Annotated in this window: 107 protein-coding genes, 1 tRNA gene and 2 pseudogenes (2 of these 110 cut by a window edge); 66 read left to right on the forward strand and 44 right to left on the reverse strand. The window is 63.8% G+C overall.

Going from position 1 to position 110,551, the window contains the following annotated elements; translation table 11 throughout:
- From ACVWZ4_RS15975 to ACVWZ4_RS15990, 4 genes are all read left to right on the forward strand, one after another.
- A protein-coding gene (locus ACVWZ4_RS15975; protein WP_456790267.1) for a sulfatase-like hydrolase/transferase crosses the window boundary here: on the forward strand, window positions 1-1,101 show its 3' portion. Its footprint begins 564 nt before the window's first position; only the last 1,101 of its 1,665 coding nucleotides appear in the window; the start codon falls outside the window, past its left edge; the stop codon is at window positions 1,099-1,101.
- Between the two features lie 122 nt (window positions 1,102-1,223).
- Window positions 1,224-1,622, forward strand: a complete 399-nt coding sequence (locus tag ACVWZ4_RS15980; protein ID WP_456699843.1) for a hypothetical protein — start codon at window positions 1,224-1,226, stop codon at window positions 1,620-1,622.
- Window positions 1,623-1,930: 308 nt separating this feature from the next.
- Window positions 1,931-3,064, forward strand: coding sequence for a Crp/Fnr family transcriptional regulator (locus tag ACVWZ4_RS15985; RefSeq protein WP_456740713.1), 1,134 nt, complete (start codon window positions 1,931-1,933; stop codon window positions 3,062-3,064).
- A 568-nt stretch (window positions 3,065-3,632) separates the two neighbouring features.
- Window positions 3,633-4,133, forward strand: coding sequence for a DUF1269 domain-containing protein (locus ACVWZ4_RS15990; protein ID WP_456699841.1), 501 nt, complete (start codon window positions 3,633-3,635; stop codon window positions 4,131-4,133).
- A gap of 714 nt (window positions 4,134-4,847) precedes the next feature.
- Here ACVWZ4_RS15990 and ACVWZ4_RS15995 read toward each other — a convergent pair.
- From ACVWZ4_RS15995 to ACVWZ4_RS16015, 5 genes are all read right to left on the reverse strand, one after another.
- Window positions 4,848-6,155 (reverse strand): NAD(P)H-dependent oxidoreductase, encoded by a 1,308-nt coding sequence (locus ACVWZ4_RS15995; RefSeq protein ID WP_456737151.1) that lies wholly within the window; start codon window positions 6,153-6,155, stop codon window positions 4,848-4,850.
- A 101-nt stretch (window positions 6,156-6,256) separates the two neighbouring features.
- Window positions 6,257-7,057: a phytanoyl-CoA dioxygenase family protein gene (locus ACVWZ4_RS16000; RefSeq protein WP_456699839.1), complete on the reverse strand. Its 801-nt coding sequence runs from the start codon at window positions 7,055-7,057 to the stop codon at window positions 6,257-6,259.
- Between the two features lie 57 nt (window positions 7,058-7,114).
- A complete protein-coding gene (locus ACVWZ4_RS16005; protein ID WP_456740714.1) occupies window positions 7,115-7,792 on the reverse strand; it encodes a GntR family transcriptional regulator in 678 nt (225 codons plus the stop codon).
- A 163-nt stretch (window positions 7,793-7,955) separates the two neighbouring features.
- A complete protein-coding gene (locus tag ACVWZ4_RS16010; protein WP_456740715.1) occupies window positions 7,956-8,768 on the reverse strand; it encodes an alpha/beta fold hydrolase in 813 nt (270 codons plus the stop codon).
- Between the two features lie 2 nt (window positions 8,769-8,770).
- Window positions 8,771-9,589 carry an alpha/beta fold hydrolase gene (locus ACVWZ4_RS16015; RefSeq protein ID WP_456699836.1) on the reverse strand — a complete coding sequence of 273 codons (819 nt, stop codon included), beginning with the start codon at window positions 9,587-9,589 and terminating at the stop codon, window positions 8,771-8,773.
- A 137-nt stretch (window positions 9,590-9,726) separates the two neighbouring features.
- Here ACVWZ4_RS16015 and ACVWZ4_RS16020 point away from each other — a divergent pair, with 137 nt between their 5' ends.
- Complete coding sequence (locus ACVWZ4_RS16020; RefSeq protein WP_456737153.1) at window positions 9,727-10,269, forward strand: methylated-DNA--[protein]-cysteine S-methyltransferase; 543 nt, start codon at window positions 9,727-9,729, stop codon at window positions 10,267-10,269.
- A 3-nt stretch (window positions 10,270-10,272) separates the two neighbouring features.
- On the opposite strand, the gene ACVWZ4_RS16025 is transcribed toward ACVWZ4_RS16020, so the two are convergent.
- Window positions 10,273-11,817: an acyl-CoA synthetase gene (locus ACVWZ4_RS16025; RefSeq protein WP_456699834.1), complete on the reverse strand. Its 1,545-nt coding sequence runs from the start codon at window positions 11,815-11,817 to the stop codon at window positions 10,273-10,275.
- Between the two features lie 117 nt (window positions 11,818-11,934).
- Window positions 11,935-13,107 carry an acetyl-CoA C-acetyltransferase gene (locus tag ACVWZ4_RS16030; RefSeq protein ID WP_456699833.1) on the reverse strand — a complete coding sequence of 391 codons (1,173 nt, stop codon included), beginning with the start codon at window positions 13,105-13,107 and terminating at the stop codon, window positions 11,935-11,937.
- A gap of 214 nt (window positions 13,108-13,321) precedes the next feature.
- Here ACVWZ4_RS16030 and ACVWZ4_RS16035 point away from each other — a divergent pair, with 214 nt between their 5' ends.
- The 8 genes from ACVWZ4_RS16035 (at window position 13,322) to ACVWZ4_RS16070 (ending at window position 22,060) form a co-directional block, all read left to right on the forward strand.
- A complete protein-coding gene (locus tag ACVWZ4_RS16035; RefSeq protein WP_456705093.1) occupies window positions 13,322-13,924 on the forward strand; it encodes a TetR family transcriptional regulator in 603 nt (200 codons plus the stop codon).
- 55 nt (window positions 13,925-13,979) lie between these two features.
- The gene (locus tag ACVWZ4_RS16040; RefSeq protein ID WP_128954145.1) at window positions 13,980-14,738 is read left to right on the forward strand and encodes an SDR family NAD(P)-dependent oxidoreductase; all 759 of its coding nucleotides are present in this window, start codon (window positions 13,980-13,982) and stop codon (window positions 14,736-14,738) included.
- Window positions 14,739-14,950: 212 nt separating this feature from the next.
- Window positions 14,951-15,757 carry an enoyl-CoA hydratase/isomerase family protein gene (locus ACVWZ4_RS16045; protein WP_456740716.1) on the forward strand — a complete coding sequence of 269 codons (807 nt, stop codon included), beginning with the start codon at window positions 14,951-14,953 and terminating at the stop codon, window positions 15,755-15,757.
- A 43-nt stretch (window positions 15,758-15,800) separates the two neighbouring features.
- The gene (locus tag ACVWZ4_RS16050; RefSeq protein WP_456740717.1) at window positions 15,801-17,672 is read left to right on the forward strand and encodes an AMP-binding protein; all 1,872 of its coding nucleotides are present in this window, start codon (window positions 15,801-15,803) and stop codon (window positions 17,670-17,672) included.
- Window positions 17,673-17,694: 22 nt separating this feature from the next.
- A complete protein-coding gene (locus ACVWZ4_RS16055) occupies window positions 17,695-18,822 on the forward strand; it encodes an acyl-CoA dehydrogenase family protein (RefSeq protein ID WP_456740718.1) in 1,128 nt (375 codons plus the stop codon).
- A 15-nt stretch (window positions 18,823-18,837) separates the two neighbouring features.
- Window positions 18,838-20,082 carry an acyl-CoA dehydrogenase gene (locus ACVWZ4_RS16060; RefSeq protein WP_456740719.1) on the forward strand — a complete coding sequence of 415 codons (1,245 nt, stop codon included), beginning with the start codon at window positions 18,838-18,840 and terminating at the stop codon, window positions 20,080-20,082.
- A gap of 9 nt (window positions 20,083-20,091) precedes the next feature.
- Complete coding sequence (locus ACVWZ4_RS16065; RefSeq protein ID WP_456740720.1) at window positions 20,092-21,336, forward strand: acyl-CoA dehydrogenase; 1,245 nt, start codon at window positions 20,092-20,094, stop codon at window positions 21,334-21,336.
- Between the two features lie 25 nt (window positions 21,337-21,361).
- Window positions 21,362-22,060: a nitroreductase gene (locus tag ACVWZ4_RS16070; protein ID WP_456699827.1), complete on the forward strand. Its 699-nt coding sequence runs from the start codon at window positions 21,362-21,364 to the stop codon at window positions 22,058-22,060.
- An 89-nt stretch (window positions 22,061-22,149) separates the two neighbouring features.
- Here ACVWZ4_RS16070 and ACVWZ4_RS16075 read toward each other — a convergent pair whose 3' ends face one another.
- Window positions 22,150-22,698, reverse strand: coding sequence for a sigma-70 family RNA polymerase sigma factor (locus ACVWZ4_RS16075; protein ID WP_084292346.1), 549 nt, complete (start codon window positions 22,696-22,698; stop codon window positions 22,150-22,152).
- Window positions 22,698-22,931 (reverse strand): NepR family anti-sigma factor, encoded by a 234-nt coding sequence (locus ACVWZ4_RS16080; RefSeq protein WP_456699826.1) that lies wholly within the window; start codon window positions 22,929-22,931, stop codon window positions 22,698-22,700. Before ACVWZ4_RS16080 ends, ACVWZ4_RS16075 begins: the two co-directional genes overlap by 1 nt.
- Window positions 22,932-23,139: 208 nt before the next feature.
- Here ACVWZ4_RS16080 and ACVWZ4_RS16085 point away from each other — a divergent pair, with 208 nt between their 5' ends.
- A complete protein-coding gene (locus ACVWZ4_RS16085; protein ID WP_177243503.1) occupies window positions 23,140-23,946 on the forward strand; it encodes a response regulator in 807 nt (268 codons plus the stop codon).
- Between the two features lie 102 nt (window positions 23,947-24,048).
- On the opposite strand, the gene ACVWZ4_RS16090 is transcribed toward ACVWZ4_RS16085, so the two are convergent.
- Window positions 24,049-24,897 (reverse strand): TonB family protein, encoded by an 849-nt coding sequence (locus tag ACVWZ4_RS16090; RefSeq protein ID WP_456699825.1) that lies wholly within the window; start codon window positions 24,895-24,897, stop codon window positions 24,049-24,051.
- Between the two features lie 189 nt (window positions 24,898-25,086).
- Between ACVWZ4_RS16090 and ACVWZ4_RS16095 the strand changes: the two genes are divergently transcribed.
- The 3 genes from ACVWZ4_RS16095 to htpG all read left to right on the forward strand — a co-directional run bounded on the left by ACVWZ4_RS16095 (window position 25,087) and on the right by htpG (window position 28,367).
- A complete protein-coding gene (locus ACVWZ4_RS16095) occupies window positions 25,087-25,686 on the forward strand; it encodes a nuclear transport factor 2 family protein (RefSeq protein WP_456699824.1) in 600 nt (199 codons plus the stop codon).
- Window positions 25,687-25,956: 270 nt separating this feature from the next.
- On the forward strand, window positions 25,957-26,379 hold the full coding sequence (locus tag ACVWZ4_RS16100) for a hypothetical protein (protein ID WP_456763377.1): 423 nt from the start codon (window positions 25,957-25,959) through the stop codon (window positions 26,377-26,379).
- 113 nt (window positions 26,380-26,492) lie between these two features.
- Window positions 26,493-28,367, forward strand: coding sequence for a molecular chaperone HtpG (gene htpG, locus ACVWZ4_RS16105; RefSeq protein WP_456699822.1), 1,875 nt, complete (start codon window positions 26,493-26,495; stop codon window positions 28,365-28,367).
- Between the two features lie 156 nt (window positions 28,368-28,523).
- Here htpG and ACVWZ4_RS16110 read toward each other — a convergent pair whose 3' ends face one another.
- The gene (locus ACVWZ4_RS16110; RefSeq protein WP_456790268.1) at window positions 28,524-31,658 is read right to left on the reverse strand and encodes an efflux RND transporter permease subunit; all 3,135 of its coding nucleotides are present in this window, start codon (window positions 31,656-31,658) and stop codon (window positions 28,524-28,526) included.
- A 417-nt stretch (window positions 31,659-32,075) separates the two neighbouring features.
- Here ACVWZ4_RS16110 and ACVWZ4_RS16115 point away from each other — a divergent pair, with 417 nt between their 5' ends.
- Window positions 32,076-32,351, forward strand: a complete 276-nt coding sequence (locus ACVWZ4_RS16115; protein WP_456740722.1) for a DUF3551 domain-containing protein — start codon at window positions 32,076-32,078, stop codon at window positions 32,349-32,351.
- A gap of 61 nt (window positions 32,352-32,412) precedes the next feature.
- On the opposite strand, the gene ACVWZ4_RS16120 is transcribed toward ACVWZ4_RS16115, so the two are convergent.
- Window positions 32,413-33,393, reverse strand: a complete 981-nt coding sequence (locus ACVWZ4_RS16120) for a Bug family tripartite tricarboxylate transporter substrate binding protein (RefSeq protein WP_456740723.1) — start codon at window positions 33,391-33,393, stop codon at window positions 32,413-32,415.
- Between the two features lie 222 nt (window positions 33,394-33,615).
- On the opposite strand from ACVWZ4_RS16120, the gene ACVWZ4_RS16125 reads away from it, so the two are divergent.
- The 6 genes from ACVWZ4_RS16125 to ACVWZ4_RS16150 all read left to right on the forward strand — a co-directional run bounded on the left by ACVWZ4_RS16125 (window position 33,616) and on the right by ACVWZ4_RS16150 (window position 39,561).
- Window positions 33,616-35,430 carry a long-chain-acyl-CoA synthetase gene (locus ACVWZ4_RS16125; RefSeq protein WP_456740724.1) on the forward strand — a complete coding sequence of 605 codons (1,815 nt, stop codon included), beginning with the start codon at window positions 33,616-33,618 and terminating at the stop codon, window positions 35,428-35,430.
- Between the two features lie 150 nt (window positions 35,431-35,580).
- Window positions 35,581-35,826, forward strand: a complete 246-nt coding sequence (locus tag ACVWZ4_RS16130; protein WP_456699817.1) for an acyl carrier protein — start codon at window positions 35,581-35,583, stop codon at window positions 35,824-35,826.
- Window positions 35,813-37,195 (forward strand): class I adenylate-forming enzyme family protein, encoded by a 1,383-nt coding sequence (locus ACVWZ4_RS16135; RefSeq protein ID WP_456699816.1) that lies wholly within the window; start codon window positions 35,813-35,815, stop codon window positions 37,193-37,195. Before ACVWZ4_RS16130 ends, ACVWZ4_RS16135 begins: the two co-directional genes overlap by 14 nt.
- Window positions 37,188-37,910 carry an SDR family NAD(P)-dependent oxidoreductase gene (locus ACVWZ4_RS16140; protein ID WP_092235195.1) on the forward strand — a complete coding sequence of 241 codons (723 nt, stop codon included), beginning with the start codon at window positions 37,188-37,190 and terminating at the stop codon, window positions 37,908-37,910. The genes ACVWZ4_RS16135 and ACVWZ4_RS16140 overlap by 8 nt, the downstream gene beginning before the upstream one ends.
- Before the next feature lie 126 nt (window positions 37,911-38,036).
- The gene (locus ACVWZ4_RS16145; RefSeq protein ID WP_456699814.1) at window positions 38,037-38,237 is read left to right on the forward strand and encodes a hypothetical protein; all 201 of its coding nucleotides are present in this window, start codon (window positions 38,037-38,039) and stop codon (window positions 38,235-38,237) included.
- Between the two features lie 172 nt (window positions 38,238-38,409).
- Window positions 38,410-39,561, forward strand: a complete 1,152-nt coding sequence (locus ACVWZ4_RS16150) for a DUF3095 domain-containing protein (RefSeq protein ID WP_456740725.1) — start codon at window positions 38,410-38,412, stop codon at window positions 39,559-39,561.
- On the opposite strand, the gene ACVWZ4_RS16155 is transcribed toward ACVWZ4_RS16150, so the two are convergent.
- Window positions 39,558-39,998: a DUF2147 domain-containing protein gene (locus ACVWZ4_RS16155; RefSeq protein ID WP_456699812.1), complete on the reverse strand. Its 441-nt coding sequence runs from the start codon at window positions 39,996-39,998 to the stop codon at window positions 39,558-39,560. The genes ACVWZ4_RS16150 and ACVWZ4_RS16155 overlap by 4 nt on opposite strands.
- 133 nt (window positions 39,999-40,131) lie before the next feature.
- On the reverse strand, window positions 40,132-40,659 hold the full coding sequence (locus ACVWZ4_RS16160) for a GNAT family N-acetyltransferase (protein ID WP_456699811.1): 528 nt from the start codon (window positions 40,657-40,659) through the stop codon (window positions 40,132-40,134).
- 234 nt (window positions 40,660-40,893) lie between these two features.
- Here ACVWZ4_RS16160 and ACVWZ4_RS16165 point away from each other — a divergent pair, with 234 nt between their 5' ends.
- The 10 genes from ACVWZ4_RS16165 to ACVWZ4_RS16210 all read left to right on the forward strand — a co-directional run bounded on the left by ACVWZ4_RS16165 (window position 40,894) and on the right by ACVWZ4_RS16210 (window position 48,518).
- Window positions 40,894-41,490: a superoxide dismutase gene (locus tag ACVWZ4_RS16165; protein WP_092235208.1), complete on the forward strand. Its 597-nt coding sequence runs from the start codon at window positions 40,894-40,896 to the stop codon at window positions 41,488-41,490.
- A gap of 140 nt (window positions 41,491-41,630) precedes the next feature.
- On the forward strand, window positions 41,631-41,855 hold the full coding sequence (locus tag ACVWZ4_RS16170) for a hypothetical protein (RefSeq protein WP_456699809.1): 225 nt from the start codon (window positions 41,631-41,633) through the stop codon (window positions 41,853-41,855).
- A gap of 2 nt (window positions 41,856-41,857) precedes the next feature.
- Window positions 41,858-42,613, forward strand: a complete 756-nt coding sequence (locus ACVWZ4_RS16175; protein WP_456699808.1) for a metal ABC transporter ATP-binding protein — start codon at window positions 41,858-41,860, stop codon at window positions 42,611-42,613.
- 6 nt (window positions 42,614-42,619) lie between these two features.
- Window positions 42,620-43,489 carry a metal ABC transporter permease gene (locus ACVWZ4_RS16180; RefSeq protein ID WP_456790269.1) on the forward strand — a complete coding sequence of 290 codons (870 nt, stop codon included), beginning with the start codon at window positions 42,620-42,622 and terminating at the stop codon, window positions 43,487-43,489.
- A 2-nt stretch (window positions 43,490-43,491) separates the two neighbouring features.
- Window positions 43,492-44,355, forward strand: coding sequence for a metal ABC transporter substrate-binding protein (locus tag ACVWZ4_RS16185; protein WP_456740727.1), 864 nt, complete (start codon window positions 43,492-43,494; stop codon window positions 44,353-44,355).
- Between the two features lie 56 nt (window positions 44,356-44,411).
- Window positions 44,412-45,458, forward strand: coding sequence for a CobW family GTP-binding protein (locus tag ACVWZ4_RS16190; RefSeq protein WP_456737175.1), 1,047 nt, complete (start codon window positions 44,412-44,414; stop codon window positions 45,456-45,458).
- Window positions 45,458-46,477, forward strand: a complete 1,020-nt coding sequence (locus tag ACVWZ4_RS16195) for a WD40 repeat domain-containing protein (RefSeq protein ID WP_456699804.1) — start codon at window positions 45,458-45,460, stop codon at window positions 46,475-46,477. The genes ACVWZ4_RS16190 and ACVWZ4_RS16195 overlap by 1 nt, the downstream gene beginning before the upstream one ends.
- Window positions 46,478-46,507: 30 nt before the next feature.
- The gene (locus ACVWZ4_RS16200; RefSeq protein ID WP_456699803.1) at window positions 46,508-47,224 is read left to right on the forward strand and encodes an MgtC/SapB family protein; all 717 of its coding nucleotides are present in this window, start codon (window positions 46,508-46,510) and stop codon (window positions 47,222-47,224) included.
- 100 nt (window positions 47,225-47,324) lie between these two features.
- Window positions 47,325-47,663: a hypothetical protein gene (locus ACVWZ4_RS16205; protein WP_456705092.1), complete on the forward strand. Its 339-nt coding sequence runs from the start codon at window positions 47,325-47,327 to the stop codon at window positions 47,661-47,663.
- A 114-nt stretch (window positions 47,664-47,777) separates the two neighbouring features.
- Entirely contained in the window at window positions 47,778-48,518 is a 741-nt protein-coding gene (locus ACVWZ4_RS16210) for an acetoacetate decarboxylase (protein WP_456737176.1), read from the forward strand.
- Window positions 48,519-48,555: 37 nt separating this feature from the next.
- Here the strand turns inward: ACVWZ4_RS16210 and ACVWZ4_RS16215 are convergent, their stop codons facing one another.
- From ACVWZ4_RS16215 to ACVWZ4_RS16235, 5 genes are all read right to left on the reverse strand, one after another.
- Window positions 48,556-50,163, reverse strand: coding sequence for an argininosuccinate lyase (locus tag ACVWZ4_RS16215; protein WP_456740728.1), 1,608 nt, complete (start codon window positions 50,161-50,163; stop codon window positions 48,556-48,558).
- A 101-nt stretch (window positions 50,164-50,264) separates the two neighbouring features.
- Window positions 50,265-51,707 carry a homospermidine synthase gene (locus ACVWZ4_RS16220; RefSeq protein WP_456740729.1) on the reverse strand — a complete coding sequence of 481 codons (1,443 nt, stop codon included), beginning with the start codon at window positions 51,705-51,707 and terminating at the stop codon, window positions 50,265-50,267.
- Between the two features lie 64 nt (window positions 51,708-51,771).
- On the reverse strand, window positions 51,772-52,161 hold the full coding sequence (locus ACVWZ4_RS16225) for a RidA family protein (protein ID WP_456699799.1): 390 nt from the start codon (window positions 52,159-52,161) through the stop codon (window positions 51,772-51,774).
- A 137-nt stretch (window positions 52,162-52,298) separates the two neighbouring features.
- Window positions 52,299-52,886, reverse strand: a complete 588-nt coding sequence (locus tag ACVWZ4_RS16230) for a GNAT family N-acetyltransferase (protein ID WP_456740730.1) — start codon at window positions 52,884-52,886, stop codon at window positions 52,299-52,301.
- Window positions 52,887-53,009: 123 nt separating this feature from the next.
- The gene (locus ACVWZ4_RS16235) at window positions 53,010-54,152 is read right to left on the reverse strand and encodes a type III PLP-dependent enzyme (RefSeq protein WP_456740731.1); all 1,143 of its coding nucleotides are present in this window, start codon (window positions 54,150-54,152) and stop codon (window positions 53,010-53,012) included.
- Here ACVWZ4_RS16235 and ACVWZ4_RS16240 point away from each other — a divergent pair.
- Complete coding sequence (locus tag ACVWZ4_RS16240; protein WP_177243507.1) at window positions 54,151-54,339, forward strand: hypothetical protein; 189 nt, start codon at window positions 54,151-54,153, stop codon at window positions 54,337-54,339. The two genes, ACVWZ4_RS16235 and ACVWZ4_RS16240, sit on opposite strands and share 2 nt — an antisense overlap.
- Window positions 54,340-54,825: 486 nt before the next feature.
- Here the strand turns inward: ACVWZ4_RS16240 and ACVWZ4_RS16245 are convergent, their stop codons facing one another.
- A complete protein-coding gene (locus ACVWZ4_RS16245; RefSeq protein WP_092235256.1) occupies window positions 54,826-55,080 on the reverse strand; it encodes a hypothetical protein in 255 nt (84 codons plus the stop codon).
- Between the two features lie 135 nt (window positions 55,081-55,215).
- Here ACVWZ4_RS16245 and ACVWZ4_RS16250 point away from each other — a divergent pair, with 135 nt between their 5' ends.
- From ACVWZ4_RS16250 to ACVWZ4_RS16260, 3 genes are read left to right on the forward strand one after another with little or no spacing between them, the layout of a single operon-like run.
- Window positions 55,216-57,294 carry a M3 family metallopeptidase gene (locus ACVWZ4_RS16250; RefSeq protein ID WP_456740732.1) on the forward strand — a complete coding sequence of 693 codons (2,079 nt, stop codon included), beginning with the start codon at window positions 55,216-55,218 and terminating at the stop codon, window positions 57,292-57,294.
- Window positions 57,294-57,932, forward strand: a complete 639-nt coding sequence (locus ACVWZ4_RS16255; RefSeq protein WP_456705091.1) for a DUF1007 family protein — start codon at window positions 57,294-57,296, stop codon at window positions 57,930-57,932. Before ACVWZ4_RS16250 ends, ACVWZ4_RS16255 begins: the two co-directional genes overlap by 1 nt.
- Window positions 57,929-59,014: a nickel/cobalt transporter gene (locus ACVWZ4_RS16260; protein WP_456737179.1), complete on the forward strand. Its 1,086-nt coding sequence runs from the start codon at window positions 57,929-57,931 to the stop codon at window positions 59,012-59,014. The genes ACVWZ4_RS16255 and ACVWZ4_RS16260 overlap by 4 nt, the downstream gene beginning before the upstream one ends.
- A gap of 38 nt (window positions 59,015-59,052) precedes the next feature.
- Here ACVWZ4_RS16260 and ACVWZ4_RS16265 read toward each other — a convergent pair whose 3' ends face one another.
- Complete coding sequence (locus ACVWZ4_RS16265) at window positions 59,053-59,451, reverse strand: MAPEG family protein (protein ID WP_456740733.1); 399 nt, start codon at window positions 59,449-59,451, stop codon at window positions 59,053-59,055.
- Between the two features lie 81 nt (window positions 59,452-59,532).
- On the opposite strand from ACVWZ4_RS16265, the gene hemH reads away from it, so the two are divergent.
- The 4 genes from hemH to ACVWZ4_RS16285 all read left to right on the forward strand — a co-directional run bounded on the left by hemH (window position 59,533) and on the right by ACVWZ4_RS16285 (window position 63,277).
- On the forward strand, window positions 59,533-60,573 hold the full coding sequence (gene hemH, locus ACVWZ4_RS16270; protein ID WP_456740734.1) for a ferrochelatase: 1,041 nt from the start codon (window positions 59,533-59,535) through the stop codon (window positions 60,571-60,573).
- A gap of 22 nt (window positions 60,574-60,595) precedes the next feature.
- Window positions 60,596-61,564 (forward strand): ABC transporter substrate-binding protein, encoded by a 969-nt coding sequence (locus ACVWZ4_RS16275; protein WP_456740735.1) that lies wholly within the window; start codon window positions 60,596-60,598, stop codon window positions 61,562-61,564.
- A 209-nt stretch (window positions 61,565-61,773) separates the two neighbouring features.
- Window positions 61,774-62,778, forward strand: a complete 1,005-nt coding sequence (locus ACVWZ4_RS16280) for an SPFH domain-containing protein (protein WP_456699792.1) — start codon at window positions 61,774-61,776, stop codon at window positions 62,776-62,778.
- Window positions 62,779-62,833: 55 nt separating this feature from the next.
- On the forward strand, window positions 62,834-63,277 hold the full coding sequence (locus tag ACVWZ4_RS16285) for an NfeD family protein (RefSeq protein ID WP_456740736.1): 444 nt from the start codon (window positions 62,834-62,836) through the stop codon (window positions 63,275-63,277).
- A gap of 26 nt (window positions 63,278-63,303) precedes the next feature.
- On the opposite strand, the gene ACVWZ4_RS16290 is transcribed toward ACVWZ4_RS16285, so the two are convergent.
- Window positions 63,304-63,624 carry a winged helix-turn-helix transcriptional regulator gene (locus ACVWZ4_RS16290; RefSeq protein ID WP_456699790.1) on the reverse strand — a complete coding sequence of 107 codons (321 nt, stop codon included), beginning with the start codon at window positions 63,622-63,624 and terminating at the stop codon, window positions 63,304-63,306.
- Between the two features lie 71 nt (window positions 63,625-63,695).
- On the opposite strand from ACVWZ4_RS16290, the gene ACVWZ4_RS16295 reads away from it, so the two are divergent.
- Window positions 63,696-64,247, forward strand: coding sequence for a carboxymuconolactone decarboxylase family protein (locus tag ACVWZ4_RS16295; RefSeq protein ID WP_456740737.1), 552 nt, complete (start codon window positions 63,696-63,698; stop codon window positions 64,245-64,247).
- A gap of 89 nt (window positions 64,248-64,336) precedes the next feature.
- Here ACVWZ4_RS16295 and ACVWZ4_RS16300 read toward each other — a convergent pair whose 3' ends face one another.
- A complete protein-coding gene (locus ACVWZ4_RS16300) occupies window positions 64,337-65,344 on the reverse strand; it encodes a KpsF/GutQ family sugar-phosphate isomerase (RefSeq protein WP_456699788.1) in 1,008 nt (335 codons plus the stop codon).
- A gap of 193 nt (window positions 65,345-65,537) precedes the next feature.
- Between ACVWZ4_RS16300 and ACVWZ4_RS16305 the strand changes: the two genes are divergently transcribed.
- The gene (locus ACVWZ4_RS16305; protein ID WP_456763375.1) at window positions 65,538-67,280 is read left to right on the forward strand and encodes an outer membrane beta-barrel protein; all 1,743 of its coding nucleotides are present in this window, start codon (window positions 65,538-65,540) and stop codon (window positions 67,278-67,280) included.
- A gap of 199 nt (window positions 67,281-67,479) precedes the next feature.
- Here ACVWZ4_RS16305 and ACVWZ4_RS16310 read toward each other — a convergent pair whose 3' ends face one another.
- Both ACVWZ4_RS16310 and gltB read right to left on the reverse strand, forming a co-directional pair.
- Complete coding sequence (locus ACVWZ4_RS16310) at window positions 67,480-68,931, reverse strand: glutamate synthase subunit beta (protein ID WP_456699784.1); 1,452 nt, start codon at window positions 68,929-68,931, stop codon at window positions 67,480-67,482.
- Window positions 68,932-69,080: 149 nt separating this feature from the next.
- A complete protein-coding gene (gene gltB, locus ACVWZ4_RS16315; protein ID WP_456740738.1) occupies window positions 69,081-73,814 on the reverse strand; it encodes a glutamate synthase large subunit in 4,734 nt (1,577 codons plus the stop codon).
- A gap of 492 nt (window positions 73,815-74,306) precedes the next feature.
- Here gltB and ACVWZ4_RS16320 point away from each other — a divergent pair.
- Window positions 74,307-75,033: pseudogene (locus ACVWZ4_RS16320) on the forward strand (hypothetical protein).
- A 325-nt stretch (window positions 75,034-75,358) separates the two neighbouring features.
- Here the strand turns inward: ACVWZ4_RS16320 and ACVWZ4_RS16325 are convergent.
- On the reverse strand, window positions 75,359-75,829 hold the full coding sequence (locus tag ACVWZ4_RS16325; RefSeq protein WP_456790270.1) for an Hsp20 family protein: 471 nt from the start codon (window positions 75,827-75,829) through the stop codon (window positions 75,359-75,361).
- A gap of 232 nt (window positions 75,830-76,061) precedes the next feature.
- Here ACVWZ4_RS16325 and ACVWZ4_RS16330 point away from each other — a divergent pair, with 232 nt between their 5' ends.
- Entirely contained in the window at window positions 76,062-77,009 is a 948-nt protein-coding gene (locus ACVWZ4_RS16330; protein WP_456699781.1) for an alpha/beta fold hydrolase, read from the forward strand.
- Between the two features lie 78 nt (window positions 77,010-77,087).
- Here ACVWZ4_RS16330 and ACVWZ4_RS16335 read toward each other — a convergent pair whose 3' ends face one another.
- Together ACVWZ4_RS16335 and ACVWZ4_RS16340 are read right to left on the reverse strand one after the other, a co-directional pair.
- Window positions 77,088-79,892, reverse strand: a complete 2,805-nt coding sequence (locus ACVWZ4_RS16335) for a di-heme-cytochrome C peroxidase (RefSeq protein WP_456790271.1) — start codon at window positions 79,890-79,892, stop codon at window positions 77,088-77,090.
- 174 nt (window positions 79,893-80,066) lie between these two features.
- Window positions 80,067-81,863, reverse strand: coding sequence for an adenylate/guanylate cyclase domain-containing protein (locus ACVWZ4_RS16340; RefSeq protein WP_456737187.1), 1,797 nt, complete (start codon window positions 81,861-81,863; stop codon window positions 80,067-80,069).
- A gap of 218 nt (window positions 81,864-82,081) precedes the next feature.
- Here ACVWZ4_RS16340 and ACVWZ4_RS16345 point away from each other — a divergent pair, with 218 nt between their 5' ends.
- The gene (locus tag ACVWZ4_RS16345) at window positions 82,082-82,714 is read left to right on the forward strand and encodes a LysE family translocator (protein ID WP_456740742.1); all 633 of its coding nucleotides are present in this window, start codon (window positions 82,082-82,084) and stop codon (window positions 82,712-82,714) included.
- Window positions 82,715-82,719: 5 nt separating this feature from the next.
- Here ACVWZ4_RS16345 and ACVWZ4_RS16350 read toward each other — a convergent pair whose 3' ends face one another.
- Window positions 82,720-83,472 carry a sulfite exporter TauE/SafE family protein gene (locus tag ACVWZ4_RS16350; protein WP_456699777.1) on the reverse strand — a complete coding sequence of 251 codons (753 nt, stop codon included), beginning with the start codon at window positions 83,470-83,472 and terminating at the stop codon, window positions 82,720-82,722.
- 89 nt (window positions 83,473-83,561) lie between these two features.
- Between ACVWZ4_RS16350 and ACVWZ4_RS16355 the strand changes: the two genes are divergently transcribed.
- Window positions 83,562-84,452 carry a LysR substrate-binding domain-containing protein gene (locus ACVWZ4_RS16355; protein ID WP_456740743.1) on the forward strand — a complete coding sequence of 297 codons (891 nt, stop codon included), beginning with the start codon at window positions 83,562-83,564 and terminating at the stop codon, window positions 84,450-84,452.
- Between the two features lie 102 nt (window positions 84,453-84,554).
- Here ACVWZ4_RS16355 and hisN read toward each other — a convergent pair whose 3' ends face one another.
- The 3 genes from hisN to ACVWZ4_RS16370 form a co-directional block, all read right to left on the reverse strand.
- The gene (gene hisN / locus ACVWZ4_RS16360; protein WP_456699775.1) at window positions 84,555-85,337 is read right to left on the reverse strand and encodes a histidinol-phosphatase; all 783 of its coding nucleotides are present in this window, start codon (window positions 85,335-85,337) and stop codon (window positions 84,555-84,557) included.
- Between the two features lie 235 nt (window positions 85,338-85,572).
- The gene (locus tag ACVWZ4_RS16365) at window positions 85,573-85,755 is read right to left on the reverse strand and encodes a hypothetical protein (protein WP_456737189.1); all 183 of its coding nucleotides are present in this window, start codon (window positions 85,753-85,755) and stop codon (window positions 85,573-85,575) included.
- Between the two features lie 117 nt (window positions 85,756-85,872).
- Entirely contained in the window at window positions 85,873-86,763 is an 891-nt protein-coding gene (locus tag ACVWZ4_RS16370; RefSeq protein ID WP_456699773.1) for an N-formylglutamate amidohydrolase, read from the reverse strand.
- Between the two features lie 330 nt (window positions 86,764-87,093).
- Here ACVWZ4_RS16370 and cpdR point away from each other — a divergent pair, with 330 nt between their 5' ends.
- From cpdR to ACVWZ4_RS16395, 5 genes are all read left to right on the forward strand, one after another.
- Entirely contained in the window at window positions 87,094-87,453 is a 360-nt protein-coding gene (gene cpdR / locus ACVWZ4_RS16375; RefSeq protein WP_007597092.1) for a cell cycle two-component system response regulator CpdR, read from the forward strand.
- A 76-nt stretch (window positions 87,454-87,529) separates the two neighbouring features.
- A tRNA-Val gene (locus tag ACVWZ4_RS16380) sits at window positions 87,530-87,604 on the forward strand.
- Between the two features lie 144 nt (window positions 87,605-87,748).
- Window positions 87,749-87,964, forward strand: a complete 216-nt coding sequence (locus ACVWZ4_RS16385) for a DUF2945 domain-containing protein (RefSeq protein WP_456699772.1) — start codon at window positions 87,749-87,751, stop codon at window positions 87,962-87,964.
- 16 nt (window positions 87,965-87,980) lie between these two features.
- Window positions 87,981-88,532 carry a DUF488 domain-containing protein gene (locus tag ACVWZ4_RS16390; protein WP_456740744.1) on the forward strand — a complete coding sequence of 184 codons (552 nt, stop codon included), beginning with the start codon at window positions 87,981-87,983 and terminating at the stop codon, window positions 88,530-88,532.
- A 155-nt stretch (window positions 88,533-88,687) separates the two neighbouring features.
- Window positions 88,688-88,933: a hypothetical protein gene (locus ACVWZ4_RS16395; protein ID WP_456740745.1), complete on the forward strand. Its 246-nt coding sequence runs from the start codon at window positions 88,688-88,690 to the stop codon at window positions 88,931-88,933.
- A 179-nt stretch (window positions 88,934-89,112) separates the two neighbouring features.
- On the opposite strand, the gene ACVWZ4_RS16400 is transcribed toward ACVWZ4_RS16395, so the two are convergent.
- The 4 genes from ACVWZ4_RS16400 to ACVWZ4_RS16415 are packed head-to-tail and all read right to left on the reverse strand — an operon-like array spanning window position 89,113 to window position 92,990.
- A complete protein-coding gene (locus tag ACVWZ4_RS16400; protein ID WP_456699769.1) occupies window positions 89,113-89,940 on the reverse strand; it encodes a carbohydrate ABC transporter permease in 828 nt (275 codons plus the stop codon).
- Window positions 89,937-90,839 carry a carbohydrate ABC transporter permease gene (locus ACVWZ4_RS16405; protein ID WP_456699768.1) on the reverse strand — a complete coding sequence of 301 codons (903 nt, stop codon included), beginning with the start codon at window positions 90,837-90,839 and terminating at the stop codon, window positions 89,937-89,939. Before ACVWZ4_RS16405 ends, ACVWZ4_RS16400 begins: the two co-directional genes overlap by 4 nt.
- A 6-nt stretch (window positions 90,840-90,845) precedes the next feature.
- Window positions 90,846-92,198 (reverse strand): ABC transporter substrate-binding protein, encoded by a 1,353-nt coding sequence (locus ACVWZ4_RS16410; protein WP_456740746.1) that lies wholly within the window; start codon window positions 92,196-92,198, stop codon window positions 90,846-90,848.
- Window positions 92,199-92,225: 27 nt separating this feature from the next.
- Complete coding sequence (locus ACVWZ4_RS16415) at window positions 92,226-92,990, reverse strand: FadR/GntR family transcriptional regulator (RefSeq protein ID WP_456699766.1); 765 nt, start codon at window positions 92,988-92,990, stop codon at window positions 92,226-92,228.
- Window positions 92,991-93,160: 170 nt separating this feature from the next.
- On the opposite strand from ACVWZ4_RS16415, the gene ACVWZ4_RS16420 reads away from it, so the two are divergent.
- Window positions 93,161-94,588 (forward strand): sulfatase family protein, encoded by a 1,428-nt coding sequence (locus tag ACVWZ4_RS16420; RefSeq protein WP_456740747.1) that lies wholly within the window; start codon window positions 93,161-93,163, stop codon window positions 94,586-94,588.
- Between the two features lie 10 nt (window positions 94,589-94,598).
- On the opposite strand, the gene ACVWZ4_RS16425 is transcribed toward ACVWZ4_RS16420, so the two are convergent.
- Complete coding sequence (locus tag ACVWZ4_RS16425) at window positions 94,599-95,690, reverse strand: enolase C-terminal domain-like protein (protein ID WP_456699764.1); 1,092 nt, start codon at window positions 95,688-95,690, stop codon at window positions 94,599-94,601.
- Window positions 95,691-95,797: 107 nt separating this feature from the next.
- Here ACVWZ4_RS16425 and ACVWZ4_RS16430 point away from each other — a divergent pair, with 107 nt between their 5' ends.
- Window positions 95,798-95,935, forward strand: a complete 138-nt coding sequence (locus ACVWZ4_RS16430; RefSeq protein ID WP_456740748.1) for a hypothetical protein — start codon at window positions 95,798-95,800, stop codon at window positions 95,933-95,935.
- Between the two features lie 221 nt (window positions 95,936-96,156).
- On the opposite strand, the gene ACVWZ4_RS16435 is transcribed toward ACVWZ4_RS16430, so the two are convergent.
- Both ACVWZ4_RS16435 and ACVWZ4_RS16440 read right to left on the reverse strand, forming a co-directional pair.
- Window positions 96,157-97,392, reverse strand: a complete 1,236-nt coding sequence (locus ACVWZ4_RS16435) for an ABC transporter substrate-binding protein (protein WP_456699762.1) — start codon at window positions 97,390-97,392, stop codon at window positions 96,157-96,159.
- 172 nt (window positions 97,393-97,564) lie between these two features.
- Complete coding sequence (locus ACVWZ4_RS16440; protein WP_456738280.1) at window positions 97,565-98,491, reverse strand: alpha/beta hydrolase; 927 nt, start codon at window positions 98,489-98,491, stop codon at window positions 97,565-97,567.
- Window positions 98,492-98,949: 458 nt separating this feature from the next.
- Between ACVWZ4_RS16440 and ACVWZ4_RS16445 the strand changes: the two genes are divergently transcribed.
- Window positions 98,950-99,090 carry a hypothetical protein gene (locus ACVWZ4_RS16445; protein ID WP_007597071.1) on the forward strand — a complete coding sequence of 47 codons (141 nt, stop codon included), beginning with the start codon at window positions 98,950-98,952 and terminating at the stop codon, window positions 99,088-99,090.
- A gap of 32 nt (window positions 99,091-99,122) precedes the next feature.
- On the opposite strand, the pseudogene ACVWZ4_RS16450 reads toward ACVWZ4_RS16445, so the two are convergent.
- Both ACVWZ4_RS16450 and ACVWZ4_RS16455 read right to left on the reverse strand, forming a co-directional pair.
- Window positions 99,123-99,359, reverse strand: a pseudogene (locus ACVWZ4_RS16450) (histidine kinase dimerization/phospho-acceptor domain-containing protein); the annotation flags it as partial.
- 226 nt (window positions 99,360-99,585) lie between these two features.
- On the reverse strand, window positions 99,586-99,882 hold the full coding sequence (locus tag ACVWZ4_RS16455) for a hypothetical protein (RefSeq protein WP_456740749.1): 297 nt from the start codon (window positions 99,880-99,882) through the stop codon (window positions 99,586-99,588).
- Between the two features lie 52 nt (window positions 99,883-99,934).
- On the opposite strand from ACVWZ4_RS16455, the gene ACVWZ4_RS16460 reads away from it, so the two are divergent.
- Complete coding sequence (locus ACVWZ4_RS16460; RefSeq protein WP_456740750.1) at window positions 99,935-100,171, forward strand: hypothetical protein; 237 nt, start codon at window positions 99,935-99,937, stop codon at window positions 100,169-100,171.
- Window positions 100,172-100,215: 44 nt separating this feature from the next.
- On the opposite strand, the gene hydA is transcribed toward ACVWZ4_RS16460, so the two are convergent.
- Together hydA and ACVWZ4_RS16470 are read right to left on the reverse strand one after the other, a co-directional pair.
- Entirely contained in the window at window positions 100,216-101,670 is a 1,455-nt protein-coding gene (gene hydA, locus ACVWZ4_RS16465) for a dihydropyrimidinase (RefSeq protein ID WP_456740751.1), read from the reverse strand.
- Between the two features lie 112 nt (window positions 101,671-101,782).
- Window positions 101,783-102,391: a TetR/AcrR family transcriptional regulator gene (locus ACVWZ4_RS16470; RefSeq protein ID WP_456699759.1), complete on the reverse strand. Its 609-nt coding sequence runs from the start codon at window positions 102,389-102,391 to the stop codon at window positions 101,783-101,785.
- Between the two features lie 99 nt (window positions 102,392-102,490).
- On the opposite strand from ACVWZ4_RS16470, the gene ACVWZ4_RS16475 reads away from it, so the two are divergent.
- From ACVWZ4_RS16475 to ACVWZ4_RS16515, 9 genes are all read left to right on the forward strand, one after another.
- The gene (locus ACVWZ4_RS16475) at window positions 102,491-103,186 is read left to right on the forward strand and encodes a PspA/IM30 family protein (protein WP_456699758.1); all 696 of its coding nucleotides are present in this window, start codon (window positions 102,491-102,493) and stop codon (window positions 103,184-103,186) included.
- Between the two features lie 40 nt (window positions 103,187-103,226).
- Window positions 103,227-103,502 (forward strand): YiaA/YiaB family inner membrane protein, encoded by a 276-nt coding sequence (locus ACVWZ4_RS16480; protein ID WP_456699757.1) that lies wholly within the window; start codon window positions 103,227-103,229, stop codon window positions 103,500-103,502.
- A 248-nt stretch (window positions 103,503-103,750) separates the two neighbouring features.
- Window positions 103,751-104,884, forward strand: a complete 1,134-nt coding sequence (locus ACVWZ4_RS16485) for a DUF262 domain-containing protein (protein WP_456740752.1) — start codon at window positions 103,751-103,753, stop codon at window positions 104,882-104,884.
- On the forward strand, window positions 104,881-105,999 hold the full coding sequence (locus ACVWZ4_RS16490; protein ID WP_456740753.1) for a DUF3696 domain-containing protein: 1,119 nt from the start codon (window positions 104,881-104,883) through the stop codon (window positions 105,997-105,999). Before ACVWZ4_RS16485 ends, ACVWZ4_RS16490 begins: the two co-directional genes overlap by 4 nt.
- A 14-nt stretch (window positions 106,000-106,013) precedes the next feature.
- Complete coding sequence (locus ACVWZ4_RS16495) at window positions 106,014-106,973, forward strand: hypothetical protein (RefSeq protein WP_456740754.1); 960 nt, start codon at window positions 106,014-106,016, stop codon at window positions 106,971-106,973.
- A gap of 308 nt (window positions 106,974-107,281) precedes the next feature.
- Complete coding sequence (locus ACVWZ4_RS16500; protein WP_456740755.1) at window positions 107,282-108,343, forward strand: amidohydrolase family protein; 1,062 nt, start codon at window positions 107,282-107,284, stop codon at window positions 108,341-108,343.
- A gap of 14 nt (window positions 108,344-108,357) precedes the next feature.
- Window positions 108,358-109,470 carry an amidohydrolase family protein gene (locus ACVWZ4_RS16505; RefSeq protein ID WP_456699754.1) on the forward strand — a complete coding sequence of 371 codons (1,113 nt, stop codon included), beginning with the start codon at window positions 108,358-108,360 and terminating at the stop codon, window positions 109,468-109,470.
- A gap of 5 nt (window positions 109,471-109,475) precedes the next feature.
- Window positions 109,476-109,889: a Rieske (2Fe-2S) protein gene (locus ACVWZ4_RS16510; protein ID WP_456699753.1), complete on the forward strand. Its 414-nt coding sequence runs from the start codon at window positions 109,476-109,478 to the stop codon at window positions 109,887-109,889.
- A gap of 72 nt (window positions 109,890-109,961) precedes the next feature.
- A complete protein-coding gene (locus ACVWZ4_RS16515) occupies window positions 109,962-110,168 on the forward strand; it encodes a hypothetical protein (protein WP_092239813.1) in 207 nt (68 codons plus the stop codon).
- Window positions 110,169-110,178: 10 nt separating this feature from the next.
- On the opposite strand, the gene ACVWZ4_RS16520 is transcribed toward ACVWZ4_RS16515, so the two are convergent.
- On the reverse strand, window positions 110,179-110,551 hold the 3' end of the coding sequence (locus ACVWZ4_RS16520; RefSeq protein WP_456737200.1) for an SDR family NAD(P)-dependent oxidoreductase. The gene runs 473 nt beyond the window's last position; the window shows 373 of its 846 coding nt (coding positions 474-846); the start codon falls outside the window, past its right edge — the gene reads right to left on this strand; the stop codon is at window positions 110,179-110,181.

The raw sequence follows: 110,551 nt of genomic DNA on the forward strand, positions 1-110,551 counted from the left end.
GACGAACCACTGCCCCTGATGGAAGCCACGCCGGCGCGGCTCGCCTGTTCTCCTGACATCATCGTCATCCAGCACGAATCCGTTTTCGATCCCCGTATTTTTGGGTTGCCGGTCGAACCGGTCGTCGCAGCCTTCCTGTCTCCGTCGAATGGCGAACATGGGCGCCTGAACGTCGACATCTTTGGTGGAGGTTCGTGGCAGTCCGAATTCAGCCTCCTCACCGGTCTCTCCAGCGCCAGCTTCGGTTCGAGCGCCTACTACCTCTTCAAGAAGGGCGCCGGCCGTTTCCACAGCAGCCTGCCGTGCTCGTTGGCGTCGCTCGGCTACAAGACGACACTCGTCTCCAGCTGTCGCCGCAGCTTCCTGGGTTACGATAAATTCTACAGTTCGATCGGCGTCGACGAGCGCATCTTCGTCGATGAGCTTCCTCCGCCATTCGATCCCGGCCGTTTCGAGGCGACAAATTCCGACGCGATGTTTCTGCATGCGGTCGTCGATGCGTATGCCAAAAGGGTCGCCCACGATCCGGCACCGAGATTTCTTTATGCACTGACCAACTTCAATCACGGTCCGCATAGCAGGCAATTGGTGCCATCCGGTCAATTCGAGACGGAGCGCGCTTTTGCCAGGGACAGCTGCCCCGATGCCGGTTACGTCGAGTACTACACGCGACTGGCAGAGACCGCGTCGGCCTGGCAAATGCAAAGAGCCAGGCTGGCAAGCAGCTTTCCTGACCGGCCTGTTCTCATCGTGCACTATGGCGACCATCAACCCGTGTTGACGAAGCAGCTCGACCGACAGCTGAAACATCAGCGAGATGGGCGGCATGCGTTTGGTACATTCTATGCGATAGAAGCCCTCAATATCCCCGATTTCAGTCCCGGACAGGCCGCCGACCTCGACATCGCCTTTCTCGGAACTGTCGCCTTGCAGCGGGCGGGCGTTGCGCTTGATCCGATCTTTGCAACGCGCGCGAGCCTGCTTGATGATTGCAGAGAAGCCTACTTCGCGTCGTCCTCCGAACGGAAACGTCGCTTCCATCGCACGCTCGTGGATCTCGGCCTGATCGATCTGATGCCCAACGCCAGGCCAGCGCGCTAGCCGGGCGCGCGCTACGGCGACACCGGGCGATGGCAAGTTTGGCATCGCGCAACGCCGGCGGTGTCCGCATTTCCGCCTCAGTTTAAGGTTGCGGTACCTCCGTTCAAGAGGGAGCGCGAATTATGGATACGAGCCGGTTCGTCACCGTGGGCTTGATCGGAGCCGCTGTCCTTGCATTTTCACAGGCAAAGGCGGCCTCGACAGATTGCTCAATAAGCAAGCTGGAGGGGCGCTATGTGTTCAATGGGCAGGGCACGAACCTCCACTACGGCATCTTCAATTTCGACGGCAGCGGAAAGTTCTCGGGCACACAGACGTCTCTTCGCCAAGCACGCGGCCCGGCGCGCGAAACGCTCGTCGGCACCTATTCCATCAATGCCGACTGTACGGGAACGATGATCATGGACGGTCAGCCAGGCGGCACGGCTCACTGGGACATCTTCGTGACCTCTGACGGGAAGAAGGGGCGCATGATCCGCACAGACGCGGGCGTAAGAGGCATTCGTACGTTTGAACAATGATGATGGGCCGCTTGGCGGCCTTTCTGACTTTCAAGATGTCAATTCTCGCCGAGCAGGCGGAGCAAATGCGACAGCATTGCTCCGCTTGGCCGCCGCAACAATTGACCAGCGTCAGGCGGACAGGAAAGCACGCGATCTGACTTGGGCGCCTGTGAGCTCGTCGACGCCGCCCATGCGTTTAGATGCACCTTTATGTCGGCTTGCCGGGCTTGGCCTCGACGAGGCCAGGTCTTTTCACCGCGAGTGTACACATTGGTACGGACGCCGGAGAGGGTTCGGAGAGAGAATAGCCGCGGCGCGCGTATTGTGTGTTTAGCGCGCTCGGCGGCCCCGGTGTCAGCCTCTCCAGCCCGGCGGCGCTTGGGGCCGTTCGTACCCGGCAGAGCTTAAAACAGCACCTGGAATCTGGATGCTGGCGTCTCCAGCTCAACCTCCCACTCGGAGCGTCGGCTGACGGGCCAATTTTCACGACGCCGAATGAGAACCGCTGCGTCACGCCGTTCAACACGGGCGGCGACCTCTGGTTCGCTCTGAAGGAGAGCCGTCCGTCCAGCTCGACCGAAGGTCTGTCGATGACAGCAATTCCGCGGTTAGCGGAAGTTTCCGGACCGGCCAGAAAAATGGCTGCTGGTAGGAACGTGCCCCCGGAACGCGTGTTTCTTTCTGCGGTCGAAGGAACATCCGCGATGGCGTTCCAGGTTGGCGTCGGGAACAGGCTTTTGGCGGCGTTTGCGCCCAGTGATCTCAATTTGCTTGCTCCCCATATCCAGAAGACGTCATTCGACTTTGATGCTGTGTTGGTGCGAACAGGAGATGAGTTCAAGCAGGTCTATTTTCCCCTTAGCGGGGTGATAGCGTTTCTCGTTGAAATGGCTGACGGACGCATTGTCGCGTCAACTCTCATGGGCTCGGAAGGAGCAGTCGGTGCACTGTCACTTCTAAGTCCCTCCCGATCGCCAGTCACGGCAACTGCCTATGTCCCCGGCGCAGCACTTCAGGTCCCTGTTGCACAGTTGCAGCTTGCGTTTGAGCAGAGCGCCACGGTCAGGCAAGTTCTCCGTCTCCATCTCCGCACACAATTGTTGCAGCTCAACAACGTGGCGGCTTGCAACGCGGTGCATCCGGTGGAATGCCGGATGGCTCGATGGCTGCTTGAGATCCACGACCGCGTCGGGCACAGTGGAATACAGCTAACGCAGGAGGCCTTGGCGCAGCTTCTCGGCGTACGCCGAACAACGGTGACGCTAACGATGCGCAAACTTCGAGCAGCAGGCGGTATACTATCTGACCGACGCGGGATGCTGGAGATCGACCGCAGGCGACTCGAGAAGATCGCGTGCGAGTGCTACGCGGTGATGCGACGCAGAATCAAACGCATGCACGATGAAGAGCTGCCAGTGGGATCGCCGGCTGAAGTGACGACGATAGTGGGTCCGTCATAGTCAAATGCGCGGACGCTTCGCCATTGGAAAGCTACCGCTGAGGGCTCCATTCGTGATCCCCGAGCATCGGCTCTGGAGGCGCGTTCGTGACATTTGCCGGTGTAGTTCGTGATGGTCGAGGCAACCGCTGCGCGTCTGCCTCGGCCGGTCAGCCCTGAGGGCGAGAGCACGGTGCAGCGCGACAGCCCAGGCGCGGGCGTTGGTTACGGCGTCAATCGGGAGCACCGTCTGGATCTCCTGCTCATGAGCGTTGCCGCCGTGAACCAAAGCGCTTCAACAACACAGGGGACGTAGTCATGGCGCCGGCGAGCTTGGGAATCGCCGAAGCAATTCCGGACGTCGCGTAGAGCGTCCCCTGGACCCGTCGGGCGAACCTCTCACCAGCCCCACCAGCGCATATGACAGCTATGGTTACTCAATTGCGTTGGGATTGCATTACATCTCGTAATTGTGAATAGGTGGGCCGTGTTTGAGGCGCAATGGATTTTCCAGTTCGGTGTTAGGTTTCGGGCGCACGCATCAAGCGTGCGTTAAGGGGCGGGAAATCACATCGTTGCGGGAGAGCTCCATGTCGGATCTAGTCGCGATCGTGTATCCATCCGAAGCCAAAGCAGAAGAAGTTCGGCAAAAAATCCTCGAGCTCCAGAAAGAGTATCTGATCGCGATCCAAGATGCCGTGATCGCGGTCAAGACCGGCGAAACGGTCAAGCTCAATCAACTCGTGAACACGACCATGGCGGGTGCCGCAGGAGGAAGCTTCTGGGGGCTGCTGTTCGGGATCGTGTTCCTGAATCCGCTCATCGGCGTGGCCCTCGGTGCCGGCGCCGGCGCACTGGGCGGCGCGCTGACCGATTTCGGTATCAACGATCAGTTCATGAAGGACCTCAGCGCGAAGGTGAAATCGGGAGATGCTGTTCTGTTCCTGCTGATCAAGAGCATGACTGCAGACAAGGTCCTCAACGAAATCAAGGCCGCGGGAGGGACTGTCCTGAAAACCTCTCTGGACGAAAAGAAAGAACAACACCTGCGCGATACTCTCGCCTCCGCTACCCAGGCCAAGGCTGCCTAGTCGTGTGAGGCAAAGCCCAAGGGGTTGGAGCCGAACACGAGAGCGGTCTTCGGTTCGGCCGACCTCCTTGCCGCTGCTAGGTCCGTTTCTCCGGAACGCCGCGTCACCGCGCGAGCAGTAAAGGTCCCTGCGCGGCTTCGCGTGCGGCCTGCCGAGCATTCGGGTCTGCTGTTTGGCGAGCTCTCTTCCTGGGCGGTCAAGAACCAAGGAGAAGATCATGCGGAAATGGATTTTTTGGATGCTCGCTCTTGCGGCTGCGTTGGCAGCGGTGACGACGACGGGCAGTCGCTCGCATGCGGGAATTATCGGGGGACCGCTGGGCCTGCATGAGGCCGCTGATGATCTTCGGCTTGCGGAGACGGTCCAATTCCGCTGGAGAGGCCACCGCTACTGTTGGTACACCCGCGGCTGGCGCGGCGCCGGCTGGTATCGGTGTGGCTTTGACTGGCGCCGCGGCCAGGGTTGGGGTGGTCCTGCCGGCTGGCATGGATGGCGGCACCCAGGCCGCCCGGTGGCTCGTCCGCCGAAGCCGGGCCGGCCGGGAATCCAGCGTCCAAGACCGCTCCCCGACACGGTGCCGGGTCGGCCGGGAGTCCGGCCGTTGCCCGACAGGATCTGACGTGATGGATACGCTCTCGCCGCCCAAGCACGCGCACTGGCGTTACATATCGACGCCCGACTATCGGCCGGTCTGCGCCTCCCGAATGGCGTGCGCTACGTCGCGAACGCCGCCTCCATCGCCTTCCGTGTCTTGATCGTCTCGTTGTTCGCGTCGAACTCCACGTCGCTCCAGCGCACGATCTCGCCATGGGCGATGTCGTGCTTCAGCCTGAGGCGGTGCGCAAGGCCGATCGGCAGGGCGCCGGCCTTCAGGCTCGCCGCCGCCGGCACCAGCTTGCCCCACACCGTGTAGCCGCCTTCGCCGTCCAGCATCTCGCCGGCGCGCAAACTGCGCTTGGCGACGGAGGCGACGTCGCCGCGGAAACCGAAGGGTTGCCCGGTCGGTTCGCCCCGGAGCGCCGCCGACAGCACCGAGATGTTCAGCTCGAGTCCGATCAAATGATACGGCTTGTACATCGCCGCGAACCGTCCGCTTGCATCGGTCTTCAGGCCGTATTGCCTGAAGCAATCCGCGGCGTAGTCGTTCGGTGCTTCCAGCACGACATAGACACCCCAGCGCAGATCGCGAAAGACCGGTCGTCCGTCGCGCTCCAGCGACGAAACGACCTCGACGACGCCCGACCGCTCCAGCACGCCGCCCTTGTCGCTGGGCCGCATGATGTGCGGGAGATCATCGACGCCGCAGGGCGGAAACAGAAGGCCCGCCGACGGCACGTCGAGCCCGCAGGCGTTCGCAATGGCCGCCATCTCGATGGCCGATTTGGTGCCGTCGAGGAAGGAGTTGAACATCTGCGGATTCATGCCGGCCGACTGCGCTTCGCCGGCGGTCAGGCCGTAATGCTGCCAGACGCCGTCCGGCGTCACGTCGTGATAGGCAGGCAGATATTTTGTGCCCTTGCCGGCCGCGACGACGCCAAAGCCGGTGGCGCGCGCCCAGTCGACCATTTCGGCGGTCAACGCCGGCTGGTCGCCATAGGCGAGCGAATAGACCACGCCTGCTTTCCGCGCCTCCTCGGCGAGCAGGGGGCCGGCGAGCACGTCGGCCTCGACATTCACCATCACGATATGCTTGCCCGCCGCGATCGCGGCGCGCGCATGCCTGATGCCTGCGGCCGGATTGCCGGTCGCCTCCACCACCACGTCCACTGCGCCGCCGGCGATGGCGCGCGCGCCGTCGTCGGTGAACATGGTGGCGGCGATCCGCTCGGTGCTCCAGCCGACGGTGCGGCAGGCCTCGCGCGCGCGGTCGCGGTCGATGTCGACGATGATGGGCACCTCCAGTCCCGGCGTGTGCGGTACCTGCGCCAAAAACATCGAGCCGAATTTGCCTGCGCCGATCAGCGCGACACGCACAGGCTTGCCGGCGGACGCGCGGGCCTGGAGAAGGCGGAAGAGGTTCATGGGAATGTGTCCGGTGAATTTCGTGGGACGCGCGTCCCTGTCGAATCGTCATGGCCGGGCTCGTCCGGGCCATGACGCCTGAGATGGTCGCGCGACTAAATCTACTCCGCCGCCTGCCGCGGCGCCCGCGCCAGCCGTAACAGCGCATCATCATCCACCGTCTTGATCGGCGCGAAATCGCGATGTGCAATGTACTCAGGCCGCGTCGGGGCGCGGATGTAGTTCGAGACCGCGTTCAAGGTCAGGTACACGATCTTGCGTGGGTAGGGCGTGATGTTGCCGCTCGAGCCGTGGACGAGATTGCCGTGGAACATCAGCATGCCGCCCGGCTTGCCGGTCGGCGCGACGATGCCGCCTTGCTCGACGAGGCGCGTCACGGTGTCTTCATCGAGCGTCCACAGCGGATACGATGTGGTCGAGAGGTCGTGCGAGGCCTGGAGATCGCCGGCGTTCTGGCTGCGCGGCACCAGCATGAGAGGACCGTTGATCGGCATCACCTCGTCGAGGAAGATCGCGATGTTCATCGCGCGCGGTTCCGGCATGCCGTCGTCGCGCTTCCAGGTGCCGTAATCCTGGTGCCACTGCCAGACGTCGCCGGTGAAGGCCGATTTCGCGTTGATCTTGAACTGGTGCATGTAGACGGGCTCGCCGAAGACCTGCTCGACCGGATCGATCATGCGCGGATGCGCGCCGAGCACGCCGAAGGCCTCGTTGTAGAGATGCGCGGCAAAGGCCGTGCGCGGCGCGCCGCTCTTCTCCCGCCAGACCTCCGGCCGGTTGGCGTCGTAAATGCCGACCGCCTCGCGCGCGAGGACATCGACCTCTTCTTGGGAAAACAGTTCGGGCAGGAACAGCCAGCCCTCGCGGTGGAAGAACTCCAATTGTGCCTCGGACAATTTCATGGGCCGTCCTCCTTGCTTTGTATTTATTTTTCTCGTCGTGGCACGGCGCGCGCGTTGCTACGCCGCCACCTCGTCCGTCGCCCTCAATCTCTCCTCGGTCATCCGTCCCGCCGTCTGCGCATGCGCCAGCGCCGCGTGTTCCGCGGCGTTCGCGTCGCCTGCGAGAATGTGCTTGGCGATTTCGGCATGCTCCGCCCAGGCGCTGCCGCGATAGTCGAGCTCGGACAGCACGGCCGCCATCGAGCGGCGCATATGCGGCCATTGCGGCGAGATCGTCTCCTCGATCACGGGATTGCCGGCGAGCTGATAGATGGCGCGGTGAAATTCGACGTCGAGCGCGATCAGCTCGGCGAGACCGGTCTCGCGATCGATGCGGCGTCCGGCGGAGAGCGCTGCGTCCAGCCGCGCGCGTCCCGCTGCCTCGGTTGCGGCGCGCCTCGCTGCGAGCCGGGCGGCCAGCGCGTCGATCGCGCCCCGCACTTCATAGAGCTGGCGAATGCGCGCGGGATCGAGCTGGGTCACTTCAAAGCCGCGCCGGCCGCTCTCGGCGACGAGGCCCTGCCGGTGCAGCAGATGCAGCGCATGCGACACCGGCTGGCGCGAGACGCCGAGCTTGTCGGCGAGCTCGTTCTGCCGGATGCGCTGCCCAGGCTGAAGCGTGCGGTCGGAGATCGCCTCCAGGATCCGGGCGTAGACCTGGTCGATCAGGTTGGGGAGCGGGTCGAGAGGAATCACGCCGGCGGCTCCAAAACGGAATACGGAATTCCGTATTCGAAAATACAGCGCTAAGGCGAGGCCGTCAATATGCCTGGGTTCTCGAAGCCTAAGTCATTGATTTTATTCGAGGCGGTCTACGGTGCATGGGGTTGTTTTCGAGATTGTGAGGCAGGACCAGCCGCTACGCCGTCAAAAACGCGCTCACGGCCTCACTGAACTCCTGCGGCGCCCGCTCGAACATCCAGTGGCCGGCATTGGGGATGACCGCCGTCCTGGCTTCCGCAATGTGCTCCGCCAGCACGCGCCATAGCACCGACAGGCTGCCCGTGGTGGCGCCGCCGCCGATCAGCAGTGTCGGCGTCCTGATCGCCTGCGCATCCGTGAGCGTGTAGGGCCTGCGCTGCTCGTTGATCTGGCCGAGCAAGGTGAGCGTGTTGTCGCGCAGTTGTTGCTTGGCGGCCGCGGGCACGCGCCGCCACGAGCCGTCGCCCTCGATGCCGTCGTAGAAGTTCTGCAGCGCGCCCTCGACGTCGCCGGCGCGGATCATCTCGACCGAGCGCATCGTCTTCGCAGCCAGGGGCGGATGCGCGGGCGTGCCTTCCGGCAGGGGCAGGCTGGCGTCGAGATCGCCGCCGGGCTCGACCAGCACCAGCCTGCGCAACAGATCAGGCCGGGCCTGGGCGACACGAAACGCGATGTGGCCGCCGCGCGAATGCCCCATCAGATCGACCGGCCCGGGCGTCACCTGCTCGATGAAGGCGATCACATCAGCGACATGCTGCGCCATCTTGTAGTCGTCGCCGACGGCGTCCCAATGCGCGGGGAAGAAATGCCGCAGGCTGACCGCGATCACGCGGTGGTTCGTCGACAGCGGGCCGAGCACCGGGTACCAGGTGCGGAAATCCCCTAAGGTGCCGTGCACGCAGACCAGCGGATGGCCCTCGCCGACTTCGAGATAGGCCATGTCGTAACCGTTGACGCGAAAGCTCTGCATGATCAGCTCGCCAGAAAGTCCAGGACCACTTCGCAATATTTTTGCGGCGCCTGCTCGAACATCGGATGCGTCGCGTTCGGGATGATCGCCGTCTTCGAATAGGGCACATGTGCGGCGAGTGCATGCAGCACCTTCGGCAGCAGGCCCTTGGTCCGCGCGCCCAGGACGAACAGCGTCGGCATCTTGATCGATTCCGCGTCCGCCCTGGAGAACGGCGGGCGGTTGTCGCGGACCTGGCCGATCAGCGTGCAGGCGTTGTCGCGCAGATTCTGCTTCACCATCGCCGGCAGCCGCGGCCAGGTGCCGGCGCCCTCCAGCGTGTCGACGAAGAAGGCCAGGCCGCCGTCGACATCACCCGCCGCGATCATCTCGGCCGAGGCCGTGAACCGCGCCAGCAGCGGCGAGGGGCCGCCGGCATGATCAGGATCGAGGGTCGCGTCGAGCTCGCCGCCGGGTTCGGCCAGCACCAGCCGCCGCAGCAGATCGGGACGCTGCTGCGCCACACGGAAGCAGATGTGCCCGCCGCGGGAATGTCCCATCAAATCGACCGGGCCGAGCTCGAGCTTGTCGATGAAGGCAATGACGTCACTGACATGCTGGGCGATCGAATAGGTCTCGCCGACACCGTTCCACTTTGCCGGGAAGAAGTGCCGCAGACTGGGGACGATCATCCGATGCCGCTGCGTCAACGGGCCCAGCACGCAACCCCAGACACGGAAGTCGGAGAGCGAGCCGTGCACGCAGACCAGCGCCGGCCGGCCTCTGTCTTCGCCCACGTCGAGATAGGGCATGTCATAACCAAAGACGTGGAGGCTTTGCATTCTGGGCTCGTGAAACGGGCGGAACTCCTGTGCACGATTCCCGGAAACCGGGTGGATCGCAACTATTTCCAAGCCTAGATTTAGGCCGAGAACACAATGGGGGCATGCGAGAGCGACGCAAGCTCAGGAACCCAGCCATGACCGACCAGTATTTCGCCCTGTTCGACACCAGGATCGGCCTCTGCGCCATCGCCTGGGGCCCGCGCGGCATCAACGGCACGCAGCTGCCGATGGGCGGCGAGCAGAAGATCCGCACCCGCATCAGCCAGCGCCACGCTGAGGCCACCGAGGCCGAGCCGACCGCCGAGGTGCAGCACGCGATCGACCGTATCGTGAAGTTGCTCGCGGGCGAGCCCGACGACCTCACCGACATCGAGCTCGATCTCGATGGCGTGCCCGAGTTCAACCGCGGCGTCTACGAGATCGCGCGCGCCGTTCCGCCCGGCAAGACCATCACCTATGGCGACATCGCCAAGCAGCTCGGCGGCATCCAGCTGTCGCGCGATGTCGGCCAGGCGCTCGGCCGCAACCCGTGCCCGATCGTCGTGCCTTGCCATCGCGTGCTGGCGGCCGGCAACAAGCCCGGCGGCTTCTCCGCGAATGGCGGTGTAGTAACCAAGCTGAAGATGCTGGAGATTGAAGGCGCGCTGGTGAATCACACGCCGAGTTTGTTTGATTGAGCCCTAAATCTTCGCCGCCGTCTTCGGCCAATATCGATCGCGCAGATGCCGCTTCACCAGCTTGCCGGTCGGCGTGCGCGGCAGCTCGGCTTCGAAATCGATCGAGCGCGGGCATTTGATCGCCGAGAGGCGGCTCTTGCAATAGGCGATCAAGTCTGCCTCGAGCGCCTTGCCGGCGTTCCTCATGTCGTGCGGCTGCACCACCGCCTTCACCTCTTCGCCCATCTCCTCGTTCGGCACGCCGAACACGGCGACGTCGGCGATCTCGGGGTGGGTGATCAGCACGTCCTCGGTTTCTTGCGGGTAGATGTTCACGCCGCCCGAGATGATCATGTAGGACTTGCGGTCGGTGAGGAACAGGAAGCCATCCTCGTCGAGATAACCGACGTCGCCGAGGGTCGACCAGCCCTTGGCGTTGTAGGCCTTCTTCGTCTTTTCAGGGTCGTTGTGATAGGTGAAAACGGGCGCCTCGGCGAAATAGACCGTGCCGATCTCGCCGACCGGCTGCTCCGCGTCGTTCTCGTCCAGAATCTTGATCTTGCCGACCACGGCGCGCCCGACGCTGCCACGATGCTCCAGCCATTGTTGCGAGTTGCAGACGGTGACGCCGTTGCCCTCCGAGCCCGCGTAATACTCGATCAGGATCGGTCCCCACCACTCGATCATCTTCGCCTTCACATCGGCCGGGCAGGGCGCCGCGGCGTGGATTGCGCCCTTGAGCGTCGAGACATCGTATTTGGCGCGGACCTCGTCCGGCAGCTTCAGCATGCGCACGAACATGGTCGGCACGAGCTGCGATTGCGTGACCTTGTATTTCTCCACGAGCCTCAAGAACTCCTCGGCGTCAAAATGCTCCATGATGATGGAGGTGCCGCCCAGCACGATCGCCATCATGTTGAAGCGCAGCGGAGCGGCATGATAGAGCGGCGCCGGCGACAGGTACGTGCTCTCGGCATTCATGCCGCACATGTCGGCGCAGAGCACGCGCAGGAATGCGTTCGGCACGTCGATCTTGTTGCCCTCGAACGCTTTCTTGATGCCCTTCGGCCGGCCGGTCGTGCCCGACGAATACAGCATATCATAGCCGGCGACCTCGTCCGCGATCGGTGTGGTCGGCTGCGCGGCGGCTTCCCTGTCGTAGGAGCGGAAGCCGGGCAAGGGCTCGTCGACCATGTAGAAGATCGGCTCGCCCGGCGCGCCTTTGACCAGGTCCTTGATCTGGTCGGCGCATTTCGGCGTGGTGATGACGACCTTGGCGCCGCAGTCCTTGACGATGTAGTCGATCTCGTCCTGCTTTAGATAGCGGCTGATCGCGGTGTAATAGAGCCCGCTGCGTTGTGCCGCCCAGCAGATCTCCATGAAGGCAAGGCGGTTTTCCATCAGCAGCGCGATGTGGTCGCCGGCCTTGAGCCCGAGCGAGCGGAACAGCTGGGCTCCCTGGTTCGAGAGCTCGTCGAGCTCGCGATAGGTGATCGCCTTGCCGGTCCCGGCCATTTGATAGGCGATCTTGTTTGGTGTGGAGCGGGCGTAGATGGAGGGGTGGGTCATGGCGGTTCCTCAAAAACGCGAATGGCGAGTAGCGACCGGCAAATAGGGAAAAAGGAAAACCGCTCTCCGCCTACTCACCGCTCGCTACTCGCCACCCGCTACTCGCCTTTGTCTTTCTTACAGCCGCTCCACGATCGTGACGTTGGCCATGCCGCCGCCTTCGCACATGGTCTGGAGGCCATAGCGCTTGCCGCGCTGGTGCAGGGCGTGAACCAGCGTCGTCATCAGCTTGGTGCCGGAGCCGCCGAGCGGGTGGCCGAGCGCAATGGCGCCGCCATTGACGTTGAGCCTGCTGGGATCGGCGCCGGTGGTCTTCAGCCAGCCTGTCGGCACCGAGGCGAAGGCCTCGTTGACCTCGAACAGGTCGATGTCGTCGATCTTCATGCCGGCCTTCTCCAGCGCCTTCTTGGTGGCGTGCAGCGGCGCATCGAGCATGATGACGGGATCGCCGCCGGTCATGGTCATGTGATGGATGCGCGCCAGCGGTGCGAGGCCGAGCTGTTTGAGGCCGCGCTCGTTCACGACCATCACGCCGGAGGCGCCGTCGCAGATCTGGCTGGCGCTGGCCGCGGTCAACTTGCCGTTCTCGGCGATCAGCTTGACGCCCTTGATGCCTTCGAGCGTGGCGTCGAAGCGGATGCCTTCGTCGATGTGGTGGATGTCCTTGGAGCCGTCAGCGCGGGTGATCTCGAGCGGCACGATCTCCTTCTTGAAGTGACCGGCTTGTGTGGCCGCGATCGCGCGCTGATGGCTCTGGAAAGAATATTCGTCGAGATCATCCTTCGACAGACCATACTTCTCCGCCATCATCTCGGCGCCGGTGAACTGGCTGAACACGATGTTGGGATATCTCGCCTCGATGCCCGGGCTCTTGTAATTGCCGAAGCCGTTCTTGGCCGGAAGTTGCGAGGAGAGGCCCATCGGCACGCGCGTCATCGATTCCACGCCAGCCGCGATCACCACGTCCATGGTGCCGGACATCACAGCCTGTGCGGCGAAGTGCAGCGCCTGCTGCGAGGAGCCGCACTGACGGTCGATCGATGTGCCGGGCACGCTCTCCGGCAGCTTTGACGCCATGATCGCGTTGCGTGCGACGTTGTTGGACTGCTCACCGACCTGCATCACGCAACCCATGATGACGTCCTCGACCAAAGCAGGATCGACCTTGGTGCGATCGACCAGTTCGTCCAGCACCTTGGCGGCGAGATCGGCCGGATGCCAGCCGGCGAGGCGGCCCCCCTTGCGCCCGCCCGCGGTCCGCGCAGCGGCGACGATGTATGCCTCGGCCATTTCGGTCTCTCCCATGATTATTTTTGATCAGGTTGGGCTGTCGGAGCGGATGTAACGGGTGGGACATCGTTTAGTCAATCGATCAATTAACTCTTGTGGGGAGGCGCTGCTTGGGCTTATCTGCGACCCGCTTCATGCGGCTTGAACAGGGATCTCCGTGGCTACCAGCGTACCGAGCAAGCTCCCCAGCGGAAAGAATTCCACGGCAGAGAAATTGCTCGTGGCCGCCAGCGAGTTGATGATCGAGCGCTCCTCGATCGAGATCTCGCTCTCCGACATCGCGCAGAAGTCCGGTGCCAATGCCGCGCTGGTCAAATATCATTTCGGCAACAAGGATGGCCTGCTGCTGGCGCTGCTCGCTCGCGATGCCGCGACCGAGATGTCCAACCTCGAATACCTGCTGGCGCAGCCGATCACATCGACGGCGAAGCTGAAGCTGCATATCGGCGGCATCATCCGCGCCTATCACCGATTCCCCTATATGAACCGGCTGATCCACTATCTGCTGCATGAGAGCGTTGCCGGCTCCGCTGACGAGGTCTCGAAGTTCTTCGTCGCGCCGCTGCTGGACTTTCATCGCCGTCTGCTCGCGGAGGGCGTCAGCCGCGGCGAGTTCCGCCAGACCGATCCGGTGCTGTTCTACACCAGCCTGATCGGCGCCTGCGATCATCTGTTCTTCGGCCGGCACGCGATGTCTCGCGCGACCGGCGTCGGCCCGGTCACCGACGAAGTCTGCCGGCAATACATCAAACACATGGAAACGCTGATCTGCGGCGGCATCCTCACGCAAGTCGAGGAAGCTGCCGCGGCCGGATAATCCGGCCATCACTCATAAGTCTAGAGAAGAAACGTCCAAGGAAAGGTAGCCTGTCATGGAATTGAAAGACGTAGCCGTTCTCATCACCGGTGGTGGTTCGGGTCTCGGCGAAGCGACCGCACGGGCCATGGCGGCCAAGGGTGCCAAGATCGGCGTGATCGACCAGAACAAGGAAAATGCGGAGAAGGTCGCGGCCGAGGTGAAGGGCGTCGCGCTTCATGCCGACGTCACCAGCGAAGAGCAGATCAAGGCCGCGATCGCCAAGGCGGAAGCTGCGCACGGCGTCGCCCGCGTGCTGATGAACTGTGCCGGCATCGGCGGCTCGCAACGCATCGTCGGCCGTGACGGTGTCTATCCGCTCGAAAAGTTCGCGCGCATCATCAACGTCAATCTGATCGGCACTTTCAACTGCCTGCGGCTGTTCGCAGAGCGCCTCGTCACAATCGAGCCTGTTGGTGAGGAGCGCGGCGTCATCATCAATACCGCCTCGGTTGCCGCTTATGAAGGCCAGATTGGCCAGATCGCCTACTCCGCCTCAAAGGGCGGCGTCGTCGGACTGACCTTGCCTGCCGCGCGCGACCTCGCGAGCCAGAAGATCCGCGTCAACACCATCGCGCCCGGCCTGTTCTTCACGCCGCTGCTGATGGGGCTGAATGAGGAAGCCCGCAAGAGCCTTGGCGCCCAGGTGCCGCATCCCTCGCGTCTTGGCGATGCCAAGGAATACGGCGCGCTTGCCGTGCACATCGTCGAAAACGCGATGCTGAATGGGGAAACCATCCGTCTCGACGGCGCCATCAGGATGGCCCCGCGGTAGGAGGTGAGCTTCTTACCCTCCCCTGGAGGGGAGGGTCGATCGCGCGCAGCGCGAGCGGAGTGGGGTGATCTCTCCAAGCGGGCAGTGTCTCAAGCCGGAGAGACCGTCACCCCACCCCGTCTCACATTTCGCTGCGCGCAATGTGAGCCGACCCTCCCCTACAGGGGAGGGTGGGAGACGGTCCCCGTGTGACACGAAAGTGCGAGGCACCCATGTCCCAACCGCTGCTGATCGAGCACGACGACGGCGTCGACCGGGTGACGCTCAATCGTCCTGACCGTCTCAACGCTCTCGATCCGTCTTTGATCGACGCGCTCAACGCCTATTTCCAGGGACTCCAGCGCAACCGTGACACGCGCCTCGTCGTGCTGAAGGGCGCCGGCAAGAATTTTTGCGCCGGCCTCGATCTGAAGGCCGCAATGGCGCGGCGCGCCGGGCAGCAGGAGCCGCCGGGCGTGACGGAGTCGCTGGATTCCCAACGTCGCATCGCCGACATCGTGATGCTGATGCGGCGCTGTCCGCAGCCGATCCTGTCGCTGGTGCAGGGCGCGGCGGCCGGTGGCGGCTTTGCGCTGGCGCTGGCCTCCGACATTCGCGTCGCGACGAAATCGGCGCGAATGAACTGCGCTTTCATCAAGCTCGGTCTCGGCGGCTGCGATATCGGCACCAGCTATTTCCTGCCGCGGCTCGTCGGCGTCTCCGTCGCCTCCGAACTGATCCTCACCGGACGCTTCATTGGTGCCGAACGCGCCCTCGCAGTGGGGCTCGTCTCGGAAGTCGTCGACGAGGACAAGCTTGATGCCGCGGCCGAGCCTTATGTCGACGCGATGATGACGGCTTCGCCGGTCGGGCTGCGGCTGTCAAAGGAATGCCTCAACATGAGCCTCGATGCAGGATCGCTGGAAGCCGTTATCGCGATGGAGGATCGTAACCAGATCCTGTGCAGCCGTTCCGAGGAATTTTCAGAGGGCATCAGGGCCTTCCTTGAGAAGCGAAAGCCTGTCTATATCAAGCGCTGAAGGACAAAGATCCGCTCAGGGCAATAATTCCGGGAGACGCAAAATGAGTGGAAGCGCGGCGGCGGTGATGGCGAAGCCCGCCTTTCGCAAGGTCGAGTGGCTCGCGCGCGACATTGCTGTCGAGCGGCGCGCTGACGGCACGGTGGTGCTGAAGTCGCGCATTCCCTTGCAGGTCTACGAAAAGCATCTTCCGGCTTCGCTCGCAAAATGGGCGAAGGAAGCGCCCGAACGTATCTGGCTTGCGCAACGCTGCGGGCCAAATCGCGAGTGGCGCAAGGTTTCCTACGGTGAAGCCAAGCGGACCGTGGATGCGCTGACGCAGGCGCTGCTGAACCTCAAGCTCGACGGGCGCCCGGTCGCGATCCTCTCCGGTAATTCGATCGAGCACGCGCTGATGACGCAGGCCGCGATGCAGGCGCGCGTCCCGGCGGCCCCAGTCTCGCCTGCCTATTCGCTGATGAGCCACGATCACGTCAAGCTGAAATACCTGTTCGACTTGATCAAGCCCGCCGTGGTGATGGTGCAGGACGGCCCGGTGTTCGAGAAGGCGCTGAAAGCACTCGATCTCACCGGCGTCACAGTCGTTCACGTCGCGCGGCCCTGTCAGGGCATCAAGAGCGTCAGCTTTGCCGATCTCGCCGCAACGCCCGTGACTAAGGATGTCGAAGCGTCGATCGCCCAGATTACGCCCGATACGGTCGGCAAGCTGCTGTTCACGTCGGGCTCGACCGGCATGCCCAAGGCGGTCATCAACACGCAGCGCATGATGTGCGCCAATGCGGCCATGATGATGCAGGTGCGGCCGCGCATGCCCGGCGGCCCGCTGGCCACTGTTCTCGACTGGATGCCCTGGAATCACACCATGGGCGGCAATGCCGCGTTCCATCCGGTGCTGATTGATGGTGGCACGTTCTATATCGACGAAGGCCGACCGATGCCGGGCCAGTTCGAGGAGACGATCAGGAACCTGCGCGAGATCTCACCGACCTATTACGCCAACGTGCCGGCCGGCTACGCCGCGCTTGCGGCTGAGATGGAGAAAGACGACGCGCTCTGCCGCTCGTTCTTCAGGAATCTCTCGATCATGGCCTATGGCGGCGCGCGATTGCCTGACGATCTCTACGACCGCATGCAGGCACTCGCCGTGAAGACCACCGGCGAGCGCATCGTGTTCTACACCGGCTGGGGCTCGACCGAGACGTCGCCGACTTCGACCGGCACCTATTGGGACACCGAGCGCGTCGGCCTGATCGGCCTGCCGTTCCCCGGGGTCGAACTGAAGATGGTGCCGTGCGGCTCGAAATACGAGCTGCGCTTGCGCGGCGTCAATGTCACGCCCGGCTATTTCGGCCAGCCGGACCTGACCAGGAAGATGTTCGATGAGGAAGGTTTTTACTGCATCGGCGATGCCGGCATCTTCGTCGACGAGTCCGATCCGGTGAAGGGCATCATCTTTGCCGGGCGTGTCGTGGAAGACTTCAAGCTCACCACCGGCACCTTCGTGCATGTCGGCTCGCTCCGCACCGACGCGATCGCGGCTGCGACGCCCGTCGTGCACGACGCGCTGGTCGCGGGACAGGATCGCGCTTTCATCGGCCTTCTGGCGTGGCCGAACCTGCACGCTTGCCGGCAGCTCGTCGGCAATCCCGAGCTCGGCTTGGAGGATGCGGTGAAGCATCCTGACGTGATCGCCTGCTTCAGGCGCGGGCTGGAGGTTCACAACAAGGAGTGCGAAGGCGCCAGCAGCCGCATCATCGCCCGCGCGATGTTGATGGCCGAGCCGCCCTCGATCGACGGCAACGAGCTCACCGACAAGGGCTACATCAACCAACGCGCCGGCCTCGAGCGTCGCGCGGCGCTGGTCGAGCGGCTCTACGCCGACAAGCCGGATCAAGACGTCATCATTCTCAAGTAACCCATCAATACGGACATGCGCCATGAACTTCGATTTCTCCGATGACCAGAAGCAGCTCCGTGATCAGGCGCGCAAATTCCTTGCCGAGAAGTGCCCGCCCAAGGCGGTGCGGGTCGTCCTGGACGGCAAGGCGCCGTATGACAAGGAGCTGTGGAAGGGCCTTGCCGAGATGGGCTTTCTCGGCGTCGCGATCCCCGAGGAATTTGGCGGCGCCGGTGCGGGCCACCTCGAGCTCTGCGTGATCGCCGAAGAGATGGGCCGGGCCAATGCGCCGGTACCGTTCTCCTCGACCGTGTATCTCGCTGCCGAAGCACTGCTGATCGCAGGGAGTGACGCGCAAAAGAAGAAGTGGCTGCCCGCAATCGCCTCGGGCGAGGCGATCGGCACGCTGGCGCTGTTCGAGGGCAAAGGCAATCCCACGCCGAAGAACGTGAAGCTGACGGCCGCGAACGGCACGCTCAATGGCGTCAAGAAGCCTGTGCCGGATGGCGCCATCGCCAACTTCGCCGTCGTCGCTGCCCGCACGGGATCGAGTGGGCGCGGGAATGACACCTCGCTGTTCCTGGTCGATCTCAGGGACGGCGGCGTCGAGGTGAAGAGCCTGACCAATCTCGATCCGACCCGCGGGCAGGCGGAAATCACGTTCAACGACTGCAAGGCCGAGCCGCTCGGCGCGGCGGGCGAAGGCTGGAGCATCTTGACTCAGGTGCTCGACCGCGCGGCGGTGCTCTGTGCCTTCGAGCAGGTCGGCGGCTCCGACCGCGCGCTGGAGATGGGCCGCGACTACGCACTCGACCGCATCGCCTTCGGCCGCCAGATCGGTTCGTTCCAGGCAATCAAGCACATGTTGGCGGATATGTACGTGTCGGCGACCCTGGCACGTTCCAATAGCTATTATGGCGCCTGGGCGCTCTCGACCAACGCCGCCGAACTGCCGGAAGCCGCGGCCGCCGCGCGCATCAGCGCGACGCAGGCGTTCCAGCATTGCGCCAAGAACAACATCCAGGTTCACGGCGGCATGGGTTTCACGTGGGAATTCGACTGCCACATGTACTACCGCCGCGCCAACGCGATGGCGCTCGGCCTTGGCAGCTTGTCCTATTGGGAAGATCTGCTGATTGACCGCATGCGCAAGAAGAACGCGGCGTAAGCGAAGGGTACCGTCATGAACTTCGACGACACCCCGCAGGAAGCGGAATTCCGCCGCCAGGCGCGCGCGTGGATCGATGCCAACGCGCCCAAGCAGTACGAGGATGAACTGCGCAGAGCCTCGCTCGGCCGGACCGTGCTCAAGAACGCCGATATTCTTGATGTCGCAAAGGCCTGGCAAAAGAAAAAAGCCGATGCCGGCTGGGCGTGCCTGCATTGGCCGAAGGAGTATGGCGGCCGCGGCTCGTCGCCGATCGAGCGCGTGATCTGGCAGCAGGAAGAAGGGCCGTTCGGCCAATTGTCCCGCATGTTCATCATCGGCCACGGCATGTGCGGGCCGACCATGATGGCGTTCGCGCGCGAGGAGCATAAGCGCACCTATCTGCCGCCGCTCGCATCGGGCGAGAAGGTGTGGTGCCAGCTGTTTTCCGAGCCCGCCGGTGGTTCCGACGTCGCAGGGCTTCGCACGCGCGCCGAAAAGGATGGCGACGATTGGGTCATCAACGGCCAGAAGATCTGGACCTCGGGCGCGCATTATTCCGACTACGGCATCCTGCTCACCCGCACCGATCCCACCGTGCCCAAGCACAAGGGGCTCACCATGTTCTTCCTGGACATGAAGAGCCCGGGCGTTGAGATCAGGCCGATCAAGCAGGCGAGCGGAGCCTCCGACTTCAACGAGGTCTATTTCACCAACGTCCGCATCCCCGATCATCAGCGACTCGGCGAGGTCGGCGACGGCTGGAATGTCTCGCTGACCACGTTGATGAACGAGCGCAGCGCGATCGGCGCGGCCGTCTCGACGGGTTTTCCTGAATTGTTCGAGTATTGCTCCAGCCTGATGCTCGACGAAGGCCCGGCGATCGAGGATCGTGCAGTGCGCTCGAAACTGGCGAGTTGGGCAGTGAAGGCGAGCGGGCTGAAATACACCAGCATGCGCGCCATTTCGGCGTTGTCGAGGGGCGAGCGCCCGGGTCCGGAGAACTCCATCGGCAAGCTGGTCGCGGGCTCGATGATCCAGGATGTTGCGAGCTACGCGCTGGATCTGCAAGGCGCGAACGGCGTGGTCAGCGGCGAGGATGCCGAACTGGCCGGCCGTTTCCAGGCGATGCTGCTGCGCGCGCCGGGCACGCGTGTCGAAGGCGGCACCGACGAGATCATGCGCAACATCATCGCCGAGCGTGTCCTAGGTCTGCCCGGCGACATCAGGGTCGACAAGGACGTGCCGTTCAACAAGATCCCGACCAAGGGAAGAGGGTAGAGGTTCGCCATGAATTTCGACGACACCCCGCAGGAAGCTGCGTTCCGCGAGACCGCACGCAAGTGGGTCGATGCCAACGCGCCGAAGCAGTTCGAGCAGGAGCTGTCGAAGTCTTCGCTGGGCCGCATCAGGCTTGCCAAGCATGATATGGTCGAGGTCGGCAAGGCCTGGCAGAAGAAGAAGGCGGAGGGCGGATGGGCCTGCCTGCACTGGCCCAGGGAATATGGCGGTCGCGGCGCGACCCCGATCGAGCGCGTGATCTGGCAGCAGGAGGAGGGCGTCTACGGCAAGCTGACGCAACCGTTCCAGATCGGCGAGGGCATGTGCGGTCCCACCGTCATGGCCTGGGGCAGCGAGGATGCCAAGCGCCGCTATCTGCCGAAACTCGCCGCGGGCGAGGAGATCTGGTGCCAGCTTTTCTCCGAGCCGTCCGCCGGCTCCGATGTCGCCGGCCTGCGCACGCGCGCGGAGAAGAGGGGCGACACCTGGGTCGTCAACGGCCAGAAGATCTGGACGTCAGGCGCGCATTACTCCGACTACGGCCTGTTGATCGCGCGCACCGATCCCAATGTGCCCAAGCACAAAGGCCTCACCATGTTCTTCCTCGACATGAAGAGCCCGGGCGTCGAGGTCCGCCCGATCAAGCAGGCCAACGGCATGCAGGAGTTCAACGAGGTCTATTTCACCGACGTGGTGATCCCCGATAGTCAGCGGTTGGGGGCGGTCGGCGAGGGCTGGAGCGTGTCGCTGACCACGCTGATGAACGAGCGCATGTCGATCGGTGCGCGGCTCGCGACCGGCGTCCCCGAGATGTTCGAGTTCTGCTCGAAGTTGATGCTGGAGGACGGGCTCGCGATCGACGATCCGGCCGTGCGATCCAAGCTTGCGAGCTGGGCGGTGAAGTCGAGCGGGTTGAAATACACGAGCTACCGCGCGATCTCGGCGCTGTCGAAGGGCGAGCGGCCGGGACCGGAAAACTCCATCGGCAAGCTGGTGTCGGGCCTGATGCTCCAGGACATCGCAACTTATGCGATGGGCCTCCAGGGCGCGGCCGGTGTTTTGACGGGCGGCGACGAGGAGATTGCGCACGGCCAGTTCCAGCAGATGCTGCTGTCCTCGCCCTCGATGCGTATCGCCGGCGGCACCGACGAGATCCTGCGCAACATCATCGCCGAGCGTGTGCTGGGTCTGCCGGGTGACATTCGGGTCGACAAGGACGTGCCTTACAACAAGATCCCGACCAAGGGGCGGTGATACGGTCTCCAACACGAGCTGACCCATGGACGCAAAAGTAAACCAGACCAACCGCATCGTCGTGCTCGAAGAGCTCCTCAACGAGCGCTACTCCGTCCGCGCCTTCCTCCCCAAGGAGGTCGATCGCGCCACCATCGAGCATGTGCTGACCACCGCACAGCGGACCGCGTCCTGGTGCAACAGTCAGCCCTGGCAGGTCATTATCGCCAGCGGTGAGGCGAAGGAGCGCTTCCGGCAATTGATCTACAAGGAGGCCTCAGCCGGTCTCGGCGATGATTATGATTTCACGCCGCCGCGCGAATATGTCGGGATCTATCTCGAACGCCGCCGCGAGAGCGGCTTCCAGCTCTACAACACGCTCGGCATCCCGCGCGGGGACAAGATGGGCTACGCCAAGCAGGCGCTGGAGAACTATAATTTCTTCGGTGCGCCGCATGTCGCGATCGTTCACACCGACGAGGCGCTCGGCATCTACGGCGCGATCGATTGCGGGGCCTACGTCTCCAATTTCATGCTCGCGGCCCAGGCGCTCGGGCTCGGCACGATTCCGCAGGCCGCACTTGCGCGCCATTCCGGCCTGATCCGGCGTCACTTCAACCTGCCCGATGACCGTCGCGTCGTTTGCGGCATCTCGTTCGGATATGCCGACGTCGCGCACAAGGTGAACAGCTACCGTACCTCGCGGGCAACGGTGGCCGACACGGTGACGTTCGTCGAGAAGTAATCGCGCGACAATCGGCGATCACACAGGCATGCGAAGACGGCCGCGCGAACGGCCGTCTTTACAGCTGTCACCTTCAATCGATTGACGCGCTATCCGCCGCTGCCGCCGATCACGGCACGCACGGTCTCGTCCGGCCCGAAATCCTCGGCGCCGTCGACATAGAGCAGCGCTGCGAGCTTCGAGCGCGCGCGGTTGACGCGGCTCTTGATGGTGCCGACCGCACAGCCGCAGATCGAGGCCGCATCTTCATAGGAGAAGCCGGAAGCGCCGACCAGGATCAAGGCTTCGCGCTGGTCCTGCGGAAGCTTTTCGAGCGCGCCGCGAAATTCCTCGAACTCGAGATGGGCGTTCTGCGAAGGCTGCGTCTTCAGTGTCTTGGCATAGTTGCCCTCGGCGTCCTCAACCTCGCGGCGCCGCTTGCGATAGTCGGAGCGGAACAGGTTTCGCAGGATCGTGAAGAGCCATGCCGGCAGGTTGGAGCCGGGCTGGAACGAGTCGATGTTGGCAAGCGCGCGCAACAGCGTCTCTTGCACCAGATCGTCGGCCCGGTCCGCATTGCCGCTGAGCGAGATCGCGAATGCGCGAAGGCTCGGCACGGCCGCCAGGATGTCATCACGCAGGGAGTTCGTGAGAGGCATTAGTCCCTCCCATGATTGTCGTTAGAGCCCCCAGCTCCATTCTCGTTTTGGGATACGCCTCCCGGCGCATCAAGCTTTTTGATGAGCTCCGCGAACCGGTCCGGAACCCCCTGCCGTACGACGTCGTCGTACATCGCGCGCAGTTGGTGCCCGATCCGGGATTGGATCTCCGGAGTGAGGCCTCCCTTGCCGGGGGTCGTGCTTTTGCTGGCTTGAGACTTGAGATCTTTCATGACCTGTTCCACGTTTCCCCGAGTTAAGTGACTGCAAAGTCGATAGGTTTTCTCAACCGGGAGCCGTTCCCTGGACGAGTTCAATTCGACGTCCGACAAATAGTTCCGCCCGCGGCGGAACTTTTCTTGGCCTGAAGCGTAAACAGCCCAGCAGGGGAACCCGGGCCCCCCGCGTTGCCAAGCCGGCCCGAAGATGAATGGAGTGGGGATGTCCCGTTCACAGCTCGTTGCTGAACACTTGCCGTTGCTGCGTCGGTATGCGCGCGCCCTGACGGGCAGCCAAGCCTCCGGCGACGCCTATGTTGCAGCCATGTTGGAAGCCATGCTGGGCGACCCCTCGGTGCTCGACGAGAGCCATGGGCCACGCGCCGGCCTGTTCCGGCTGTTCACCCAGATCTGGAATTCCGTCTCGGTCAACGACGATTCCGAGGTTGCGACGCTGCCGATGCCGCCCGAGCGGCGGCTGTCCAACATCACGCCGTTGCCGCGCCAGGCCTTCCTGCTGCTCTCGCTGGAAGGGTTTTCGGAAGAGGAAGTCGCCTTTGTGCTCGGCACCGATGTCGCCGAGACCCGCCGGCTGGCCGATGCGGCAGGTCGCGAAATGGCGGCCGAGATCGCCACCGACGTGCTGATCATCGAGGACGAGACCTTCATCGCCATGGATCTCGAGAGCCTGGTGAAGAATCTCGGCCACAACGTCGTCGGCGTCGCGCGCACCCATGCCGATGCGGTGGCGCTGGCCAAGAACAAGCGGCCGGGCCTGATCCTCGCCGACATCCAGCTCGCCGACGGTTCGTCGGGCCTGGATGCGGTCAACGAATTGCTCCGCACCTTCGAGGTGCCGGTGGTGTTCATCACCGCCTATCCGGAGCGCTTCCTCACCGGCGAGCGTCCGGAGCCGGCCTTCCTGATCTCAAAGCCGTTCCAGCCCGCGATGGTGTCGGCGGTGGCGAGCCAGGCCCTGTTCTTCCAGCGCAACTCGCGCAACCGCGCGCCGAAGGCGCCGGCGGCTTGACCAGGCGCCGGCGGTTTCAGGAAGCCTCTATCGAAATGGAAAACGGCGCGTCGCAAGACGCGCCGTTCTCGCGTGGAACGGAGAGCTTATTTTTGCCCTGACTCAGCAGCCGCGGCAAATGCTGCGAAGCATGGAATTCAGCTTGGTATCGTTCGGCCCGGGCGATTTCGCATTCGACTTGCCCTGGCCTTCGATCCAGGATTGGAGAAATTTTTCCTGCTCCGGCGACGGCCCTGAGTTTAGCCGTGTCCCGTCGAACGCCATGAGGACGGTCACTCTCTGCAGATCATCCTTCGCCTCGGCAGGCGGCTTCGGGAACGGCACGGATCGCTCCACCATGGCGAGGGCGGCGGCGTCCAGCGGCGCGGAGCCGGTGCTTTCGACCAAGGCGCTCGAGATCAGCTTGCCAGAACGATCGACCACGAATGTGACGCCGGCATCGGCCCTTTGACCGGCGGCCTCTGGCGGAAACGCCCCGTGGCGCCAGACATGCTCGGTGACTGCCTTGCGCCAGGCGGTCATCGGCTCGGGCTCGGTGAGGGGAGAGTCTGGCTTCCTCAACAGGATCGCGAAGGGCGACACCTGGAATTGTCGGCCGGTGAAGACAATCGGCACGGTGAACGAGAACGACTGGTCCTTCAATTCCGAAGGCGGTGCCGGAAAGGGGTCGGCGCGGGCGATGATCATGAGCGCTGCATCGTCGAGCGCCCGCGAGCCGGCGCTTTCCGTCAACGCCCGCGAGATCAATTTGCCGGACCGGTCGATGGAGAATGCGACCTTGGCTTGGCCGGTTTGTCCCAATCCGTTCGCTGGAAAATACTTGTTGCTGGCGATATGCGCCGCGATCCCTGCCTTCCACGCCTTGACACTCTCGTTCTGGGTAGCGGTCTGTGCGCAGGCGGGGAACGCCGCCAGCAACCCGAAAAGCGCGGCCAGTAACGGGGATTTCATCTGCATCGGCGCCAATACTAGTCGCCATCAGGTTGATTGCAAGGTTCGCTACGCGTATCGCGCTTCGTCATTGTGGGCAATTCGAACGGCTGCCAGCCATCGCATGCTTGACGGCGACCTTATTGCCCCGTTGATGTCTCGCCGCGATGACATCCCTCGCCGCTTCAAGCCATCCGGAGACTTCGCATCATGGACCAGCAACTCCTCGACCGCCTTGCCATCCGCGACCTCGTCGAGAACTGGGCGGTGTGGCGCGACGCCGGTGACTGGGAGCGCTTTGCCACCGTCTGGCACGAAGAGGGCTGGATGTCCGCGACCTGGTTTCAGGGGCCGGCGCGGGATTTCATGCGGGTCAGCCAGGAGGGCTTTGCCAGGGGCGTCCGCATCCTGCATTTCCTCGGCGGCATCAGCATCGATCTCGCCGGCGAGCGGGCTATTGCCCAGACCAAGATGACGATCTCGCAGCGGGCCCTGGTGCACGACGTGCTCTGCGATGTCGTCTGCACGGGGCGGTTCTACGATTTCCTGGAGAAACGAAAGGGCCAATGGGGCATCGTCCGCCGCCAGCCGATCTATGAGAAGGACCGGATCGACCCGGTCGATCCCGCCGCGACACTCCGGCTCGACCAGCAGGCGCTGGCCGCGCTGCCGGAAGGCTATCGCCATCTCGCGTACGTCCAGGAATTGATCGGTTACAAGGTCAAGCGCGATATGCCGGGCCTGACCGGCCCCGAGGTTGAGAAGCTCTATGCCGAGGGGCGGGATTGGCTGGCGGGAAAGACGAAGTGAGGCAGCCCAGACAAAAGGCAGCCCAGACAAAAGTAAGGCGCGACTGGCATCACCACAGTCGCGCCCTACGTCGCCGGCTTATGGGGCAGGGGGGAATAGCCGGCTGCTGGGACGACTCCCGGGCCCGGAAGTCGTTCCAAGCGGCTGCAATTTTTTTTGTGCAGATTGGCGTGAATTTGGCACACGGTTAAGTGATCTTAACCTCTGGGAAACTCCGGTCCTCTCCTCGCGTTGTTCCCGCGATCGCCATGGGGCGAGGGACCGACAGCCATGCCACAGATTCAACAGGTATTTCTGGGTGCCGTCGCACTCGTCGCGACGCTCGGCGTCGTTCAAGTTGGCGCCGTGCAGCTGGCCTCTGGCCACGATACGGCCGACCGCTGGCAGGCGGTCACGGGCCCAGCCCCGGGTCGAAACGTCGCAAGCGAGAATGTCAATCGCGGCAGCAAATCCGATCGCCTGGGTGCCCTGAAACCCTCAACGGTTCCCACCCGCACCGTCTCGATGCGGCTCAATGACCTTGCCGATACGTCCGTGCTGTTGCGCGTCCCCGCGGTCGTCGAGACCGGCAATGCAAAGCCGGCTCCCATCCTGCTGAAGCCCGGCCGCAAGCCGACGATCGCCTGCGAGCCTATGGTCAGCTCCCTGACCGAAGTCGCAAAACTGCTCCAGCCCGGCCGCTGCGTGACCTGATCCACGTCGTCAAAACCGCCTCTCTCGGGGTGGCGGTTCGCGCGCCCACTTGATCCTCCATCCCATCGCGTTATATCCGGGCTTTCTCCACTTCTGATTGACCGGGTAAACGCATGACGACGTCCGACACGGCCACGCATACGCAGCCTTTCCAGGCAGAGGTTTCCGAGCTGCTGCACCTGATGGTGCATTCCGTCTATTCTGAAACCGACATTTTCCTGCGCGAACTCGTCTCCAACGCCTCGGATGCTTGCGACAAGCTGCGCTATGAGGCCATCGCCAATCCGGCCCTGCTGGGCGAGGGCGACGCGCTCAAGATCCGGATCGTCCCGAACAAGGCGGCGGGAACGCTGACAATTGCCGACAACGGCATCGGCATGGAGCGGCAGGAGCTGATCGACCATCTCGGCACCATTGCCCGCTCCGGCACCAAGGCGTTCGTCTCGAAGCTGAAGGAGGCCAAGGACGGCCTCGGCCTGATCGGCCAGTTCGGCGTCGGCTTCTATTCCGCCTTCATGGTCGCAGACAAGATCGTCGTAATCAGCCGCCGCGCCGGCGAGAGCGATGTCTGGACCTGGACGTCCTCAGGCGGCTCGGGCTTCGAGATCGCGCGCGCCAGTGACGAGGAAGCGGCGCGCGTGGCGCGCGGCACCGAGATCGTCCTGCACCTGAAGGACGACGCCAGGAAATATCTCGAAACATACGAGATCGAGCGCATCGTCGGCGCCTATTCCGACAACATCCTGTTCCCGATCGAGCTGGTGCCTGGCGAAGGCGACCCTCGCCAGATCAACTCGGCGAGCGCGCTATGGCAGCGTTCGAAATCCGAACTTTCGGCCGACGATTACAAGAAGGCCTATCAGCAGATCGGATCCGCCTTCGACGACCCCGCGATGACCCTGCACTACCGTGCCGAAGGCCGCTACTCCTATGCCGTGCTGCTGTTCGCGCCATCGACCAAGCCATTCGACCTGTTCGAGCCGAATCGCAAGGGCCGCGTCAAGCTCTATGTCCGCCGCGTCTTCATCACTGACGATGCCGACCTGCTGCCGGGCTACCTGCGCTTCATTCGCGGCGTCGTGGACAGCGAGGACCTTCCGCTCAACATCTCGCGCGAGATGCTCCAGAACAATCCGCAGCTGGCGCAGATCCGGAAAGCGGTGGCGACCCGCGTCGTCAACGAGCTCGAAAGCCTTGCCGAGAAGGATGCGGAGAATTTCGCAAAGATCTGGGACGCCTTCGGTGCAGTGCTGAAAGAGGGCATCTACGAGGATTTCGAGCGCCGCGAAAAGCTGCTTGCTCTGTCGCGCTTCACCACCACATCGGGCGAGAAGCGCGCGCTCAAGGACGTCGTCGCCGATTTCAAGCCGAACCAGACCGAGATCTATTATCTTGTCGGCGAGAGCATCGAGCGGCTGAAGGCCAGTCCACGACTGGAAGCTGCCACCGCACGCGGCATCGAGGTGCTGCTGCTGTCCGATCCCGTCGATGCGTTCTGGACCTCGATGCCGACGGAGTTCGAGGGCAAGCCGCTGAAGTCGTTGAGCCAGGGCGACCTCAATCTCGACCTGATTCCGCGCGTCGACGACAAGGATGAGGCGAAGAAGGACGAGCCCGAGGCGGATGAGGCCGCCACCATCGCGGTGATCAAGGCCGCGCTTGGCGAGCGCGTCAGCGACGTCAAGGCCTCGACCCGTCTCACCAGCTCTGCCTCCTGCCTCGTCGCCGATAGCCAGGGCCCGAGCCGCGAGCTCGAGCGAATCCTGGCGCAGCAGAACCGCGGCATGCGGACCAAGCCGATCCTGGAGATCAATCTGCGCCACCCGATGGTCACGGCGATCACCAGGGCGCAGGCCGGCTCGAAGACGGTCGACGATCTCAGCCTGCTCCTGCTCGAGCAGGCGCAGATTCTGGATGGCGAGCTGCCGGAAGATCCGGCCGCGTTTACCGCAAGGCTCAACCGGCTAGTGTTGCAGGGACTGGGGTGAGACCCGTCTCGCCCCATCGTCATTGCGAGGAGCCAGCGACAAGATTGCGAAGCAATTTTGCGCTGGCGACGAAGCAATCCAGACTATCTCCGCGGAAACAGTCCTGGATTGGTTTGCGCTCGCAATGACGCAGGAGCTAGCAGCAGCGCCGCCTACCTACTCCGCCGCGTCCTTCCGCTCCTCGCTTTCTTCCTCCACCTCCGGCTTTCTCGCCATCCAGCGTGACAGCGCGTTGGAGAAGCGGTCGAGGTAGAGATAGACGACGGGCGTCGTGAACAAGGTCAGTGCCTGGCTGACCGCGAGGCCGCCGACCATGGCGTAGCCGAGGGGCTGGCGGATCTCCGCGCCGGTGCCGGTGCCCAGCATCAGCGGGACGCCGCCGAGCAGCGCCGCCATCGTCGTCATCATGATGGGGCGGAAGCGCAGCAGCGCGGCCTGGCGGATCGACTGCTCCGGGCTCAGATGCTGCTCGCGCTCGGCGGCAATGGCGAAGTCCACCATCATGATGCCGTTCTTCTTGACGATGCCGATCAGGAGGATGACCCCGATCAGGGCGATCAGGCTGAAATCGAAGCCTGATAGCATCAGGATCGCGATTGCGCCGACGCCGGCCGATGGCAGCGTGGACAGGATGGTCAGCGGGTGGATGTAGCTCTCATAGAGCACCCCCAGCACCAGATAGACCACGACGAGGGCGGCGAGGATCAGCATCGGCACGGTGCCAAGCGATTGCTGGAACGCCTGTGCCGTGCCCTGGAAGCTCATGGACAGTGTCGGCGGCGCGCCCATCTCGCCGACCGCGCGCATCACCGCGGCGGTTGCCTGTCCCAGCGCAACGCCTTCGGCAAGGTTGAAGCTGATCGTCACCGCGGGAAACTGGCTCTGATGCGCGATCGCGAGCGGGCGCACGGGGTCGTTATTCCAGCTGCAGATCACCGAGAGCGGCACTTCGTCGCCGGTCAGGGGCGACTTGATGTAGAGCTTGTCGAGCGTGTCGAGCTTGCCTTGCAGCGCAGGCGTGATCTCGAGGATCACGTGATAGCTGTTGGTCTGCGTGAAATATTGCGCCACCTGGCGCTGGCCGAAGGCATCATAGAGCGTGTCGTCGATCAGCTGCGGCTGGATGCCGTAACGCGCGGCGGTGTCGCGGTTGATCGTGAGCTGCAGCGTGGTGCCCTCGGTCTGCTGGTCGGTAGCAACGTCGCGAAGCTCCGGCAGGCCCTTCATTTCCGTCAGGATCTTCGGTGCCCAGGCGTTCAGCTCGGCCAGGTTGGCGTCCTGCAGCGTGAACTCGAACTGGGTACGGGTCGCGCGCCCGCCGAGCCGCACGTCCTGCGAGGCCTGCATAAAGAGGCGCGCGCCCTCGACCCTGGCGAGCTTCGGCCGCAGCCGCGCGATGATCTGCTGCGCATTCGCGCCGCGTTCCCCCAGCGGCTTCAACGTGACGTACATGCGCCCCGAATTCAGCGCCGTGCCGCCTCCGCCGATGAACATCGCGATGGAATCGACGGCAGGGTCGGCCTGCACGATGGCATTGAGCTCTTCCTGCCGCCGCTTCATCTCGGCGAAGGAGATATCCTGGGGCATTTCCGACACCCCAGTGAGGAAGCCGTTGTCCTGCTGCGGGAAGAAGCCCTTCGGGATCAGGATGAACAGCAGCGCCGACAGCGCGACGGTGGTAAAGAACACGCAGAGCGTGATGAAGCTGCGCCGCAGAGCGAGGTCGAGCCCGCGCTCATAGGCGCCGAGCAGACGCTCGAACAGCCGCTCGCTCCATTGGTAAAGGCGGCCGCTGCGGGCCTCGTGGTCGGAGCGCAGGAAACGCGAGGCCATCATCGGCGTCAGGGTCAGCGACACCACGAGCGAAACGAAGATCGCCATCGACAGCGTCACCGCAAATTCGCGGAACAGCCGGCCGATGATGCCACCCATCAGCAGCAGCGGAATCAGCACGGCGACCAGCGAGATGCTGATGGAGACAATGGTGAAGCCGATCTCGGCCGCCCCCTTGTAAGCGGCGGTGACGGGGTTCTCGCCCCGCTCGACGTAGCGCGTGATGTTCTCCAGCATCACGATGGCGTCGTCGACCACGAATCCGACTGCGATGGTCAGCGCCATCAGCGAGAGATTGTCCAGCGAATAGCCGAATACCCACATCAGCGAGCAGGCGCCGAGCAGCGCCAGCGGCACGGTGATGCTCGGGATGATCGTGGCCCAGAAGCTGCGCAGGAAGATGAAGATCACCATGACCACCAGCATGATGGTGATCATCAGCGTGATCTGCACGTCGTCGACGGCCTCGCGGATCGTGATGGTGCGGTCGCTGATGATCTTGATGCCGATCGCGGGCGGTATCGCCGCGATCAGCCGCGGCAGTCTCTCCTTGATGCGGTTGACCGTCTCGATGACATTGGCGCCGGGCTGCTTGAAGATGACGAGGAACACGCCGCGCTTGCCGTCGGCCCAGGCTGCGGTCTTCATGTCCTCCGGTCCCGCCACCGCCTCGCCGATGTCGCGGATCCGCAAAGGCGCGCCGTTGCGATAGGCGACGATGACGTCCTGCCACTGGCTGGCCTCGAGCAGCTGGTCGTTGGCGTAGACCGTGTAGGCGCGCCTGGTGCCGTCGATATTGCCCTTTGGGCTGTCGGTGGTCGCGATGGCGATCTGGTTGCGCACGTCCTCCAGCGACAGGCCCTTGGCGACCAGCTTGGCCGGATCGACCTGGATGCGCACCGAGGGCTTCTGCTGCCCGCCGACGAACACCTGGGCGACGCCGGGAATCTGGCTGATCTGCTGCGCGAGCTGGGCGTCGGTGCGGTCGCTGACGGTGGTCAGCGGCAGCGTGTCCGAGGTTGCCGACAGGATCATGATCGGGGAATCCGCCGGGTTGACTTTGCGGTACGTCGGCGGCGAGGGCAGGTTCTTCGGCAATTGGCCGCTCGCGGCGTTGATCGCGGCCTGCACGTCGTTCGCGGCAGCATCGATCAGGCGGTTGAGATCGAACTGGATGGTGATCGAGGCCGAGCCGAGCGAGCTCGTCGACGTCATCTGCGTGATGCCGGGAATCTGCGCGAGCTGGCGCTCGAGCGGCTGAGCCACCGATGACGCCATGGTTTCCGGGCTGCCGCCGGGAAGCGACGCGGAAACCTGGATGGTTGGAAAGTCGACCTGGGGCAGCGGCGCGACCGGCAGCAGAGGATAGGCGACGAGGCCCACGAACAGGATGCCGGCCATCAGCAGCGAGGTGCCGATCGGATAGCGGATGAACGGAGACGAAAAGCTCTCTTGCATGCCCCGAGCCCACGGACCGGCCAGCGCATCTTGGCCCCGCTCACAGCGGAGCTGCGCCCGAAAGCCCGAGCGCAAATGTGCGTTTCCTTCAGCCCATATGTTTGTTGATCGCCCTGGAACATCATCGGTCCGGGGCCGCGTTGTGATCGCAAGACTAGTCCGTTCGCCCGGGCGTGCGAGCGGTTTCCTGCCCCAGTCACCTGCGACCTTTGTCGAAGGACTGATGTGGCGAGATATGCGTTCAATGCAGGCCCGGCACGGAGCGCCTTCGCGGTTTCGGATCGCTAGGGCAGCGTGTCGGACCGGTTTTGCTGCAGCTCACAAGCGGGAGAGGTATAAACAGGAACGGTCGCTTCTTCCGCGCTGTTGTGCCATATCGAAATGGCATAACGCCTGCCCGCTTGAAGGAAATGTCCGATGCGCCTGCCGCTCCTGATCGTCACTGCCGTTGCCACGCTGTTCGTTGCCGCAGATGCCAGCGCCCAGCGCTACGATCCACACTATCCGGTATGCATGCACGTTTACTCGGGCGGTCTTCGCGGCGGCGGCAGCGATTGGTTCGACTGCTCCTTCACGTCGCTGCCGCAGTGCCGGGCCACCGCGTCCGGCCTCGCTGCAACCTGCGATCTAAATCCCTATTATGCCTTCAACGAGCCGCCGCCCCCGCGCCGGCGCCACAAGCGGGCGTACTGAAGGCCTGCGATACTGTCATTCGGGATGAACATCCGTCTGTTTGGCGCGCAGAAGCCGCTGGCTATTCCTTCTTGATTCCCGACAGCTCCACCACCTTGCGCCAGCGCTCGGTCTCGGCGGTCAGCATGCTGCCGAACTCGCCTGGATTGCCGTGCAGGGGGATCGCGCCGAGTTCGGCGATGCGGGCCTTGATCCCCGCGTCGGATAGCGCCATGTCGACCTCGCGATTGAGCAGGTCGACAATCTCGCGCGGCGTGTCATAGGGTGCGCCGACGCCGTAGAACGAAGACGTTTCGTAGCCTGCTAGCGTGTCGGCGATTGGCGGCACGTCAGGCAGGATGTCCGATCGCTCGCGCGTGGTGACGCCGAGCGCACGAAGCTTGCCGGCGCGCACCAGCTCGAAAGACGACGTCACGTTGTCGAACATGCCCTGGATCTGGCCGCTCATCACGTCGGTCAGGCCGGGTGCGGAGCCGCGATAGGGCACGTGGGTGAACTGCACGCTCGCCATCGACTTGAACAGCTCGCCGGAGAGATGCAGCGACGTGCCGATCCCCGACGAAGCTATCGACATCTTACCGGGATTGGCCTTGGCGTAGGCGATGAAGTCGGCGACGCTCTTCACCGGCAAATCGTTGTTGACGACGAGCACCAGCGGAATGCGTGCGACGCCGGCGACCGGCGTGATGCCCTTGGCGAAATCGTAAGGCAGTGTCGGATCGAACGAGGCGTTGATCGCATTCGCGGTCGAGGTCAGCAGCAAGGTGTAGCCGTCCGGCGTGGACGTGATCACCGCCTGCGTGCCGATATTGCCGCCGGCGCCCGGCTTGTTCTCCACGATGAAGGTCTGTCCGAGCCGATCGGACAGGCGCTGGCAGATCAGCCGGGACAGCACGTCGGTCGCCCCGCCCGGTGCATAAGGCACCACCCATTTCACGCTGTGCGAAGGATAGGACGGGTTGCCAATCGCAACGGCACGCGGCGCCGCGAGCGCAGCCGCGGCACCGGCGGCGATTTGAAGGAAATGTCGCCTGATGAACATCGTCCAGTCTCCGCTCTCTCGTCCCTTCTCCCCTCGTGGGCGGGGGAAGCTTCCGCACCTCATGAGATATTGCAAGCAGCGCGGGACCGCACGCCGATCCGGTCGGCTTGGTAAAGGGCGACTAGAGTTAATCGCGCGCCATCAGGCTTTTACCTTGTCTCTTAACACCTGGGCAGGGCCCGCGGGCTAAGCTGCCGGAACCAGCAGACACGTTCCGAAAGAATGAACGGCATGAGCACCGGTGTGATCGAACAGCCGAAAGCCGCGCGCGCACCGTCGGCTTCAAAGATCTGGCTGAAGGCGATCGAGCTGACCGCGCGGATCGAGAAATTACCGGGCCGCCTGTTCGCCGATGTCGTCGACGATTGGGCACGGCGCCAGCCCGACCACATCGCGCTGGTCACCAACGACGCTCGACTCGACTATGACGCGCTCTCGAAACGCATCAATCGCTATGCGCGCTGGGCGCGCTCCGTTGGCGTGGTCAGGGGCGACAGCGTCGCGCTGATCATGCCCAACTGCATCGATTATGTCGCGGCCTGGCTCGGCATCAGCCGCGTCGGCGGCGTGGTGGCACTGATCAATACCAGGCTGGTCGGGCAATCTCTCGCGCATTGCCTCGACGTCGCAAAGCCCTCGTATATCATCGTCGCGCACGAGATGACCGAGATGCTGGAGAGCGCAACGCCGCACCTGAGGACAGAGGCCAAAATCTGGAGCCATGGCGATGCCCGCAGCGAGCGCGCGATCGACGTTGCGCTCGCTGTGCTTGATGACGGGCCGCTGTCGCCGGAAGAGCGCGTCGGCGTCACCATCGATGATCGTGCGCTGCTGATCTACACCTCGGGTACGACGGGCTTGCCGAAGGCCGCCAGCATCAGCCATCGTCGCATTCTCAATTGGGGTTTCTGGTTCGCCGGCCTCACCGGCGCTTCGCCGCAGGATCGGCTCTATGACTGCCTGCCGCTGTTCCACTCGGTCGGAGGCATCGTCGCGCCGTGCAGCATGCTCGCCGCCGGCGGCTCGGTGGTGATCGCGGAGAGGTTCTCGGCCTCGAACTTCTGGTCCGATATCGTCAGGCACGACTGTACCCTGTTTCAATACATCGGCGAGCTCTGCCGCTATCTGCTCAGGGCGCCGCCGTCCGAATATGAGAGTCGTCATCGGCTGCGACTGGTGTGCGGCAACGGTCTGCGCGGGGACATCTGGGAAGATTTCCAGAGCCGTTTCGCTATCCCGCGCATTCTCGAATTCTATGCCGCGACCGAAGGCAATTTCTCGCTGTTCAACGTCGAGGGGCAGCCCGGCGCAATCGGCCGCATCCCGCCCCTGCTGGCGCATCGTTTCCCCGCCAGCCTCGTCAAGCTCGACCCCGAAAGCGGTGCTCCGCTGCGCAACGAGGAGGGCCTCTGTGTCGCTTGCGCTCGCGGCGAGCCGGGTGAGGCCATCGGTCGCATCGGCAAGGCGGACGAGGGCGGGGGCCGCTTCGAGGGGTATACCGATGCCGGCGAGACCGAGAAGAAGATTCTGCGCGACGTCTTCGCCAAGGGCGATGCCTGGTTCCGCACCGGCGACTTGATGCGGCTCGACGACAAGGGCTTCTTCCATTTCGTCGATCGCATCGGCGACACCTTCCGCTGGAAAGGTGAGAACGTCGCGACATCAGAGGTCAACGACGCCGTGCGCGATTTCACCGGCGTGGTTGATGCCACCACCTACGGCGTGAGCATTCCCGGCACCGACGGTCGCGCCGGCATGAGCGCGATCGTCGTTAACGAGGGATTCGATATTGAAGCCCTGCCAGCCCATCTCGCGCAGCGCCTGCCGGTTTACGCCCGTCCCGTCTTCATCCGCATCTCGCGCGAGCTGGACGCGACCGAAACCTTCAAGCAGAAGAAGGGCGAGCTCGCCCGCGCAGGCTTTGACCCGGGTGCGATAACGGAACCGCTATACATGCTCGAGCCGGGATCCGGCGCTTACGTTGCGCTCGATTCCGGAACTTTTGCGCAGATTGTGGGCGGCGCGATCAGGCTGTAACCGAGCAAAATTGCCAGATAGGTCCAATTTTATCCGAATTGTCCAAGAGGCCATTTACTTCTGTCCGGTAAACAGGTGCCATGGGAGGCGGTCATCCGAGAGCCGCCGCAAGAGGCACGATCGATCAACCAACTCAGAGGCAAGCCAGCCATGTCGGTAAGGTCCAAGGTCATCGAGGCGATCCAGCAGATCGCCAAGGAGCAGCACATCACGCTTCCCGCCCTCTCGGACGATTTGTCCCTGCACGAGACGGGGTTCGACTCCCTCGCCTTCGCAATTCTCGTCGCGCGTCTCGAGGACGAGACCGGCGTCGATCCCTTCACCATTTCCGAGGACGCCGCGTTCCCCGCCACCGTGGGTGATTTCGTGCGGGCCTACGAAAATGTCCCCGCCTGAGATCTTTGCGCTCCGCAACCATCTCGGCACGGAGCTGACCGGCCGCACCCTGTCGGATGCCCACGATGTCGTGTCGCTGACGGACATCCTGTCGCAGACGGTCCTCGGTGGCCGCCTGCGCGAATTGTCCGGCCGCGCGGTGCTGCTGAAATTGTCCGACCAACTCCGTTCGGGCCTTGCAATGATCGAGCTGGATGGCATCGCCCGTCGCATGCTGCTCTGCCCGCCGGATCTCAACCCGGCGCATCTGGACGCGCTGATCGCGGACGCCGGGATCGATGCCGTCGTTACCGACGAGCCCGATCGTTGGGCCGCGACCGACGTCTCGCTGGTCGTCATCGCGCAATTGCCGCTTCAGCCCGCGCACCCTGCCGAGACCGAACGCGCCACCGAATGGCTGATGCTCACCTCGGGCACCTCAGGCGTGCCCAAAATCGTCGGTCACACGCTGGAAGCGCTCACCGGCGCCATCGTCGCCGAGGGCCCCGCAAAGGGACCCGCGCCGGTTTGGGCCACGTTCTATGACATTCGCCGCTATGGCGGCCTGCAGATATTCCTCCGCGCCATCCTCTCGGGCGGCTCGATGGTGTTGTCTGACCCGCATGAGGCGCTCCCTGATCACGTCGCACGGCTGAATGCGCGCGGCGTCTCACACATCTCCGGCACGCCTTCGCACTGGCGCAAGCTCCTGATGAGCGGCTCGGCCGCGCAATTCAAGCCCGGCTATGTCCGCCTCTCCGGTGAGATCGCCGACCAGGCGGTGCTCGATGGCCTGAAGGCGGCCTTCCCCAATTCCTCCATCGGCCATGCCTACGCGTCGACCGAGGCCGGCGTCGGCTTCGCGGTCAATGACGGGCTCGAAGGCTTTCCGGCCAATTATCTCGGCAACCGCAATGGTGTCGAGATGAAGGTCGTCGACGGCTCGCTGCGCATCCGCTCGACGCGCACGGCACACGCCTACATTGGCCGCGACGCTGCGGCACTCACCGATGGCGAGGGGTTCGTCGACAGTGGCGACATCGTCGAATTGCGCGGCGACCGCTACTATTTCGTCGGCCGCCGCGGCGGCATCATCAATATCGGTGGCCTCAAGGTTCATCCCGAAGAGATCGAAGCGGCAATCAACCGTCACCCTGACGTGCTGATGTCGCGGGCCAAATCCCGCCGCAGCCCGATCACCGGCGGCATCGTCGTTGCCGACGTGATCCTCGCTGACGGCACCGATCAGGCGCGGGCGAAAGAGATCCGCGACCAGATCCTGGATCAGTGCCGCGCGCAGCTTGCGTCGCACAAGGTGCCGGCGGTGATCCGCTTCGTCGAGGCGCTCGATGTCACCCCGGCCGGCAAACTGGCGCGCACCGATGCATAATGTTCTCGTCACCGGCGGCAGCCGCGGCATTGGTCTTGCGATCGGCAAGCGCCTGGTGGGCGCCGGCTACAACGTGATTGCAGCCGCGCGGCGCGAGAGCGACGAGCTCAAGGCTGCGATCGGCGTCTCCGAGGGGCGACTGCATTTCCGCGCCTGCGACCTCGCCGCGATCGACGCGATTCCGGCTTTCGCAAAGCTCGTCCGCGACGAGTTCGGTCCGACCTACGGTCTCGTCAACAATGCCGGCCTCGGCACCGAGGGGCTGCTCGCGACCATGCACAATTCGCAGATCGAGGCGCTGGTGCAGCTCAACGTGCTGTCGCCGATCATCCTCACCAAATATGTCGCGCGTCAGATGATGGCCGATGGCGCCGGCCGCATCATCAACATCTCCTCGATCATCGCGACGACAGGCTATAACGGCCTGTCGGTCTACGGCGCGACGAAGGCTGCTGCCACCGGCTTTACCCGCTCGCTCGCGCGCGAAGTCGGCAAGCTCGGCATCACCGTGAACGCGATCGCGCCCGGCTTCATCGATACCGAGCTCACGCATAATCTCTCCGACGACGGCCGCAAGCGCATCGCCAGCCGCAGCGCGCTGCGCCGCCTGCCGGAGACCGACGACGTCGCGCGCATGGTGGAATATCTGCTCGGCGAGGGCGGTCGCAACGTGACAGGCACGGTGTTCACGATCGACGCCGGCAATACGGCGTAACCGGAGCCCGGCGGACACAATTGCCTTGATCTGGCCCAATGACATCTTGCCGGATTTGGTCGTAAGATGCCGCGTCATCGAATGAGTTACGTCAATCGAACTGCCCTAAACGACAGGGAGCAGTCCATGGCCTCTCAAAGTCTCGGCCAAACGCCCGTGCAGCCCTCGCCCGCGAAACTGGACGATACGCGCTGCCCGCCGATGTCGCATCAAAACTCCAGCGGCAACGGCCACGAAATGTATCCGCAGCAATTTGTGCGGCTGATCGGCTGTCATGACATGCCGGCATCCGCGTTGCGCAAGCGCGAGGACGAGAAGCTGCACTAGCGCCGTATCCTGCGACATCGCCGACGAACGGCGCCGGGCCAGCCTGCTCCGGCATCTTGTTGTTGTCCTCCATTTCGCCAATGATGCGCTGTCGCTCGGGACAGCCGGCAGGTGAACCCCGATCGATCCCGCCCCGTATCTGTTCTCGTGCAAACCTGACCGGCTTCCTGCGATGACAGCCGACTCCTTTTACGGCAGCATCCCCGTTTTCCGGGGCTTCACCCGGCTGATGGAGCCGAAACTCTATTCGCCGCTGCCGGACGACTGGAGCGTCGGCGTCGCCGACATCGTCGATTCCACCAAGGCGATTGCGGCGCAGCGCTACAAGGCCGTCAACATGGCCGGCGCCGCCGTGATCGCGGCGGTGACGAATGCGCTCGAGGGACGCGAATTTCCCTTCGTGTTCGGCGGCGACGGCGCCAGCTTTGCGGTCGCGCCTGGCGATCTCGAAGCCGCTCGCGAAGCTTTGGCTGCGACGGCGACCTGGGTCCGGGAAGACCTCGACCTGAAGATGCGCGTCGCGCTGGTGCCGGTGAGCGCCATCCGCGCAAAAGGTCTCGACGTGCGCGTCGCGCGTTTCGGTCCGTCGGCCAATTTGTCCTATGCGATGTTCTCCGGCGGTGGGCTCGCCTTCGCCGACGCCGCGATGAAGCGTGGCGAGTTCGCCGTCGCTGAGGCGCCCGCGGGGACGCAGCCCGATCTTTCCGGCCTGTCCTGCCGCTTCGAGGTGATGCCGGCGTCGCGCGGGCTGATTCTGTCGGTGCTGGTGATGCCCGCGCGCGACGCCGATCCGCTGGCGTTCCGAAAAGTGATCGAGGACATCATCCACCTGGTCGAGCGCAGTCCGGATGCGGGGCGTCCCGTGCCGCCGCAGGGGCCGCCGCTGAAATGGCCGCCGCAGGGGCTGGACTACGAGGCACGGGCGATCCGGGGAGGCTCGTTGTTCAAGCGCCGCGCAGGGCTGCTCGCCTATACGTTCTTTGCTTATGTCCTGATGCGCTTCGACATCAAGGCCGGCGGCTTCCTGCCGAAAGTCTACAAGCGCCAGGTGGTCGAGAATTCCGACTTCCGAAAGTATGACGACGGCCTGCGCATGATTCTCGACTGCACGCCGGAGCTCGAACGCGCCTTGAGCGATCGTCTCGTCGCCGCTGCGCGCGACGGCATCGTACGCTATGGGCTCTATCAGCAGGATGCCGCGATGATGACCTGCTTCACGCCCTCCGCGTTGCGGAGCGACCACGTGCACTTCATCGACGGTGCGCGCGGCGGTTACGCGTCGGCGGCCGCGGCACTCAAGGCGATGGTGGCGGCTGTGAGCTAGTGTCCCGCGCGCGTCCAGGTCTCGCCGCCGCAGAGCGCGCCGACGCAGCCTTCGACGCGCAGCGTCTCTGCCCCGGTCACGGTGATGCTGCTCGCATAGGTGCTGCCGTCATCGGCATTGTAGATCTGGCCCGACCATTTGTTCGATCCTGCCGGCTGCATGCCGGAGAATAATGGCAGGCCGATCATCGAGCGCCTGGCGAGCGCGGGATTGGGATTCTTGCTGTCGGTTGCGGGCTGGCCGGTCGCGGTGTCGTATGGCTCTTTCAGCCAGATGATGACGCCGCAGAGGCCGCCGCCGCATTTGCTGATTTTCACGCGGGCATCGCCCGCCTGGGTCAGCCAGGTCCCGCTCGCGCCGACGCTCTGTGCATGAGCAGCCATTGCGCCGGACAGCGCAGCCAGAAGGGCGGTGAGAGCGGCAATTCTGCGGGACATGGGAGGGCCTCGGAATGGAGTGCCTCCAATAGCAGTAATTCCGGATCGTGCAACGCCTGATGGAATCACATTCCTGCGCTCATTTGCCCCAGCGCAGCAGGTGGCCGAGGCCGCCGTCGAAAACCTCAGGCTCTCACCAGGGCAGGCCGCAGAGGTCGATGGTGCCGAGCGTCGGCGCGCGCACGATGTTGAAGACGTAGGGCGCCATGACATCGAAGCGGATTCGCCCTTCAGGCTGCCTGCAATAGACTTCGCCCTTGAAAGGCAGCCAGCTGCGGGCCTCGTAGAACGCGAAATTGTGCGGCTCGCAGAACAGGATTGCGAAGCGAACCGCCTCGTTGGCGCGCATGGTGTGAACGGCGGCGTCGATTGCCATGGTCGCATAACCTCTGTTGCGGCGGTCCTCGCGCGTGCAGACGCCGCCGATGCCGCCGACATGCGTCTTCTGTCCATTCCAGGTGATGGTGCGGAAATAGATGCCGACATGGCAGACGAGCCCGTCCTCGGGCGTCTCGATCAGCACACGCAAATCGGCATTGGCCCATTTGATGTGGCCCCAGGGCCGCTTCGCGACGATATCGGGTCCCCAGACCGCCTGATGCAGCGGCTTGGCGATCGGCCACGAGGCGTCGCCGTTCAAAATGTCGATCTCAATACTCATGGCTCTGCCTCGTCCCGGCCTCGATGGCACATTCGTTCTGTCATAACCGCTTCAAAGGCAACGATATTTTGCAGCACATCAGGGCCGACATCCACTTGCCTGCGGCGAACTTGTGCAAATGGGCCCGCGCGATCGCATCACGCCTTTTCGCAAATTGGCGGTATTTAACGCCGCAGGAACCTTCTATAAGGGGTCACCGTTAGATGTTCCCCACCAAGTTGCGGACAAGAAGCCATGACCTTTACGCTGCCCCCACTCCCTTACGCCTATGACGCCCTCGGCCAGTTCATGTCGAAGGAGACGCTGGAATTCCACCACGACAAGCATCATCAGGCCTACGTCACCAACGGCAACAACGCGCTCAAGGGCACCGAATGGGAAGGCAAGTCCCTTGAAGAGATCGTCAAGGGCTCGTTCGGCAAGAATCCCGCGGTGTTCAACAATGCCGGCCAGCACTACAACCACATCCACTTCTGGAGCTGGATGAAGCCCAATGGCGGCGGCAGCAAGCTGCCGGGCAAGCTCGAGAAGAAGATCAACGAAGACCTCGGCGGCCTCGAGAAGTTCAAGACAGACTTCCAGGCGGCGGGCGTCGGCCAGTTCGGCTCCGGCTGGTGCTGGCTGTCCGTGAAGAACGGCAAGCTGGAAATCTCCAAGACCGCGAACGGCGAGAATCCGCTGGTGCACGGCGCCACGCCGATCCTGGGCTGCGACGTCTGGGAGCACTCCTACTACATCGACTATCGCAACCGTCGTCCCGATTATCTCAAGGCGTTCGTCGAGAACCTCGTGAACTGGGAATACGTCGAGTCCCTGTTCGAGAAGGCGTAACTCGTCGTTCGCGGCGCTGCGCCGCCCTGGAAGGGCGCAACAACAGAGGCGGTCGCTCGCGCGGCCGCCTTTTTGCTGCCGAAAGCGCCGCCGAGGGCGGGCATGGACAGATGTAATGTTATAATATAACGTCCATAGTCATGGTTCCCGCCGCGTCCCACAGCCATAATCACGGCCATTCCCACGACCATGCGCATTCGCACGGGCATGACCACAGCCACGCCCATGTCCACGATCCGGCGTCTCCACATCCGGCCCAGGACGCGCCCTGGTCGATCCTGCGCATGACCGGGGCGGGCCGTCTCTCGGCCGCTGCCGCCGTCTGCGCCGCGCTCTGGGTCGTCGTCTGGCTGGCGATGAGGTGACCATGGCAGCGCTTCACTTTCACAACGTCACGCTCGGCTATGACCGCCATCCGGCCGTGCACCACCTCAACGGCGAGGTCGCATCAGGCGCGCTGGTCGCCGTGATCGGCCCGAATGGCGCCGGCAAGTCGACGCTGCTGCGCGGCATCGTGGGCATCCTCAAACCGCTCGACGGCAGCATCCATCTCGGCAGGTTGGACGCCCGTGACATCGCCTATCTGCCGCAGAGCGCGGACATCGACCGCACCTTCCCGATCTCGGTGTTCGATTTCGTCGGCACCGGGCTGTGGCGCGGGACGGGCCTGTTCGGCGGCATCGGCAAGGCCGCGCGTGCAAGGATCCTGCGCGCGATCGCATCCGTTGGCCTCAATGGCTTCGAGAACCGCCCGATCGGCACGCTCTCGGGCGGGCAGATGCAGCGCGTGCTGTTCGCGCGCGTGCTGCTCCAGGACGCGAGGCTGATCGTGCTCGACGAACCCTTCAACGCCATCGACGGCAAGACCATTGCCGATCTGCTCGCACTGGTGAAGCATTGGCACGCCGAAGGCCGCACCGTGCTGGCCGCACTCCACGACATGGAGATGGTGCGCACGCATTTCAGCGAGACGTTGATTTTGGCGCGTGGTCCCGTGGCGTGGGGGCCGACGGCAGAGGTGCTGACGCCTGAGAATCTGATGGTCGCGATGCGGATGTGCGAGGCTTTTGACGACAGCGCGTCCGCCTGCGCGGCTGATGATGTCAGCTCGCGGGCGGCGTGACCGCGGATGATCTATGACGCGCTGATCGGTCCGTTCATCGAATTCGAGTTCATGCGGCGCGCGCTCGCCGCAATCATCGCGCTGGCGTTGGCGGGCGCCCCGATCGGCGTTTTCCTGATGCTGCGGCGGATGAGCCTCGTGGGTGACGCCATGGCCCATGCGATCCTGCCTGGTGCCGCCATCGGCTTCCTGCTCTCCGGCCTCAATCTGTTCGCGATGACGGCTGGTGGCCTGATCGCCGGATTTGCAGTTGCGATCCTCGCCGGTGTGGTCGCGCGCTCGACCGGGCTGAAGGAGGACGCCTCGCTTGCGACCTTCTATCTGGCCTCGCTGGCACTCGGCGTCACCATCGTCTCGATCAAGGGCACCAATATCGACCTGCTCCATGTCTTGTTTGGAAACATCCTGGCGATGGATGACCAGACGCTGCTCGTTGTCGCGTTCAACGCCACGGTGACGCTGCTCGTGCTCGCGGTGATCTATCGCCCCCTGGTGATCGAGAGTGTCGACCCGCTATTTTTGCGTACGGTCAGCCGCGCCGGCGGCCCCGCGCATCTCGCCTTCCTCGCCCTCGTCGTCATCAACCTCGTCAACGGCTTTCAGGCGCTCGGCACGCTGCTGGCGGTCGGCCTGATGATCCTGCCGGCAGGAATCGCGCGGTTCTGGTCGCGCGATCTGACGGTGATGATCTGCATTGCTGTCGTCGTTGCCGGGCTCTCGGGCTATGCCGGCCTCGTATTGTCGTTCCAGACCCGCGTGCCGTCGGGCCCTGCGATCATTCTGGTCGCGACCGTGCTCTACATCATCTCTGTCCTGTTCGGCCGCGTCGGCGGCCTCGTCAGGCAGATGTTTCCCGGCCGGCATCTGGAGGCGTGACGATGCGCAGCCTCCTGATCTTTGCCTTGCTGCTGATCGGCTCACCGTTGCATGCTGCGGAGCGACTCAATGTCGTCGCGAGCTTCTCGATCCTCGGCGACTTCGTCCGCACGATCGGTGGTGACGACGTCAACCTGACGACGCTGGTCGGCCCGGACAGCGACGTGCACGTCTACACGCCCGCGCCCGGTGATGCGAAACGCATCGCCGACGCAAAACTCGTCGTCGTCAACGGGCTGGGGCTGGAGGGCTGGCTGCCGCGCCTGGTGCAGTCTTCCGGCGGCAAGGCGCAAATGGTCACCGCGACCGCCGGCATCGCGCCGCTGAAGCTCGGCTCGGCCGCCGATCCGCATGCCTGGCAGTCCGTGCCGAACGCGAAGGTCTACGTCACCGGTATCGCCAATGCGCTCATCGCGGCGGCCCCGGATGACGCGGAATTTATTCGCAGCCGGCTCAAAGCCTATCTGGAACAGCTCGACGCGCTCGACCATGAGGTCCGGGACGCGATGGCCAGGATCCCCCCTGAGCGGCGCAAGGTGATCTCGACCCACGATGCCTTCGGCTATTTCGCCGCCGAATATGGCATCCAGTTCATCGCGCCGCTGGGCGTCTCCACCGAAACCGAGCCCAGCGCGCGGGATATCGCCGCCATCATCGGCCAGATCAAGGCCCAGAAAATCCCGGCAGTTTTTCTGGAAAATATCAGCGATGACCGCCTGATCCGGCGGATCGCGGCCGAGACCGGCGCAAAGGTCGGCGGGACCCTGATTTCGGACGGTTTGACCGGCGAAAAGGGGCCTGCACCCACTTACATTGACATGGTCAGGCACAATATAAAGGCCCTAACCAGCGCGCTTGACCATTAGGGCCGGGGGCCACCCCGCCTGGCGTCGCGCGAAAAGCCCGATAGTCCGGAGTTGTTATGCCTGAAGCGACCTCGTCAAAAATTCCCGTGACCGTCCTGACCGGCTATCTCGGTGCCGGCAAGACCACGCTCCTGAACCGCATTCTGTCGGAAAACCACGGCAAGAAATACGCCGTCATCGTCAACGAATTCGGCGAGATCGGCATCGACAACGACCTCATCATCGGCGCCGATGAGGAAGTGTTCGAGATGAACAATGGCTGTATCTGCTGCACCGTGCGCGGCGACCTCGTCCGCATCATGGACGGGTTGATGAAGCGCAAGGGCAAGTTCGACGCCATCATCGTCGAGACCACAGGCCTTGCCGATCCGGCGCCGGTCGCCCAGACCTTCTTCGTCGACGAGGACGTGCAGAAGAACGCGCGGCTCGATGCGGTCGTCACGGTCGCCGACGCCAAATGGCTCTCCGATCGTCTGAAGGACGCACCCGAAGCCAAGAACCAGATCGCGTTTGCCGACGTCATCGTGCTGAACAAGACCGATCTCGTCACCAAGCCCGAGCTTGCGGAAGTCGAGGCTCGCATCCGTGGCATCAACCCCTATGCGAAACTGCATCGCACCGAGCGCTGCTCGGTGGCGCTGGCCGACGTGCTCGATCGTGGCGCGTTCGATCTCGACCGCATCCTCGACATTGAGCCTGATTTCCTGACGGCCGACGACCATGATCACGACCATGATCATGATCACCATCACGGCCACGACCATCATCACGATCACGGCCACGGCCTGAAGCACTATCACGACGAGGACATGCAGTCGCTCTCGCTCAAGACCGACAAGCCGCTCGATCCAAATGTCTTCATGCCCTGGCTCCAGAACCTGGTGCAGGTCGAAGGCGGCAAGATCCTGCGCTCCAAGGGCATCCTCGCCTTCCATGACGACGACGACCGCTACGTGTTCCAGGGCGTCCACATGATGCTGGAAGGTAACCACCAACGGAAGTGGAAGGAGGGCGAGCCCCGCGAGAGCCGCCTCGTCTTCATCGGCCGCGAGTTGCCGGAAGAGCTCATTCGCACGGGCTTCGAGAGCTGCATCGTCTCGTGATGAAAGAGTTTACGCCCGCTCCCGATTCCGCATCGATCGTCTCCGTCACCGACCGCGTCAAGCCTGTCACGCTTGGCATGGGTGTAACCTCGGTGCATTTCCTCGGGGATCGTGCCGCTTTTGTCGGCGGCGAGGAGAATGTCGCCTTCGTCGATGCCAAGGGCGAGATCAGCACCGTGGCCGTTCACAGCGGCGGCATTCTCTCGACGGCCTCCGACGGCAAGCGGCTCGTGATGGGCGGCGACGACGGCAAGGTCGTCTCGGTCGATACCAAGGGCGAGGTGACGCTGCTCGCCACCGATCCGAAGCGGCGCTGGATCGACGCCGTGGCGTTGCATCCTGATGGTGCCTTCGCCTGGTCGGCCGGCAAGACGGCGACCGTCAAGAGCGGCCAGGCCGAGGCAAAGTCGCTCGATGTGCCCTCGACCGTCGGTGGTCTCGCGTTCGCGCCCAAGGGCTTGCGGCTCGCGATCGCGCATTACAACGGCGCGACGCTGTGGTTTCCCAACATGGACGGATCGGCCGAATTCCTGCCCTGGGCCGGCTCGCATCTCGGCGTCACCTTCAGCCCCGACAACAAGTTCCTGGTCACCAGCATGCATGAGGCCGCCCTGCACGGCTGGCGCCTCGCCGACAACAGGCACATGCGCATGACCGGCTATCCCGGCCGGGTCCGCTCGATGTCCTGGAGTGCGGGCGGCAAGGGGTTGGCGACCTCAGGCGCCGACACCGTCATCATCTGGCCGTTTGCCGGCAAGGACGGCCCGATGGGCAAGGAGCCCGCGATGCTGGCGCCGCTGCAGGCACGCGTGGCGGTGGTCGCTTGCCATCCGAAGAACGACATTCTGGCCTGCGGCTACAGCGATGGCACGGTGCTGATGGTGCGAATGGAGGATGGCGCCGAGATCCTGGTCCGCCGCAACGGCACGCCGCCGGTGGCCGGGCTCGCCTGGAACGCCAAGGGCACGCAACTCGCCTTCGCCGACGAAAATGGGGACGGCGGCCTGCTGGAGCTTTGATCTGTCATGGCTCCGGTCGTATAGGGCACCATGCGATTTCTCACGACCTTCCAGCTCGCTGATTTCGCCGACACGCTGGTCAGCCTGTTTACGGCGTTCGTGCTGGGCACGCTGATCGGCGCCGAGCGGCAATACAGGCAACGCACCGCCGGCCTGCGCACCAACGTGTTGGTCGCGGTGGGTGCCGCAGCCTTCGTCGATCTCGCCATGCATCTGGACGGCGCTGATGGTGCTGTGCGGGTGATCGCCTATGTCGTCTCCGGTATCGGCTTTCTCGGTGCCGGCGTCATCATGAAGCAGGGCATGGACGTGCGTGGCCTGAACACGGCGGCGACGCTGTGGGCTTCGGCGGCCGTGGGATCATGCGCCGGCGCCGACATGGTGGCGCAGGCGGCGGCGCTCACCGTATTCGTCATTGCCGGCAACACCATGCTGCGCCCGCTGGTCAACGCAATCAACCGCATTCCGCTGAACGAGAAGGCGTTGGAGGCGACCTATTACTTCAAGCTCGCCGTCGCGGCCGACGCGCTGCCTGACATGCGCGACCGTCTCGTCGACAAGCTCGAGGCCGCGAAGTATCCGGTGGCCGACGTCGACGTCGCCGAGATTGGCGACGACATTCTGGAGATTGTCGCCAAGCTGGTGGCAACTGCGGTCGATCCGAACGAGCTGAACGCGGTCGCGACCGATCTCCAGCACCTGCCCGGCGTGAGCCACGCCACCTGGGAAGTCAGCACCACGGAATAGCCTGCCCTTCTGGCGCACGAGCCCACGGTTCCAGTCATGCAGGGGGCGGAACCCCAGTCCCGGAAATTCGTTGATCCCGCAGATGAAGGCGGTGATCGATATGCCCGGCCAGAATGACAAGCGAAACCTGAAGCTCGACCTGACGATCGCCTGCACGCTGTTCGTAGCGGGCGTCGTCGTTTCGGTGATGTCGCTGGCGCAAATCCGCGCCGAAAACCGGATGGAGCTGGCGCAGGCGACGCAGCCGCTGCAGGGCACGCCATCCACCGATCAGGACAAGACGCCCGCCGAGGCAAAGCCAGGCGGCGAACGTCCGACCACGCCGGCTCCCCAGCCGGCGCGTCCCGATCCGCAGACGCAAGGCGCGGCGGGTGCTGCCAAACCGGCATTGCCGCCGGCTCCGGCCGAGAAAATCGCGCCACCGCTCGAGAAGAAATAGGCTCGACGGTCGCGCAATTTGACGCGCATGTGACGTCTGATGCCCAGCCAATGACCTCGCCATGGCGCGCGGGCCGCTCCATAATCCGTCGAACCAACGACAGATGGGGCTTCCATGAAGATCGAGGACGTTCGCCGTAACGCTTATTCGATGCCGCTCACGAACCCGTCATTCCCGCCGGGGCCATATCGCTTTTTCAACCGCGAATATTTCATCATCACCTACAGGACCGATCCAGAAGCCCTTGCCGCCATCGTGCCCGAGCCGCTCGAGGTGGCGGAGCCGGTGGTGAAATACGAATTCATCCGCATGCCCGACTCGACCGGCTTCGGCGACTACACCGAGACCGGGCAGGTGATCCCGGTCCGCTTCAAGGGCGAGCTCGGCGCCTACACCCACGCGATGTATCTCGACGACGAAGGCCCGATCGCCGGTGGCCGCGAGCTGTGGGGCTTTCCGAAGAAGCTGGCGCGGCCGAAGATCGAGGTCGAGAGCGACGTGCTGGTCGGCTCGCTGCATTATGGTTCGGTGCTCTGTGCCTCCGCGACCATGGGCTACAAGCACCGCAAGGTCGATCTTGACGGGGTGCTCCAGCCGATGAAGGCACCGAACTTCATCCTGAAGATCATCCCGCATGTCGACGGCAGCCCCCGGATCTGCGAGCTGGTGCGCTTCCACCTCGAGGACATCACCTTGAAGGAAGCCTGGACCGGACCCGGTGCGCTCGGCCTGTTTCCTCACGCGCTCTGCGATGTCGCTCGGCTGCCGGTGCGCGAGGTGCTGTCGGCGCTGCACTTCAAAGCGGACCTGACGCTCGGGCTCGGCAGCGTTGCGTTCGATTACATGGCGAGATGACGTGAGAGGGCGGGGCGCGGCATGACGCGCCCCGGTCCTAATGCGCCGCGTCGTTGGGCAGGAGTGCCGCAAACGCCTGATCGAGCGCGCTATCGGCCTTCGCGAGCTTGTCGCGCTGGGCGGCAAGCCAGAGCCTGTCCGCATCGAGGCGCTGCTGGGCCGCCTTGAGCATGCGTGCAGTCTCCTCCGGCTGGGGACCGCCGACGCCCTTGGTATGCGTCACGATCCATTCCGGTGACATCGCTTCCCTGAACTCGGCCTCGCTCATCGGGAAGGGTCTCGCCGGCATGTTGAATTTGGCAAGCGTCCTGGCGAAGAGGTCGGTCACTTCGTTGAAGGGGATGGTCTTGGGCGTGAGATCCAGCGGCCGTGCATAGCTGACCATTTGCGATGCAAAGCCATGGCCGACGCGGAACGGGATCTGGTGCGCCTGCAACAGCAGCTCGGCGAGGTTCATGGTCGAGGTCCAGTCGCTCTCCAGCTCCTCCCTGGCGCGGGCCTTGTTGACCACGATCGCGTCCAACACCCGGTCGGTGGCGGTGACCATGTTGACGGCACGCGGGAACAGGCCGATGTCCTCGGACTGGGACTTGGAATCGACCATGCCCGACATGACGTTGTGCGCGCGGATCGACACCGCCGCCGACAGCCCCACCACATCTGAAGCCGCGATCCTCGCCTGCATGATCAGACCCGGATTGCGCTTCTGCGGCATCGAGCTGCTGGTGTAGGTCGAGCCCTCCTGCAGCAATAGCCACGGTCGTATCTCGGCGTATTGGGTATGCAGATCCTGCATCATCGCGCCGATTCGGATGGCGGCCGAATTGGCGATCGCGGTGGCTTCGAGCTGGTTGTCGAACGGGATCACCTGGTTGGCATCCATCGAATTCTCGACGACGCCGTCAAACCCGAGCAGCTCGGCGAGACGCGTGCGGTTCAGCGGCCAGATCGAGCCGGACATGACGCCGACGCCCATCGGGCTGAGGTTGAGCCGGCGATAGGCCTCGCTGACGCGCTGCTGGTCGCGCTCGAACGATTCCTCATAGGCCAGCAGGTAATGACCATAGGTGATCGGCACCGCCTGCACCCCGTTGGTGTAGCCGGGCATCAACGCATCGAGATTGTCGGCCGCCTTGCCGAGCAGCTTGGCACGCAATCCCAGCAAGGCCTCGGCAAAATCCAGCGTCTGGTTGCGCAATTTGGCCGCGCGAAAGGTCGCGTACATGTCCTGACGGCTGCGCCCGGCATGGATGACGGAGGCTTCCTCGCCGACCTTGTCGGTCATGATCTTCTCGATCTGAAGGACGTCGCTGGGGCGCTTGCCGTCGGGCTCACGCGCCTGGCGGATCGTGTAGTCCACGCCGGCGGCGATCAGCTGGCCGGTCTTTTTCGGGAAGATGCCTTCCTCCACCAGCATCACGGTGGAGGCCTTGTTGATCTTGTTGAGCCAGTAGAACTGGTCCTCGGCGGCGTCCGATTTGCTGGTCGAGGGCTGCGCGTCCCTGGAAGCGTTGGCGCCGATCTTGGCCGCGTTTTCGTTGCATTCCTGCGTGGTCTTGCAGGGCAACTGACCGGTGTCCGCGGCCCATGCGTGAGACGCGATCAGGAGGCTGACGCCTCCGGCGATGCAGGCGATATGCTTCATGCGGACCTCCCGGTTGCCGTGCGACCGGGCGGTTGGTTAGCACCCCGGCCGGCGGAAGGCTATGAGCCTCCCGCTCATTGCGGCCCGGGCAGGTGCGCCTGTCAGCGCACCAGGATATTCTTGAACTGCCAGGGATCGCTGGTGTCGATATCCTCCGGGAACAGTCCCGGACGATCCGTCAGCGGCGTCCAATCGGTGTAGAAGCCTTTCACCGGGCCGAGGTATGGCAGCTGGATTTCCAGCAGGCGGTCGAAATCCATCTCGTCGGCTTCGACGATGCCTTCGTTCGGGTTCTCCAGCGCCCACACCATGCCGCCGAGCACGGCGGAGGTCACCTGCAGGCCGGTGGCGTTCTGATACGGCGCAAGTGCGCGGGTCTCTTCGATCGAGAGCTGCGAGCCGTACCAATAGGCATTGTTCTCGTGGCCGAACAGCAGCACGCCGAGCTCGTCGATGCCGTCGACGATCTCGTTTTCATCCAAGATGTGGTGCTTCTCCTGCATCTTGGCGGCGCGGCCGAACATCTCGTGCAGCGACAGCACGGCATCGTCGGCCGGGTGATAGGCATAGTGACAGGTCGGCCGGTAGATCGCCTTGCCCGAGGCATCACGCACCGTGAAGTAATCGGCGATCGAGATCGATTCGTTGTGGGTGACGAGGAAGCCGTACTGCGCCCCGCGGGTCGGGCACCAGGTGCGCACGCGCGTGTTGGCGCCGGGCTGCATCAGATAGATCGCCGCGCCGCAGCCGGCTTCGTGGGTCCGCGCATTCTCGGGCATCCATTTCTCATGGGTGCCCCAGCCGAGCTCGGACGGCTGCACGCCTTCCGAGAGGAAGCCTTCCACCGACCAGGTGTTGACGAAGACGTCGGGCTCCTTCGGCGTCTTGGAGCGCTGGGTGTCGCGTTCGGCGATGTGGATGCCCTTGATGCCGGCCTGCCGCATCAGATCGGCCCATTCGGCCTTGGTCTTGGGCCGGGGCGCATTGAGCTTCAGATCGGCGGCGACGTTGAGCAGCGCCTGCTTGACGAAAAACGAGACCATGCCGGGATTGGCGCCGCAGCAGGACACGGCTGTCGTCGAGCCTGCCGGGCGCGCCTTCTTGGCGGCCAGCGTCACTTCCCGCAGCGCGTAGTTGGAGCGCGCTTCCGGGCCCTTGGTCGAATCGAAATAGAAGCCGAGCCAGGGCTCGTTGACCGTATCGATATAGAGCGCGCCGAGCTCGTTGCAGAGCTCCATGATGTCGGTCGAGCCGGTGTCGACAGAAAGATTGACGCAAAAGCCCTGGCCGCCGCCTTCGGTGAGCAGCGGGGTCAGCAATTCCCGGTAATTCTCCCTGGTCACGGCCTTCTGGATGAAGCGCACATTCTGCTTCTCGCAATGCGCCTTGCGGCCCTCGTCCCTGGGATCGATCACGGTGACGCGCGACTTGTCGTAATCGAGATGGCGCTCGATCAGCGGCAAGGTGCCTTTGCCGATGGAGCCGAAGCCGACCATGACGATGGGACCGGTGATCTTCGCGTAGATCTGCGAGGGAGGGGTCATGGGATGGTTTCTCCGGAACGTGCTGGCGGACGATTGCTGGGTGAATCAGGCGCTGCGGCGCTTGTTAGATGCTGCGGCGCTTGGCGGTGACTTCGATCTCGACCTTCATCTCGGGCTTGAGAAGGGCCGAGACGACGAGCAGCGTGGCGGCCGGACGGATCTCGCCGAGGACCTCGCCACATACAGCAAAATGCGCATCCGCGTCCTTGGCATCTGTGAGGTAGTAGGTCGCACGGACGATGTCGGCCATCTCGAAACCGCCCTCCTTCAGGGCCGCTTCGATGGTCTTGAAGCAGTTGCGTGACTGGCTCGTGACATCGTCAGGCATCGTCATCGTCGCGTAGTCATAGCCGGTGGTTCCGGCGACGAAGCAGAACTCGCCGTCGACCACAGCGCGGCTGTAGCCGGCGGTCTTCTCAAACGGGGAGCCGGTGGAAATCAGGCGACGGGACATGGGTTCGGCCTCGACTGAAGGGGGAATTTCGTGGGGTTAAAGGGCGTTTCCGGGGCTCACGCAACCCCTGCTCGGCGCAGGCGCGGCGGCGCGTTGCCGCGGAGCACGGCTTCGGTCGTCTCCATCATGGCGATCCCTTACGCCGCGTGCGCCTGGAGGGGGCGAACTACCCTCCGTTTGGGCAGGGCCGCGCCGGTCGGGACGATCATCCCCGCGGCGCCATCCAGCGCACCGATCTGGAATTCGATCGCCAGCAGGCGGTCGCTCTCGAACGGGCCGGGCAGCATCAGTCCGCCGGTCTTCTCGGCCGAGAAGCCGAAGCGGGCGTAGTAGGGCGCATCGCCGAGCAGGATCACGGCTTGATGCCCGCGCGCCCGGGCGGCGGCCAGCGCTTGATACATCAGCGCGGCGCCGATCCCGAGCTCGCGGCAGGCAGGGTCCACCGCCAGTGGTCCGAGGACCAGAGCGGGCCTGCCGCCGGCGCTGACGTGCCACAGCCGCACGGTTCCCACGAGCTTCCCCTCGCGCATCGCCGACAGGGCAAGGCCTGCGGCAGGCGCACGTCCGTCGCGCAGGCGCTGGCAGGTGCGGTCATGGCGATTCTCGCCAAAACAGACATCGAGCAGCGCTTCACGCATCGCGACGTCGGACGCACGTTCCGCGCGGATCACGAACGGAACGGCATGCGAAGTGAGGGCGATCTGTGGCTTCCGAAAAGCAGTCATGGCGCGTCAGTCCCCGCTTGAATCCGCACGAAGGCGTGCGGTCTCAAGCGTCGTCAGAATGGCAATGTCGGGTGAGGAGCCGGCAAGCCGGCTCCCTGATAGCCTCGGAAGAAGAGAGGCTGCTTAGATGTGGTAGGTCTTCAGCGGCGGGATGCCGTTGAACGCCACCGCCGAGTAGGTCGACGTATAGGCCCCGGTGCCTTCGATCAGCAGCTTGTCGCCGATCTCGAGCGTAACAGGGAGCGGATACGGGGTCTTCTCGTACAGCACGTCGGCGCTGTCGCAGGTCGGACCTGCGAGCACGCACGGGGTCATGTCCGCGCCGTCATGCGGGGTGCGGATGGCGTAGCGGATCGACTCGTCCATGGTCTCGGCGAGACCGCCGAACTTGCCGATGTCCAGGTACACCCAGCGCACCTCGTCCTCGTCGCTCTTCTTCGAGATGAGCACGACCTCGGATTCGATGATGCCGGCGTTGCCCACCATGCCGCGGCCCGGCTCGATGATGGTCTCCGGAATCTGGTTGCCGAAGTGCTTGCGCAGCGCGCGGAAGATCGAGCGGCCGTAGGTCACGACCGGCGGCACGTCCTTCAGGTACTTGGTCGGGAAACCGCCGCCCATGTTGACCATGGTCAGGTTGATGCCGCGCTCGGCGCAGTCGCGGAACACCTGCGAGGCCATCGCCAGCGCACGATCCCACGCCTTCACCTTGCGCTGCTGCGAGCCGACATGGAACGAGATGCCGCACGGTTCCAGGCCCAGGCGCTTGGCGGCGTCGAGCACCTCGACGGCCATTTCCGGGTCGCAGCCGAACTTGCGCGACAGCGGCCACTCGGCGCCGGCGCAATCATAGAGGATGCGGCAGAACACCTTCGCGCCGGGAGCGGCACGGGCGACCTTCTCGACCTCGGCGGTGCAGTCGACCGCGAACAGCCGGATGCCGAGCGCGAAGGCGCGCGCGATGTCGCGCTCCTTCTTGATCGTGTTGCCGAAGGAGATGCGGTCGGGCGTCGCACCGGCGGCCAGCGCCATCTCGATCTCGGCGACCGTCGCGGTGTCGAAGCAGGAGCCCATGGAAGCGAGCAACGACAGCACTTCCGGTGCCGGGTTCGCCTTGACCGCGTAGAACACGCGGCTGTCGGGCAGCGCCTTGGCGAAGGTCAGGTAATTGTCGCGCACGACCTCGAGGTCGACGACGAGGCACGGCTCGGTGTCGAGACCTTCCTTGCGGCGGTTGCGCAGGAATTCCTGGATACGTTCGGTCATGGCACTCTCCGGCGGCCCCAGCGACGGGGTCCGTATCAACGTGACGTCGGATAAGAGCGCTCCGGCCACATCGCGCGATGGAGGCGCGCTGAAGCCAAAAGACTCAAACCAGACTGTGCTGCCGTGGATTGGTTGGGAGAGTTTCCCGCCCGCTCACCTGGCAATGAAGGACAAGCCTTTTCAGTAGCCCGCGCCGGCGGTGGAATGCCGGTAGAGACCAAAAAAGCCCGATCCGTCGTTGCTTTAAGTCGCGTCCCCCGTTGAGAGCGGGGTGCGCCGGTTCGCCTCCGGCTGCCAGTCACGGTTGCAAAGAGTGAAGTCACCTTCGACAAGGCATCCCTTGAGAGAGATGCTGGACGCTCCGGGTTTGCTTCGTCGTCTGACCTTTCGGTCTCGCGACTTCCGCACTTCCGAAGAGCCCCTCGGCTTCTTCACCCCTTGGCGGCTGTCCGGCCTCTTGTCCGGATACCTACCGACTGACACACGACCACAGGCACGTGCGAAATTGGGCAAGAGCGCACATAAGCGTTTTGACTCTGCTTCGCAAGAATTTTTTTAGGCTGAGAACAGAATTGCCTAACATCTGCTTGCGCAGTGTTGCGCGAGCGAAGCGGAAGATGAACGCGCGTTAAGTTTTCTGTGTCGTGCGTATGTCTCGCGCGCGCGAGACGCCTCAGCCGCGCTTGAAGAACGGCTCGACGCGCTGAGCCGCGCGGACGAACGCGGTCATGACCAGCACGCCGAGTGCGAACAGCACGGCCTGAAGGATGTGCGCGGCCTGGTCGCCGAGTCCGAGCAGAACCGCGAGCGCCCAGCCGCCGGCAAAGGCCGCGCCGAACACCTCGGCGCCGATCAGGATCGCGGCGCTGACGACGGTGATGACGCTCGGCCAGACGATCTGACGGGAAGACGAGGAGGGCGCGTTCATGGGCGTTGGGGTCCGTGGCTTCGAGGGCCGCAATCTCTCCGAAAAGGCCGGCGGGAGCAAGGCCAAATGGCCCAAAAAAGCCCTATCGCGTGCTATAGCTGCGCCCAACAAATTGCCTCAAAAATCGGACTTGCGATGTCAGACCTCCACCAAATTACGGACTCCGAGACCAATCCGCTGCTCAAGGCCTGGGTGACGCCGTTTGGGACCCCGCCCTTCGACGAGATCTCGCCGGAGCACTTCCTGCCGGCCTTCGAGCAGGCCTTCGCCGATCACGCCGCCGAGGTCGCGGCGATCACCAATGATCCGGCCACGCCCGACTTCGCCAACACCATCACGGCGCTGGAGCGCTCCGGCAAGCTGCTCAACAAGGTTGCGGCGGTGTTCTACGACCTGGTCTCGGCGCATTCCAATCCGGCCATCCTGGACATCGACAAGGAGGTCTCCGTGCGGATGGCGCGGCACTGGAATCCCATCATGATGAACGCCGTGCTGTTTGGCCGCATCGCCCAGCTGCACGAAAACCGCGCCGATCTTGGCCTGACACCGGAGCAGCTCCGTCTTCTGGAGCGCACCTACACCCGCTTCCACCGCGCCGGCGCCGGCCTGTCCGACGAGGCCAAGACGCGGATGGCCGAGATCAACGAGCAGCTGGCCCAGCTCGCGACCGGCTTCAGCCATCACCTGCTCGGCGACGAGCAGGACTGGTTCATGGAGCTTGGGGAGGCCGACCGGCAGGGCCTGCCGGAGAGTTTTGTCGTCGCCGCCAAGGCTGCGGCAGAAGACCGCGGCATGGCAGGCAAGGCCATCGTGACGCTGTCGCGCTCCTCCGCCGAGCCGTTCCTGAAGAGCTCGGCCCGCCGCGATCTGCGCGAGAAGGTCTACAAGGCCTTCATCGCGCGCGGGGACAACGGCAATGCCAACGACAACAACACGGCCATCGGCGAGATCCTGAAGCTGCGCGAGGAGAGCGCCCAGCTGCTGGGCTATCCGACCTTCGCCGCCTACCGGCTCGAGGACTCCATGGCGAAGACGCCGGATGCGGTTCGTGGCCTCCTGGAGCGGGTCTGGAAGCCGGCCCGGGCCCGTGCGCTCGCCGACCGCGACGAGATGCAGGCGCTGATCACGGAGGAGGGCGGCAATTTCAAGCTCGCGCCCTGGGATTGGCGTTACTACGCCGAAAAACTTCGCCTCCAACGCGCCAACTTCGACGACGCCGCGATCAAGCCGTATCTGACGCTCGATCAGATGATCGCCGCTGCCTTCGACTGCGCCAGCCGCCTGTTCGGCATCACCTTCGCCGAGCGCAAGGATGTGTCGGTCTGGCACCCTGATGTACGGGTCTGGGAGGTGAAGGGTCCTGACGGCAAGCACAAGGCGCTGTTCTACGGCGACTATTACGCCCGGCCGTCCAAACGCTCCGGCGCCTGGATGACATCGCTGCGCGACCAGCAGAAGCTCGACGGCGAGATCGCCCCGCTCATCATCAATGTCTGCAACTTTGCCAAGGGCACGGGCAGCGAGCCTTCGCTGCTGTCGCCCGACGATGCCCGCACCCTGTTCCATGAATTCGGCCACGGCCTGCACGGCATGCTGTCCAACGTGACCTATCCGTCGCTGTCGGGCACCTCTGTCTTCACCGACTTCGTCGAGCTGCCCTCCCAGCTCTACGAGCACTGGCAGGAGCGGCCCGAGGTGCTGCAGCAATTCGCCCGCCACTACCAGACCGGCGAGCCGCTGCCTGACGATCTGCTGCAACGGTTCCTTGCCGCGCGAAAATTCAACCAGGGCTTTGCCACTGTCGAGTTCGTCTCCTCGGCGCTGCTCGATCTCGAGTTCCATTCCCAGCCGGCCTCTGCCGCGCAGGACGTCCGCGCCTTCGAGAAACGTGAGCTCGAGAAGATCGGGATGCCCGAGGAAATCTCGATGCGGCACCGGCCGACCCAGTTCGGCCACATCTTCTCCGGCGATCACTATGCGGCCGGCTATTACAGCTACATGTGGTCGGAGGTGATGGACGCCGACGCCTTCGGCGCCTTCGAGGAAGCCGGCAACATCTTCGATCCTGAGGTGGCAAAACGCCTGCATGACGACATCTATTCGAGCGGCGGATCGGTCGACCCGGAAGCCGCCTACGAGGCTTTCCGCGGCCGCCCGCCCGAGCCCGACGCGCTGCTCCGCCGCCGCGGGCTGCTCGACGAAAAGGCGGCCTGATCGGCATGCGCGTCTTGCTGGGATGGCTGCTCGCTGTCGGCCTGTCGCTTGCAGCAGGCTCGGCGAGCGCACATCCGCATGTCTGGATCACCGCGACGAGCGAGCTGCTCTACGCCGAGGATGGCAGCATCACCGGCGTTCGCCACGCCTGGACCTTTGACGACATGTTCTCCGCCTATGCAGTGCAGGGGCTCGAGAGCAAGACCAAGGGGGCCTATACCCGCGAGGAGCTCGGGCCGCTGGCGCAGACCAATGTCGAGTCGCTGAAGGAATATGCCTACTTCACCTTCGCGAAAGCGGATGGCAAGAAGGAGCGCTTCAACGACCCGGTCGACTATTACCTCGACTACAAGGACACGGTGCTGACCCTGCATTTCACGCTGCCGCTCAAGAACCCGGTGAAGTCCAGGCAGCTGGTGCTCGAAGTGTTCGACCGCTCCTTCTTCATCGACTTTCAGATGGCCAGGGACAATCCGGTCAAGCTGGTCGGCGCACCCGCCGGCTGCCAGATGAAGCTCGATCGTCCCAGTGACGGTTCCGCGACCGCGCAGAAGCTCAACGAGCAGACCTTTCTGGATGGGCCGAATGCCAATTTCGGCATGATGTTCGCCAACAAGATCACGGTGGATTGCCCTTGAAGCCGCATCTCTCGCCGTTCGGGCGTGGGCTCCTTGCCTGCGCCGCTATTCTCCTCGTCGCCGGCATGGCCGACGCCGCGCTCCACGATGTCCTTGCGCAAAATCCGTTCGGCGCGCCGAAGCAGGCGCCGCAGCCCGAAGCCGGTGGTCTCATCGGCTGGCTGCTGGCAAAGCAGTCGGAATTCTATCGCCAGATGTCGTCGACCATCCGGGCGGCCAAGTCCGACGGCTCGGCGGTGTGGACGCTGCTCTTCATCTCCTTTGCCTACGGCATCTTCCATGCCGCCGGCCCCGGCCACGGCAAGGCGGTGATCGCCTCCTATCTCGTTGCCAACCGCGAGACCGCGCGGCGCGGCATCGCGCTGTCGTTTGCCTCCGCGCTGATGCAGTCGCTTGCGGCGATCTCGATCGTCGGCATCTCGGCCTGGATCCTGAACGCCACCGCCAAGACCATGTGCAAGGCGGAGGGCGCGATCGAAATCGCAAGCTATGCCCTGATCGCGCTGTTCGGCCTGCGGCTGGTCTGGGTCAAGGGCCGCACCTTCCTCCGCGCACTGCAGGTGGCGCAGCCGGTGCCCGCCTTGGCGGGCGTGCCGCATGACCATCATGATCACCACGACCATCATCACCACGATCATGGTCACGATCCCGCACACGCCCATCATCACCACGGGCATGACCACGTTCACGACGAGCATTGCGGCCATTCTCATGGCCCGACTCCGAGCGAGCTCGCGGGCCCCGGTGGCTGGCGGCGCGGCTTTGCCGCGATCCTGACCGTCGGGATCCGTCCCTGCTCGGGTGCGATCCTGGTGCTGGTGTTCGCGCTCGCCCAGGGCCTGTTCTGGGCCGGCATTGCCGCGACCTTCCTGATGGGCTTGGGCACCGCGATCACTGTGGCGGTCATCGCGGTGATGGCCGTCTCGGCCAAGGACGTCGCCGGCCGCCTGAGCGCGGGGCGTGACGGCGGCGGCGCGCTTTTGATGCGCGGTGTCGAACTCGGCGCGGCGGCTCTCGTGCTGCTGTTCGGCGCGGGGCTGTTGTTCGGCTACATCGCGGCCGAGCGGACGACGTGCTTTTGAGGTCCTCTTACCCTCGCCCTCCAGGGGAGGGTAAGAGCTCACACCGGCAGCAGCCGCTTCAACATCGGCATGAAGAAGATCGCGAGATTGATCGCAAAGCCGATGCTCCACAGGATGGAGCGCAGCGCCGGCCGGTTGCCGAGATAGGTCAGGACGTAGGCGACCCGCACGATCAGGAACAGCACCGCGAGCTCGTCGACCAGGCGCTGCGGCGAGTTCCTGTATTCGGCGAGCAGGATGGCGAAGGCGAAGAACGGAAAGGTCTCGATCCCGTTCTGGTGCGCGCCGAGCGCGCGCTGCGCGATGGCGTCCTGATAGAAGGCGGCATCGCGCGGCCGGGAATTGTCGAAGCCGCGAAACCTGATCCATTTGATCGAGACGATCGTCAAGAGATAGAGCAGCAGCGCTCCGAGCACGCACCATTCCGCGAGCGTCATCGTTCCTCCCCCGCCTGGAAGCGACCCTAGCCAAACCCGGCTCATCTTGACAAGTTCGGACCAACGCGCGACCCAAAGGTCATGACGACCATCGCCGCCCCCATCGTTTCAGCGAAACCGGCAACACAGTCGGCCCCATCGCGCGTGGGCGTGCTGCTGGTCAATCTCGGGACGCCCGACACCGCCGATGCGCCTGGTGTGCGGGTCTACCTCAAGGAATTCCTGTCGGACCCCCGCGTCATCGAGGACCAGGGCCTGATCTGGCAATTGGTGCTCAACGCCATCATCCTGCGCAGCCGCCCGCGCACCAAGGCGCTCGATTACCGGAAGATATGGAACAACGAGCGCAATGAGTCGCCGCTGAAGACCATCACGCGGTCGCAAGCCGACAAGCTCGCCGCCGCATTGTCTGCTAGCCCGCATGTCGTGGTGGACTGGGCGATGCGCTACGGCAATCCCTCGATCGAGGCGGGCATCGATGCGCTGATCGCGAAGGGCTGCGAACGCATTCTCGCGGTTCCGCTTTATCCGCAATATTCCGCCTCGACTTCGGCGACCGTCTGCGACGAGGTGTTCCGCGTGCTGGCCCGCCTGCGCAACCAGCCGACACTGCGCGTGACGCCGCCATATTACGAGGACGAGGCCTACATCGAGGCGCTCGCAACCTCGATCGAGACCCATCTCGCGACCCTGCCATTCAAGCCCGAGCTGATCGTCGCCTCCTTTCACGGCATGCCGAAATCCTATGTCGACAAGGGCGATCCCTATCAGAGCCACTGCATCGCCACTACGCACGCACTGCGCCGCCGGCTCGGCATGGACGACACAAACCTGCTGCTCACATTCCAGTCGCGCTTCGGCAATGATGAATGGCTGCAGCCCTACACCGACAAGACGATGGAGCGGCTGGCGAAAGAAGGCGTGCGCCGGATTGCGGTGGTGACGCCGGGCTTTTCCGCCGATTGTCTTGAGACACTGGAGGAGATCGCGCAGGAGAACGCCGAGATCTTCCGGCACAATGGCGGCGAGCAGTTTTCCGCGATCCCCTGCCTCAACGACAGTGCTCCCGGCATGGACGTGATCCGCACGCTCGTGCTGCGGGAGTTGCAAGGCTGGATCTGAGATGTCTGGATTTGAGGCGCCCATGAACCGCCGCGAGTGTCTGGCGCTTCTTGGGACGATCGCCGCGCTGGCGCCCCGGGCACGGGCGCAGCAGCCGGCTCCGCCGCGCCGCCTGGGGGTGCTGTCGGTCACTGCTGCTGACGATGTGATCGGCCGGCCGCGGCTCGCCGAGGCGCTTGCCTCCCTTGGCTGGAAGGATCGAGACAATGTCAAAATCGACTGGCGCAGCGGCGCCGGTGATCGGGCCCACCTCGCGCAGCTTGCCGACGAGCTGATCGCGCTCAAGCCCGACATCCTGCTCGCGCTCGGCACGCCCTCGGTCGAAGAGCTGCGCCGGCGCACCACGACGATCCCGATCGTGTTTGCGGTGGTCACCGATCCGGTCGGCCAGGGCTTTGTCCAGAACCTGGCCCATCCCGGCGGCAACATCACCGGCTTCACCGATTACGACGGGCCGCTGGCCGGCAAATGGCTGGAGATGCTGACGCAGGTCACGCCAAAGGTGTCCCGCGTCTTCGTCGTCTACAATCCGGCAACCGCGCCGTTCGCACCGCTGATGCTGCGCACGCTCGAGGAGGCCGGGCGAACACTGCACGTGACGATCGAGCCGGCGCGCGTGCATGATGTCGCTTCTATCGCCGCGCTGGCGTCGCGCAAGGACGGCGGTTTCCTGGTGCTGCCGGACTTCTTCGCCATGTCGAACCGCGCGCAGTTGCTGGCGGCGATTGAGCAGGCGCGTCTGCCGGCCGTGTTCTGCATCCGGGCCTTTGTCGATGAAGGCGGGCTGATGTCCTACAGCACCGACAGTGCCGAGCAGTTGCGGCGGGCCGCCGGCTACGTCGATCGCATCCTGAAGGGTGCGCAGCCTGCGGACCTCCCGATCCAGAACCCGACCAAGTTCGAGCTCGCAATCAACCTCAAGACGGCCAAGGCGATCGGCGTCGCGCTTCCCCCAGGCCTGCTCGCCATCGCGAACGACGTCATCGAGTAGCGTCGCAAATCGTTAACGTTTGCCGCTAGGTCTGCGCCTTCTCGCTTTCAAGGGCTCTTCGTAAATACATAATCGTGACCGTCCCCTCTCAGCACGTCTTGTGCGCAATGGCGAGAATGCCGACGTGAAAAGCGACCGCTGAACCGATAGGGTCCTGATCCCGACCAATGACAGCGCGGGAGAGGCCTTTTTCCCGCCTTGGAGGAGATATGAGCGGCTTCGACATTTTCGCGATTGTTCTTGTGTTGCTCGTCATCATCACGCTGATTGCCGGCGTGAAGACGGTCCCGCAGGGCTATGACTGGACCATCGAGCGGTTCGGCAAATACACGCAGACGCTGAGCCCGGGCCTTAACTTGATCGTGCCCTATTTCGATCGCGTGGGTCGCAAGATCAACATGATGGAGCAGGTGATCGACATCCCCGAGCAGGAGGTCATCACCAAGGACAACGCCACCGTGACGGTCGACGGCGTCGCCTTCTTCCAGGTGTTCGATGCCGCCAAGGCGAGCTACGAGGTCGCCAATCTGACGCAAGCGATCACGGTGCTGACCATGACAAACATCCGATCCGTGATGGGATCGATGGATCTCGACCAGGTGCTTTCGCATCGCGACGAGATCAACGAGCGCCTGCTGCGCGTCGTCGACGCCGCGGTCTCGCCCTGGGGCGTCAAGGTCAACCGCATCGAGATCAAGGACATCGTGCCGCCGGCTGACCTCGTCGAAGCCATGGGCCGGCAGATGAAGGCCGAGCGCGTGAAGCGCGCCGACATTCTGGCCGCGGAAGGCCAGCGCCAGTCCGAGATCCTGCGCGCCGAGGGCGCCAAGCAGGGGCAGATCCTCCAGGCCGAAGGCCGCCGCGAAGCTGCCTTCCGCGACGCCGAGGCCCGTGAGCGTCTGGCTGAGGCCGAGGCCAAGGCGACGCAGGCGGTGTCGGAAGCCATCGCCAAGGGCGACGTGGCCGCGCTGAACTATTTTATCGCCGACAAGTATATCAAGGCGTTCGGCCAGTTCGCGGAGGCGCCGAACCAGAAGATCATCATGCTGCCGATGGAGGCGACCAGCATGCTCGGCTCGCTCGCCGGCATCGGCGAGATTGCCAAGGCAACCTTCGGCGAAAGCGCGGCATCCGCAGCGGCCGCCGCGCGCCGCACCAGCTCGGTGCCGCCGACCGGCTCGACGCCGCCCTCGGTCCCGCCGCGGCAAGGGTAAGGAACGGCGCATGATTTTCCGCTAAGGTCATGCGCCAATACAAAGAGGTCGTGTCATGGCCGACATGTTCGTATCGCTCGGCAACTGGAACTGGCTGATCTTCGGCTTCATCCTGATGGCGCTCGAAGTGATCGCGCCGGGCGTGTTCCTGTTCTGGCTCGGGCTTGCCGCGTTGCTGGTGGGTCTGATCTCGTTCGTTACAGTCATCTCCTGGCAGATCCAGCTCGTGATGTTCGCGGTGTTCGCCGCCGCCGCCGTGCCGGCGTGGCGCCGGCTCGCCCGGCCGAAGCCTGATGGCAGCGCCAGCCCCTTCCTCAACAAGCGCACCGAGGCACTGTTGGGGCGCGAGTTCACGCTGGAGAAGCCGATCATCGACGGCAACGGCACTGTCCGTATCGGCGACACGGTATGGCGTGTGGCCGGCCCGGATACGCCGGCGGGGACGCGGGTGAAGGTGGTGCAGGTGGATGGTGCGAATTTGACGGTCGCTGCGGCGTGAGCCCCAGGGGAGGGTAAGAGCAGCCCCTACCTCTTCCACCTCTCCGCAAAGCGGTGCAGCGGCATGAATGTCTCGCACAAGTCCCGCCCGAGCGGCGTCAGCCCATAACCGCCACCGTCGCCCAGTTCCACAAACCCGGCCTCGCGCAACTCCGTCAGCCGCGCTTGCAGCACCGTCGGCGAAGCCTCGTCGCAGGCCGTGCGCAAGGCACGCGAGGTGAGGGGCTCGTCGCGCAGCTCCCACAGGATCCGCAGGCTCCAGCGGCGGCCGAGCAGGTCAAGCAGCGCCATGATCGGCCGCCCGGTGCGCGAGCCGCGGACTTTCCGTGAGCTTCCCCGTTTCGCCATCGCGCCCCTCTTGCATCCCGCTACGGATAATGTAGCGTTGCGCTACATTAATTGTAGCAAGAAAGGCGCCCATGTCATCCATGATGCCGCGAATCGCCCCGCTCGATCAGCCTTATCCCCCGGAGATCGAAGCGCAGTTCGACCGCATCATGCGCGGCGCGCCGCCGCTGCTGCTGTTCCGGGTCATGGCGGGCCATACGCGCGCCTGGAACAAGTTTCGCGCCGGCGGCTTGCTCGATCCCGGACCGCTGTCGCTCCGCCAGCGCGAGATCGTCATCGACCGCACCTGCGCGCTCAACGCATGCGAATATGAATGGGGCGTCCATGTCGCGGCGTTCGCCGGCCCGGCCGAACTCACCGAGGATGAGGTGCTCGCGACCGTGAAGGGCGATGCGACTTCATCCTGCTGGTCGCCGGATGAGCAGGCCCTGATCGCGGCGGTGGACGCGCTGCACACCTGCGCGACCTTCACCGACGCGGAGTTTGCTGCGCTGTCGGCGCATTACGACGAGGCGCAAATCCTCGAGATCATGCTGCTGTGCGGCTTCTACCGCACGGTGTCGTATCTGGCGAACGGGCTGAAGCTGCCGCTGGAGGAGAACGCGGCGCGGTTTCCGGGGTAGACATTCCAACCGCAGTCATTGCGAGGAGCTCGCGATAAAATTGCGAAGCAATTTTGCGCTGAAGCGACGAACCAATGGCGGGGAGAGACCTACGCCACGCCCGCCCGCAGCAGATCGTGCAGATGCACGATGCCGACCACCTTGTCTGCCTCGGTCACCACCAGCGTCGTGATCTTGCGGGTGTTCAGCACCTCGATCATCTCGGTCGCGAGCATCGAGGGCGGCACGGTCTTCGGCCGCCTGGTCATGATGTCATCGACCGACGCCGTCAACAGATCGGGCCGCATGTGGCGGCGCAGATCGCCGTCGGTGATGATGCCCACGGCCTCGTTCGCGGCGTCGACGATGCAGACGCAGCCGAGCCCCTTGGCCGACATCTCCACCACCGCGTCCGACATCTTGGTGCCCAGGGGCTTGACTGGAATCTCCGCGCCGGTGCGCATGTAGTCGCGGACGAATTTCAGCATCGCGCCGAGCTTGCCGCCGGGATGGAAATGCGCGAACTCCAGCGCCGTGAAGCCGCGGCCTTCGAGCAGCGCAATCGCAATGGCATCGCCGATGGCGGCCTGCATCATGGTCGAGGTGGTCGGCGCCAGATTGTGCGGGCAGGCCTCGCGCGCCTTCGGCAGCTCGATGACGATGTCGGCGGCCTGGCCCAGCGAAGACGCCGCGTTCGACGTCACCGCGATCATCGGGATGGCAAACCGCGCCGAATAGTTCACCAGCGTCTTCATCTCCGGCTGCTCGCCGGACCAGGACAGCGCCATGATGACGTCGTCAGTCGTGATCATGCCGAGGTCGCCATGGGCGGCTTCAGCGGTGTGAACGAAGAAGGCCGGCGTGCCCGTCGAGGCGAGGGTCGCCGCGGTCTTGCGCGCCATGTGGCCCGATTTGCCGAGGCCGGTGACGATGACGCGGCCCTTGGCGTTGCGGATCAGATCGACCGCTCTGGCAAAAGGCTCGCCCAGCGGCCCGCGCAGCGCGGCGGCGAGCGCGTTGATGCCGCCGCTCTCTGTCTCCAGCGTGCGGAGCGCGGATTCGACGCTGTCAGGAGTGGGGCCAGATGAGTGGGTCATCAGCGGTTTCGAACTCGGCATGTGCTGGTCCAGGGAGGAGGGGCGTCGGCCCGTTGGCGCCTCCCTTAGCATGCCCGGACCTTCGAGGCGACGCGGGCGCCAGGACCTCAACGGGTCATTAACCATAATTGTTTTAACTCCATTAAGGATGGTTCCCCGCGTGTCCGCGCGAGGCCATCAGTCAAGTATCTGATTTCGTTGGAGTTATTCCATCGTGGGGTCGCCTCCAGGCAGGGGCCGGAGCAAGCGCGCGCAACTCCTTCGCGCCGCTTTGCCATGCCTGCTGCTGACCGCGCTGGAAAGCGCGCCCGCGGCCGCCCAGAGCGTCACGCCAGACCTGTTCAATCCCACCCGCGGTGGCTTCGTCTCGCCTGACACGCTGCCGACGCGGCGCACCGCGGGCGTCCTGCAGGCACCCTCGGATGCGATCCCGCAGCCGCCGGATCCCAATGATGATCCGCGCAAGCGAAGCGAGACGGCGGCGCCATCGCGAATCGCCCAGGTCCCGGCCTATGGCCTGCCCGCGGCCAACGGCGCGAGCAGCTCCGGCTACGACTCGCTCAACCGCAAGCGCCAGCAGCCAAAGCTCTATCCGGGCCAGCCGAAGCCCATGAAGCCCGCAGGCCCGGGCTCGCCGGTGCCGCCTGCGACGCCCGACACGAGCCTTGGCCCACCGCGCATCGCGCCGCCGCCGTCGGAGACCGCGCATAAGGCGCCGTTGCCGCCAGCGATGGCCGGCACCGTCCCCGGCCAGCCATTGCGCCGTCGCCTCAAGGTCGATGACGATGCGTTCGGCGCGGTCGGCGACTACGCCGGCAGCTTCCTGATCAAGGGCGGGCTCGAGCTCTCCACCGGCTACGACAGCAATCCTGCGCGCTTGCAAAAGCCTGTCGGTTCGCCCGTCTACGTGGTCGCGCCCGATCTGCTGGTGATGTCGGACTGGGAGCGCCATGCGCTGGTGGCGGATTTGCGCGGTTCGTTCTCCGGCTACACCAACAACATGCCGGCCACGATCGACGGACTTCCCTCGCCGTCGCCGGTCGAGATCGACCGTCCTGACTTCACCGGCCATGTCGACGGCCGTTTCGACGTCGACCGCGATCTCAAGCTGACGTCGCAGCTGCGCCTGCGGCTCGCCACCGACAATCCCGGCAGCCCGAACGTGCAGGCCGGTTTGCAGAAATATCCTGTCTACGCCACCTATGGCGGAACCTTCGGCTTCGACCAGACCTTCAACCGCTTCCAGGTCGCGGCCGGCGCGACCGTCGATCGCACCGCCTACACGGATTCAAAACTCACCGACGGTTCGACCTTCAGCAATGATGACCGCGACTTCAACCAGTATGGCGGCGTCGGGCGTTTCTCCTACGAGCTGAAGCCTGGCCTCAAGCCGTTCGTCGAGATCGAGGGCGACAACCGCATTCACGACCAGGCCGCCGACCGCAACGGCTATTTGCGCGATTCATCCGGCGGCTATGCCAAGGCCGGCTCGTCCTTCGAGTTCTCGCGCATCCTCACCGGCGAAGTCTCGGTCGGCTATTCCGCGCGCACCTATGTCGACGCGCGGCTGAGCCAGCTCTCGGGCTTCCTCACCTCGGGCTCGCTGATCTGGAACGCCAGCGGCCTGACGACGGTGAAATTCAACACCGACACGCAGATCGCGGAAACCACCATCCCCGGCTCCTCCGGCGTGCTGGTGCACACCTATGCCGCCGAAGTCGACCACGACTTCCGCCGCTGGCTCACCGCGATCGGCAAGTTCACCTACGGCACCTACGACTATCAGGGCCAAAGTCGCAACGACAAGACCTACTCGCTCGAAGGCAACCTGATCTACAAGCTGAACCGCAACATCTGGATCAAGGGCACGCTGCGCCACGACATCCTGGATTCGAACGTCGCGGGCGCGAGTTCGCAGGGGACGGTGGTGATGCTGGGGGTGAGGCTGCAGAATTGAGGAGAAGCCATTATGGCAGCTCGAATTACTTTAGACATCAATTCGGCCGGTGAATTCGAGCTTTGGCTTAATCCCGAAGGCCGAGACCTTCTGGTGAACGCCGCGGCTTATCCGTATTCGTCTGACGTCTCTGGAATACTGGATCGCCCGGTCAAGCCGGGCGATGACACCGTTTGCGATTTGGCGGCCGAGCAAACACTCAGCGCGGCAGATCCGTCTTCCCCATCAGGAACGTGTCGATCGAGCGGGCACACAGCCGCCCCTCGCGGATCGCCCAGACCACCAGCGACTGGCCGCGGCGCATGTCGCCGGCGGAGAACACGTTCGGGCGTGAGGTCTGGTAGTCCAGCGTGTTGGCCTTGACGTTGCCGCGCGGGTCGAGATCGACGGCGAGCTGCTTCAAGAGGCCCTCGTGCACCGGGTGCACAAAGCCCATCGCAAGGAGGACCAGCTCGGCATCGAGCTCGAACTCGGTGCCTTCGATCGGCTTGAACTTGTCGTCGACGCGCACGCAGTGCAGCTTCCTGACCTTGCCGTTCTCGCCCGAGAACTTCTGCGTCAGCACGGCGAATTCGCGGACCGCGCCTTCGGCCTGGCTCGAGGACGTGCGCATCTTCAGCGGCCAGTTCGGCCAGGTCAGGCCCTTGTTCTCGCGCTCGGGCGGTGCGGGCATGATCTCGAGCTGGGTCACGGACAGCGCGCCCTGGCGCAGCGAAGTGCCGATGCAGTCCGATCCGGTGTCGCCGCCGCCGATGACGACGACATGCTTGCCGCCGGCCAGGATCTCCTTGACGCCGTTCAGCGGCTCGCTGGAGACACGGCGGTTCTGCTGCGGCAGGAAGTCCATGGCGTAGTGGATGCCGTCGAACTCGCGGCCGGGGATCGGCAGGTCGCGCGGGGCTTCCGCGCCGCCGGTCAGCGCGATCGCGTCGTACTGGTTGAGCATCTCGCGCGGGTCGACATTGCCGTCGACGCCGACATGGCTGTTGTAGTGGAAGGTGACGCCTTCGCCCTCCATCTGCTTGACGCGGCGGTCGATGACACCCTTCTCCATCTTGAAGTCGGGGATGCCGTAGCGCAGCAGTCCGCCGGCCTTGGCGTACTTCTCGAACAGATGCACCTCGTGGCCGGCGCGCGCGAGCTGCTGCGCGCAGGCCATGCCGGCCGGACCCGAGCCGATCACCGCGACTTTCTTGCCGGTCTTCACGGCTGCGACTTCAGGCTTCAGCCAGCCATTGTCCCAGGCGCGGTCGACGATCGCGCATTCGATGGTCTTGATGGTGACGGGGTTGTCGTCGATGTTGAGCGTGCAGGACGCTTCGCACGGCGCCGGGCAGATGCGGCCGGTGAATTCGGGGAAATTGTTGGTCGAGTGCAGATTGCGCGAGGCCTCTTCCCAATTGCCCTGATAGACGAGGTCGTTCCAGTCGGGGATCTGGTTGTTGACCGGGCAGCCGGGCGTGCCCGGCGCGACCGAGCCGGTGCCGTGGCAGTAGGGAATGCCGCAGTTCATGCAGCGCGCGGCCTGGTCGCGCGTTTCCTTCTCGGTCAAGGGAACGACGAACTCGTTGTAGTGCTTCACGCGCTCGGCGACCGGGGTGTACCTGCGGTCATGCCGTTCGATTTCGAGAAAACCCGTGATCTTGCCCATTAAACCCGAAGTCCCTGCCGGCTAATTCGTCTGTTATTTCCTCAACCGTCATTGCGAGGAGCGAAGCGACGAAGCAATCCAGCGTGTCCAAGAAGAAATTCTGGATTGCTTCGCTGCGCTGGCAATGACGGGGTGTGATGCCTTGTGCCTTACGCCCCGATCGCAATTTTTGGCTCGGCGTCCGCATTGGCGGCCATCTCGCGCAGTGCGCGCCGGTACTCGACCGGCATCACCTTGCGGAATTTGGGCAGCCATTCCTTCCAGTTGGCAAGGATGTCGGCGGCGCGCTTGGAGCCGGTCGCTTTCGCGTGGCGCGAGATCAGGACGTGCAGACGCTCGACGTCGGAGTCGAGCAGATCCTTGAACACGTCGACCCGGCCATGCGCCTCGAGGTCACCGGAGTGATGATAGGTGTCGGCGTTGATCATCTCTTCCGACAGCACCGGCTCGAGCTCGACCATCGCCATGTTGCACAGCTTGTTGAAGTCGCCGGTCTCGTCCAGCACATAGGCGATGCCGCCCGACATGCCGGCCGCGAAATTGCGCCCGGTCTTGCCGAGCACGACCACGATGCCGCCGGTCATGTATTCGCAGCAATGATCGCCCGCGCCTTCGACCACCGCGACCGCGCCCGAGTTGCGCACGGCAAAGCGTTCGCCGGCGACGCCGCGGAAGTAGCACTCGCCCTGAATGGCGCCGTACATCACGGTGTTGCCGACGATGATGCTTTCTTCCGGCACGATGCCGCTGTTGGCCGGCGGCTTGACGATGATCTTGCCGCCCGAGAGGCCCTTGCCGACATAGTCGTTGGCTTCGCCCTCGAGCTCGAAGGTGACGCCGTTGGCGAGCCAGGCCCCGAAGGCCTGGCCGGCCGTGCCCTTGAGGCTGACATGGATGGTGTCTTGCGGCAGGCCGGCATGGCCGTAGATCTTGGCGACCGCGCCCGACAGCATCGCGCCCGCGGAGCGGTTGGTGCTGTTGATCCTGGCCTCGATCTTCACCGGCGCACCGCGGTCGAGCGAAGGCTGCGCCTTCTCGATCAGCGTGCGGTCGAGCACCGCCTCCAGATGATGGTTCTGGCGCTCGGAGTGATAGATCTTCTGGCCCTTCTCTTCCTTCTGCTTGACGAACAGCTTCGAGAAATCGAGGCCCTTGGCCTTCCAGTGCGCCACCAGCTTGGTCTGGTCGAGCAGCTGAACCTGGCCGACCATCTCGTTGAAGGTGCGGAAGCCGAGCGAGGCCATGATCTCGCGGACTTCCTCGGCGACGAAGAAGAAGTAGTTGATCACGTGCTCGGGCTGGCCGGTGAAGCGCTTGCGCAGGACGGGGTCCTGGGTCGCGACGCCGACCGGGCAGGTGTTGAGATGGCACTTGCGCATCATGATGCAGCCGGCCGCAATCAAGGGCGCGGTGGCGAAGCCGAACTCGTCGGCGCCCAGCAACGCACCGATGACGACGTCGCGGCCGGTGCGGAAGCCGCCGTCGACCTGGACCACGATGCGGCTGCGCAGCCGCTCGCGCACCAGCGTCTGGTGGGTTTCGGCAAGGCCGATCTCCCACGGCGAGCCTGCGTGCTTGATCGAGGTCAGCGGCGACGCGCCGGTGCCGCCCTCGAAGCCCGCGATGGTGACATGATCGGCGCGCGCCTTGGCGACGCCCGCAGCCACGGTGCCGACGCCGATCTCGGAGACGAGCTTGACCGAGACGTCGCCCGTCGGGTTGACGTTCTTGAGGTCGTAGATCAGCTGCGCGAGATCCTCGATCGAGTAGATGTCGTGGTGCGGCGGCGGCGAGATCAGGCCGACGCCCGGCGTCGAGTGCCGGACCTTGGCGATGGTCGCGTCGACCTTGTGGCCGGGCAGCTGGCCGCCTTCGCCGGGCTTGGCGCCTTGCGCCATCTTGATCTGCATCATGTCGGAGTTGACGAGATACTCCGTGGTGACGCCGAAGCGGCCCGAGGCGACCTGCTTGATTGCCGAGCGCATGCTGTCGCCGTTCGGCATCGGCTTGAAGCGGTCGGCTTCCTCGCCGCCTTCGCCGGTGTTCGACTTGCCGCCGATCCGGTTCATGGCGATCGCGAGCGTCGTATGTGCCTCGCGTGAAATCGAGCCGAAGCTCATCGCGCCCGTGGCGAAACGCTTGACGATGTCCTTGGCCGGCTCGACCTGCTCGAGCGGGATGGGCTTGCGCTTCTCTTCATCCGCGCTCTTGATCCGGAACAGGCCGCGCAGCGTCAAGAGACGCTCCGACTGCTCGTTGAGGATCTTGGCGAAGGCGCGGTAGCGCTCCAGCGAGTTGCCGCGCGCGGCGTGCTGCAGCAGGCCGACTGATTCCGCAGTCCAGGCATGGTCCTCGCCGCGGCTGCGATAGGCATATTCGCCGCCGACGTCGAGCGCGGTCTTGTAGACCAGCGCCTCGCCGAACGCGTCGGCATGCCGGCGCACGGCTTCTTCCGCGATCTCGGCAAGGCCCACGCCCTCGACGCGGGTATGCGTGCCGGCGAAGAACTTCGCGACGAAATCAGCCTTGAGGCCGACCGCGTCGAAGATCTGCGCGCCGCAATACGACTGGTAGGTCGAGATGCCCATCTTGGACATCACCTTCAGGAGACCCTTGCCGATCGACTTGATGTAGCGCTTGACGATCTCGTAATCGTCGAGCGAGCCGGGCAGGCGGTCCTTCATCGCGATGATGGTTTCGAACGCGAGGTACGGATTGATCGCTTCGGCGCCGTAGCCGGCCAGGCAGGCGAAATGATGCACTTCGCGCGGCTCGCCGGATTCGACGACGAGACCGACCGAGGTGCGCAGGCCCGTGCGGATCAGGTGATGATGCACGGAGGCGCAGGCCAGCAGCGACGGGATCGCAACCCGGTCGGTGCCCACCATGCGGTCGGACAGGATGATGATGTTGACGCCCTCGCGCACCGCGCTTTCCGCACGCGCGCAGAGCTCGTCCAGCACCTGGTCCATGCCGGCCGCCCCGAGACCGGCGTGGAAGGTGGTGTCGAGCGTGCGCGACTTGAAGTGGGAGTCAGCCACGTCGGAGATCGAGCGAATCTTTTCGAGGTCCGCATCGGTCAGGATCGGCTGGCGCGCTTCAAGGCGCTTGGTGGTGGCAAGGCCCTTCAGGTCGAACAGGTTCGGCCGCGGTCCGATGATGGAGACCAGGCTCATCACCAGCTCCTCGCGGATCGGGTCGATCGGCGGGTTGGTGACCTGCGCGAAGTTCTGCTTGAAGTAGGTGAACAGCGGCTTGGCCTTGGCCGACAGCGCCGAGATCGGCGTGTCGTTGCCCATCGAGCCGGCAGCCTCTTCACCGGTGGCCGCCATCGGCGTCATCAGGATCGCGATGTCTTCCTGGCTGTAGCCGAACGCCTGCTGGCGATCGAGCAGCGACAGGTTCGAGCGCACGCCCGTGGTCGGAACCTGCGGCAGATCTTCCAGCACGATCTGGGTTCGCTCCAGCCACTCCTTGTAGGGATGGCTCCTGGCGAGATCGGCCTTGATCTCGTCGTCAGGGATCAGGCGGCCCTGTTCGAGGTCGACCAGCAGCATCTTGCCGGGCTGCAAGCGCCACTTGGTGATGATCTGGTCCTCGGGGATCGTCAGCACGCCCATTTCGGACGCCATCACGATGCGATCGTCCCTGGTCACCAGATAACGCGCCGGCCGCAACCCGTTGCGGTCCAGCGTGGCGCCGATCTGGCGGCCATCGGTGAATGCGATCGCGGCGGGGCCGTCCCAGGGCTCCATCAGGGCGGCATGATATTCGTAGAAGGCGCGGCGCTTCTCATCCATCAGGGGATTGCCGGCCCACGCCTCCGGGATCATCATCATGACGGCGTGCGGCAGCGAGTAGCCGCCCTGCACCAGGAATTCGAGCGCGTTGTCGAAGCAGGCGGTGTCCGACTGGCCTTCGTAGGAGATCGGCCAGAGCCGGCTGATGTCCTTGCCGTAAAGCTCCGAGCTCACGGAAGCCTGGCGCGCCGCCATCCAGTTGGTGTTGCCGCGCAGCGTGTTGATCTCGCCGTTATGCGCGATCATGCGGTAGGGATGCGCCAGCGACCACGCCGGGAAGGTGTTGGTCGAGAAGCGCTGGTGCACGAGCGCGAGCGCGCTCTCGAAATCCTGCTCGTGCAGATCGGGATAGTACTTGCCGAGCTGGTCGGCGAGGAACATGCCCTTGTAGATCACGGTACGGCAGGACATCGAGCAGGGGTAATAGCCGGCCAGGCCGCGGTCGCGGCGCTGGTAGATCGCCTGCGAAATCGACTTGCGCAGGATGTAGAGCCGGCGCTCGAACTCATCCTCGGACTTGGCGGTGCCGTTGCGTCCGATGAACACCTGCATGCAGGCGGGCTCGGTCGGCTTTACGGTGACGCCGAGCGAGGAATTGTCGGTCGGCACATCGCGCCAGCCGAGCAGGGTCAGGCCCTCTTCCTTGATCTGGTCGGCGATGATGCTCTTGATGACGTTGCGCCAGGCGGTGTCGCGCGGCATGAACAGCGCGCCGATGGCATATTCGCCCGGCGCCGGCAGCTCGAACTTGTTCTCCTTGGCCTTGCGGCTGAAGAAGGCGTGCGGGATCTGCACCAGGATGCCGGCGCCGTCACCGGCGCGCGGATCGGCGCCGACGGCGCCGCGATGCTCGAGGTTGCAGAGGATGCTGAGCGCGTCCGAGACGATCGCGTGCGACTTCTGGCCCTTGATGTTGGCGATGAAGCCGACGCCGCAGGAATCCTTCTCCAGGCTCGGATCGTAGAGACCCTCGGCTTCGGGCCGTGAATTGTGCTCCTGAATCGGATCGGTCGTTTTCGAGGCGACCGTCGCCGACAGCTCTTCTGCCACGATGTTTCCGCGCTCGAATTGCGACCCGTTCATTGTTCCAATCCTCTCCGTGCGGCAAGCTGTCTCACCGCCATCTTCGGCGCACCTTGGGCGTTCCGCGGCACCCGCCTCTGGGTCACCGCTCGTCCGCTGGCGAGCCGCATTTTCTTAAATTCAGGCCAAGGCGTTCTTCGTCCCCGAGAACGGCTTTTCCTGCTGCCTTATGGTGCTCGAAAGCACCGACTTTCGTTGCAATCCCTATGCCGGAACCGCAAGCAAAATTGAGACAGTCTTCCTGTCCTAACCATCACCTTGCCAAATTTTTGTCTATCACACAAGCGCGCGGAAGTCCCGATTCCTCACAAGTCAATCGATCGCTTTCCGAAAGTTGCGCGGCCCCGGTTTTGAAGCAAACGCGCCCTGATCCGGCCCAAGCGGCGCCGGAATCCCCCCTGATGCTTCGGATCAGCCCTTCGACAGGTGCGCCACGCCCGCAAGAAGCGAAAGAGTGCGACCATCCGGGGGCCTGACAGGAGCGTGTCGACCATGAAGTTTTTCACAGGATGTGTGGCTGCTGCCACGCTGGCGCTGGCTGCACCTGCTGCCCAGGCACAGGTTCCAGCGAGCGGACTTTCGGGCGGAGCCTATGTTGCCGTGTCCGATTTCGACGGACCTTACGCGCCGGACGCTCTGCGGCCGCCGCGTTACGGCTACGGGTATGAGGAGCGCGGCCCCGCGCCGGCGCTGCTGCCGGCGACCGAGGTCTATGCCGTGCTGCGCGACAATGGCTTTTCCCCGCTCGGCATCCCGCACCTGCGCGGCGCTGTCTACACCATCGCGGTCATCGACCGCCGCGGCGACGACGGCCGGCTGGTCATCGACGCCCGCGACGGCCGGATCATCCGCTTCATGCCGGCCGCTGACGCCTATGGCATGGCGCCCGCCTATGGCGAGCCGCAGGTCACGCCTTACCGGCCGCAAAGCGCGCTGCCGGCGCCGACCATGGTCCGCGGCGGCCCGCCGCGCCCGCCGGCCCCGATCCCGCATGTCGCCAGCCGTACCGTTCCGCTCCCGAAGGCGGGTCCGCAGCGTGCCGAGACACCGGTGGCGGCCGCGAAGCCCGCGGAGCAGCCGGCGCAGCAGACCGCAGCCATACAGCCAAAGGCCGCCGAGGCCGCGCCGCAGGCCGCCGCTCCAACCGTCGTCCAGGCCAAGCCGGCCCCCCGCCATTTTGCCGACACAGGAGATGCCCGCAGTGCAAGGGCTGGATTGATGACGCGCGTTTAACGCGATAGCGCCAGCCGCACTCACGCTGTCGTCCCTGCGAACGAGGGACCCATGCCGCGTGATCTGTCGGTGGGGATGAGGTGCGAGTACCGGACCTCCGATCTTCGGCAAACTGCTCCCTGTGGTGCCGGGACGACAACCGCGATCGCGGAGACAGTCGGACAAAACAAAAGGCGCCTGAGATCTACAGGCGCCTTCTGCAATCAGCCCTCGTGCGGACGCTGCATCACGCGGCCTCTCCGCTCTGTGATGCGATGCAAAAAAACGCCCCGGGGGCACCGGGGCGTTTTCGCAACCTGGTTCGTCGGGGCTTAGGCGGCCGCTTGCTCGGCCTTGCTCTCGATCACCTGCGCCTTGGCAGCGCCCGTGTTGATCGCGATCTGGCGCGGCTTCTTGGCTTCGGGAATCTCGCGCACGAGGTCGACGTGGAGCAGGCCGTTCTCGAGCGAGGCATCCTTCACCTGCACGAAGTCGGCAAGCTGGAAGGCACGCTCGAAAGCACGCGCGGCGATGCCGCGATAGAGCACTTCGGCTTTCAAGTTCTCATTGGCGACTTTCTCGCCCTTGATCGTCAGCGTGTTTTCCTTCGCGACGATGGAGAGCTCATCCTTGGCAAAGCCGGAGACCGCAACAGTGATGCGGTAGGCGTTCTCGCCGGTGCGCTCGATGTTGTAGGGGGGATAACCGGGGCTGCCGTCCGAGCTCGTCTGGTCGAGCAGGTTGAAGAGACGGTCGAAGCCGACGGTGGAACGATAGAACGGGGTGAGATCGTAGGTACGCATGGTCAAGTCCTCCATTGAGCGACTGTTGGTTAACCCGCCCGCCAATCGGGCCGGGCTTTAGTCTGTGTGCAGCCTGATGTTCCGGTTCCGAAACACTGGTAGCGGCCTGCACGAAGATGATATGGGTGGGTCCAGACGGCGTTCAAGAGGGCGGCATCAGCCCCTTTTCGGCGCTCCCGCCCCTTGATTTGCAGCACTTGTTCACAGCACTTGGCGCCAAGCCCTTCCGATCATGACGCTGGTCTCGATTCCGTCCAACCCCGTTCCCGAAGACGTCGTCAGCGGCACCATCAAGACGCCTGACGGCGTCGAGCTGCGGTTCGCCCGCTGGGCGCCGCCGGCGAACCGCAAGGGCACGGTCTGCGTTTTCACCGGGCGCAGCGAGCAGATCGAGAAATATTTCGAGACCGTGCGCGACCTGCGCGACCGCGGTTTTGCCGTGGCGATCGTCGATTGGCGCGGGCAGGGCCATTCGGCGCGCCGCCTGCGCGATCCGCGCAAGGGCTATGTGCGTAATTTCGCCGACTATGAGATCGACGTCGAAGCCTTCGTGCAGCAGGTGGTGCTGCCGGATTGTCCGCCGCCGTACTTCGCGTTGGCCCATTCCATGGGCGGCGCAGTGCTGTTGCGCCTTGCCCATGCCGGCAAGCGTTGGTTCGACCGCATGGTGCTGTCGGCGCCGATGATCGATCTGCCCGGCCGCTCCACCTCGTTCCCGGTGCGGCTGATGTTGAAGACGATGCGGATGATGGGGCGCGGCGGCGCCTACGTCCCCGGCGGCAGCGAGCGACTGACCGGACTGTCACCCTTCATCAACAATCCCCTGACCAGCGATCCCGTGCGCTATGCACGCAACGCCGCGATCCTGGAGGAGGACCCGACGCTGGGTCTCGCGTCGCCGACGGTTGCCTGGGCCGATACCGCCTTCCGCGCCATGCACACCTTCAAGGGCATGAACTACCCCTCCGAGATCCGCCAGCCGATCCTGATGCTGGCGGCGTCCAACGATGCCGTGGTCTCGACCGCGGCCATCGAGGAGTTCGCCTATCATTTGCGCGCCGGCTCGCATCTGGTGATCGCCGGCTCCAAGCACGAGATCCTCCAGGAGCAGGACCGCTACCGCTCCCAGTTCTGGGCGGCGTTCGATGCGTTCGTGCCGGGCACGCCGCTGTTCAAGTGAGCGGCGGGCTGGCCCCATCCTCCTCATTGCGAGGAGCCCTCCGGATTGCTTCGCTTCGCTCGCAGTGACGGTGTGCCCTCACAGCGTCTTCAGATACTCGATCAAATCGTAGCGCTCCTGCTCCTTGAGCTCGCGGCCGACGACGCCGTCCTTGTGTGCCGGCCCGTTGCCCTCGAACGAGTGCCCGGCATTGCTGTTGCCGTACATCTCGGTGCCGTCAGAGGCTCGCGTCGAGAAACGCGACTGCCCCGTCTTGCAACTCTCGTCGTCGGTGACTGCGAAGCCGACCTGCTTCGGATCGTAGTCGCGATCGCCGCCCATGCAGAACGATTTGGGGCGCTCCGCGGCGGGGCTCAAAATCCAGTAGAGCGAGGGCACCGATCCGTTGTGCAGGTACGGCGCAGTGGCCCAGACGCCGTTGAGCGGGCGCGCGCGATACCAGGGTCCCTTCTCCGGCTTGTCCGGCGGCTGCGGTCCGGGATTGGGGCAGTTCTGGCGCTTGCCCCACCAATCATCCTGCTCCTCCCGACTGATCTTGGCATCCTTCATCGCCTTGCGGCTGACGATGTCGACGAGCACCATCAGGCCGAGCGAATAGGGCATGTCCGTCGAAGACACCTCTGGCAGGTTGCATTTCCACCACGTGTTGAGATTCTGCGAGGGATCGAGCTTGAGAAAGCCCGGCACCTGAACCGTGCGCGTCGCCAGCACGCTGGCCTGCGCAGGATCGGTCCCCATGCCTCTGACGCCTTTCTGGACCTCGTTGAGGAATGTGTCCTTGCCGATGGTCTCCCATCGTGAGGCCCAGACGCTCTGCTCCGGAAATTCGGCGTCGAACACGGAATCGTTGACCGGACCGAGATGGCATTCGGCGCAGATCTCCGCATAGAGCTTTCGGCCGCGTTTGACGCGCTCCTCATCGATCTTCCAGGCGGCATCGCCGATGATGTCGGAGGGCCATCTCGGTGAGGTCAATCCGGAGAGCTGTTTTTTCGGATACGGCGCCGATCCCTTCAGCAGGTCCTCGATCCAGTTCAGATTCCTGATGTCCATCGAGGAGCGGAACAGAGTGTCCCTGGGCGTCGAGTCGGACAGATTGAGCAGCGCGGTCACGCCCAGCGCCTCGCCGGCATTGCGGATCAGCGGTTGTTCGATCGAGGCGTCATATTGCGCGAATTTGAGCCAGGGCACGGTCCAGATCGGCGGGAAACTGACCGGTGCGTCCTTGGCATGCAGATTCTTCTCGAAGCCGCTGAGCCCGCTGAGCGTCATGTCCTGGGCGAAGACCTGGTTGCCGATGCGGTTGAGCGCGTCGAGGCGGCCGTATCCTTCCTCGGTGTCCTGCTGCTGCTCCTCCCGTTTCGTCTTCTCGTTGAGCCTCGTCTTGCCTGCGATGGTCTTGTCGTAGGTGGTTTCCCAGTCTTTCAGGAATGTGCCGATCGCACTCAGCTTCTGCTTCAGCGCATCGCGGTCCGCGTCGCCGGCGGAGGCGCCGAGCACGCGGTCGGCGAAGCGGGTGAAGCGACCGGGCACGAGCAGCGTGTAGGCGATCGACAGGCCGGTCGTGATCTCGAGCTTCCTGAGGTCGGTCATCGCCGGGCCGCCGTCGAAGCGGATGTCGATGCCCTTGTAGTGGATCTGGCCGGTGTGGCAGGCGGCGCAAGTCAGGCCGATCCGGTCTTCGCCGTCCTTGCCGGTCGCGGGATCGGCCACGCCGGTCATCCGCGCAAAGCCGACGGGCAGGCCATCGACGTTTTCAACCTGGGCGCCCCAATTGACCGGCGGATCCCACAGCCGCGCCGGCACCGGCTTGGTCTTGTCGTAGACATTGGCATAGCCGAATTGGCGCAACGTGGCGTCGTCGGTGTTGATCGTCTGCGGGCTCGGGATGAAGCCGAAGCGCTGCAGATGGTCGCTGTCATGCAGCATCCCGGGCTTTGCGAAGAAGTGAAGCCGCGGCTGCTCCAGCGCCATGAACCAGCGATAGGGCACCGGGAAGGTCGCGGTGCCCTGGCTGGCGTGATGAAACCAGTGCCGGTCCTCCAGCGCCCAGTTCTGCTCGAGCCAGTACGCCGCGCGGGGTTCGACGAGCCTCGGCAGCGGCGGGGCGACGAACTGGCCGATGACATGGGGCAGCAGCGGCTGGAATTGATCGGGAAAGCGCAACGTCACGATGCCAAAAACAAGAAGCGCTGCGACCAGTCCACCGCCCGCGCGCAAGATCAGCGAGGGCGGGGTGACCGGCTGGCTGACGACCCGCTGGGTGATCCTGTCGGGAAATTTGCGCTCGTTGAACAATGTCCTCACCTCGGCCACGCTGAGATAGCGATCGTCTCCCTGACCCTTGCCCATGATCTTGAGCAGGATCGGCCATTCGAACTTCATCAGCATCGGGTAGTACCAGCGCGCCTGGTTGCCGGCGCGCTTGAGATTGTCCTTCATGAACATCTCGATCTGCGAGGCGTTGAGCCCGACCTCGGCGCCGCCATCGGGATCGGCACAGGTGGCGCCGAAACCGGCGAGCCGCGCGATCTCGTCTTCGTTGACGCGCCCGTCGATGCCGAGGATGCGTGAGCCGGCGCCGAGCTTGTCGAGCGGGCCGCCGCGCAAGCGGTTGAGCTGCGCTCCCCAGAAGATACTCTGCAGGATGTGACAGGCGCCGTTGGCGATCAGCGCAACGCCACGGACCTGGATGCGCGCCAGCGTCTTCTTCGCGCCAGTCTCGCCGCTCGCATTTGCGATGGTCTGCGACAGCGTCCGAAGTGGCACCGTTCCACCCTCGACGAAGCCTTCGCCGACGAGGCCGCGCAGGAACGGGCAGGGATTGTTCGGCGAGACCTGGGTCGAGGGATCGACGGGCGGCTTCGAGACGGAATCGTTCATGACCCAAAATCCTGAAAACAGCGAATCGTGAAATACGGACGCGCCGATAAGCGCGGAAAGTTCTAACAAACCGACAGTAATTCATACTACTTCAGCGTGTGAAGGAGTGTGGCGGAATTCACCGTTGTGTCAATAAAGCCAGTGGTGAGATGCGGCGCACGCGCCAGCTCATCCTCAGGATTCGGCAGCGCGCCTGAGGTCGCCCTGGACCAGCGTGAGCTTGCTGGCGGGCACGCCCGCCTTCAGGAGACCCTCGCGGTAATGCGCGATGTCCTCGGGCCGCTTCCAGTGAAAATTCCGCAAATGGCGATCGACATTGAGGGTCGGGTAATTGCTCATCAGCACGCTGGCCGCCTCGGCCGCCTCGTCGGTCCGGCCCAATTGCGCCAGCGCTGCGGCGCGGATCGCCAGGGCCTGCATGTGGTTCGGGTTGATGTAGAGCTGCTCGCGGGCCCAGGACAAGGTCGCGTCGTATTGGCGGACGAGGTAGTGGCTGAAGGCGTTCAGCGCGGCCCATTGATAACGTGGATCGCTGTTGTCGCGCTGGGCGGCCATCGAAAACAGTTCGATCGCCTGACGGTGCTGGCCGATGACGAAATGGCAGATGCCGAGCACGCCGCGCGCGCCCACGTCGTAGGGGTTGAGGGCCACGGCGCGCTTGGCGGCATCCATCGCCGCCTCGTCATGGCCTTCCATCGCGTGCGCCCAGGACAGGATCGAGAACGCAAAGGACGAGCGCGGATCGAGCCGGACGCTGGTTTCGGCAAGCCGCATCGCCTCGCTCCACATCTCGCGGGTGCCCTTGACCCAGCCGAACTGGATGCTCTGGATCTGGATCGTGGCGAGATAGGCGTGTGCAATCGACAGTTTGGGATCGAGCGCGATCGCCTCCCTGAACAGCTCAACGGCTGCGCCCAGATCTTCCTTGGTCTGCCGGTAATAATGCGACAGGCCCTTCAAGAAGCGGTCCCAGGCAGTGACGTCGTTGGTCGGGCGCGCGGGCGCGGAGGCCTCGGCCCGGACGATCTCGGTGGCGATGGCCGCGGACAGATTGGTCGTGATCTCGTCCTGCATGGCGAAGAAGTCGCCGATGTCGCGGTCATAGCGGCCGGTCCAGAGCTGCTCGCCGGTTTCGGGCGCGATCAGCTCGGCTGTGACGCGGATCTTGGCGCCGGCGCGCCGCACCGAGCCCTGGATCAGGTAGGTGGCGTCGATCTCGCGCGCGATCACGCGGGTGCTCGCATTCTTGCCCTTGAAGGCGAAGGTCGAGTTGCGGCTCAGCACGCGGTAGAACGACTGCAGCGACAGCGCGTGGATCAGATCCTCGGTCAGGCCGTCGGAGAAATATTCGTCCTGGGCGTCGCTGAGGTTGGCGAAGGGCAGCACGCCGACGATCGCGGTGCGGGAGGCCTGCGAGAGCGCCGATCCTTCCCTGAACTCGGACGCAAGTGCCGGCGCGCCGTCGGGCGTCCAGGTCCAGACCCCGATCGGATCCTTGATGTTCTTGAAGCGGTGGTTGCCGCCATCGACCAGCGCCACGCTCAGATGCTTGCTGGCCTCGCGGTAAGCCTTGGCCGAGATGGCGAAACCCCCGGGGCTCGCCACCGATTCCAGGCGGACGGCGATGTTGACATCGTCACCGAACACCTCGTCCTCGTCGGCGATGACGTCGCCCATATGGATGCCGAGCCGGAACTGCATGGCGCGGTCGGCGGGCAGATTGAGATTGCGCTCCGCCATCAGCACCTGCATCGCGATCGCCGCCTCCGTGGCGCCGACGATGGAGGGAAACTCCAGCAGGAAGCCGTCGCCGGTGTTTTTGACGACACGGCCGCCGTGATTGAGGATGATGGGGTGGATCGCGCTGCGGTGGGCCTTGAAGGCGGCATGGGTGCCGGCCTCGTCAGCACCCATCATCCGGGAATAACCGGCGACATCGGCGCAGACGATGGCAGCCAGACGTCTTTCCATATCCTCGGAGCTCCAGGGGAGCGGGCGCCGCCGGTACGGCGGCCTCCGCGAATCCCGCATTTCAAGAACAGGAGTCTTTATAGAGCAGATGAAGCCGAGCGAAAGTATGAACCGCATTGCAAATTCAAGACAAATCCTAGGCGTTTCCGGCGGTGGACGACGGGGTGCGAACCGACTAAGGGCAAGTTCTCGAGACGGACAGTCGCGGGGTACGTCACATGCTGGGCATTCACGAAATCTGGCTCTTCGTCCTCTCGGGCGTGCTGCTCAACATCACACCGGGGCCGGATACCGTCTATGTGATCGGCCGCAGCATGCAGATGGGCTGGCGCGGCGGGGCGGCGGCCGCCTTCGGAATCAGCTGTGGCTGCTTTTTCCACGTCGCCGGCGCCGCAATCGGTCTTTCGGCGCTTTTGATGGCCTCTTCCACCGCATTCTCGATCCTGAAGCTGGTCGGTGCCGCCTATCTGGTCCTGACCGGGCTGCAGATGTTGTGGTCGCGGCCGGCGCTGCTGGCGGTGAAGAACGAGGCCGAGCGAAGCTCGCTGCGGCGGGTGTTCCTCCAGGGCGTCTTCACCAACGCGCTCAATCCCAAGGTCGCGCTGTTCTTCCTGGCCTTCCTGCCACAATTCGTCGCAGCCGACGCGCCGCACAAGCCGCTGGCGTTCCTGACGCTCGGCCTGATCTTCATCTGCACGGGGACGCTGTGGTGCCTTGTGCTGGCAGCGTTCGCGGCCAGGGCCGCCAACCGGCTGCGGCAGTCCGAAGGCGTGATCGCCTGGGTCAACCGGGCGCTCGGCGGCCTCTTCATCTATCTCGGCATCCGCGTCGCCATGCTGGAGGCGCGCTAGCGCGCTCAGGCGACCTGCTTCAGCAGCGCGCTGCCGGCGAGGTAAATGCCGAGCAAGACCATGGCGACCAGGAACCAGCGGCGAAACGCCTCCGCCGGCATCCGTGCCCGTACCGACTGGCCGATATACATGCCGGCAAAGGCCATCGCCATGGCGATGGCGCCCGGCACGGCATTGGCCGGGGTCAACAATCCGCCGGCGGTGAGGTTGAAGGCGAGCGCGAGCGTGGCGGTGGTGAAGAACACGCCGAGCGCCTGCACCAGCTCGTCCTTCTCCATCCCGATCGCCTGCATGAACGGCATCGAGGGGATCACCTGCACGCCAGTCGAGGCCGAGATCACGCCGGTGATGACGCCGACCACGCCGCCGACCCATTTCTCGTTGCGCGGCGCGACGTGGAACTTGAATTTGCTGAGGCCGACGATGGCGTAGATCACCAGCAGCACGCCGAGCACCACGGTGCCGTAGCGGGCATGGGGACCCGTCAGCGCTCCGGCATTCAGCCAGCATCCGAGCACGGTGCCGATCATCAGTGGCCATAGCCGCCTCAGGATGTCGCGCAGATGCGGGCCGACAAACGTCTGCCAGATGTTGGTGACGATGGCGGGCACGATCACGATCGCGATCGCGCGGCTCGGCGCCATGTTCACCGCGAGCAGGCCCATGGACACGGTCGGCAGGCCAAGCCCGACGACGCCCTTGACGAATCCGGCGACCAGGAAGACGGCGGCGACGAGAATGAGAAGCGGGTCGATCATGCCTGCACATTGACCGAAGCCGCGCCCGCGCACAATCTGGAGGTTACGGAGAATGCCTTCGTAAACAACGAAGGCTAGGGAGACCTGCCATGCGTTTCGATCTCGTCGATCTCCAGCTCTTCATCGCGGTCGCCGATCAGCGCAGCATCACCCGCGGTGCGGAACGGTCGCATCTGGCGCTGGCATCGGCCAGCGCGCGGATCAAGGGGCTCGAGGATGCGCTCGGCGTCGCCCTGCTCAAGCGCCTGCGGCGCGGCGTGGAATTGACCGCCGCCGGCGAGAGCCTGCTCGACCATGCCCGGCTCGTGATTCACCAGGTCGACGCCATGCGCGGCGATCTCGCAGGCTTCGCCAGCGGCGTCCGCGCCAGCGTGCACTTCCTCGCCAATACCTCGGGCCTGTCGGAGCATCTGCCGAAGGCACTCGCCGGCTTCCTGCGCGAGCATCGCGACGTCGCCATCGACATCGAGGAGCGTGAGAGCACCGACATCGCGGCGGCGATCACCGCAGGCGCCGCGGATCTCGGCTTCGCCGCCGAGCACGCGCTGCCCGATCATATCGAACGCTTTGTCTTCAGCGAGGACCGCCTGACCCTGGTGACGTCCAGACGCGGTCCATTCGCCGGCCGTCGCCAGATCGAGTTCCAGGAGGCGAACGATTGCGAATTCGTCGGCCTCACCAGCGCGACCGCGCTCCAGATGCATATTTCAAAACACGCGGCCCGGCTCGGCATGCGCCCGCATTACCGCGCGCGGCTACGCGATTTCGACGCGATCTGCCAGCTGGTCTCAGCCGATGTCGGCGTCGCGCTGGTGCCGGAATCCGCCGCCCGGCGCTGCGCCAAGCTGATGCCGCTCGCGATGGTGCGCCTGCGCGACACCTGGGCCAACCGGCGGCTCGTGATCTGCGCCCGGAGTTTCAAGGCGCTGCCAAGGGCGGCCAAGATGCTGGTGGAGCATTTGAGGGCGGCGTCGGTGTGAGATATGCCAGGCACGCCGCCGTGGCCGCCGCGGTTGTCGATCAGCACCTTCGGCCCGAGAGCCCCTGCGTGAGACTGATCATGCAGGCTTCCACTCGCGTTGTTATTGATTGAGCAGCTTGAGTGCTTCTTCGTGAACTCTGGCGTCGCCGGCCGCGATGATGCGACCGCCGCCCTGGGCGGGCTTGCCCTCCCAGGTGGTGACGACGCCGCCGGCGCCGGTGACGATCGGGATCAGGGCCGCGATGTCGTAAGGCTTCAGCTCGGTCTCGACCACGAGATCGACATGGCCGGCGGCGAGCATGCAATAGGAATAGCAATCGCCGCCGTAGCGCGACAGCCGCGCACCCCGCTCGATCCGGCCGAAGGTGGCGCGGTCGCGCTCGTTCATCAGCAGGGGAGAGGTGGTGTAGGTCGTCGCCTCCGAGAGCGAGGCGCAGCGGCGGACCTGGAGCCGGCGCTCGCCGGACGGTCCCTTGTAGTTGGCCGAGCCGTTGTCGCCGGAGAAGCGCTCGCCGATGAAGGGCTGGTGCATCATGCCGTAGACGGGCATGCCCTTGTGCAGAAGCGCGATCAGCGTGCCCCAGATCGGAAAGCCGCCGATGAAAGACTTGGTGCCGTCGATGGGGTCGAGCACCCAGACATAGTCGGCGTCCTCGCGCTCGTTGCCGAATTCCTCGCCGACGATGCCGTGCTGGGGGAAGCTCGCCTTGATCAGGCGCCGCATCACCGCCTCGGCGGCGCGGTCGGCCTCCGTCACAGGGTCGAAATCCTTGGTCTTGCTCTTGTCGTCGATCGACAGCGAGGTGCGGAAGAACGGCAGGATGGTTTCGCCGGAGGCGGTGGCGAGCCGTCCGATGAAGGCAGAGAAGTCGATCACCGTCACGGCGCATCCTCAAAACGAAAGTCGGGTGAAGCTCTCATCTGCCTAGCTCAATTCGCCCCTCCCGTGCAGCGCTGTCTTGGTTTGCACCCCGGTATTTTGGGCGCGGATACCGGCAGCCCAAATGAGCCGCCTCGCGAGCCATTCGCTGGTCAAATATCGATCACAGTGTTGAGAGCTTAGTTCCGTACATGCCTCGTTCGTCTGCAAATGACAATCAACCCATTGAATTTGCTTATCAAAGAAACTGAATCTGGATTTCGCTAAAAGCAATTGAGCCATGTGTTTTTTGCATGGGAAACCGCTCAAAAACCCTTGCGCTTTGTGCGGCGCGGCCGCATATTGTTGCGGTGCGGTAGCGCTTGGCGTTACCGCTGCCCTCCTTGGGCGTTTCCTCCCTAGACTTGGGCCGCTTCTTCATTAGAAGCGGCCCTTTTTTCTGCGATCTCCGTTTTCAGTTTCACGCGCGTTCGCGTGCGAAACGAAAACGCATTCGCGCTTCTCGCAGAGAGCGCGCTCGTTCGAGAAGGAGGCGCGTCTATTCGGCCGCGGCCTGGAATGGGCCGAGGTCGCCGAACGGGATCGTGGTCGCCAGCACATCGGCGAGCACGCCGAAGTCGCTCGCCACCTGCGCAAAGCGCGGACCGCGTTCGCGGCGACGCTCATCCATATAGATGGCGCGGTTGAGCTCGAGCTGTACCGCATGCAGGCCGCTCGCCGGATTGCCGTAATGCTCGGTGATGAAGCCGCCCGCATAAGGCTTGTTGCGGCCGATCGAATAGCCGAGCCCGGTCATGGTCTCCTCGATCCTGTCGGGCAGCAACGGTACACAGCTCGTGCCGTAGCGGTCGCCGATCACGATGTCGGGCCGGCGCGGCTCGTCCCTGCTGACCCCGACCGACGGCATCGAATGGCAGTCGACCAGCACCACGGTGCCGAACATCTGGTGCACCTTGTTGATCAGCCGGCGCAGCGCGCGATGATAGGGCTTGTACAGCGTCTCGATCCGCGCCAGCGCGTCGTCGACCAGGATGCGGTCGCGATAGATCTCCTGGCCGTCGCCGACCACGCGCGGAATGGTGCCTAATCCGCCCGCGACCCGCATCGACCGGGTATTGGCAAAGCTCGGCAGGCGGCCGGTGAACATCCGGGGATCGAGCTCATAGGGCTCTCTGTTGACGTCGACATAGGAGCGGGGAAAGTTGACCCGCACGGTCGGAAAACCGCGCGCGCTGAGATGGCCGATCAGCTCGTCCATGAAGGAATCCTCCGACCGCCGCAATTGCGGCAGGTCGATCCGCGAAGCGTTGAGGAATTCGTCCGGGTAGGTCGAGCCGGAATGGGGCGAGTTGAAGATAACAGGCGCGCGCCACACGGCGGGCTCCACGATGTCGAAGGCTGGCGACATGTCGCCGTCAAATCGTGTCATCTTCTCAGGCTTCGTCCCTTCACGCCGCACGATCCGACATGGACCCAGATCGAATGATTCGGCCGGTCGAGCGGCTCTTATGTGTCCTCATTGTCCGGAATCGCAACCATTCTGCCAAGCGAAAAAGCGTGAGTCCGCTCTGGAACATGTCTTAACCGTGTGGGCAGGGAGGCGGGGACACGCCAGCGGCTCGATTGATTCGCACCCCATTCCGGTTCACAACACCCCTCGCAGCGTGAGCCGTCACAGGGTTAAGATTTTCACCCCAAATTTACCCTCTGTCGGGCTTAGTGACCTCTGCCTATCCTCTGGGGATTCGACGTTCCTGCCATGCCAAAAATCCTGCTCGCCGAAGACGACAACGACATGCGCCGTTTCCTGGTCAAGGCGCTGGAAAACGCCGGTTTTCAGGTTTCGTCCCATGACAACGGCATGGCTGCCTATCAGCGCTTGCGGGAAGAGCCGTTCGAGATGCTGCTCACCGACATCGTGATGCCGGAGATGGACGGCATCGAGCTTGCCCGCCGGGCCTCGGAACTGGATCCCGATATCAAGATCATGTTCATCACCGGCTTCGCGGCGGTCGCCCTGAACTCGGATTCAGACGCCCCCAAGAACGCCAAGGTGCTGTCCAAGCCCGTTCACCTGCGCGAATTGGTGAGCGAAGTGAACAAGATGCTGGCGGCCTAAATCGGCCGCGTTCCGTCCTTGCGCACGCTCCCCTGAGCCGTTATAGGGACCCCGACCCGACGCAAGTGGACTATTAGGGCACGTAGCTCAGCGGGAGAGCACTACCTTGACATGGTAGGGGTCACAGGTTCGATCCCTGTCGTGCCCACCACGCTTCGCCAAAAGGCTTCGCGTGGCGCAGCCACGCCCGATGACGGCGAAGCGTGTCCGGCGAAGCTCGCAGAGCGTAGACGGACTGGTGCGTCTCGCGCCGATCTCCCTGGAACGCGCCACGCCCATCCGGCATTGTTCCCCCATGCCCAAGTCCTTTCACCGCGGCGATCACGTCAGCTGGAATTCCGAGGCCGGCCGCGTCCGCGGCCATATCCTGCGCGTCCACACCAGCGACGTCGACTACAAGGGCCACACCCACCACGCGACAGCGGACGATCCGCAATACGAGATCAAGAGCGACAAGACCGATCACGTCGCCCTGCACAAAGGCAAGGCGTTGCGGCGGCTCGAGAGCTGAGCCGACGAGGCCTGCCATGGCTCACCCCTTCTTCACGATCGGCCACGCCACACGTTCGATCGAGGACTTCGTCGCGCTCCTGCAAGGCTGCTCCGTCAGCTTCGTCGCCGATGTCCGCACCGTGCCGCGCTCGCGCACCAATCCGCAATATGATCGCGAGACGCTGCCGCAAACGCTGGCGGCATTTGCGATCGGCTACGAGCACATTGCCTCGCTCGGCGGCCTGCGCAGCCGCACGCGCGAGGTGCCGCGCGAGACCAACGCGTTCTGGCAGAACGACAGCTTCCACAATTACGCCGACCACGCCATGGGCGCGGCCTTTCACGAGGGCCTCGCGCATTTGCGCGAGCTGGCGCAGACGCGGCGCTGCGCCATCATGTGTGCGGAGACCTTGTGGTGGCGCTGTCACCGTCGGATCATCACCGACTACCTGCTCGCCGCCGGCGAGACGGTGTTTCACATTCTCGGTCCCGGACAGGTCGACGAGGCCACGATGAATTCAGCCGCGCACGTCCTTCCTGACGGCCGGCTCGATTATCCCGCGCAGGAGCAGTCAGGCGCTCCCTGATGAGATGTCGCCAGCATTGCCTGCTTCCGCTCCCGGTTTGAAAATGAAATGATCGAAATAGACGTGTCGGGCGTGGCCCCGTCCGTGTCGGTTACATCGCGCTATGATATGGACGATGCTTCGATGTGGTGCATTTCACGGGGAAGGGAATGCGGATGACGCGGCCGATCTGTCTTGTCCTCGCGGTGCTGGTGCTGACGGCAACGCGCGCTGATGCGGCGATCATCGATTGGCAGGCCGAACTGCAGCGCTGCCGTGCGCTGCGCGAGACCGTGGCGCCGCTGCTTCAGGCCGGCGAGGGCATATCCGCCGTCGGCCGCTCAAACAGATCCGTCCGCCGCTGCATCTGGATCCAGCGCATGGCGGTGCGCAGGAAGATCCCTGGCGCCGAGACGTGGTAGCCGGACTATTGCCGTCACCCTGCTTCTTCAGCGGCCCTCGAGGAGCGACGGCCCGGCTGCATCCGGGCCGCGCATCCTTCGAGGCTCCCGGCGCAATGCTTTGCATTGCGCCACTCGCGCCTAGGGATGACGGAGCTTCGCTGACGACCGCAAAAGGGCTGTTTTGCAGCCTCATAGCATCAGCCCTTGACTGCGCCGGCCGTCAGCCCGGACACGAGATAGCGGCGCACCGCGAGCGAGAAGATCAGCACCGGCGCCATCACCAGCGAGCCGCCGGCGGCGATCTTGCCCCATTCCCAGCCCTCGTAATTCATGAAGTTGACGACGGCGACCGGCGCGGTGCGCGCATTGGTGCGGGTCAGGATCAGCGCGAAAAAGAAATCGTTCCAGGCGTAGAGGAAGCACAGGATCGCGGTCGCCGCGATCCCCGGCGTCACCATTGGCAACACGATTCTGGTGAATACCGTGCGGGTCCGCGCGCCGTCGACGAGGGCTGCTTCCTCCAGCGAGACGGGAATCGTGTCGAAGAACGGCTGCATCATCCAGATCACCAGCGGCAGGTTGAAGCTGGTGTAGACCAGCACGAGGCCGGTGATGGTGTCGAGCAGGCCGATCCAGCGATAGAACAGGAAGAACGGAATCGTGAAGGCGATCGGCGGCGCCATGCGGGTCACCAGGATGGCGAAGGACAGCCCGTGCTTGCCGCGGCCAGACCAGCGCGACAGTGCGTAGGCCGCTGGCACGCCAAACAGCAGCGCCAGTGCGGTCGAAAGCGAGGCGCTGAGCAGGCTGTTGACGAAGGAGGCCGAGAACGCGCTGTGCCAGAGCGCGATGTAATTCTGCAGCGTCGGCGTGAAGATCAGCGGCGGCGGGAATTGCAGGATCTGGTCGTTGGTCTTGAAGCTCATCTGCAATAGCCACAGGAACGGCGACAGCAGGATCAGCAGCGTGACCGTGATTGCGATCAGCCGGCCGGGCGTGGCCTTGCGGAGGGACGATTCGTTCATGCCAGTGCCTCGCGGCGGCGGCCCATCCAGACCACGCCAAGGCTGATGCCGCAGACCAGCAGCAGCATCACCACGGTGACCGCGCTGGAATAGCCGATCTCGTTGGTGTCGAAGGCGAGGAGGTATGCGTAATAATTGGTGACTTCAGTGACGGTGCCCGGGCCGCCACCAGTGAGCAGGAAGATCAGCGGAAACGCCTTCACGCTGTCGATCAGGCGGAACATACCTGAGATCACCAGGATCGGCGTGATGAAGGGCAGGGTGACGTACCAAAAGATCTGCAGCTTGTTGGCGCCGTCGACGAGGGCAGCTTCCGAATATTCGTCGGGAATGGTTTGCAGCGCCGCCAGCACCATCAGGAAGGTGAACGGCAACCATTCCCAGGTGTCCGCGATGATGATCGAGGTCAGCGCGAAATCGACGTTTGACGTCAGTGCCGGCAGCGTGAAATGCAGCGCCTGCGCCGCGTAGTAAAGCGGGCTGATGTCGGGCGCGTAGATCAGCTTCCAGATCACCGCCACCACGATCGGCGGCAGCACCATCGGGATTAAGAAGAACGTGCGGGCGAGTTCGACGAAACGCGACGGCACGTTCAACAACAGCGCCAGCAGCATGCCGAGCAGCACCTGGAACAGCACGCTCGCGACCGAGAGCTTGGCCTGCACAGCCAGCGAGTTGACGAAGCGCGGATCGCCCGGTAGCAGCGAATAGTTACGCAACGGCTCGCTGAAATCGGTGGCCGAGCCCGGCGTCGTCAGCTGGAACGGCGTCAGGCTGGTCACGACCAGATAGATCGCCGGCAGCACGGCGACGGCGAACAGCACGATCAGGCTTGGGGTGAGCGCGAAGGCGATGAACCTTCGGCGCTCCAGGTCAATTCCGCTCTCGGTCAATTCCACTCTCGCTCAAAGCTTCGCCCCGGCGCGGCGGAGTGCGGCAATGGCCTGGTCTTGCGCTGCGTTCATGGCGTCCTTGGCCGGCAGCTGGCCGGTTGCGACCTGCTCGAATGCCTTGTTGAGGACGTCGCCGACAACAGGGAATTCCTTGGTGGTGCGATAAGCCATGTAGTTCTCGCCCTTGCCCGGCAGTTCCAGAACCTCGAGATAGAGCGCGCCGAGATCCTGGCCGTTCACCGTGTTGAGCTTGCGATACTCATCGCTGGTGATGATCGAGCGGCGGCAGATCGAGGAGTGGCCGTGCTCCTTCACGAGCTTCATCGAGATCTCGGGGCCGAGCGCCCATTTGATGAATTCCCACGCCGCCTTCTGGTTCTTGGCGTTCTTGGGAATGCCGAGGCCCTGGCTGTTCGAGGCCGGATAATCGTGCACGGGGCCGGCGGGCGAGCGCACCACACGCGAAGTGTCCTTCACCTTGCTCTCGTCCGAGAGCAGGATCGGCGTGACCCAGGCGCTGGAATGGATGAAGATGTTGGCGCGCCCGGTCAGCATCGCCTGCCGGGCCTGGTCCTCGGTGTAGGTCAACACGCCTTTCGGCGCGCTCTTCAGGAGGTTCGCATAGAACTCGACGCCCTGAATCGCCTCGGGCGTATTCAGCGCCGGCATCGGATCGCCCGGCGGATTTTTGAAGATGTTGCCGCCAAAGCCCTGGATGTAGGGCGGTAGATTCCAGTTGTGCAGGAACCACGACACCAGGCCGCTGACCCCATCGGTGCCGTTGATCTCGGCGCAAACCTGCTGCAGCTCGGCGAAGGTTTTGGGGATCTTCAGCCCCTTCTTCTCCATCAGGTCCATGCGCGACAGGCCCATCAGCATGGCGCCGCCTTCCCAGGAATAGCCGTAAGTGGCGCCCTTGGCGTCGCGATAGGGCACCTGCGCGCCATCGACGAAATCCTTCGGATTCCACTCCGCCGCAGTCAGGTTGGCATCGCCCGTGAACTCGTCGAGATTGGCGAGCAGACCGGCGGCGATCCAGCGCGTCGCCAGCGTGAAGGTGACGTTGACGAAATCATAAGCCGAGCCGCCAGACGACAATTCGAGATTGGCCTGCTGGTTGTAGACGGGCAGGGCCGAGAGCTGGAGGTCGACCTTCATGCCGGTCTTCTCCTCGAACTCGGGTATGTATTTTTGTAGCAGCGTGAAGAAGCGGTGCTGGAACGAGGCGCCGTGCAGCGTGACGCCGGCAAACGGTTTTGTCTGGGCGATCAGCGGCGCCGGAAATGCGGCCAACGCCGCGCCCGCGGCACTCGCTTTCAGCAATTTGCGGCGGGTGATCGAGCTCGCGCGCGATGCGTTTTTCATCCTTACCTCCCTCATTGATGTTAGGCTTCAACGCGTCCGTCTGGTGCGGACGTTCTCGTCCTCGGCGTCCTTCTTCTTCTGGCGCGCCATGGCCGTGATGATGTTCCCTTCGGTGAGGTCCATCAGCTTGTGCATCGCCTGGCGCGCACCATCGGGATTGCGCGCCCAGATCTCGTCGAGCACGGCGCGGTGATAGGGCAGGCTTTTCCGCGGCGCGCCGGGATTGGTGCTCGACAAGTCGAATGACATCCGCAGTGCGGCCGCGACCGTCGCGCCGAACGCGATCAGGAAATCATTGCCGGTGGCAATGAGAATGCCGCGGTGGAATTGCAAATCAGGCTCGGCATAGGCGACGCGGTCCATGCCGGCCGCATCCATGCCGCGATAGGCGCGCTCGATCCGCGCAAAGTCTTCGTCGGTGCCGCGCAGCGCGCAGATGGCGCAGGCCTCCGGCTCCACGATGCGGCGTACTTCGAGGATCTGCTTGGCGAATTCCTGCGTCGGCAGCGCCGACAGCGTCCAGTTCAAGAGCTCCTCGTCGAGCATGTTCCAGTCGAACCGCGCCCGCACATGGGTGCCGGCCTTCTGTTTCGAGGCGATCAGGCCCTTGGCCTTGAGCAGCGACAGCGCCTCCCGGATCGAGGCGCGGCTGACATCGAAGCGCGACGCCAACTCGATCTCGCGCGGCAAGGTCGTGCCTTCGCGCCAGACCCCGGTCAGGATCATCCGCGCCACCTCACGGGCGACCTGGGCGCTCGATTGCGGGCTGTCCTTGCTGGGAGATTTTGCCACGGCGATCCTGGATTCGTGGAATTGAAATGTCTGATTTATTTTGCTTGCGTGCGAAGAATGGCGCATAATTGCGCCGGTGAAAGCAGATAATCAAATCCATCCTCGTTTGACAAGAATTATTATGTCAGACATATATCTATTGACGCAGTGCCGCACAGGACAATGCCATCGTGACAAAGCCCCACATCATCCTGGTCATGACCGACCAGCAGCGTTTCGACACGATCGCGGCGACGGGCCACCCCCACATGAAGACGCCGAACCTCGACCGCCTGGTGCGTGAGGGCGTCTATTTCGACAATTGCTTCATCAACGCGCCGAGCTGCGTGCCCTCGCGCGCGGCACTGTTCTCCGGGCTCTATCCGCACGCCTCGGGCGTGCTGAAGAACGGCCAGCACTGGCAGAAGACCTGGGTCAGCAAGCTGGGCGAAGCCGGCTATCACAGCGTCAATGTCGGCAAGATGCACACCATCCCCTATGACGCGAAGGCCGGCTTCCACGAACGCTTCGTGGTCGAGAACAAGGATCGCTTCTTCGAGGGCCGCTGGTTCGCCGACGAGCTCGACAAGGCCTTCGCGGCGCACAAGCTGACAAAACCGTCGCGCGCCGGCTATCGCAGCCTGCCCGACTATGGCGACCGCATGGGCGCCTTTACCTGGGAGATGCCGAAGTCGCTGCACCCGGACATCTTCGTCGCTGAGACCGCGATGTGGTGGCTGCAGACGCGCCCCAAGCCGGCGGCGCTGTTCATGCAGATCGGCCTGCCGGGGCCGCATCCGCCCTATGATCCGCTGCCGGAATATCTGGAGCACTATCTCGCCCGCAACGATCTTCCGGTGCCGCAACCGACCGACGCGGAGATCGAGGGCCTGCCGGCGTACCTCAAGGAGAAGCGCCGCCACGACACTGAAGTGGATCACGACGCGGTGTCATGGAAGCTTCAGCCCACGCATGAAGAGATGCGCCGCCTTCGCGCGCATTATTATGCCAACGTCACCATGATCGACGAGCAGATCGGCCGTCTGATCCAGACGCTCGAGGACAAGGGGTACCTCGATAATTGCGTCGTCGTCTTCATGTCGGACCATGGCGACAATCTCGGTGAGCACGGTCTCAGCCAGAAATGGTCGATGTACGAGCCCGTAACCCGCATCCCGCTGCTGTTCTGGTCGCCCAGCCTGCTCTCCGGCGGCCGCCGCATCCGCGGGAAGTGCCAGCTGTTCGATCTTGCGCCGACCATCCTGGATCTTGCCGGCGCCGAGCATCCAAAGCCGTTCCAGGCTCGCAGCCTGCTGCCGGCCCTGAAGGGCGAGGCATGGACCGGCCGCGATGTCGTTTTCTCCGAGCAGGCCGGCGACGTTGCCATGACCGGCGCAAGGCTGATCACGATGGTGCGCGATGACAGGTGGAAGGTCGTGTTCATTCACGGCGCCGCGGACGGCCAGCTGTTCGACCTCGCGACCGATCCGTTCGAGCGCCACAATCTCTGGGGCATGCCCGAGCATGCCGGCGAGATCAACCGCCTCAAGGATGCCTTCATCGACTGGCGCCAGAATAGCCTGTTGGAGACGATGGACCTGAATGCGGCGGCGCGGTGAGCAGCTTCAATCACCCCGCCAGATACTTGCTCACCGCCCCTTCATCCCATTCGATCCCATTCCCCGGCTCCTCGCTTGGCAGCGCATAGCCGTCCTTGATCTTCAGCCGGCTCGCCAGCACCGCATCGGCCCAGTCGACATATTCCAGCCAGTGCGCCGTCGGCGTTACGCAGAGCAGGTGCGCGCTGACTTCCGAGAACAGATGCGTCGACATCTCGATGCCTGCGGCGTGCGCCAGTGACGCGGCGCGCAGCCAACCGGTGACGCCGCCGATGCGCTGCACGTCGGGCATCACATAGTCGCAGGCCTCGGCCGAGAGCGCGGCCTGCATCGCCAAGGCGCCGTCAAAGTTCTCGCCGATCTGGACCGGCGTGCGCAGCGCATCCGCGATGCGGGCGCAGCCCGCATAATCGTCGTGACGGATCGGCTCCTCGATCCAGCTCAACCCCTCGTCGTCGAGCATCTCGCCGCGGCGGATCGCTTCGGTGATCGTCAGCGCCTGATTGTAGTCGCACATCAGCGTCACGTCGTCGCCGACGGCCTTGCGCACCGCGCGGACCACGGCGAGATCCTCCCGCGCATCGGGCCGGCCGACGCGGATCTTGGCGGCGTGGAAGCCTTCGGCCAGCAGCTTGTGGGCTTCCTCCACCGCGGCGCCAACGGGCATGATGCCGAGCCCCTTCGAATTGTAGGCCTTCACCGGCTTCGGCGCGCCGCCGAGCAGCCGCGCCAGCGGCAGGGCTCTGCTACGTGCCAGTGCATCCCACGCCGCCATGTCGATGCCGGACTGCGCCAGCCGTTGCAGCCCGGCAAGCCCGAGCAGCGTGAAGCGCTGGGTCAGCTTGCGCTCGATCTCGAACGGCAGCAGCTCGTCGCCGGCGACGAGCTGCGACATCTCCGCGACCATCGCGGTCAACGGCTTCAGGGCCGACGGCGTGATCGCAAACAGATAGGCACGGCCCACCGCGCCCTGGTCGGTCTCGCAGTCGATCAGCACCAGCGGCGCCTGCGCGACCGCGCCGGTCGAGGTCTTCAGCGGCAAATTCATCGGCACGATCACGGGGCGCGCCTTGAAGCGCGTGATACGGATGGTCTCGGTCATGGGGTCTCACGGTGTGAATGCAGGTTCATGAGCGATCTTAGACATTCGTCATGAAACGAAAAGGCGTCTGCCGCGACTTATCATCATTGGGTTGGACGCGCTCAACGATGCGGCGGAGCGGCGTCATCACCGAGCGCGCGCCGGGCCTCGAGCTTTATCTCGCTCCCGCCGTGGCGAAATCAGGCGATGCCGCGCGCGTGCGCTCGCTGCTGGAGAGCGCGCGGGCGTCGCTGAATCCGGCGTGAGGGGGAGCTCCTATTGAACCCGGACGTTGCCAAGGGCCAGGTGCGCTCCCTCTCCCGCTTGCGGGGGAAGGTTGGGGAGGGGGGGGGCCTCCGCATCGGGAAAGTGGATGATGTCCCGCCGTGCTGAGAACCCTCACCCGCCGCGCTCTGCGAGCGCATCGCCCTCTCCGACAAGCGGGCGAGGCGGAGCAAGCCCGCATACAATCGTGAAATAAGTCACCTCACCTTGCCGCCCCTTCCGTGAACGCCGTCTCGATCACCGCGCCGAACGGCTGCCACGAGCGCCCATCAAATTGTACCAGCCTCATCTGCTTGATCGGCAGATAGCTGTCCGGCGACGTGTTCATCCTGATGTTGGGCAGCGCCACCGATGGGTGATAATTCCGCAGCGACGCCGCCTGGCGCATGATGTTCTCGCGTGAGAAGTCGTCACCGCATTGCTTCAGAACCTGCGTCAGGGCCTCGGCCGCGGCATAGCCGTACAGTGCCGCGCTGCTGTTCGCGCTCTCGACCTGATAGAACTTGTCCATGAAGGCGAACCAGTCCTTCATGGCCGGATCGTCCTTCCAGGCGGGATCACTCGGGTCCTTCAGGAAGGCCGCCGAGATCACCCCGGCCGAATTCTCCAGGCCCGCGGGCGCCATCGCGTTGGCGATCGAGGCGGAGGCATCGTTGACGATGAACACCGGGTGCCAGTGCAGCGAGGCCGCCAGCTGGATCACCTTGGCCGCGGTCGAGGGCACACCGAGAAAGACGAAGATATCCGCATCCGCGCGCTTGAGGATCGAGACGTGCCCTTCGAGATGCTCGTCGTTGATGTCGAAGGCGACGTCGACCAGGACCTGGCGGTTCAGGTCGCCGAGCCCCTCCTGGATGCCCTTGTAGAGCATCCGGCCGAACTGGTCGTTCTGCCAGAGAACGACGATCTTCTTCCGGGGATAATAGGCCTGGATGTAATTGGCGTAGATGCGTCCCTCCGACCGGTAGGGCGGTTGCCAACCCATGGTCCAGGGAAACGCCCTGGCCTGGCTCAGCTCCTCGTCGCCGGAGGCGACGAACAGCTGCGGGATCTTCCTCTCGTTCAGGTACCAGCGCGTGGCGAGATTGCCTGGTGTGCCGAATGAGCCGAACATCAGCTGCACGTTGTCCTTCTCGACGAGATCGCGGGTCAACTGCAGCGCTGTCGCGGGATCGGAATTGTCGTCGCGGCTGATGAAGCGGATCTTGCGGCCGTTGATGCCGCCGCGATCGTTGATCATGTCGAAATAGGCGGCCTCCGCCTTGCCGATCGCGCCGAACTCCGAGAGCGGCCCCGAATAGGGCACGATGTTGCCGATGCGGATGTCCTTGTCCGATCCGGGATCGGAGCTGGGTTGCTCGGAACGCTGCTGCGACATCGCCCCCAGCGAAGCGAGCGCGGCGATCAAAACGAACAACAGTCTGCCGGTGACGCGCATGCTCGACACCTTGTCGCTGGCCCCGAACGAAGTCGGCTCGTTCTGCACCAAGGCAACTTGATCTACGTCAAGCGTTTGGCAATCCTGTGGCACCCCGAGAGGAAGCGGCAGACGTGTTGACGGGCTTGAGAGGGGTGCGCGGGAAATGCTGAGACACGTCGCCGAGCCGCGGCTACGGCAGCCCGCGCGCCTCCAACTGATGCACCAGCAGCAGCGTCGGCTCCGCGAGGCTGTCGCCGGAGCCGTCCAAACCGAACGCTGCGGCGATGCCGTCGTGGCTGCGCAGCAGCGTGGTGCGCGGGCAGTGGCCGGCGCCGCAGAGCGTTTTCTTCAGCGTCTCGCCTTGTGCAACGAGATGCGCGGGATCGTTGGCGGCCCAGGCCAGCAAGATCGGCTCCTCGACATTGAGAATACCGGGAAATACCGAGCGCTTGTCATATTGAGCGGGGTCAGCGCCGAAATAGGCTTTCTCGCTGTCGCTGGCATCCTTACCGGCGCGGTAGATGCCGGAGACCAGCACCACGGCAGCGAGATCGGCGCGGTCGGCCTGCAACTCGGGATGCGCCAAGAGGCTCGCGACATGGAATGCGCCGGCGCCATAGCCGACTGCGACGATCTCGCGGGCATCGCCGTTGAACAGGTCGATATTGCCGTGGATCCACGACAGCGCCGCTGCCACGTCGGTCGCGCCCATCGGCCAGGTCGCCGCCGGGGCCAGGCGATAATTCACGCGCACCCCGATCATGCCGTTGCGCGCGGCGAAGCACATCGCCTCGTCCTGGATGTCGCGGGACAGCTCCGGCGCGCCGCGGTCGCCGGTGAACGTGTCGCCCGCCACGAACAGCAGCACCGGCCGCGGCGTGTCCGCCTTGGTGGCCTCGCTGGTCGCGACGTCGAGCACATTGGCCTCGCTGTCGCCATAGCGCAGGCCGCGCGCGAAGGTGACCTGCTCGCACAGCCGCGCGACGCCGCCGGCAGTGGTGTCGCTATCGGTGAGGCCTGTCAGGACAAGATCGGACGGTGGCCGCACCGGCAACAGGCCATGCGCAGAAGCCGCGGTCACGGTCAGGAGAAGCAAAAATACCAGACAATTCTTCATCATGAGGTTGCCGGGGCTGGCGCAATTCATATTGGCGGGCCGGTTTGGCCGGTCTTTTCAATTTGCCACATTACTACTTTGTTGGTTTCTCTTGTTGGTTGGTCTTGCGGCGTTTTCACGGCACCCTGAGCCTGTTCTTTGTTTTAATCCGCGGCTGGACGTGCAGTCGGCGCGGCTGCCGTCCGTCTGCCCGAAGGCATTGGGGTCGATCGTGCAGCTCGGCTTGCCCAGGCTCTCGAAATTCGATCCCGCCGTGCCAATCTCGCAGTTGCGCAGGGATGACGTTTGCTCCGGCGCGCCAGGCGTCTGGCGAGCGCAACCCCGCCGCATTCCGGCGAGGTCGTTCTACTTTGCATGGGGTTGTTTTCGACTTTTTCGCCGTTCGCGCGTCCGTGATGGAACCTGTTGGCGGCTGGTGCGACTTATCCATAGACGCTGGAGTAAAGCGCGAGGCTGTCATGGCAGAGAAGCATACCGCCGACCCGGCGGAGATCATGCGGGCGACCGGTCATCCTGAGTTGGAATATGCCGCCGGCTGGACCATCGCTGGTCTCGTCACCATCGGCACCATTGTCGCCGCCTGGGTGTTTGCGATCTAGGTCGCAGGAAACCGAAGCTCGAAGGCCACGCCCTCCCCGGAGCTGCCCGGAAACCGGCTCCTCAGGTCGGCGATCACGGGCGCCAGAACCGTGCGCTCGTTCTGCGGCAGGCTTTCGGCACGAGCCAGCTCGCGCAGCCGCTGCGCCATCGCCTCGAGCCGTCGGGTATCGGACAGGATGTTGGCGATGAAGGTCCGCTGCTCGGCCGGCGTCAGGCCCTCGGCCTTGCCCTCACAGGAATCCTGCAGAAGCTCGGCCGCGCCCTTGATACGGAATCGAGAAATGCCTGATCGGCTGGATCTCCGCAGCGATCGTCGTAGCCGGGCTCGTCATGTGCAGATGACCTTTCGCGATGGGTGGCACCAGGAAATCTGCATGGCCCTTGTGCAGAAGCCCGGATCAACGTCTGCATGGTTTCAGGAGTCTTTTGCAGATTTCGTGCAGGCCCGCTCACGGCTCTCGCGGAACGCGAATCGCTTTGATAGGTGCGAAGCATCAGCCACTCCCCGGACGTGATGCATCATGCAATTCCTCGGTCGTCTCGGCCTCATCCTGCTCTGGCTCGGCGCGCCTCTCTTCGCATTCGCGGCCGCGAACAAGAACGATCCCTATCTGCTCCCGCTGCGCGGTGTTGGAAACATCGCGCCTGTCATTGCAAGCATCGCGATTGCCATTCTGCGGCTTCGCCGCGGGCGTTGTCACAGTCGCTCCGGCAAGCTGCTCGTCACGGTCCGGTGCTTGCCGCCGATGCTGATGGCGGTGGCGCATCTCAGCTTCGAGCTGCGCAAGCACGATGTGCTCAGGCGCCAGCGCGACCGAAGCGCGTCGGCTCGGTCCCCACTTCGTGGTCGGCTATTCCTCTTTTCCAGAGGTCGCGCGCAACGCCGGCGTAGACCTGCTGCTGGTCGCCTATGATGGCGCGCAGTTCTACCGGATCTTTGGATGCGCTCTCGATGGATCGCGGCAGGGCAAGCTCGATGCGGAAATGCTGCGTGCGAGTGCGGCGCGATTGGGAAGAGGCCTTCCGATAGAGCAGGCGTCACACGTCACTGGCTTGGCCGGTCAGCCTTTCGCGCGCTGATGCGTGACGAGAACTTTCGTTTCCGGTCGAGAAGGGTCGCGATCCTAAGGCGTCACCGCTCCGCGAGCCACGCCGCGCGGGGCGGTCAGCTCTTTCCAGGTCGAGTTGGCGATATGCACCGGCGAGAATGCCGGGCGCTCGACATAGTGCCCATCGCCCGCCTCGGCACGCAGATCGCCGTCCTTCCAGACGATGCGACCGCGCGAGAGCGTTGCGGCGGGCTGGCCGGTGCAGGCGAAGCCCTCGAACACGTTGTAATCGATCCGGCTCATTTGCCGCTTCGCGGTGATGGTCTTCGTCGCCTTGGGATCCCACACCACGATATCGGCCTCCGAGCCGACCGCGATCGCGCCCTTGCGCGGATAGATGTTCAGGATCCGGGCGATGTTCGCCGAGGTCACCGCAACGAATTCCTCCTTCGTCAGTCGCCCCGTGGCGACGCCGGCGGTCCACAGCAATGCCAGGCGATCTTCGAGGCCGCCGGTACCGTTGGGAATCTTCCTGAAGTCGCCGAGGCCAAAGCGCTTCTGCTCGGTGGTGAAGGCGCAATGGTCGGTCGCGACCACTTGCAGCGAGCCGGATTGGAGGCCGGCCCACAGGCTGTCCTGATGCGACTTGTCCCGGAACGGGGGCGACATCACGCGCTGCGCCGAATGATCCCAGTCCTTGTTCTGATATTCGCGGTCATCAAGCAGCAGATGCTGGATCAGCGGCTCGCCATAGACGCGCTTCCCGGCCGCCCGCGCCCGCGCGATGGCCTCATGCGCCTCACGGCAACTTGTGTGCACGATATAGACAGGCGTGCCCGTCATGTCGGCGATCATGATGGCGCGGTTGGTGGCTTCGCCCTCGACCTCCGGCGGCCGCGAATAGGCATGCCCTTCAGGGCCGGTGACGCCACGCGCGATCAGCGCCTCCTGCATCAGCGCGACGACATCACCGTTTTCGGCGTGCACCACCGGCATCGCGCCGAGATGGGCGCAGCGTGCGAACGAGTTGTAGAGCTCGTCATCGTTCACCATCAGCGCGCCCTTGTAGGCCATGAAATGCTTGAAGGTGTTGATGCCGTAGGTTTTGACCACGGTCTCCATCTCGTCATAGATCTGCTTGGACCATGACGTCACCGCCATGTGGAAGCCGTAGTCGGTCGCGGCCTTCTCGGATTTGTGTCGCCATTCCTGATAGGCCGCAAGCATCGACTGGCCCGGATCGGGCAGGCAGAAATCCACCACCATGGTGGTGCCGCCCGCCAGCGCCGCCTTCGTGCCGGATTCGAAATCATCGGCGGTGACGGTGCCCATGAACGGCATTTCGAGATGGGTGTGCGGATCGATCCCGCCTGGAATGACGTAGGCGCCGCCGGCGTCGATGATCTCCGCACCGGTGGGAGCCGGGATCGACGCGCCGACCGCGACGATGCTGCCGCCCTCGATCAGCACGTCCGCACGGCGCGAATGATCGTGATTGACGACGGTGCCGCCGCGGATGAGGAGGGTCATGGGAGCTCCGAAAGGCGAGGGGAGAGGACACGGGAAGCGGAGGCTAAGCGTCCTGGTCGCGATGCGACAGGCGAAATTTTAGTCAGCCGCCGCTCGCTGCGCGCTCTCGTCGTTACGCGGCCCGTGCGATCAGTCCGTCGATCATCGCGCGCACCAGGCCCGCGATTTCCTTGCGCAGCGCGGGCAGCGGCACGGCGACGAGCTTCTGCTCCAGTCCGAGGGCCACCATGCCATGCACGGCCGAGAACAGGCTGCGCGCGGTGATGCCGAGCTCCTCCTGGCTGCGTTCGGGAAACAGCGCGGCGAGCGGCGCATAGATGTGCCGGAACAGCTGCATCTGGTCGTGGATCGACCAGTCCGGAACGATCTTGTCGGCCTCCATACGGTGTTCGAACAGCGCGCGCCAGAGCTCGAGATTTTCCGCGGCGAAATCGCAATAGGCGATGGCAATGCGGACCAGCCTCTCCCGCGGCGAGGGCTCACCGGCTTCTTCCGCGGCGCTGAGCGCGTCGTCCAGTCGATGCAGTGTGCGCGAGCCGACCCGCAGGATCAGCTCGTCCATATCGGCAACGAGATTGTAAACTGCCCCGTTGGCGCAGCCGATCTCGCTGGCAAGATCGCGGGTTTTCAGGCCCGCCAATCCGCGGGTAGCAATCATCCGCTCCGCCGCCTGGATCAGATCTGTCCGTAATTTCTCTCGACGTTCCAGTGTCTTAGACATTTATTAACCAGTGATGTGAGCGTTGCTCAAATTTATCTTGAGCAACGCTCAAGGTGTGCTACAAAGCACGTGAGCAATGCTCATAACAGGGAGCGGACAATGTTCAAGACCGTCGTTACACTTTTCCGCGGCAGCGTCGCCGCCGCAGGCGAGGAGCTGGAGGACCGGACGGCCCTGCTGATCCTCGACCAGCAGATGCGCGATGCGGCCGCGGCCGTCGAGCGCAGCAAGCGAACGCTGGCGCTGGCGATCGCGCAGGACCAGCAGGAAGGTCGCAAGCTCGAAGCCACTGTCGCCCGGATCGCCGACCTCGAGACCCGGGCGGTCGCGGCGCTCGATGGTGGCCGCGAGGATCTCGCCAAGGAGGCGGCCGAGTCCATTGCGGGCCTCGAGGCCGACCGTGACGCGGCGCTGACGGCGAGGGCGCTGTTCGCCAACGAGATTGCCCGGCTGAAGCGGCATGTCGCGAACGCGCAGGCTCGCATCACGGAGCTCGATCGCGGCCGCCGTGTTGCGCGGGCCTCGGAGGCGGTACGCTCGATTCGCCGCAGCGGCATTGAGGCGGCGCGTCCTTGCGAATCGACGCTACCGGAGGCGGAGAGCACCTTGAGACGTCTGCGAGACCGGCAGATCGAGGCCCAGGCCGCCGATGACGCCCTGGTCGAGCTCGACGCGGCCACCGGTCCGCTCGCCACCGCCGAGAAGCTCGCCGAGCAGGGCTTTGGCCCGCGGCTCAAGACAACCGCGGACGACGTGCTGGCGCGGCTGAAGTCCAAGCGCACACCGACTGCATGAACTCAAGCCCACTCATCATCAGATCCAACAGGAGACGACCATGAACCAGAACGGCCAACCCCACAGCGGCGCCTGGGTGACCTTTACTTACGCGTCCTTTGCAGCCTCCGCCTTCCTCGTTGCCCTCGGCGTCTTCTTCCTGCCGATCGATCTCTGGATGAAGGGCTATCTCGCCATGGGCATCGTGATGCTGGTCCAGACCTGCGTCACCTTGACCAAGACCGTGCGTGACAACCACGAGAGCAGCCGCCTCGTGAACCGCATCGAAGACGCCAAGGCCGAGCGGCTGCTGATGGAGGTCTCCAAGGCCGCTTGAGGCGAGAGCACACGAAAACGTTGCTGCATGTGATCTGCGGTGGCCGATGCTGGAGCATCCGCCGCTTCCTCGCGTTCACGCGGAGCACCGCTCTGTCATAGGGAATGCGTGGGGCGGACAATGGACCTTACTATTTGCCCCAACCCGACAATATTAGGGCGAGCAGGGGCTGACACAACTACTCGCCGCAGGCATATTAGCCGTTCGAAGTCATCATGGCCTTCTAGCCGAAAGCATTGGCACTAAGAATGAGCAACATCGGTATCAGCCTTCCACTATTCCATGACCAGGTTGAGGGCGTAGAGGAGGCATCGAGCGATGGCTGGGGCGACTATCCCCTCGATGCTGTTTTTGTACGAACAGAAGCACGGTCTGTTGCGGAGGTTGCCAAACGCATTGAAAACAAACGCTACATCCTCGATCCCGACTTTCAGAGGGATTTTGTCTGGCCGATTCCAAAGCAATCAAAATTGATCGAGAGTTGCGTTATGCGCATCCCTCTTCCTGTCTTCTATGTTGCCGAAGCTAAAGACGGTCGGATCATCGTGGTCGATGGACTGCAGCGCTTGACTACTTTCTCGCGATATCTTGGCAACAAATTCAGGTTGGCTGGCCTAGCTACTGGCGAGGATGGCAAAGGCTCGCACGCCTTGGAGGGGAAGCTCTTCGATGATTTGCCTTTGAACCTGCAGGAGCGGATTCAGGATACCCAATTGACGATGTACATTTTGGATGCAAAGGCGCCCGAGAGGGCCCGGCTTGATATTTTTGAACGGGTCAATAGCGGTGAACCGCTAACCCGCCAACAAATGCGCAATGCCTTGTACAATGGAGATGCGACGAATTGGCTGAAGGAGGCTGCCGAAGGAGATGCGTTTCGGTCCGCGACCGGCCAGTCACTGAATCCTAAGACTATGCGAGACCGAGAAGCGATCAATCGATTCTGCGCATTCGAGCTTCTTGGGCGGCAAAGGTACCGTACTGGAGACATGGATGGGTTTCTTGCTGACGGCCTGACGAGATTGGCATCGTTAAAAGCTGAAGAGAGAGCGGCCCTTCGAAAACGATTTGACGCCGCAATGGCCCTAAATCGGAAGCTGTTTGGAGAGCACGCGTTCAGAAAGTCGCTGACCTACGAAGGGCTCGCTCCAGCAAGAAGCGTGATAAATATCTCATTGTTCGAAGTATGCGCTGTGACCATGGGCGGGTTGCCGGATGATTTGGATAGAGGGAAGGAGGAAGAGCTTAAGCAAGCGGTTGTTGACCTTGTGCTGGATGAAGAGTTCGCGCGTGCAATAACATACTCAACGAACAGTACAGCTTCAGTGCAAAGGCGCTTTTCGGCTATGGAAGAGACCGTTAGAAAAGCTGTTTTGTCATGATCGCTGCCCTTCAAATAAAGAACTTCAAGTGTTTCGATGACCTCAATCTTAGGTTGGGGCCACTTACATTGCTTACGGGTTTTAATGGTGGAGGAAAGTCGACTGCACTTCAGCCTCTGTTGCTGCTTTCTCAAAATATGCGATTGACCCAGGACATCGAGAACTACGCCTTGAATGGCGCACTGGTGCGTCTAGGTACGGTCGGAGATGTCCTGCCATCTGAAACCAAGAAGCCGGAAGTCGAATTCATGCTCCACGGGGAAGGGGCTGTCCTCTCTTGGACTTTTACCGCGCGGGCTGGTGACCGCTTCATCCAAATGAAAGATCGAAAACCATTCAGCGAGGGGCTATCGGTCAATCAAGAGAAAGTCTTGATACGACAGATCGAGCAAAGTGTGGCCCGACTTATTTATATAAGTGCTGTTCGCGAGGGTGCCGCCGACGCTTATCCATCGCCAAATGTCGGCGACGACGTATTCTCAACCATAGGCGCGGATGGCCGCTTTGCCGCTTATTGGTACGATCAGATGGTGGACAACCAAGTTGCCCCAGCTCGGCGCCATCCAATGGAATCGGCTGAGACATTTCGGAAACAACTCGACGCATGGCTGGGGATGCTGTTTCCTGGAGCGCAGGCAAACGTACAGCTACTGCCCCAGGTTTCTCTGCTGAGTTTGCAATTTCGTATGAATCTGACTGGAGCTTGGAGGCGTCCTGCTAATATTGGGTATGGCCTAACGTATGCGTTTCCCATTCTTGTTGCGTTGCTTGCTGCTCAGGAAGGGCAGTTGGTCGTCGTTGACAGTCCTGAGGCTCACTTGCATCCTTCGGCGCAGTCGCAAATGGGCAGGATACTGGGGCATTTTGCCAATGCGGGCGTTCAGATTGTTGTCGAGACCCACAGCGATCATTTGTTGAACGGTGTCCGGCTTGCCATTAAAGAACAAATGTTGTCGTCCAAGTCGCTTCAACTTCATTTCTTTGGCGGGCAAAGTTCCAAGGGGCACGGAGTAGTTTCGCCGACGGTCGACGAAAAGGGTAGCATCTACGAGTGGCCCGATGGCTTCTTTGATCAGTCAGAGAGAGATCTGTCATTGCTTGCCGATTGGCAGTAACTATGCGCTGGTACTTGAACGATTTGTCGCTACAAGGCCAATTTAATGCGTTGCAAGACTTCGAAATCGCAATGCGTGAAATACTATCGGCGCGCATACAAATTGCTCAATTGCGCCTGAATTTGTTCTCCGCCCGGACGCTGGGAAGCCGGTCAGTGTTCCCGACGTTGACTTTCCGAGAAGCAATACAGCGTTCGAGAGATGCAGACTTTCGAAGGGCGGTATTGGGGTGGATTGACCGAAATGGTCCGTTTGTTGACGACGATCGTCTACCCGAGCAGGACGATTATTTCGAGTACAATGGAATTGACATTACGGACTCGGGACTGGGGGAGGCCGCTCGTCGTGTCAAAGCGATGGAATCGGTTGCTACCTTTAGCTTCCCTGCGGGCGCGATCCCTTTTGATGTAACGCCGCTTTATGTCGATCATGGATTACATGAGGATCGCATAGGGCGTCACGCCGTAGAAAATCTGTGGTTAATTGATCAATTAAGGGCTGCGGCGCACGGAGCGTCCATTGCTCCAACGTCTTGGAAGGCCTTGGTCGAATACGCTCGAGAGCGATTTCCGCGGCTCCGATTACCGAACAACATTTATGAAGACGAGCGGCTTGCGCGCGAACCGTTCGATGCTGTTATTAGGGATCGTGTTATTTCGTTGTTAGGGTACCTCGACCTTTACATGTCAGATAGGCAGCCAAATGGCGCAGAAGGAATCATCGCTCAGCAAATTGTAAGGGACCACTTTGTTGGCGATCGAGCCCTGTTCAGCGGCGAATCGCCGACTAATCAGCGCCAGTTTCTCCGCGAGCTTACATTTGATGATCCCGACAATTCTGGACAGACGGTATTCGCTCATTGGCACGGAAAAATAAGTCATCGCTATTTTAGGCTGCATTTCGAGTGGCCCGTTCCCGCCGAAGCATCTGTTTTAAAGGTCGTCTATTTCGGGCCAAAAATTACCAAGTCATAGCGAACTTCAGTCGGCTACTAGCCCCTTACGCCCAACTCATCGTTGAACCCATCGATATCCTGGCGCTTGCGGTCCCCGTGACCTCGGCCGATGCCGCGACCGAGACGGCGATCGCACTGGTCCAGCGCTCCCGACTGTCACGGATGACACATGCCGCGCGCCTGATCCGCATGCATCGCGCCCGCGAAATGCAACCGAGGCATGACGGATCGCGCAGCGCTGCGCCCTTGCGCGTCGGTTCGGCTCGGAGCACTCTGCACGGGCGGTGCAGAGAACGCCGCCGATAAAGATTGCCCGAGGAAGCATCCATGGCGGTGACGCGGATCGACTGCGATATCCACCCGGCGGTTGGAGGCACGCGCACGACGCTGCGGCCGTATCTCAGCGATCACTGGAAAGAGCAGGTGGTGAGCCGCGCCATCGACGGCCTCGATCTCACCTCCTATCCGCCGAGCATGCCGCTCACCGGCCGCGCCGATTGGCGGCCGGCCAACGGTGCCAAAGCCGGCTCCGATCTCGCCATGGTGCAGAAGGGCGCCTTCGACCAGCTGGGCGCCAGCCACGCGATCCTCAACGTGCTGTACGGCGCGCAGGCCGTGTTCGACGCCTATATGGCGGCCGACTTCTGCAAGGCTATCAACGACTGGATTGCGGCCGAATGGCTGTCGCGTGACCCGCGCCTGCGCGCGTCCATCGTGGTTCCGATGCAGGTGCCTGACCTCGCGATCGACGAGATCGAGCGTCATGCCAGCGACCAGCGCTTCGTCTCCATCCTGGTGCTGGCGCAGGGTGAGACGTTGCTGGGCCGGCGGCATTTCTGGCCGGTCTATCAGCTCGCGGAGAAATACAAGCTGCCGCTCGCGATCCACGCCGGCACGCAGTATCGGCAGGCGCCGAGCTCGGCCGGCTGGCCATCGCACCGCTACGAGTACTATTTCGTCGAGGCGCAAGCGTTTCAGGCCCAGATCCTGAGCCTCATCTACGAGGGTGTGTTCGGCAAGTTCCCAGGTCTCAAGGTCGTGCTCATGGAATCAGGCGTGAGCTGGCTGCCCGCCTTTATGTGGCGCGCCAACAAGACCTGGCGCGGCGTCCGCGTCGAGGTGCCCTGGGTCGAGCGCGAACCCGCCGCGATCATCCGCGACAATTTCCGCGTCACCATGCAGCCGTTCGATGCGCCCGGCGATGCCAGGAGCGTCGAGGAGATCATCAACCAGATCGGCTCCGAAAAAATGTTCTTGTTCGCGTCCGACTATCCGCACTGGCAATTCGATGGCGACGATCCCATCCCGCCGCATCTTCCGAAGAGCGTCATCGACAAGATGTGCGTCGACAATCCGCTGGAGACATTTCCGCGGTTGAAGCTCAATTAGTTCAGGAGGTTCGTATGAGTGAAGTCATCGACCGTCCATTGCGTGACGACGCGAAGCCCGTCGCATCGAAGCTGCGCATCGTCGATTGCGACGTGCATCCGAGCCTGCATTCGTTCGAAGACCTCAACGCGTTCTTACCGAAAAGATGGCAGCAGCACTTGAGGGAGTATGGCAGCCATCTGCGCACGCCCTATCTTTTCACCACACCCTATCCGCGGTCATCACCGCTGATCGCGCGCCGCGATGCCTGGCCGCCGACCGGCGGGCCGCCGGGCTCCGATCTCGCGTTCATGCAGAAGCAGCATCTCGATCCGCTCGATGTCGAGTTCGGCATCTTGCAGGTGCTCGATCTCTTCATCTTCTCGCAGCAGAACCTGGAATTCGGCGCCGCGATCCAGCGCGCCATCAACGACTGGCAACTGGCGTTCTGGTCGCACCGCGATCCGCGCCTGAAGGCCTCGATCCTGGTCGGGCAGGACGGGGTCGACCTCGCCATCGCCGAGATCGAGCGTTGCGCCAGAACAGGCGAATACATCCAGATCAACGTCTCGCCGCGCGCCAACGAGCCGCTCGGCCGCCGCCGCTACTGGCCGATTTACGAGCGTGCGCAGGCGCTCGACCTGCCGCTCGGCATCCATGTCGGCGGCTATGGCGGCCATGCGCCGACCGGCGGCGGCTGGCCGTCATATTATGTCGAGGAGCATCAGTCGAACGCGCACACCATCGCAGCTCAACTTGCCAGCCTCGTGATCGAGGGCGTGCCGGAACGGTTTCCGAAGCTGAAGATCGTCTTCATCGAGGGCGGCTTCGGCTGGATTCCCTCGGCGGTGTGGCGCATGGACCAACATTTCGAGCGCTTCCGCAGCGAGGTGCCGCATCTCAAGCGCAGGCCGTCGGAATATGTCCGTGATCACTTCTGGTTCACGACCCAGCCGATCGACGAGCCCGACGAGGCGCGGCATCTGCGCTCGCTGATCGAGTGGGTTGGCATCGATCGTCTGCTGTTCTCGTCGGACTATCCACACTGGGATTTCGACGATCCGCGTTTCGCCTTCAAGACGCCGCTGACCGAGGCCGAGCGGAAGAAGATCTTCAGCACCAACGCCCGCGCGGTTTACAAGCTCTGATCCACATGGCCCGTCACATCGTCGCGTCCACATCAGAGATTCCGCCCGGGGGCAACAAGGTCGTCGATATTGCCGGGCGCGACATCGTCGTGTTCCACGTCAATGGCGAGTTCTTCGCGCTGTTGAACCGCTGCCCTCACGAGGGCGCGCCGTTGGAGAAGGCAGCCTGCGTGGCGCGGCTGACTTCGCCAGAGCCCGGCGTGTATGAGCGATCACGCGTCGGCGAGATGCTGCGCTGCCCGTGGCACGGTTGGGAGTTCGACATGCGCAACGGCCAGTCCTGGTTCGACCCGACACGGGTCAGGATTCGCTCATATCCGGTTGCGGTGGAGCGCGGCGACGAATTGCAGAAGGGGCCCTATGTCGCTGAGACGTTTCCGGTACATGTCGAAGACTCCTATGTGATTGTCGACGTCTAGGGCGGCATTGCCGATTGAGATTCAAACGCAAGTGCGTTATGGCTCTCGCGCTTTCAAGGGCGGAGACGAGCTTTGTCGAAACAATCCCTGCGTGAAGAGGCCGAGCGCCTGATCCGCGAATCGATGGAAAAGAAGACCGTCGTCGTGAAGCAGGGCACCACCCGTATTGAGGCGGTCTGCGGCAAATGCGGCGCGCCAAACCGGGTGCAGGCGGAAAAGGGCCAGAGCAGGGTCAAATTCGCCTGCAAGAATTGTGGGCACCAGCAAGAGACGCTGTAAGGCGGTCCGCCTAGCTTCCCTTCACAAACTTGGCAAATTTATCCGTGTAATCCGGATGCCAGCGCGACAGCGGCGGGCGGTTTTCGACGATATCGCCGGCGGCCCACAATATGCGCTTCTCGTCGAGTGCGCGCGGCACGTCGTTGTCAGGGCACAGGATGTAGAAATCGCCGGCCTCAAGCCGCGCAATCATGAAATCCACTGTTTGCTCCGGCGTCCACGCGCCGTCGGGCTTTTCGGTGCGGCCCTTGGCGGTGAGCCCGGTGAACACGAAGCCGGGGATCAGCAGATGCGCGGTGATGCGGCAATCCTTCGTGTTGCGCAGCTCGTGCTGGAGCGCTTCCGTAAAAGCCTTCACGCCAGCCTTGGAGACGTTGTAGGCG

This window comes from Bradyrhizobium sp. USDA 4472, from assembly GCF_054058595.1.

Excerpts from the sequence above, each read along its gene's own strand:
- ACVWZ4_RS15980 (WP_456699843.1), top strand. The coding sequence starts at position 1,224 with ATGGATACGAGCCGGTTCGTCACCGTGGGCTTGATCGGAGCCGCTGTC.
- ACVWZ4_RS15990 (WP_456699841.1), top strand. The coding sequence starts at position 3,633 with ATGTCGGATCTAGTCGCGATCGTGTATCCATCCGAAGCCAAAGCAGAA.
- ACVWZ4_RS15995 (WP_456737151.1), bottom strand. The coding sequence starts at position 6,155 with ATGAACCTCTTCCGCCTTCTCCAGGCCCGCGCGTCCGCCGGCAAGCCT.
- ACVWZ4_RS16000 (WP_456699839.1), bottom strand. The coding sequence starts at position 7,057 with ATGAAATTGTCCGAGGCACAATTGGAGTTCTTCCACCGCGAGGGCTGG.
- ACVWZ4_RS16010 (WP_456740715.1), bottom strand. The coding sequence starts at position 8,768 with ATGCAGAGCTTTCGCGTCAACGGTTACGACATGGCCTATCTCGAAGTC.
- ACVWZ4_RS16015 (WP_456699836.1), bottom strand. The coding sequence starts at position 9,589 with ATGCAAAGCCTCCACGTCTTTGGTTATGACATGCCCTATCTCGACGTG.
- ACVWZ4_RS16020 (WP_456737153.1), top strand. The coding sequence starts at position 9,727 with ATGACCGACCAGTATTTCGCCCTGTTCGACACCAGGATCGGCCTCTGC.
- ACVWZ4_RS16025 (WP_456699834.1), bottom strand. The coding sequence starts at position 11,817 with ATGACCCACCCCTCCATCTACGCCCGCTCCACACCAAACAAGATCGCC.
- ACVWZ4_RS16030 (WP_456699833.1), bottom strand. The coding sequence starts at position 13,107 with ATGGCCGAGGCATACATCGTCGCCGCTGCGCGGACCGCGGGCGGGCGC.
- ACVWZ4_RS16040 (WP_128954145.1), top strand. The coding sequence starts at position 13,980 with ATGGAATTGAAAGACGTAGCCGTTCTCATCACCGGTGGTGGTTCGGGT.
- ACVWZ4_RS16045 (WP_456740716.1), top strand. The coding sequence starts at position 14,951 with ATGTCCCAACCGCTGCTGATCGAGCACGACGACGGCGTCGACCGGGTG.
- ACVWZ4_RS16050 (WP_456740717.1), top strand. The coding sequence starts at position 15,801 with ATGAGTGGAAGCGCGGCGGCGGTGATGGCGAAGCCCGCCTTTCGCAAG.
- ACVWZ4_RS16055 (WP_456740718.1), top strand. The coding sequence starts at position 17,695 with ATGAACTTCGATTTCTCCGATGACCAGAAGCAGCTCCGTGATCAGGCG.
- ACVWZ4_RS16060 (WP_456740719.1), top strand. The coding sequence starts at position 18,838 with ATGAACTTCGACGACACCCCGCAGGAAGCGGAATTCCGCCGCCAGGCG.
- ACVWZ4_RS16065 (WP_456740720.1), top strand. The coding sequence starts at position 20,092 with ATGAATTTCGACGACACCCCGCAGGAAGCTGCGTTCCGCGAGACCGCA.
- ACVWZ4_RS16070 (WP_456699827.1), top strand. The coding sequence starts at position 21,362 with ATGGACGCAAAAGTAAACCAGACCAACCGCATCGTCGTGCTCGAAGAG.
- ACVWZ4_RS16075 (WP_084292346.1), bottom strand. The coding sequence starts at position 22,698 with ATGCCTCTCACGAACTCCCTGCGTGATGACATCCTGGCGGCCGTGCCG.
- ACVWZ4_RS16080 (WP_456699826.1), bottom strand. The coding sequence starts at position 22,931 with ATGAAAGATCTCAAGTCTCAAGCCAGCAAAAGCACGACCCCCGGCAAG.
- ACVWZ4_RS16085 (WP_177243503.1), top strand. The coding sequence starts at position 23,140 with ATGTCCCGTTCACAGCTCGTTGCTGAACACTTGCCGTTGCTGCGTCGG.
- ACVWZ4_RS16090 (WP_456699825.1), bottom strand. The coding sequence starts at position 24,897 with ATGAAATCCCCGTTACTGGCCGCGCTTTTCGGGTTGCTGGCGGCGTTC.
- ACVWZ4_RS16095 (WP_456699824.1), top strand. The coding sequence starts at position 25,087 with ATGGACCAGCAACTCCTCGACCGCCTTGCCATCCGCGACCTCGTCGAG.
- ACVWZ4_RS16100 (WP_456763377.1), top strand. The coding sequence starts at position 25,957 with ATGCCACAGATTCAACAGGTATTTCTGGGTGCCGTCGCACTCGTCGCG.
- htpG (WP_456699822.1), top strand. The coding sequence starts at position 26,493 with ATGACGACGTCCGACACGGCCACGCATACGCAGCCTTTCCAGGCAGAG.
- ACVWZ4_RS16110 (WP_456790268.1), bottom strand. The coding sequence starts at position 31,658 with ATGCAAGAGAGCTTTTCGTCTCCGTTCATCCGCTATCCGATCGGCACC.
- ACVWZ4_RS16115 (WP_456740722.1), top strand. The coding sequence starts at position 32,076 with ATGCGCCTGCCGCTCCTGATCGTCACTGCCGTTGCCACGCTGTTCGTT.
- ACVWZ4_RS16120 (WP_456740723.1), bottom strand. The coding sequence starts at position 33,393 with ATGTTCATCAGGCGACATTTCCTTCAAATCGCCGCCGGTGCCGCGGCT.
- ACVWZ4_RS16125 (WP_456740724.1), top strand. The coding sequence starts at position 33,616 with ATGAACGGCATGAGCACCGGTGTGATCGAACAGCCGAAAGCCGCGCGC.
- ACVWZ4_RS16130 (WP_456699817.1), top strand. The coding sequence starts at position 35,581 with ATGTCGGTAAGGTCCAAGGTCATCGAGGCGATCCAGCAGATCGCCAAG.
- ACVWZ4_RS16135 (WP_456699816.1), top strand. The coding sequence starts at position 35,813 with ATGTCCCCGCCTGAGATCTTTGCGCTCCGCAACCATCTCGGCACGGAG.
- ACVWZ4_RS16140 (WP_092235195.1), top strand. The coding sequence starts at position 37,188 with ATGCATAATGTTCTCGTCACCGGCGGCAGCCGCGGCATTGGTCTTGCG.
- ACVWZ4_RS16145 (WP_456699814.1), top strand. The coding sequence starts at position 38,037 with ATGGCCTCTCAAAGTCTCGGCCAAACGCCCGTGCAGCCCTCGCCCGCG.
- ACVWZ4_RS16150 (WP_456740725.1), top strand. The coding sequence starts at position 38,410 with ATGACAGCCGACTCCTTTTACGGCAGCATCCCCGTTTTCCGGGGCTTC.
- ACVWZ4_RS16155 (WP_456699812.1), bottom strand. The coding sequence starts at position 39,998 with ATGTCCCGCAGAATTGCCGCTCTCACCGCCCTTCTGGCTGCGCTGTCC.
- ACVWZ4_RS16160 (WP_456699811.1), bottom strand. The coding sequence starts at position 40,659 with ATGAGTATTGAGATCGACATTTTGAACGGCGACGCCTCGTGGCCGATC.
- ACVWZ4_RS16165 (WP_092235208.1), top strand. The coding sequence starts at position 40,894 with ATGACCTTTACGCTGCCCCCACTCCCTTACGCCTATGACGCCCTCGGC.
- ACVWZ4_RS16170 (WP_456699809.1), top strand. The coding sequence starts at position 41,631 with ATGGTTCCCGCCGCGTCCCACAGCCATAATCACGGCCATTCCCACGAC.
- ACVWZ4_RS16175 (WP_456699808.1), top strand. The coding sequence starts at position 41,858 with ATGGCAGCGCTTCACTTTCACAACGTCACGCTCGGCTATGACCGCCAT.
- ACVWZ4_RS16180 (WP_456790269.1), top strand. The coding sequence starts at position 42,620 with ATGATCTATGACGCGCTGATCGGTCCGTTCATCGAATTCGAGTTCATG.
- ACVWZ4_RS16185 (WP_456740727.1), top strand. The coding sequence starts at position 43,492 with ATGCGCAGCCTCCTGATCTTTGCCTTGCTGCTGATCGGCTCACCGTTG.
- ACVWZ4_RS16190 (WP_456737175.1), top strand. The coding sequence starts at position 44,412 with ATGCCTGAAGCGACCTCGTCAAAAATTCCCGTGACCGTCCTGACCGGC.
- ACVWZ4_RS16195 (WP_456699804.1), top strand. The coding sequence starts at position 45,458 with ATGAAAGAGTTTACGCCCGCTCCCGATTCCGCATCGATCGTCTCCGTC.
- ACVWZ4_RS16200 (WP_456699803.1), top strand. The coding sequence starts at position 46,508 with ATGCGATTTCTCACGACCTTCCAGCTCGCTGATTTCGCCGACACGCTG.
- ACVWZ4_RS16205 (WP_456705092.1), top strand. The coding sequence starts at position 47,325 with ATGCCCGGCCAGAATGACAAGCGAAACCTGAAGCTCGACCTGACGATC.
- ACVWZ4_RS16210 (WP_456737176.1), top strand. The coding sequence starts at position 47,778 with ATGAAGATCGAGGACGTTCGCCGTAACGCTTATTCGATGCCGCTCACG.
- ACVWZ4_RS16215 (WP_456740728.1), bottom strand. The coding sequence starts at position 50,163 with ATGAAGCATATCGCCTGCATCGCCGGAGGCGTCAGCCTCCTGATCGCG.
- ACVWZ4_RS16220 (WP_456740729.1), bottom strand. The coding sequence starts at position 51,707 with ATGACCCCTCCCTCGCAGATCTACGCGAAGATCACCGGTCCCATCGTC.
- ACVWZ4_RS16225 (WP_456699799.1), bottom strand. The coding sequence starts at position 52,161 with ATGTCCCGTCGCCTGATTTCCACCGGCTCCCCGTTTGAGAAGACCGCC.
- ACVWZ4_RS16230 (WP_456740730.1), bottom strand. The coding sequence starts at position 52,886 with ATGACTGCTTTTCGGAAGCCACAGATCGCCCTCACTTCGCATGCCGTT.
- ACVWZ4_RS16240 (WP_177243507.1), top strand. The coding sequence starts at position 54,151 with ATGGCACTCTCCGGCGGCCCCAGCGACGGGGTCCGTATCAACGTGACG.
- ACVWZ4_RS16235 (WP_456740731.1), bottom strand. The coding sequence starts at position 54,152 with ATGACCGAACGTATCCAGGAATTCCTGCGCAACCGCCGCAAGGAAGGT.
- ACVWZ4_RS16245 (WP_092235256.1), bottom strand. The coding sequence starts at position 55,080 with ATGAACGCGCCCTCCTCGTCTTCCCGTCAGATCGTCTGGCCGAGCGTC.
- ACVWZ4_RS16250 (WP_456740732.1), top strand. The coding sequence starts at position 55,216 with ATGTCAGACCTCCACCAAATTACGGACTCCGAGACCAATCCGCTGCTC.
- ACVWZ4_RS16265 (WP_456740733.1), bottom strand. The coding sequence starts at position 59,451 with ATGACGCTCGCGGAATGGTGCGTGCTCGGAGCGCTGCTGCTCTATCTC.
- hemH (WP_456740734.1), top strand. The coding sequence starts at position 59,533 with ATGACGACCATCGCCGCCCCCATCGTTTCAGCGAAACCGGCAACACAG.
- ACVWZ4_RS16275 (WP_456740735.1), top strand. The coding sequence starts at position 60,596 with ATGAACCGCCGCGAGTGTCTGGCGCTTCTTGGGACGATCGCCGCGCTG.
- ACVWZ4_RS16280 (WP_456699792.1), top strand. The coding sequence starts at position 61,774 with ATGAGCGGCTTCGACATTTTCGCGATTGTTCTTGTGTTGCTCGTCATC.
- ACVWZ4_RS16285 (WP_456740736.1), top strand. The coding sequence starts at position 62,834 with ATGGCCGACATGTTCGTATCGCTCGGCAACTGGAACTGGCTGATCTTC.
- ACVWZ4_RS16290 (WP_456699790.1), bottom strand. The coding sequence starts at position 63,624 with ATGGCGAAACGGGGAAGCTCACGGAAAGTCCGCGGCTCGCGCACCGGG.
- ACVWZ4_RS16295 (WP_456740737.1), top strand. The coding sequence starts at position 63,696 with ATGTCATCCATGATGCCGCGAATCGCCCCGCTCGATCAGCCTTATCCC.
- ACVWZ4_RS16300 (WP_456699788.1), bottom strand. The coding sequence starts at position 65,344 with ATGCCGAGTTCGAAACCGCTGATGACCCACTCATCTGGCCCCACTCCT.
- ACVWZ4_RS16310 (WP_456699784.1), bottom strand. The coding sequence starts at position 68,931 with ATGGGCAAGATCACGGGTTTTCTCGAAATCGAACGGCATGACCGCAGG.
- gltB (WP_456740738.1), bottom strand. The coding sequence starts at position 73,814 with ATGAACGGGTCGCAATTCGAGCGCGGAAACATCGTGGCAGAAGAGCTG.
- ACVWZ4_RS16325 (WP_456790270.1), bottom strand. The coding sequence starts at position 75,829 with ATGCGTACCTACGATCTCACCCCGTTCTATCGTTCCACCGTCGGCTTC.
- ACVWZ4_RS16330 (WP_456699781.1), top strand. The coding sequence starts at position 76,062 with ATGACGCTGGTCTCGATTCCGTCCAACCCCGTTCCCGAAGACGTCGTC.
- ACVWZ4_RS16335 (WP_456790271.1), bottom strand. The coding sequence starts at position 79,892 with ATGAACGATTCCGTCTCGAAGCCGCCCGTCGATCCCTCGACCCAGGTC.
- ACVWZ4_RS16340 (WP_456737187.1), bottom strand. The coding sequence starts at position 81,863 with ATGGAAAGACGTCTGGCTGCCATCGTCTGCGCCGATGTCGCCGGTTAT.
- ACVWZ4_RS16345 (WP_456740742.1), top strand. The coding sequence starts at position 82,082 with ATGCTGGGCATTCACGAAATCTGGCTCTTCGTCCTCTCGGGCGTGCTG.
- ACVWZ4_RS16350 (WP_456699777.1), bottom strand. The coding sequence starts at position 83,472 with ATGATCGACCCGCTTCTCATTCTCGTCGCCGCCGTCTTCCTGGTCGCC.
- ACVWZ4_RS16355 (WP_456740743.1), top strand. The coding sequence starts at position 83,562 with ATGCGTTTCGATCTCGTCGATCTCCAGCTCTTCATCGCGGTCGCCGAT.
- ACVWZ4_RS16365 (WP_456737189.1), bottom strand. The coding sequence starts at position 85,755 with ATGAAGAAGCGGCCCAAGTCTAGGGAGGAAACGCCCAAGGAGGGCAGC.
- ACVWZ4_RS16370 (WP_456699773.1), bottom strand. The coding sequence starts at position 86,763 with ATGACACGATTTGACGGCGACATGTCGCCAGCCTTCGACATCGTGGAG.
- cpdR (WP_007597092.1), top strand. The coding sequence starts at position 87,094 with ATGCCAAAAATCCTGCTCGCCGAAGACGACAACGACATGCGCCGTTTC.
- ACVWZ4_RS16385 (WP_456699772.1), top strand. The coding sequence starts at position 87,749 with ATGCCCAAGTCCTTTCACCGCGGCGATCACGTCAGCTGGAATTCCGAG.
- ACVWZ4_RS16390 (WP_456740744.1), top strand. The coding sequence starts at position 87,981 with ATGGCTCACCCCTTCTTCACGATCGGCCACGCCACACGTTCGATCGAG.
- ACVWZ4_RS16395 (WP_456740745.1), top strand. The coding sequence starts at position 88,688 with ATGACGCGGCCGATCTGTCTTGTCCTCGCGGTGCTGGTGCTGACGGCA.
- ACVWZ4_RS16400 (WP_456699769.1), bottom strand. The coding sequence starts at position 89,940 with ATGAACGAATCGTCCCTCCGCAAGGCCACGCCCGGCCGGCTGATCGCA.
- ACVWZ4_RS16410 (WP_456740746.1), bottom strand. The coding sequence starts at position 92,198 with ATGAAAAACGCATCGCGCGCGAGCTCGATCACCCGCCGCAAATTGCTG.
- ACVWZ4_RS16425 (WP_456699764.1), bottom strand. The coding sequence starts at position 95,690 with ATGACCGAGACCATCCGTATCACGCGCTTCAAGGCGCGCCCCGTGATC.
- ACVWZ4_RS16430 (WP_456740748.1), top strand. The coding sequence starts at position 95,798 with ATGCGGCGGAGCGGCGTCATCACCGAGCGCGCGCCGGGCCTCGAGCTT.
- ACVWZ4_RS16435 (WP_456699762.1), bottom strand. The coding sequence starts at position 97,392 with ATGCGCGTCACCGGCAGACTGTTGTTCGTTTTGATCGCCGCGCTCGCT.
- ACVWZ4_RS16440 (WP_456738280.1), bottom strand. The coding sequence starts at position 98,491 with ATGAAGAATTGTCTGGTATTTTTGCTTCTCCTGACCGTGACCGCGGCT.
- ACVWZ4_RS16445 (WP_007597071.1), top strand. The coding sequence starts at position 98,950 with ATGGCAGAGAAGCATACCGCCGACCCGGCGGAGATCATGCGGGCGACC.
- hydA (WP_456740751.1), bottom strand. The coding sequence starts at position 101,670 with ATGACCCTCCTCATCCGCGGCGGCACCGTCGTCAATCACGATCATTCG.
- ACVWZ4_RS16470 (WP_456699759.1), bottom strand. The coding sequence starts at position 102,391 with ATGTCTAAGACACTGGAACGTCGAGAGAAATTACGGACAGATCTGATC.
- ACVWZ4_RS16475 (WP_456699758.1), top strand. The coding sequence starts at position 102,491 with ATGTTCAAGACCGTCGTTACACTTTTCCGCGGCAGCGTCGCCGCCGCA.
- ACVWZ4_RS16480 (WP_456699757.1), top strand. The coding sequence starts at position 103,227 with ATGAACCAGAACGGCCAACCCCACAGCGGCGCCTGGGTGACCTTTACT.
- ACVWZ4_RS16485 (WP_456740752.1), top strand. The coding sequence starts at position 103,751 with ATGAGCAACATCGGTATCAGCCTTCCACTATTCCATGACCAGGTTGAG.
- ACVWZ4_RS16490 (WP_456740753.1), top strand. The coding sequence starts at position 104,881 with ATGATCGCTGCCCTTCAAATAAAGAACTTCAAGTGTTTCGATGACCTC.
- ACVWZ4_RS16500 (WP_456740755.1), top strand. The coding sequence starts at position 107,282 with ATGGCGGTGACGCGGATCGACTGCGATATCCACCCGGCGGTTGGAGGC.
- ACVWZ4_RS16505 (WP_456699754.1), top strand. The coding sequence starts at position 108,358 with ATGAGTGAAGTCATCGACCGTCCATTGCGTGACGACGCGAAGCCCGTC.
- ACVWZ4_RS16510 (WP_456699753.1), top strand. The coding sequence starts at position 109,476 with ATGGCCCGTCACATCGTCGCGTCCACATCAGAGATTCCGCCCGGGGGC.